Annotated in this window: 110 protein-coding genes, 3 pseudogenes and 1 riboswitch (1 of these 114 only partly in view); of the genes and pseudogenes, 83 read left to right on the top strand and 30 right to left on the bottom strand. The window is 70.5% G+C overall.

The window, feature by feature from the left end; all coding sequences use genetic code 11:
- From AB0B94_RS16210 to truA, 44 genes are all read left to right on the top strand, one after another.
- Positions 1-291, top strand: the 3' portion of a protein-coding gene (locus AB0B94_RS16210; RefSeq protein ID WP_357279210.1) for a hypothetical protein. 399 nt of this gene lie to the left of the window's left edge; 291 of the gene's 690 nt are visible here — the last part of the coding sequence; the start codon falls outside the window, past its left edge; it ends in the stop codon at positions 289-291.
- A 339-nt stretch (positions 292-630) separates the two neighbouring features.
- A complete protein-coding gene (rplJ, locus tag AB0B94_RS16205; protein ID WP_112584808.1) occupies positions 631-1,176 on the top strand; it encodes a 50S ribosomal protein L10 in 546 nt (181 codons plus the stop codon).
- Positions 1,177-1,230: 54 nt separating this feature from the next.
- On the top strand, positions 1,231-1,617 hold the full coding sequence (gene rplL, locus AB0B94_RS16200; RefSeq protein ID WP_091402415.1) for a 50S ribosomal protein L7/L12: 387 nt from the start codon (positions 1,231-1,233) through the stop codon (positions 1,615-1,617).
- A gap of 569 nt (positions 1,618-2,186) precedes the next feature.
- On the top strand, positions 2,187-5,618 hold the full coding sequence (locus AB0B94_RS16195; RefSeq protein WP_091402413.1) for a DNA-directed RNA polymerase subunit beta: 3,432 nt from the start codon (positions 2,187-2,189) through the stop codon (positions 5,616-5,618).
- 80 nt (positions 5,619-5,698) lie between these two features.
- Positions 5,699-9,586, top strand: coding sequence for a DNA-directed RNA polymerase subunit beta' (locus AB0B94_RS16190; RefSeq protein WP_124858781.1), 3,888 nt, complete (start codon positions 5,699-5,701; stop codon positions 9,584-9,586).
- A 94-nt stretch (positions 9,587-9,680) separates the two neighbouring features.
- A complete protein-coding gene (locus AB0B94_RS16185) occupies positions 9,681-10,049 on the top strand; it encodes a hypothetical protein (protein WP_238667531.1) in 369 nt (122 codons plus the stop codon).
- A 679-nt stretch (positions 10,050-10,728) separates the two neighbouring features.
- A complete protein-coding gene (locus AB0B94_RS16180) occupies positions 10,729-11,109 on the top strand; it encodes a hypothetical protein (protein WP_357279201.1) in 381 nt (126 codons plus the stop codon).
- Between the two features lie 508 nt (positions 11,110-11,617).
- Entirely contained in the window at positions 11,618-11,992 is a 375-nt protein-coding gene (gene rpsL / locus AB0B94_RS16175) for a 30S ribosomal protein S12 (RefSeq protein WP_007465318.1), read from the top strand.
- 1 nt (position 11,993) lies between these two features.
- Positions 11,994-12,464 (top strand): 30S ribosomal protein S7, encoded by a 471-nt coding sequence (gene rpsG, locus AB0B94_RS16170; protein WP_007465317.1) that lies wholly within the window; start codon positions 11,994-11,996, stop codon positions 12,462-12,464.
- A 74-nt stretch (positions 12,465-12,538) separates the two neighbouring features.
- The gene (fusA, locus tag AB0B94_RS16165; protein ID WP_308193421.1) at positions 12,539-14,635 is read left to right on the top strand and encodes an elongation factor G; all 2,097 of its coding nucleotides are present in this window, start codon (positions 12,539-12,541) and stop codon (positions 14,633-14,635) included.
- Positions 14,636-14,847: 212 nt separating this feature from the next.
- Positions 14,848-16,041 carry an elongation factor Tu gene (tuf, locus tag AB0B94_RS16160; protein ID WP_030489585.1) on the top strand — a complete coding sequence of 398 codons (1,194 nt, stop codon included), beginning with the start codon at positions 14,848-14,850 and terminating at the stop codon, positions 16,039-16,041.
- A 350-nt stretch (positions 16,042-16,391) separates the two neighbouring features.
- On the top strand, positions 16,392-16,700 hold the full coding sequence (gene rpsJ, locus AB0B94_RS16155; RefSeq protein WP_007073037.1) for a 30S ribosomal protein S10: 309 nt from the start codon (positions 16,392-16,394) through the stop codon (positions 16,698-16,700).
- 11 nt (positions 16,701-16,711) lie between these two features.
- A complete protein-coding gene (gene rplC, locus AB0B94_RS16150; RefSeq protein WP_091402403.1) occupies positions 16,712-17,377 on the top strand; it encodes a 50S ribosomal protein L3 in 666 nt (221 codons plus the stop codon).
- Positions 17,374-18,024: a 50S ribosomal protein L4 gene (gene rplD, locus AB0B94_RS16145; protein ID WP_030489587.1), complete on the top strand. Its 651-nt coding sequence runs from the start codon at positions 17,374-17,376 to the stop codon at positions 18,022-18,024. The genes rplC and rplD overlap by 4 nt, the downstream gene beginning before the upstream one ends.
- The gene (gene rplW / locus AB0B94_RS16140) at positions 18,021-18,323 is read left to right on the top strand and encodes a 50S ribosomal protein L23 (protein ID WP_007465304.1); all 303 of its coding nucleotides are present in this window, start codon (positions 18,021-18,023) and stop codon (positions 18,321-18,323) included. Before rplD ends, rplW begins: the two co-directional genes overlap by 4 nt.
- Positions 18,324-18,335: 12 nt before the next feature.
- On the top strand, positions 18,336-19,175 hold the full coding sequence (gene rplB, locus AB0B94_RS16135; RefSeq protein WP_053653944.1) for a 50S ribosomal protein L2: 840 nt from the start codon (positions 18,336-18,338) through the stop codon (positions 19,173-19,175).
- Between the two features lie 12 nt (positions 19,176-19,187).
- Complete coding sequence (rpsS, locus tag AB0B94_RS16130; protein ID WP_007465299.1) at positions 19,188-19,469, top strand: 30S ribosomal protein S19; 282 nt, start codon at positions 19,188-19,190, stop codon at positions 19,467-19,469.
- A gap of 41 nt (positions 19,470-19,510) precedes the next feature.
- Complete coding sequence (gene rplV / locus AB0B94_RS16125) at positions 19,511-19,969, top strand: 50S ribosomal protein L22 (RefSeq protein ID WP_007465297.1); 459 nt, start codon at positions 19,511-19,513, stop codon at positions 19,967-19,969.
- Positions 19,969-20,838 (top strand): 30S ribosomal protein S3, encoded by an 870-nt coding sequence (gene rpsC, locus AB0B94_RS16120; RefSeq protein WP_091402401.1) that lies wholly within the window; start codon positions 19,969-19,971, stop codon positions 20,836-20,838. Before rplV ends, rpsC begins: the two co-directional genes overlap by 1 nt.
- A gap of 3 nt (positions 20,839-20,841) precedes the next feature.
- Complete coding sequence (gene rplP / locus AB0B94_RS16115) at positions 20,842-21,267, top strand: 50S ribosomal protein L16 (RefSeq protein WP_053653940.1); 426 nt, start codon at positions 20,842-20,844, stop codon at positions 21,265-21,267.
- Positions 21,267-21,503 (top strand): 50S ribosomal protein L29, encoded by a 237-nt coding sequence (rpmC, locus tag AB0B94_RS16110; RefSeq protein ID WP_007465283.1) that lies wholly within the window; start codon positions 21,267-21,269, stop codon positions 21,501-21,503. Before rplP ends, rpmC begins: the two co-directional genes overlap by 1 nt.
- Positions 21,500-21,778: a 30S ribosomal protein S17 gene (gene rpsQ, locus AB0B94_RS16105; RefSeq protein WP_030489590.1), complete on the top strand. Its 279-nt coding sequence runs from the start codon at positions 21,500-21,502 to the stop codon at positions 21,776-21,778. Before rpmC ends, rpsQ begins: the two co-directional genes overlap by 4 nt.
- A 97-nt stretch (positions 21,779-21,875) precedes the next feature.
- On the top strand, positions 21,876-22,244 hold the full coding sequence (gene rplN, locus AB0B94_RS16100) for a 50S ribosomal protein L14 (protein ID WP_007465279.1): 369 nt from the start codon (positions 21,876-21,878) through the stop codon (positions 22,242-22,244).
- Positions 22,241-22,561 (top strand): 50S ribosomal protein L24, encoded by a 321-nt coding sequence (gene rplX / locus AB0B94_RS16095; protein ID WP_172899047.1) that lies wholly within the window; start codon positions 22,241-22,243, stop codon positions 22,559-22,561. Before rplN ends, rplX begins: the two co-directional genes overlap by 4 nt.
- Positions 22,561-23,127, top strand: a complete 567-nt coding sequence (gene rplE / locus AB0B94_RS16090) for a 50S ribosomal protein L5 (RefSeq protein WP_091402385.1) — start codon at positions 22,561-22,563, stop codon at positions 23,125-23,127. The genes rplX and rplE overlap by 1 nt, the downstream gene beginning before the upstream one ends.
- A 1-nt stretch (position 23,128) precedes the next feature.
- Complete coding sequence (locus AB0B94_RS16085) at positions 23,129-23,314, top strand: type Z 30S ribosomal protein S14 (protein ID WP_007465272.1); 186 nt, start codon at positions 23,129-23,131, stop codon at positions 23,312-23,314.
- Positions 23,315-23,430: 116 nt separating this feature from the next.
- A complete protein-coding gene (gene rpsH / locus AB0B94_RS16080; RefSeq protein ID WP_007465270.1) occupies positions 23,431-23,838 on the top strand; it encodes a 30S ribosomal protein S8 in 408 nt (135 codons plus the stop codon).
- 16 nt (positions 23,839-23,854) lie between these two features.
- On the top strand, positions 23,855-24,397 hold the full coding sequence (rplF, locus tag AB0B94_RS16075; RefSeq protein ID WP_357279176.1) for a 50S ribosomal protein L6: 543 nt from the start codon (positions 23,855-23,857) through the stop codon (positions 24,395-24,397).
- A gap of 8 nt (positions 24,398-24,405) precedes the next feature.
- Entirely contained in the window at positions 24,406-24,783 is a 378-nt protein-coding gene (gene rplR, locus AB0B94_RS16070) for a 50S ribosomal protein L18 (RefSeq protein WP_181518401.1), read from the top strand.
- A gap of 33 nt (positions 24,784-24,816) precedes the next feature.
- Positions 24,817-25,431, top strand: coding sequence for a 30S ribosomal protein S5 (gene rpsE, locus AB0B94_RS16065; RefSeq protein ID WP_074314587.1), 615 nt, complete (start codon positions 24,817-24,819; stop codon positions 25,429-25,431).
- Positions 25,431-25,613, top strand: coding sequence for a 50S ribosomal protein L30 (gene rpmD / locus AB0B94_RS16060; RefSeq protein WP_007465262.1), 183 nt, complete (start codon positions 25,431-25,433; stop codon positions 25,611-25,613). Before rpsE ends, rpmD begins: the two co-directional genes overlap by 1 nt.
- Positions 25,613-26,056 (top strand): 50S ribosomal protein L15, encoded by a 444-nt coding sequence (gene rplO / locus AB0B94_RS16055; RefSeq protein WP_030329906.1) that lies wholly within the window; start codon positions 25,613-25,615, stop codon positions 26,054-26,056. Before rpmD ends, rplO begins: the two co-directional genes overlap by 1 nt.
- Before the next feature lie 232 nt (positions 26,057-26,288).
- Complete coding sequence (gene secY, locus AB0B94_RS16050) at positions 26,289-27,617, top strand: preprotein translocase subunit SecY (protein ID WP_091402379.1); 1,329 nt, start codon at positions 26,289-26,291, stop codon at positions 27,615-27,617.
- On the top strand, positions 27,618-28,271 hold the full coding sequence (locus AB0B94_RS16045; RefSeq protein WP_088950228.1) for an adenylate kinase: 654 nt from the start codon (positions 27,618-27,620) through the stop codon (positions 28,269-28,271).
- An 87-nt stretch (positions 28,272-28,358) separates the two neighbouring features.
- The gene (map, locus tag AB0B94_RS16040) at positions 28,359-29,210 is read left to right on the top strand and encodes a type I methionyl aminopeptidase (RefSeq protein ID WP_357279159.1); all 852 of its coding nucleotides are present in this window, start codon (positions 28,359-28,361) and stop codon (positions 29,208-29,210) included.
- A 133-nt stretch (positions 29,211-29,343) separates the two neighbouring features.
- Positions 29,344-29,886, top strand: a complete 543-nt coding sequence (locus AB0B94_RS16035; RefSeq protein ID WP_357280032.1) for a DUF1707 domain-containing protein — start codon at positions 29,344-29,346, stop codon at positions 29,884-29,886.
- Positions 29,887-30,210: 324 nt separating this feature from the next.
- Positions 30,211-30,432, top strand: coding sequence for a translation initiation factor IF-1 (gene infA, locus AB0B94_RS16030; RefSeq protein WP_007073013.1), 222 nt, complete (start codon positions 30,211-30,213; stop codon positions 30,430-30,432).
- A 91-nt stretch (positions 30,433-30,523) separates the two neighbouring features.
- A complete protein-coding gene (gene rpmJ / locus AB0B94_RS16025; protein ID WP_043965539.1) occupies positions 30,524-30,637 on the top strand; it encodes a 50S ribosomal protein L36 in 114 nt (37 codons plus the stop codon).
- Positions 30,638-30,903: 266 nt separating this feature from the next.
- Positions 30,904-31,284 carry a 30S ribosomal protein S13 gene (rpsM, locus tag AB0B94_RS16020; protein ID WP_030329917.1) on the top strand — a complete coding sequence of 127 codons (381 nt, stop codon included), beginning with the start codon at positions 30,904-30,906 and terminating at the stop codon, positions 31,282-31,284.
- An 87-nt stretch (positions 31,285-31,371) separates the two neighbouring features.
- Positions 31,372-31,779, top strand: a complete 408-nt coding sequence (gene rpsK, locus AB0B94_RS16015; protein ID WP_030329919.1) for a 30S ribosomal protein S11 — start codon at positions 31,372-31,374, stop codon at positions 31,777-31,779.
- Positions 31,780-31,792: 13 nt separating this feature from the next.
- On the top strand, positions 31,793-32,419 hold the full coding sequence (gene rpsD / locus AB0B94_RS16010; protein WP_007465229.1) for a 30S ribosomal protein S4: 627 nt from the start codon (positions 31,793-31,795) through the stop codon (positions 32,417-32,419).
- A 98-nt stretch (positions 32,420-32,517) separates the two neighbouring features.
- Entirely contained in the window at positions 32,518-33,540 is a 1,023-nt protein-coding gene (locus tag AB0B94_RS16005) for a DNA-directed RNA polymerase subunit alpha (protein ID WP_053653923.1), read from the top strand.
- Positions 33,541-33,574: 34 nt separating this feature from the next.
- Positions 33,575-34,132: a 50S ribosomal protein L17 gene (gene rplQ / locus AB0B94_RS16000; RefSeq protein WP_357279150.1), complete on the top strand. Its 558-nt coding sequence runs from the start codon at positions 33,575-33,577 to the stop codon at positions 34,130-34,132.
- Between the two features lie 68 nt (positions 34,133-34,200).
- Positions 34,201-35,031, top strand: coding sequence for a tRNA pseudouridine(38-40) synthase TruA (truA, locus tag AB0B94_RS15995; protein ID WP_357279145.1), 831 nt, complete (start codon positions 34,201-34,203; stop codon positions 35,029-35,031).
- A gap of 11 nt (positions 35,032-35,042) precedes the next feature.
- Here truA and AB0B94_RS15990 read toward each other — a convergent pair whose 3' ends face one another.
- Positions 35,043-36,143 (bottom strand): hypothetical protein, encoded by a 1,101-nt coding sequence (locus AB0B94_RS15990; protein WP_357279140.1) that lies wholly within the window; start codon positions 36,141-36,143, stop codon positions 35,043-35,045.
- 102 nt (positions 36,144-36,245) lie between these two features.
- On the opposite strand from AB0B94_RS15990, the gene AB0B94_RS15985 reads away from it, so the two are divergent.
- The 4 genes from AB0B94_RS15985 to AB0B94_RS15970 are packed head-to-tail and all read left to right on the top strand — an operon-like array spanning position 36,246 to position 40,369.
- Positions 36,246-36,851 (top strand): methyltransferase, encoded by a 606-nt coding sequence (locus AB0B94_RS15985; RefSeq protein ID WP_357279137.1) that lies wholly within the window; start codon positions 36,246-36,248, stop codon positions 36,849-36,851.
- A 41-nt stretch (positions 36,852-36,892) separates the two neighbouring features.
- The gene (locus AB0B94_RS15980) at positions 36,893-38,572 is read left to right on the top strand and encodes an ATP-binding cassette domain-containing protein (protein WP_357279134.1); all 1,680 of its coding nucleotides are present in this window, start codon (positions 36,893-36,895) and stop codon (positions 38,570-38,572) included.
- Complete coding sequence (locus AB0B94_RS15975; protein WP_357279130.1) at positions 38,569-39,369, top strand: nucleotidyltransferase domain-containing protein; 801 nt, start codon at positions 38,569-38,571, stop codon at positions 39,367-39,369. Before AB0B94_RS15980 ends, AB0B94_RS15975 begins: the two co-directional genes overlap by 4 nt.
- Positions 39,370-39,406: 37 nt before the next feature.
- Entirely contained in the window at positions 39,407-40,369 is a 963-nt protein-coding gene (locus AB0B94_RS15970; RefSeq protein WP_357279124.1) for an aldo/keto reductase, read from the top strand.
- 397 nt (positions 40,370-40,766) lie between these two features.
- Here AB0B94_RS15970 and AB0B94_RS15965 read toward each other — a convergent pair whose 3' ends face one another.
- Together AB0B94_RS15965 and AB0B94_RS15960 are read right to left on the bottom strand one after the other, a co-directional pair.
- A complete protein-coding gene (locus AB0B94_RS15965) occupies positions 40,767-41,345 on the bottom strand; it encodes a hypothetical protein (protein WP_357279119.1) in 579 nt (192 codons plus the stop codon).
- Positions 41,346-41,417: 72 nt separating this feature from the next.
- Positions 41,418-47,249: a ThuA domain-containing protein gene (locus AB0B94_RS15960; protein WP_357279116.1), complete on the bottom strand. Its 5,832-nt coding sequence runs from the start codon at positions 47,247-47,249 to the stop codon at positions 41,418-41,420.
- A 313-nt stretch (positions 47,250-47,562) separates the two neighbouring features.
- A riboswitch (TPP riboswitch) is annotated at positions 47,563-47,672 on the top strand.
- On the opposite strand from AB0B94_RS15960, the gene thiE reads away from it, so the two are divergent.
- From thiE to thiC, 7 genes are all read left to right on the top strand, one after another.
- Positions 47,667-48,293, top strand: coding sequence for a thiamine phosphate synthase (gene thiE, locus AB0B94_RS15955; protein ID WP_357279112.1), 627 nt, complete (start codon positions 47,667-47,669; stop codon positions 48,291-48,293). It overlaps the preceding riboswitch by 6 nt.
- Positions 48,290-49,456, top strand: a complete 1,167-nt coding sequence (thiO, locus tag AB0B94_RS15950; protein WP_357280025.1) for a glycine oxidase ThiO — start codon at positions 48,290-48,292, stop codon at positions 49,454-49,456. Before thiE ends, thiO begins: the two co-directional genes overlap by 4 nt.
- Positions 49,447-49,647 (top strand): sulfur carrier protein ThiS, encoded by a 201-nt coding sequence (thiS, locus tag AB0B94_RS15945; RefSeq protein WP_238667543.1) that lies wholly within the window; start codon positions 49,447-49,449, stop codon positions 49,645-49,647. The genes thiO and thiS overlap by 10 nt, the downstream gene beginning before the upstream one ends.
- Positions 49,644-50,423 carry a thiazole synthase gene (locus AB0B94_RS15940; RefSeq protein WP_357279107.1) on the top strand — a complete coding sequence of 260 codons (780 nt, stop codon included), beginning with the start codon at positions 49,644-49,646 and terminating at the stop codon, positions 50,421-50,423. Before thiS ends, AB0B94_RS15940 begins: the two co-directional genes overlap by 4 nt.
- Positions 50,420-51,160, top strand: coding sequence for a thiamine phosphate synthase (locus AB0B94_RS15935; RefSeq protein WP_357279101.1), 741 nt, complete (start codon positions 50,420-50,422; stop codon positions 51,158-51,160). Before AB0B94_RS15940 ends, AB0B94_RS15935 begins: the two co-directional genes overlap by 4 nt.
- Positions 51,157-51,942 carry a bifunctional hydroxymethylpyrimidine kinase/phosphomethylpyrimidine kinase gene (thiD, locus tag AB0B94_RS15930; RefSeq protein ID WP_357279097.1) on the top strand — a complete coding sequence of 262 codons (786 nt, stop codon included), beginning with the start codon at positions 51,157-51,159 and terminating at the stop codon, positions 51,940-51,942. The genes AB0B94_RS15935 and thiD overlap by 4 nt, the downstream gene beginning before the upstream one ends.
- A 17-nt stretch (positions 51,943-51,959) precedes the next feature.
- Positions 51,960-53,552, top strand: a complete 1,593-nt coding sequence (gene thiC / locus AB0B94_RS15925; RefSeq protein WP_357279092.1) for a phosphomethylpyrimidine synthase ThiC — start codon at positions 51,960-51,962, stop codon at positions 53,550-53,552.
- A gap of 152 nt (positions 53,553-53,704) precedes the next feature.
- On the opposite strand, the gene AB0B94_RS15920 is transcribed toward thiC, so the two are convergent.
- From AB0B94_RS15920 to AB0B94_RS15905, 4 genes are all read right to left on the bottom strand, one after another.
- Positions 53,705-56,734, bottom strand: coding sequence for a hypothetical protein (locus tag AB0B94_RS15920; protein ID WP_357279088.1), 3,030 nt, complete (start codon positions 56,732-56,734; stop codon positions 53,705-53,707).
- 76 nt (positions 56,735-56,810) lie between these two features.
- On the bottom strand, positions 56,811-57,119 hold the full coding sequence (locus AB0B94_RS15915; RefSeq protein ID WP_088987605.1) for a cupin: 309 nt from the start codon (positions 57,117-57,119) through the stop codon (positions 56,811-56,813).
- Positions 57,116-58,066, bottom strand: coding sequence for an LLM class F420-dependent oxidoreductase (locus tag AB0B94_RS15910; protein ID WP_357279082.1), 951 nt, complete (start codon positions 58,064-58,066; stop codon positions 57,116-57,118). The genes AB0B94_RS15915 and AB0B94_RS15910 overlap by 4 nt, the downstream gene beginning before the upstream one ends.
- Before the next feature lie 2 nt (positions 58,067-58,068).
- On the bottom strand, positions 58,069-58,854 hold the full coding sequence (locus tag AB0B94_RS15905; protein WP_357279075.1) for an ABC transporter ATP-binding protein: 786 nt from the start codon (positions 58,852-58,854) through the stop codon (positions 58,069-58,071).
- A 271-nt stretch (positions 58,855-59,125) separates the two neighbouring features.
- On the opposite strand from AB0B94_RS15905, the gene AB0B94_RS15900 reads away from it, so the two are divergent.
- Complete coding sequence (locus AB0B94_RS15900; RefSeq protein WP_357279070.1) at positions 59,126-60,157, top strand: ABC transporter substrate-binding protein; 1,032 nt, start codon at positions 59,126-59,128, stop codon at positions 60,155-60,157.
- A gap of 103 nt (positions 60,158-60,260) precedes the next feature.
- Positions 60,261-61,118, top strand: a complete 858-nt coding sequence (locus AB0B94_RS15895) for an ABC transporter permease (protein WP_357279065.1) — start codon at positions 60,261-60,263, stop codon at positions 61,116-61,118.
- A gap of 203 nt (positions 61,119-61,321) precedes the next feature.
- Here the strand turns inward: AB0B94_RS15895 and AB0B94_RS15890 are convergent, their stop codons facing one another.
- Positions 61,322-62,500: an ABC transporter substrate-binding protein gene (locus AB0B94_RS15890; protein ID WP_357279060.1), complete on the bottom strand. Its 1,179-nt coding sequence runs from the start codon at positions 62,498-62,500 to the stop codon at positions 61,322-61,324.
- 444 nt (positions 62,501-62,944) lie between these two features.
- On the opposite strand from AB0B94_RS15890, the gene AB0B94_RS15885 reads away from it, so the two are divergent.
- The 4 genes from AB0B94_RS15885 (at position 62,945) to AB0B94_RS15870 (ending at position 67,554) form a co-directional block, all read left to right on the top strand.
- Positions 62,945-66,091 carry a nitrate- and nitrite sensing domain-containing protein gene (locus AB0B94_RS15885; protein ID WP_357279057.1) on the top strand — a complete coding sequence of 1,049 codons (3,147 nt, stop codon included), beginning with the start codon at positions 62,945-62,947 and terminating at the stop codon, positions 66,089-66,091.
- Complete coding sequence (locus AB0B94_RS15880) at positions 66,088-66,495, top strand: roadblock/LC7 domain-containing protein (protein ID WP_007465177.1); 408 nt, start codon at positions 66,088-66,090, stop codon at positions 66,493-66,495. The genes AB0B94_RS15885 and AB0B94_RS15880 overlap by 4 nt, the downstream gene beginning before the upstream one ends.
- Positions 66,496-66,584: 89 nt before the next feature.
- Positions 66,585-66,950, top strand: a complete 366-nt coding sequence (locus AB0B94_RS15875; RefSeq protein ID WP_007465174.1) for a DUF742 domain-containing protein — start codon at positions 66,585-66,587, stop codon at positions 66,948-66,950.
- A complete protein-coding gene (locus tag AB0B94_RS15870; RefSeq protein WP_030329978.1) occupies positions 66,931-67,554 on the top strand; it encodes an ATP/GTP-binding protein in 624 nt (207 codons plus the stop codon). The genes AB0B94_RS15875 and AB0B94_RS15870 overlap by 20 nt, the downstream gene beginning before the upstream one ends.
- A gap of 122 nt (positions 67,555-67,676) precedes the next feature.
- Here AB0B94_RS15870 and AB0B94_RS15865 read toward each other — a convergent pair whose 3' ends face one another.
- The 6 genes and pseudogenes from AB0B94_RS15865 to AB0B94_RS15840 all read right to left on the bottom strand — a co-directional run.
- Positions 67,677-68,765 carry a uroporphyrinogen-III synthase gene (locus AB0B94_RS15865; protein WP_238667554.1) on the bottom strand — a complete coding sequence of 363 codons (1,089 nt, stop codon included), beginning with the start codon at positions 68,763-68,765 and terminating at the stop codon, positions 67,677-67,679.
- On the bottom strand, positions 68,765-69,112 hold the full coding sequence (gene nirD, locus AB0B94_RS15860) for a nitrite reductase small subunit NirD (RefSeq protein WP_091402335.1): 348 nt from the start codon (positions 69,110-69,112) through the stop codon (positions 68,765-68,767). The genes AB0B94_RS15865 and nirD overlap by 1 nt, the downstream gene beginning before the upstream one ends.
- On the bottom strand, positions 69,109-71,646 hold the full coding sequence (gene nirB / locus AB0B94_RS15855; protein ID WP_357279044.1) for a nitrite reductase large subunit NirB: 2,538 nt from the start codon (positions 71,644-71,646) through the stop codon (positions 69,109-69,111). Before nirB ends, nirD begins: the two co-directional genes overlap by 4 nt.
- A complete protein-coding gene (locus AB0B94_RS15850; protein WP_357279040.1) occupies positions 71,643-73,082 on the bottom strand; it encodes an FAD-dependent oxidoreductase in 1,440 nt (479 codons plus the stop codon). Before AB0B94_RS15850 ends, nirB begins: the two co-directional genes overlap by 4 nt.
- Positions 73,079-73,411 (bottom strand): annotated as a pseudogene (locus AB0B94_RS15845) (molybdopterin dinucleotide binding domain-containing protein); the annotation flags it as partial. The gene AB0B94_RS15850 and the pseudogene AB0B94_RS15845, both read right to left, overlap by 4 nt.
- 453 nt (positions 73,412-73,864) lie before the next feature.
- Positions 73,865-75,358, bottom strand: a pseudogene (locus tag AB0B94_RS15840) (molybdopterin-dependent oxidoreductase); the annotation flags it as partial.
- 428 nt (positions 75,359-75,786) lie between these two features.
- Here AB0B94_RS15840 and AB0B94_RS15835 point away from each other — a divergent pair.
- The 7 genes from AB0B94_RS15835 to glmM all read left to right on the top strand — a co-directional run bounded on the left by AB0B94_RS15835 (position 75,787) and on the right by glmM (position 81,283).
- Positions 75,787-76,482, top strand: a complete 696-nt coding sequence (locus AB0B94_RS15835) for a methyltransferase domain-containing protein (RefSeq protein ID WP_357279037.1) — start codon at positions 75,787-75,789, stop codon at positions 76,480-76,482.
- Between the two features lie 89 nt (positions 76,483-76,571).
- Positions 76,572-76,829, top strand: coding sequence for a DUF6364 family protein (locus tag AB0B94_RS15830; protein WP_091403518.1), 258 nt, complete (start codon positions 76,572-76,574; stop codon positions 76,827-76,829).
- Entirely contained in the window at positions 76,819-77,112 is a 294-nt protein-coding gene (locus AB0B94_RS15825) for a hypothetical protein (protein ID WP_091402325.1), read from the top strand. Before AB0B94_RS15830 ends, AB0B94_RS15825 begins: the two co-directional genes overlap by 11 nt.
- 160 nt (positions 77,113-77,272) lie before the next feature.
- The gene (locus AB0B94_RS15820) at positions 77,273-78,655 is read left to right on the top strand and encodes a nitrate/nitrite transporter (RefSeq protein ID WP_357279029.1); all 1,383 of its coding nucleotides are present in this window, start codon (positions 77,273-77,275) and stop codon (positions 78,653-78,655) included.
- Between the two features lie 209 nt (positions 78,656-78,864).
- Positions 78,865-79,308 (top strand): 50S ribosomal protein L13, encoded by a 444-nt coding sequence (gene rplM / locus AB0B94_RS15815; protein WP_053653864.1) that lies wholly within the window; start codon positions 78,865-78,867, stop codon positions 79,306-79,308.
- Between the two features lie 20 nt (positions 79,309-79,328).
- The gene (gene rpsI, locus AB0B94_RS15810; RefSeq protein WP_357279017.1) at positions 79,329-79,811 is read left to right on the top strand and encodes a 30S ribosomal protein S9; all 483 of its coding nucleotides are present in this window, start codon (positions 79,329-79,331) and stop codon (positions 79,809-79,811) included.
- A 116-nt stretch (positions 79,812-79,927) separates the two neighbouring features.
- Positions 79,928-81,283 carry a phosphoglucosamine mutase gene (glmM, locus tag AB0B94_RS15805; protein ID WP_357279012.1) on the top strand — a complete coding sequence of 452 codons (1,356 nt, stop codon included), beginning with the start codon at positions 79,928-79,930 and terminating at the stop codon, positions 81,281-81,283.
- A 21-nt stretch (positions 81,284-81,304) separates the two neighbouring features.
- On the opposite strand, the gene AB0B94_RS15800 is transcribed toward glmM, so the two are convergent.
- Together AB0B94_RS15800 and AB0B94_RS15795 are read right to left on the bottom strand one after the other, a co-directional pair.
- On the bottom strand, positions 81,305-82,051 hold the full coding sequence (locus tag AB0B94_RS15800; RefSeq protein WP_357279003.1) for an ABC transporter ATP-binding protein: 747 nt from the start codon (positions 82,049-82,051) through the stop codon (positions 81,305-81,307).
- A 5-nt stretch (positions 82,052-82,056) separates the two neighbouring features.
- Positions 82,057-84,882, bottom strand: a complete 2,826-nt coding sequence (locus tag AB0B94_RS15795) for an FtsX-like permease family protein (protein WP_357278997.1) — start codon at positions 84,880-84,882, stop codon at positions 82,057-82,059.
- A gap of 73 nt (positions 84,883-84,955) precedes the next feature.
- Between AB0B94_RS15795 and AB0B94_RS15790 the strand changes: the two genes are divergently transcribed.
- Positions 84,956-85,588, top strand: coding sequence for a PadR family transcriptional regulator (locus AB0B94_RS15790; protein ID WP_357278992.1), 633 nt, complete (start codon positions 84,956-84,958; stop codon positions 85,586-85,588).
- On the opposite strand, the gene AB0B94_RS15785 is transcribed toward AB0B94_RS15790, so the two are convergent.
- Positions 85,554-86,711: a pyridoxal phosphate-dependent aminotransferase gene (locus tag AB0B94_RS15785; protein ID WP_357280019.1), complete on the bottom strand. Its 1,158-nt coding sequence runs from the start codon at positions 86,709-86,711 to the stop codon at positions 85,554-85,556. The genes AB0B94_RS15790 and AB0B94_RS15785 overlap by 35 nt on opposite strands.
- A gap of 79 nt (positions 86,712-86,790) precedes the next feature.
- The gene (locus tag AB0B94_RS15780; RefSeq protein WP_357278985.1) at positions 86,791-87,471 is read right to left on the bottom strand and encodes an MmpS family transport accessory protein; all 681 of its coding nucleotides are present in this window, start codon (positions 87,469-87,471) and stop codon (positions 86,791-86,793) included.
- 559 nt (positions 87,472-88,030) lie between these two features.
- Between AB0B94_RS15780 and glmS the strand changes: the two genes are divergently transcribed.
- Positions 88,031-89,944 (top strand): glutamine--fructose-6-phosphate transaminase (isomerizing), encoded by a 1,914-nt coding sequence (glmS, locus tag AB0B94_RS15775; protein WP_357278979.1) that lies wholly within the window; start codon positions 88,031-88,033, stop codon positions 89,942-89,944.
- Between the two features lie 58 nt (positions 89,945-90,002).
- On the opposite strand, the gene AB0B94_RS15770 is transcribed toward glmS, so the two are convergent.
- Together AB0B94_RS15770 and AB0B94_RS15765 are read right to left on the bottom strand one after the other, a co-directional pair.
- On the bottom strand, positions 90,003-91,595 hold the full coding sequence (locus tag AB0B94_RS15770; protein ID WP_357278972.1) for an alpha/beta hydrolase: 1,593 nt from the start codon (positions 91,593-91,595) through the stop codon (positions 90,003-90,005).
- Positions 91,592-91,888 (bottom strand): type VII secretion target, encoded by a 297-nt coding sequence (locus AB0B94_RS15765; protein ID WP_357278965.1) that lies wholly within the window; start codon positions 91,886-91,888, stop codon positions 91,592-91,594. Before AB0B94_RS15765 ends, AB0B94_RS15770 begins: the two co-directional genes overlap by 4 nt.
- A gap of 174 nt (positions 91,889-92,062) precedes the next feature.
- On the opposite strand from AB0B94_RS15765, the gene AB0B94_RS15760 reads away from it, so the two are divergent.
- The 6 genes from AB0B94_RS15760 to ung all read left to right on the top strand — a co-directional run bounded on the left by AB0B94_RS15760 (position 92,063) and on the right by ung (position 97,511).
- Positions 92,063-92,431, top strand: a complete 369-nt coding sequence (locus AB0B94_RS15760; protein WP_238667575.1) for a holo-ACP synthase — start codon at positions 92,063-92,065, stop codon at positions 92,429-92,431.
- Positions 92,432-92,486: 55 nt separating this feature from the next.
- A complete protein-coding gene (locus AB0B94_RS15755) occupies positions 92,487-93,956 on the top strand; it encodes an NAD(P)H-hydrate dehydratase (RefSeq protein ID WP_357278956.1) in 1,470 nt (489 codons plus the stop codon).
- Positions 93,957-94,046: 90 nt separating this feature from the next.
- Positions 94,047-95,165: an alanine racemase gene (alr, locus tag AB0B94_RS15750; RefSeq protein WP_357278952.1), complete on the top strand. Its 1,119-nt coding sequence runs from the start codon at positions 94,047-94,049 to the stop codon at positions 95,163-95,165.
- Positions 95,162-96,265, top strand: a complete 1,104-nt coding sequence (locus AB0B94_RS15745) for an alpha/beta hydrolase (protein ID WP_357278946.1) — start codon at positions 95,162-95,164, stop codon at positions 96,263-96,265. Before alr ends, AB0B94_RS15745 begins: the two co-directional genes overlap by 4 nt.
- Positions 96,262-96,744, top strand: coding sequence for a tRNA (adenosine(37)-N6)-threonylcarbamoyltransferase complex ATPase subunit type 1 TsaE (gene tsaE / locus AB0B94_RS15740; protein ID WP_357278934.1), 483 nt, complete (start codon positions 96,262-96,264; stop codon positions 96,742-96,744). The genes AB0B94_RS15745 and tsaE overlap by 4 nt, the downstream gene beginning before the upstream one ends.
- Positions 96,745-96,809: 65 nt before the next feature.
- A complete protein-coding gene (gene ung, locus AB0B94_RS15735; RefSeq protein WP_357278927.1) occupies positions 96,810-97,511 on the top strand; it encodes a uracil-DNA glycosylase in 702 nt (233 codons plus the stop codon).
- 93 nt (positions 97,512-97,604) lie between these two features.
- On the opposite strand, the gene AB0B94_RS15730 is transcribed toward ung, so the two are convergent.
- Positions 97,605-98,309, bottom strand: a complete 705-nt coding sequence (locus AB0B94_RS15730) for a helix-turn-helix transcriptional regulator (RefSeq protein WP_357278922.1) — start codon at positions 98,307-98,309, stop codon at positions 97,605-97,607.
- Positions 98,310-98,732: 423 nt separating this feature from the next.
- On the opposite strand from AB0B94_RS15730, the gene tsaB reads away from it, so the two are divergent.
- From tsaB to AB0B94_RS15710, 4 genes are read left to right on the top strand one after another with little or no spacing between them, the layout of a single operon-like run.
- The gene (gene tsaB, locus AB0B94_RS15725; protein WP_357278916.1) at positions 98,733-99,410 is read left to right on the top strand and encodes a tRNA (adenosine(37)-N6)-threonylcarbamoyltransferase complex dimerization subunit type 1 TsaB; all 678 of its coding nucleotides are present in this window, start codon (positions 98,733-98,735) and stop codon (positions 99,408-99,410) included.
- Positions 99,407-99,889 (top strand): ribosomal protein S18-alanine N-acetyltransferase, encoded by a 483-nt coding sequence (rimI, locus tag AB0B94_RS15720; protein ID WP_357278908.1) that lies wholly within the window; start codon positions 99,407-99,409, stop codon positions 99,887-99,889. The genes tsaB and rimI overlap by 4 nt, the downstream gene beginning before the upstream one ends.
- Positions 99,882-100,928: a tRNA (adenosine(37)-N6)-threonylcarbamoyltransferase complex transferase subunit TsaD gene (tsaD, locus tag AB0B94_RS15715; RefSeq protein ID WP_357278903.1), complete on the top strand. Its 1,047-nt coding sequence runs from the start codon at positions 99,882-99,884 to the stop codon at positions 100,926-100,928. The genes rimI and tsaD overlap by 8 nt, the downstream gene beginning before the upstream one ends.
- A 14-nt stretch (positions 100,929-100,942) precedes the next feature.
- Entirely contained in the window at positions 100,943-101,197 is a 255-nt protein-coding gene (locus AB0B94_RS15710) for a hypothetical protein (RefSeq protein ID WP_039906914.1), read from the top strand.
- 33 nt (positions 101,198-101,230) lie between these two features.
- On the opposite strand, the gene AB0B94_RS15705 is transcribed toward AB0B94_RS15710, so the two are convergent.
- The 8 genes from AB0B94_RS15705 to AB0B94_RS15670 form a co-directional block, all read right to left on the bottom strand.
- Complete coding sequence (locus AB0B94_RS15705; RefSeq protein ID WP_357278896.1) at positions 101,231-101,971, bottom strand: DUF4142 domain-containing protein; 741 nt, start codon at positions 101,969-101,971, stop codon at positions 101,231-101,233.
- A gap of 125 nt (positions 101,972-102,096) precedes the next feature.
- Positions 102,097-102,393 carry a DUF1707 domain-containing protein gene (locus AB0B94_RS15700; RefSeq protein WP_238667589.1) on the bottom strand — a complete coding sequence of 99 codons (297 nt, stop codon included), beginning with the start codon at positions 102,391-102,393 and terminating at the stop codon, positions 102,097-102,099.
- Positions 102,394-102,412: 19 nt separating this feature from the next.
- Positions 102,413-103,594, bottom strand: a complete 1,182-nt coding sequence (locus AB0B94_RS15695) for an ROK family protein (protein WP_357278891.1) — start codon at positions 103,592-103,594, stop codon at positions 102,413-102,415.
- 22 nt (positions 103,595-103,616) lie between these two features.
- On the bottom strand, positions 103,617-104,879 hold the full coding sequence (locus AB0B94_RS15690) for an ABC transporter permease (protein ID WP_357278886.1): 1,263 nt from the start codon (positions 104,877-104,879) through the stop codon (positions 103,617-103,619).
- The gene (locus AB0B94_RS15685; protein ID WP_088950175.1) at positions 104,876-105,694 is read right to left on the bottom strand and encodes an ATP-binding cassette domain-containing protein; all 819 of its coding nucleotides are present in this window, start codon (positions 105,692-105,694) and stop codon (positions 104,876-104,878) included. The genes AB0B94_RS15690 and AB0B94_RS15685 overlap by 4 nt, the downstream gene beginning before the upstream one ends.
- 115 nt (positions 105,695-105,809) lie before the next feature.
- A complete protein-coding gene (locus AB0B94_RS15680; protein ID WP_357278875.1) occupies positions 105,810-106,892 on the bottom strand; it encodes a substrate-binding domain-containing protein in 1,083 nt (360 codons plus the stop codon).
- Between the two features lie 179 nt (positions 106,893-107,071).
- Positions 107,072-107,551: a Cys-tRNA(Pro) deacylase gene (gene ybaK / locus AB0B94_RS15675; protein WP_357278871.1), complete on the bottom strand. Its 480-nt coding sequence runs from the start codon at positions 107,549-107,551 to the stop codon at positions 107,072-107,074.
- A gap of 10 nt (positions 107,552-107,561) precedes the next feature.
- Positions 107,562-108,773 (bottom strand): methyltransferase domain-containing protein, encoded by a 1,212-nt coding sequence (locus AB0B94_RS15670; protein ID WP_357278864.1) that lies wholly within the window; start codon positions 108,771-108,773, stop codon positions 107,562-107,564.
- Positions 108,774-109,032: 259 nt separating this feature from the next.
- Here AB0B94_RS15670 and groES point away from each other — a divergent pair, with 259 nt between their 5' ends.
- The 3 genes from groES (at position 109,033) to AB0B94_RS15655 (ending at position 112,896) form a co-directional block, all read left to right on the top strand.
- Positions 109,033-109,347 carry a co-chaperone GroES gene (groES, locus tag AB0B94_RS15665; RefSeq protein WP_030330046.1) on the top strand — a complete coding sequence of 105 codons (315 nt, stop codon included), beginning with the start codon at positions 109,033-109,035 and terminating at the stop codon, positions 109,345-109,347.
- Between the two features lie 70 nt (positions 109,348-109,417).
- Positions 109,418-111,058 carry a chaperonin GroEL gene (groL, locus tag AB0B94_RS15660; RefSeq protein ID WP_357278861.1) on the top strand — a complete coding sequence of 547 codons (1,641 nt, stop codon included), beginning with the start codon at positions 109,418-109,420 and terminating at the stop codon, positions 111,056-111,058.
- Between the two features lie 134 nt (positions 111,059-111,192).
- Positions 111,193-112,896: a molybdopterin-dependent oxidoreductase gene (locus AB0B94_RS15655; RefSeq protein ID WP_357278856.1), complete on the top strand. Its 1,704-nt coding sequence runs from the start codon at positions 111,193-111,195 to the stop codon at positions 112,894-112,896.
- Positions 112,897-113,169: 273 nt separating this feature from the next.
- On the opposite strand, the pseudogene AB0B94_RS15650 reads toward AB0B94_RS15655, so the two are convergent.
- Positions 113,170-113,370 (bottom strand): annotated as a pseudogene (locus AB0B94_RS15650) (hypothetical protein); the annotation flags it as partial.

Here is a 113,370-nt window from a genome sequence, read left to right as displayed (position 1 = left end):
CATGTGCTGGTCGTACCCGCTGCGGTTGCTCTTGGGGCGCTGGCCAGCCGCGCGTCGGTGGGCGGCGCCGGGTACGGCGTCGCGGTGTTGGCCCTCGGCGGGGTCGGCGCTGTGGTGTTCGGTCTGACCGGCTCGGTGGCCCCCTGGCTGGCACCGCCGATCATGGCGGCTGCTCGCACCACCGCCGGCGACGCCGCCGCGCTGACAATGCTGGGGCTGAGCGGGTGGGCGCTGGCCTGGAGCGCCGCTGTCGTCGGCGGTTACCTGTGGCGTCGGCGGGCCCAGGGCTGACCGGCCCCGGTGCGGGTGACGCGGCTCACCAGGCGCGATTTGGCGCTGCTGGTCGGGGCGCGTAGTCTTCAACAGTCATCCGTGTTCTCATGGATGAGGAACCACCCAGAGACCGCTGGTCACCGTGTTTCGGCACGGTCGAAGGTCCCGCGACAACGGGCGACCCGCGTAGGGCGGCAAGCGTAACTCGGCAGTGAGCGTGGTCCGCCGACCATGACGATCCGCCGGCCCTCGCCCCGTGCGCCCTGCGCCGGGGCTTTTCGTTGTCGCGCTGCCTCCGCCCCCGTTCCGGCTTCGGCCGAGACGGGGACCAGCCTCGAGTAACGAGAGAGGAGGGACATGGCGGACAAGCCGATCCGGGCCGACAAGGCCACGGCCGTCGCTGAGCTGACCGAGAGCTTCCGCAGCTCGGGCGCCACCGTGCTGACCGAGTACCGCGGTCTGACGGTTTCCCAGCTCACCCAGCTTCGGCGCTCGCTCGGCGCCGATACCAGCTACACGGTCGCGAAGAACACGCTGGCCAAGCGTGCTGCGACGGACGCGGGCATCACCGGCCTCGACGAGCTGTTCACCGGTCCTACCGCGCTGACTTTCGTTTCGGGCGACGTCGTCGAGGCGGCGAAGGGCCTTCGCGACTTCGCGAAGGCCAACCCGAAGCTCGTCATCAAGGGCGGTGTCTTCGAGGGCAAGGCCATCACCGCGGCCGAGGTCACGAAGCTCGCCGACCTTGAGTCCCGCGAGGTGCTGCTGGCCAAGCTGGCCGGCGCGATGAAGGGCAACCTGAGCAAGGCCGCGGCCCTGTTCCAGGCCCCGCTGTCGAAGACCGCCCGTCTGGCGGCTGCACTGCAGGACAAGCGCGAGAAGGAGGGCGCCGAGGCGGCCTGAGGCCCCCACGGCGCACCAGTTCTTACTTAACAGAATCAGGAAAGGACGCCAGATATGGCGAAGCTCAGCACCGACGAGCTGCTCGACGCGTTCAAGGAGATGACGCTGATCGAGCTCTCTGAGTTCGTGAAGCAGTTCGAGACGACCTTCGAGGTCACCGCTGCCGCTCCGGTCGCGATCGCCCAGGGTGGCGGCGGCGGCGGCGCTGCTGCCGAGGCCGAGCCGGAGCAGGATGAGTTCGACGTCATCCTCGAGGCTGACGGTGGCAAGAAGATCCAGGTCATCAAGGTCGTGCGTGAGCTGACCGGCCTGGGCCTCAAGGAGGCCAAGGACGCGGTTGAGTCCGCGCCGAAGGCCATCCTGGAGAAGGTCAACAAGGAGACCGCCGACAAGGCGAAGGCCAAGCTCGAGGGTGAGGGCGCCAAGGTCACCCTCAAGTGACCTGACGTTCCACCAACGCGTACCCGGCTCGTGAGCTGGGACACCATCGCGTCGCGGCGGGCGGTGATCCGACACGGATCACCGCCCGCCGTATTGGTGGATCTGGCTGCGACCGGTCCTGAGCTGGGCTCCGACCATGGGTACCCTTGACCCGAACGAGCGTGGCGGGTCGCCCTCCAGTGGGAAACAAGGGACAACCCGGATACCGGCCCTTGACGCGGCCCAGGGCTGCCAGGCACGCTGACACCAGCAAGACACCGCGCTTGCGACGGCCACGACGTGGGTATGACAGCGGCGGCACCATCAGCCGCTGTAACCCGAGCGGCCCAGTGGGGAGTTGCGTTCTGAGCGGCCCGGCAGACCCCGGTTGACGGGGGCCGAGGCGCGCTCCGCAAACAACCTGCGGGGTGGGCTGGACAGCGGTTAGCCTCTCGGCTACACTGCTAGTTTGCGCTGCCTTCCGACTTGACCCCTGCTCGGAAATGTCCGTTTACGGATATTTCTGGTGGGGTCATTGGAGTGCACGCGTACCAGCCGTTCTGCAGCACCGGTCCTCGGAAGGACGCATCTTGGCAGCTTCCCGCCCTGCGAAGACCAGTCGTACGTCGAGCGCATTCGCTCCCCGCCGAGTTTCATTCGGCAGGATCACCGAACACCTCGAGGTCCCCAACCTCCTTGCCATTCAGAACGAGTCCTTCGACTGGCTCGTCGGCAACGAGGCTTGGCAGGGCCGGTCGGCGGACGACCCGCACGCACGATCGGGTCTCGCGGAGATCCTTGAAGAGATCAGTCCCATTGAGGACTTCTCCGGCACCATGTCGCTCTCCTTCTCAGCGCCGCGCTTCGACGAGGTCAAGGCCTCGATCGAGGAGTGCAAGGAGAAGGACCTGACCTACTGCGCTCCGCTCTTCGTGACCGCGGAGTTCACCAACAACACCACTGGCGAGATCAAGAGCCAGACGGTGTTCATGGGTGACTTCCCGATGATGACGCCCAAGGGCACCTTCGTCATCAACGGCACCGAGCGCGTCGTGGTCAGCCAGCTCGTCCGGTCTCCGGGCGTGTACTTCGACAAGCAGCCGGACAAGACCTCCGACCGCGACCTCTCCAGCGTCAAGGTCATCCCGAGCCGGGGTGCCTGGCTGGAGTTCGACATCGATAAGCGCGACACGGTCGGTGTGCGCATCGACCGCAAGCGTCGGCAGGCCGTCACCGTCCTGCTCAAGGCCATCGGATGGTCGGCCGAGCGAATCCGTGAGAAGTTCGGCTGGTCCGAGCTGATGATGACCACGCTCGAAAAGGACCACATCGCCGGCGCCGACGAGGCTCTGCTCGACATCTACCGCAAGCTGCGCCCTGGCGAGCCGCCGACGCGCGAGAACGCCCAGACCCTGCTCGACAACCTCTTCTTCAACCCGAAGAGGTACGACGTCGCCAAGGTCGGGCGCTACAAGTTCAACAAGAAGCTCGAAGTTGGCGTGCCGATCACCACTGGCACGCTGACCGAGGACGACATCGTCGCCACCGTGGAGTACCTGTGCCGGCTGCACGCCGGTGAGGACGGCTACGAGGCCGACGACATCGACCACTTCGGCAACCGGCGCCTCCGTACCGTGGGCGAGCTGATCCAGAACCAGGTTCGGGTCGGCCTGTCCCGGATGGAGCGGGTCGTCCGCGAGCGGATGACCACGCAGGACGTCGAGGCGATCACCCCGCAGACCCTGATCAACATCCGCCCGGTGGTGGCGGCGATCAAGGAGTTCTTCGGGACGTCCCAGCTGTCCCAGTTCATGGACCAGACCAACCCGCTGGCGGGCCTGACCCACCGGCGTCGGCTGAGCGCGCTCGGCCCGGGTGGTCTGTCCCGGGAGCGGGCCGGCTTCGAGGTCCGCGACGTGCACCCGTCCCACTACGGCCGGATGTGCCCGATCGAGACGCCGGAAGGCCCGAACATCGGCCTGATCGGCGCGTTGTCCACCTTCGCCCGGGTCAACCCGTTCGGCTTCATCGAGACGCCGTACCGGAAGGTCGTCGAGGGTCGGGTCACCGACCAGATCGACTACCTGACCGCGGACGAGGAGGACCGGTTCGTCAAGGCCCAGGCCAACGCGCGCCTGAAGGCTGACGGCACGTTCGCCGAGGACCGGGTGCTCTGCCGTCGTAAGGGCGGCGAGACCGAGGACGTCGTCCCCGGTGCCGTCGACTACATGGACGTCTCGCCCCGGCAGATGACCTCGGTCGCGACCGCCATGATCCCGTTCCTCGAGCACGACGACGCCAACCGGGCACTGATGGGCGCGAACATGCAGCGCCAGGCGGTGCCGCTGGTCAAGGCCGAGGCGCCGCTCGTGGGTACGGGCATGGAGTACCGGGCCGCTGTCGACGCTGGCGACGTGGTGGTCGCCGAGGTCGGCGGTGTGATCGAGGATCTCTGCGCCGACTACGTCACCATCCACCAGGATGACGGCCACCGCCGGACGTACCTGCTGCACAAGTTCCGCCGCTCCAACGCCGGCTCCTGCGTCAACCAGAAGCCTGTCGTCTTCGAGGGCGACCGCGTCGAGGCCGGTCAGGTCATCGCCGACGGTCCGTGCACCGACGAGGGCGAGATGGCACTCGGACGCAACCTGCTGGTGGCGTTCATGTGCTGGGAGGGCCACAACTACGAGGACGCGATCATCCTGTCGCAGCGCCTCGTGCAGCAGGACGTGCTCACCTCGATCCACATCGAGGAGCACGAGGTCGACGCCCGGGACACCAAGCTCGGTCCGGAGGAGATCACCCGCGACATCCCGAACGTCAGCGAGGAAATGCTCGCTGACCTCGACGAGCGCGGCATCATCCGGATCGGCGCCGAGGTCGTCCCCGGTGACATCCTGGTCGGCAAGGTCACGCCCAAGGGTGAGACCGAGCTGACCCCGGAGGAGCGTCTGCTCCGCGCGATCTTCGGTGAGAAGGCGCGTGAGGTTCGGGACACCTCGCTGAAGGTGCCGCACGGCGAGACCGGCACGGTCATCGGTGTGCGCACGTTCTCCCGCGAGGACGGCGACGAGTTGCCGCCGGGTGTCAACGAGCTGGTCCGGGTCTACGTCGCCCAGAAGCGCAAGATCCAGGACGGCGACAAGCTCGCCGGCCGGCACGGTAACAAGGGTGTCATCTCGAAGATCCTGCCGATCGAGGACATGCCGTTCCTTGAGGACGGCACTCCTGTCGACATCGTGCTCAACCCGCTCGGTGTGCCGAGCCGGATGAACATCGGCCAGGTGCTGGAGACCCACCTCGGTTGGGTCGCCAAGACCGGTTGGAAGGTCGAGGGTGACGACGCCGACTGGAAGCGTCAGCTGCGCTCGATCGACGCGCACGAGTCCGAGGGCGACACCAACGTGGCCACCCCGGTCTTCGACGGTGCTCGCGAGGAGGAGATCTCCGGTCTGCTCGAGTCGACCCTGCCCAACCGGGACGGCAAGCAGCTGATCGGTCGTACCGGCAAGGCGCAGCTGTTCGACGGTCGTTCCGGCGAGCCGCTGCCGGACCCGATCGCGGTCGGCTACGTCTACATCCTGAAGCTCAACCACCTGGTCGACGACAAGATCCACGCTCGTTCGACGGGACCGTACTCGATGATCACGCAGCAGCCGCTGGGTGGTAAGGCGCAGTTCGGTGGTCAGCGTTTCGGTGAGATGGAGTGCTGGGCGATGCAGGCGTACGGCGCTGCCTACGCCCTGCAGGAGCTGCTCACGATCAAGTCCGACGACGTGCTCGGCCGAGTGAAGGTCTACGAGGCCATCGTCAAGGGCGAGAACATCCCGGAGCCGGGCATCCCGGAGTCGTTCAAGGTGCTGCTCAAGGAGCTGCAGTCGCTGTGCCTCAACGTTGAGGTGCTCTCCAGCGACGGTGTGGCACTGGAAATGCGCGAGACCGACGACGAGGTGTTCCGGGCCGCTGAGGAGCTGGGCATCGACCTGTCCCGGCGCGAGCCGAGCTCGGTCGAAGAGGTCTGAGGTGAGCGGTCGGGGGCCGGCTCGCCGGCCCCCGACCCCACCCGAGAATTAGCAGTACAGACGACGACATAGGGGACATAGTGCTCGACGTCAACTTCTTCGACGAGCTGCGCATTGGTCTCGCCACCGCCGACGACATCCGTCAGTGGTCGCACGGCGAGGTCAAGAAGCCTGAGACGATCAACTACCGCACCCTGAAGCCGGAAAAGGACGGGCTCTTCTGCGAGAAGATCTTCGGTCCGCAGCGGGACTGGGAGTGCTACTGCGGTAAGTACAAGCGCGTCCGGTTCAAGGGCATCATCTGTGAGCGCTGCGGCGTCGAGGTGACCCGCTCCAAGGTCCGCCGTGAGCGGATGGGGCACATCGAGCTCGCCGCTCCGGTGACCCACATCTGGTACTTCAAGGGCGTTCCGAGCCGGCTGGGTTACCTGCTGGACCTCGCTCCCAAGGACCTCGAGAAGATCATCTACTTCGCCTCGTACGTCGTGACGAGCGTGGACGCGGAGTCGCGTCACCGCGACCTCTCGACGATCGAGAACGAGATCCTGGCCGAGAAGCGGCAGTCCGAGAACAGCCGCGACTCGGAGATCGAGAAGCGGGCCGCCAAGCTCGAGGCCGACCTGGCCGAGCTGGAGGCCGAGGGTGCCAAGGCGGACGTCCGGCGCAAGGTCAAGGAGGGCGGAGAGCGCGAGATGCGCCAGATCCGCGACCGGGCCCAGCGCGAGATCGACCGCCTGGACGAGGTGCTGGACACCTTCCGCAAGCTGGAGCCGAAGCAGCTGGTCACCGACGAGCTGCTCTACCGCGAGCTGCGCGACCGGTTCGGTGAGTACTTCACCGGTTCCATGGGCGCCGAGGCGATCAAGGCGCTGGTCCAGAACATGGACCTCGACGCCGAGGCCGAGAGCCTGCGGGAGACCATCCGGTCCGGCAAGGGCCAGCGGAAGATCCGGGCGCTCAAGCGACTCAAGGTCGTCGCGGCGTTCCTGAACACCCGTAACTCGCCGCTCGGCATGGTGCTGGACTGCGTCCCGGTCATCCCGCCGGACCTGCGCCCGATGGTGCAGCTCGACGGTGGTCGCTTCGCGACCTCCGACCTGAACGACCTGTACCGCCGCGTGATCAACCGGAACAACCGCCTCAAGCGGCTGATCGACCTCGGCGCGCCCGAGATCATCGTCAACAACGAGAAGCGGATGCTCCAGGAGGCCGTCGACGCGCTGTTCGACAACGGTCGTCGCGGCCGGCCGGTCACCGGCCCGGGTAACCGCCCGCTGAAGTCGCTGTCCGACATGCTCAAGGGCAAGCAGGGCCGGTTCCGCCAGAACCTGCTGGGCAAGCGCGTCGACTACTCCGGCCGTTCGGTCATCGTGGTCGGCCCGAAGCTCAAGCTGCACCAGTGCGGTCTGCCCAAGCAGATGGCGCTGGAGCTGTTCAAGCCCTTCGTGATGAAGCGGCTGGTCGACCTCAACCACGCACAGAACATCAAGTCCGCCAAGCGGATGGTCGAGCGTCAGCGCCCGGTCGTGTGGGACGTGCTGGAAGAGGTCATCGGCGAGCACCCGGTGCTGCTCAACCGGGCGCCGACCCTGCACCGCCTGGGCATCCAGGCCTTCGAGCCGCAGCTGGTCGAGGGCAAGGCGATCCAGATCCACCCGCTGGTCTGCACCGCGTTCAACGCCGACTTCGATGGTGACCAGATGGCGGTGCACGTGCCGCTGTCCGCCGAGGCTCAGGCCGAGGCGCGGATCCTGATGCTGTCGTCGAACAACATCCTCAAGCCGGCCGACGGTAAGCCGGTCACCATGCCTACCCAGGACATGGTCATCGGTCTGTACCACCTCACCCACCTCACCGCCGGTGAGAAGGGCGAGGGCCGGGCGTTCAGCTCGGACGCCGAGGCGCGGATGGCCTTCGACAACGGCGAGCTGCACCTCCAGGCGCCGGTGAAGATCCGCCTGCGCGGCGTGGTCGGTGTCGACAACGGCAACGGCTCCGAGGCGTGGAGCGCCCCGGAGGGCTGGGTCGAGGGTGACCCGCTGACCGTGGAGACCACGCTGGGTCGGGTGCTGTTCAACGAGACGCTGCCGCAGGGCTACCGCTTCGTGAACTACGAGATCCGCAAGGGTCAGCTCTCCGCGATCGTCAACGACCTCGCCGAGCGCTTCCCCAAGGTGGCGCTTGCCGCCACCCTGGACGGGCTCAAGGAGGCCGGTTTCCACTGGGCCACCTGGTCCGGCGTGACGATCGGCATGGAGGACGTCATCGCTCCGCCGCGCAAGGCGGAGATCCTGGCGCGGTACGAGAAGGACGCCGACCAGATCGACAAGCAGTACCAGCGTGGTCTGATGACCGCCGAGGAGCGTCGCGGCGAGCTCATCGAAATCTGGACCAAGGCGACCAACGAGGTCGCCAAGGAGATGGACACCGCGCTGCCGCAGGAGAACCCGCTGTGGAAGATGATCAACTCGGGTGCTCGCGGTAACCTGCTCCAGCTCCGGCAGATCGCGGCGATCCGTGGTCTGGTGGCCAACCCGAAGGGCGAGATCATCCCGCGGCCGATCAAGGCCAGCTACCGGGAGGGTCTGTCCGTGCTGGAGTACTTCATCTCCACGCACGGTGCCCGTAAGGGTCTTGCCGACACCGCGCTGCGTACCGCCGACTCGGGTTACCTGACCCGTCGTCTGGTGGACGTCTCGCAGGACGTCATCATCCGCGAAGAGGACTGCGGCACCGACCGGGCGATCCCGATGCAGATCGGCGAGAAGCTGGACGGCAAGCTCGTCGTCCACACCCACGCCGAGACCAGCGTGCACGCCCGGACCCTCGCCGACGACATCAAGGGGCCGGACGGCACCGTGGTGGCCGAGCGCGGTCAGGACATCAACTCCATCGGGGTCGACAAGATCGTCGCCGCTGGTGTGGAGACGGTCCGGGTGCGCAGCGTGCTCACCTGCGAGTCGAAGCTGGGCGTCTGCGCGGCCTGCTACGGCCGGTCGCTGCCGACCGGTAAGTCGGTCGACATCGGCGAGGCGGTCGGCATCATCGCCGCCCAGTCCATCGGTGAGCCCGGTACGCAGCTGACGATGCGTACCTTCCACACCGGTGGTGTCGCGGGTGAGGACATCACCCAGGGTCTGCCGCGTGTTCAGGAAATCTTCGAGGCTCGGGTCCCGAAGGGTAAGGCGCCCATCGCCGACACCCCCGGTCGGATCCGGATCGAGGATGGCGAGCGCTCGCGCAAGATCATCGTGGTGCCGGACGACGGCAGCGAAGAGATCGTGTACGACAAGATCTCGAAGCGGGTCAAGCTCCGTACCCACGACGGCGGTCACGTCGCTGTCGGCGAGAAGCTGACCGAGGGCACCATCGACCCGCACGAGCTGCTGCGGATCATGGGTCCGCGGGCGGTCCAGGTCCACCTGACCAGTGAGGTCCAGGAGGTCTACCGCTCGCAGGGTGTGCTCATCCACGACAAGCACATCGAGATCATCATCCGCCAGATGCTCAAGCGGGTGACGGTCATCGACTCCGGCTCGACCGAGTTCCTGCCGGGTGTGCTCGTCGACCGGGCGCTGTTCGAGTCGGAGAACCGCCGACTCGTCTCGGAGGGCGGCGAGCCCGCCGCTGGTCGTCCGGTGCTGATGGGTATCACCAAGGCCTCGCTGGCCACCGACTCCTGGCTCTCGGCGGCCTCCTTCCAGGAGACCACCCGGGTGCTGACCGACGCTGCGATCAACTCGCGCAGCGACTCGCTGGTCGGCCTCAAGGAGAACGTGATCATCGGAAAGCTCATCCCGGCCGGTACGGGCATCAGCAAGTACCGCAACGTCCGGGTCGAGCCGACCGAGGAGGCCAAGGCCAAGGTCTACTCGATGACCGGTTACCCGGAGACCGACTACGGGTTCGGGCCGGCCAGCGGGCAGGCAGTGCCGCTGGACGACTTCGACTTCGGGTCGTACCGCTAAGCACCAGTCACACGACGAGGCCCCCGGTGAAAGCCGGGGGCCTCGTCGTGTCCGTGCCCACCCACCCCTGCGCCGGGTTCGGCATGATGGGGAGATGACGACAGCACCCGGGCAGGTGTCCGTCGCCCAGCAGGGCATGCGCCACCCGCTGGACCCGGACCCGGCCCGCGCCACGAAGGCACGGGCGGTCTTCGCGCTGGGCCTGCTCGGCATGTTGACCGGGCTGTTCATCGGTGGCGTGGTGCCGGCCACGGTGGCCCTGCAACTGGCCCGCCAGGCGCGCCGGGAGGCGTACGCCTCCGGGGGTTTCCTGACCGGCGGCGTCTGGCTGCGACGGGGGGAGTGGATGGCCTGGACCGGCCTGGTGCTGGTGGCGGTCAGCGTGGTGGCCGCGGTGGTCATCGGGGTGGTCCGGTTGGCCGGCGCCCCGTTCGGCCACGACTACCCGGCGAACATGGACTGAGCCACCGGTGGCCGCGCCCGGCGCGGGCGGCGGTGCTCGCGGCGGTAGCCTGGCCGGTGTCCGCCGAGTGGCGGTGGCGGCCTTTCGACAGGAGGACCTCGTGACGGAACCGGCGCGGCCCCCTGCGGACGAACCGGCCGGCCCGCCGGACCCCCCGGCTCCGCCAGCCGAGCCGAGCGACTGGGCGCGACCCGGTCCGAGCGGCGAGACGCACCAACCGGTCTCCCACCCGGGCCCGCCGCCCCCCGCGGCGCCGCCCCCGGGTTGGGGTCCGAACGGCTGGGGCACCACCGCGGTGCCCGGCTCCGACCAGCCGTACCCGGTCTCCAGCGCACCGACCTCGACGCCGCATGGCTGGGGTCCGTCGTCTTCTGCGCCGACTGCGCCGCCCGGCTGGGGTCCGCCGTCTTCTGCGCCGCCCGGGTGGGGTCCGCCGTCGTCTGCGCCTGGGGTGCCGTACGGCTGGGGTCCGCCGGCGTCTGCGCCTGGGGTGCCGCCCGGCTGGGGTCCGCCGGCGTCTGGGCCTGGGGTGCCGCCCGGCTGGGGTCCGCCGGCGTCTGGGTCGGCTGCGCCGCCCGGCTGGGGTCCGCCGCCGCCGGGGCACGGCCCGGGGTGGGGTGGCACACCGGGGCGTTCGGTACCGCCGCCCACCGACGACCAGCGTCGGCCGCCGAAGCGGGTGGAGGCGGTTTCGGGTACGCCGTTCGGCGTCGTGCACCTGGACGTGGCGCCGGTCACCTCCGGGCTGGCCATCGGGGCGCTGGTGGCGGGGATCGCCTCACTTCTGGTCTCACTGCTGGTGATCTGCTTCGGAGTGGCCTTCAAGAACGACGGCGGGGCCTGGGCCTCCGGGGCGTTCGCCGCGCTGGGTGTGCTGGCCGGCGCGGCGGCGGTCGTCATCGGGCTGCTCGGCCGGCGGCAGATCGGGCGGCCGACAGCACCATCCGCGGTCCAGTTCACCGGCCGCGGGCTGGCGATGGCCGGGATCAGCTGCGGCGCGGCGGGGGCACTGCTCAGCCTGCTGGGCCTGGGTCTTGCCCTGCTTCTCACACTGACGTGAGGGTCGTCACCGAGAGATCCGGCACCTGACGGGGGTTTTCCGCGGAAGGCTTCCGGTCACCCCGGGGGCGATGGGTGCTTCTGCGGGGAAGCCGGTACACTTGCATTCGTAGGTGCCCATCGCGGGCGACGGGGCAGGACGAGATCCGGCCGGCGGGTGTGAGACAGTCGCCGGGCCATTCCGTTTTGACCTGGGCGGTTGTGGTAGGTACTCTTTCCCCTTGTGCCCGGGCATGCCCGGGCAACTCGTGCGTGCGCTGTTTCCGGCTTACGGACGGCGGCACGACAAGCCAAAGATCCGGGGCGGGGCGACCCGCGTGCCGGTGACAAAACCCGGTACGAACGCGAGAGCGTCGCAACGGGGCCGTGACGAGGGCGACACGCCCGACCGCGGGTGCCGGGGTCTCCGCAAGGCGACCCTGGTCGGAATGTAGGAGAGCCGGTCATCAGGTCGGCTAACGAGCAGACGGCGCGGCCGCGGATGCGGCCGAAGGGAGCGGAGAAACCCGGTGCCCACGATCCAGCAGCTGGTCCGAAAGGGCCGCCAGGCGAAGACGACCAAGACCAAGACCCCGGCGCTGAAGGGTTCCCCTCAGCGGCGCGGCGTGTGCACCCGCGTGTACACCACCACCCCGAAGAAGCCGAACTCGGCGCTGCGCAAGGTCGCTCGCGTGAAGCTCAGCAGCCAGATCGAGGTGACCGCCTACATCCCCGGCGTCGGTCACAACCTGCAGGAGCACTCGATCGTGCTCGTTCGCGGCGGTCGGGTGAAGGACCTCCCCGGCGTGCGTTACAAGATCGTTCGCGGCTCGCTGGACACCCAGGGTGTCCGCAACCGCAAGCAGGCGCGCAGCCGGTACGGCGCGAAGAAGGAGAAGAGCTGACATGCCGCGTAAGGGACCCGCTCCGCGGCGGCCACTGGTCGCTGACCCGGTGTACAACTCGCCGCTGGTCACCCAGCTGGTGAACAAGATCCTGCTCCGCGGCAAGCGTCAGCTCGCCGAGTCCATCGTGTACGCGGCCCTCGAGGGCTGCCGCGAGAAGTCCGGCACCGACCCGGTCGTCACCCTCAAGCGGGCGATGGACAACGTCAAGCCGACCCTCGAGGTGCGCAGCCGTCGTGTAGGTGGCGCCACCTACCAGGTTCCGGTCGAGGTCCGCCCGACCCGGGCGACCACCCTGGGCCTGCGTTGGCTGGTCACGTACTCCCGCGCCCGGCGCGAGAAGACAATGGTCGAGCGGCTGATGAACGAGCTGCTGGACGCGAGCAACGGCCTCGGTGCCGCCGTCAAGCGGCGCGAGGACACGCACAAGATGGCCGAGTCGAACAAGGCCTTCGCGCACTACCGCTGGTAACACCCTGGTTCCGGCGCCTCCGGGCGCCGGAACCGCCACCAGTTGAGTCGAGACGACGATAAGTAGGGATTGAAGTGGCCGCCGCAGACGCGCTCGCCAAGGTACGCAACATCGGCATCATGGCGCACATCGATGCCGGTAAGACCACGACCACCGAGCGAATCCTGTTCTACACCGGCATCACGTACAAGATCGGTGAGGTCCACGAGGGCGCTGCCGTCATGGACTGGATGGAGCAGGAGCAGGAGCGTGGTATCACCATCACCTCCGCTGCTACCAAGTGTGAGTGGAAAGACCACACGATCCAGATCATCGACACGCCTGGCCACGTCGACTTCACGGTCGAGGTCGAGCGGTCGTTGCGGGTCCTGGATGGTGCGGTAGCGGTTTACGACGGTGTCGCCGGCGTGGAACCGCAGACGGAGAACGTCTGGCGGCAGGCCGACAAGTACAACGTCCCGCGTATGTGCTTCGTCAACAAGCTCGACCGGACCGGCGCCGACTTCTTCCGCTGCGTGCAGATGATGATCGACCGGCTGAACGCCACCCCGCTGGTGCTCCAGATCCCGATCGGGCTCGAGGGTGACCACATCGGTGTCGTCGACCTGATCGGCATGCGCGCGCTCACCTGGCGCGGGGAGACCCAGAAGGGTGAGGACTACGCGGTTGAGGAGATCCCGGCCGAGCTGGCCGACTCCGCGGCCGAGTGGCGCGAGAAGCTGATGGAGACCCTCGCCGACGTCGACGACGCGGTGATGGAGAAGTACCTGGAGGGCGACGAGATCTCCGTCGAGGAGATCAAGGCCGCCATCCGGCGTGCCACCATCGCCGGCAAGGCCAACCCGGTGCTCTGCGGCTCGGCGTTCAAGAACAAGGGCGTTCAGCCCATGCTCGACGCCGTTGTCGACTTCCTGCCGTCGCCGCTGGACGTTCCGGCGATCGAGGGTACGGCCACCGACGGCGAGACCCCGCTGCTGCGTAAGCCGTCCAACTCGGAGCCCTTCTCCGGCCTGGCCTTCAAGATCCAGACGGACAAGCACCTGGGCAAGCTCACCTACGTGCGGGTCTACTCCGGCACGCTCGATTCCGGTTCCCAGGTGGTCAACTCCACAAAGGACCGCAAGGAGCGGATCGGCAAGATCTACCAGATGCACGCCAACAAGCGGGAAGAGCGTCCGTCGGCGCAGGCCGGCGACATCATCGCCGTGCAGGGTCTCAAGCAGACCACCACCGGCGACACTCTCTCCGACCCGGCGAACCCGGTGATCCTGGAGTCGATGACCTTCCCGGAGCCGGTCATCTCGGTGGCGATCGAGCCGAAGACCAAGTCCGACCAGGAGAAGCTGGGCACTGCCATCCAGCGCCTGGCCGAGGAGGACCCGACCTTCCGCGTCCAGCTGGACGAGGAGACCGGTCAGACGGTCATCTCCGGCATGGGCGAGCTGCACCTGGACATCCTGGTCGACCGTATGCGCCGCGAGTTCAACGTCGAGGCGAACGTCGGCAAGCCGCAGGTGGCGTACCGCGAGACCATCCGCCGCAAGGTGGACAAGGTCGAGTACACCCACAAGAAGCAGACCGGTGGTTCCGGCCAGTACGCCCGCGTGATCGTGAGCGTCGAGCCGCTTCCGCTGGACAACGACTCGCCGACCTACGAGTTCGCCAACGCCGTCAGCGGCGGCCGCATCCCCCGGGAGTTCATCCCCTCGGTGGACGCCGGTGCGCAGGACGCGCTGCAGTACGGCATCCTGGCGGGCTTCCCGCTGGTCGGCGTGAAGCTGACCCTGCTGGACGGCCAGTACCACGAGGTCGACTCGTCGGAAATGGCATTCAAGATCGCCGGCTCGATGGTGATGAAGGACGCGGCCCGCAAGGCCGATCCGGCACTGCTCGAGCCGATGATGGCCGTTGAAGTCACCACTCCTGAGGAGAACATGGGTGACGTCATCGGTGACCTCAACTCCCGCCGCGGCATCATCCAGGCGATGGAGGAGCGCAGCGGCGCCCGCATCGTCCGGGCCCTGGTGCCGTTGTCGGAGATGTTCGGCTACGTCGGCGACCTGCGGTCGAAGACCCAGGGCCGGGCTAGCTACAGCATGCAGTTCGACTCCTACGCCGAGGTTCCGCAGAGCGTCGCGAAGGAGATCATCGCCAAGGCAACGGGCGAGTAACGCTCTGAGCAGGTGATTCGTGGTTGGTCGCGGGAGGGTTCACCCGCCCGCGGCCACCACGATCGGATCGCGTGAGACCGGGCCTGTAGGCTTCATCGCCGCAGAACCCACAAAGGCTCTCCGGCCGTCAGGCCGGAAAGGCTGTCGACAGAGTCCTAAGCGCCGACCGGCGCGCCGGGCGTACGAACCAAGAAGTCCACAGGAGGACACCAGTGGCGAAGGCTAAGTTCGAGCGGACTAAGCCGCACGTCAACATCGGCACCATTGGTCACATCGACCACGGTAAGACGACGCTGACGGCGGCCATCACCAAGGTCCTGCACGACCAGTACCCGGACCTGAACCCCTACACGCCGTTCGACGAGATCGACAAGGCGCCGGAGGAGAAGGCCCGCGGCATCACGATCTCGATCGCGCACGTCGAGTACCAGACCGAGTCGCGGCACTACGCGCACGTCGACTGCCCTGGGCACGCCGACTACATCAAGAACATGATCACCGGTGCCGCGCAGATGGACGGCGCGATCCTGGTGGTCGCGGCGACCGACGGCCCGATGCCGCAGACCCGCGAGCACGTGCTGCTGGCCCGTCAGGTCGGTGTGCCGTACATCGTCGTGGCGCTCAACAAGAGCGACATGGTCGATGACGAGGAGCTCCTGGAGCTCGTCGAGCTCGAGGTCCGTGAGCTGCTCTCCTCGCAGGAGTACCCGGGTGACGACCTGCCGGTCGTTCGGGTTTCGGCGCTGAAGGCCCTCGAGGGTGACCCCGAGTGGACCGGCAAGCTGCTGGACCTGATGACCGCTGTCGACACCTCGATCCCGCAGCCGGAGCGCGAGGTTGACAAGCCGTTCCTGATGCCGGTCGAGGACGTCTTCACGATCACTGGTCGTGGCACCGTCGTCACCGGTCGCGTGGAGCGCGGCGTTCTCCTGCCGAACGAGGATGTTGAGCTCGTCGGTATCAAGGAGAAGAGCTTCAAGACCAAGGTCACCGCGATCGAGATGTTCCGGAAGACCCTGGACGACGCCCGCGCAGGTGAGAACGTCGGCCTGCTGCTGCGTGGTACCAAGCGCGACGAGGTCGAGCGCGGCATGGTCGTCGTGAAGCCGGGCTCGAACACCCCGCACACGGAGTTCGAGGCGACGGTCTACATCCTCTCCAAGGAGGAGGGTGGCCGTCACACCCCGTTCTTCCAGAACTACCGTCCGCAGTTCTACTTCCGGACCACTGACGTCACCGGTGTCGTCACCCTCCCCGAGGGCACCGAGATGGTCATGCCGGGTGACAACACGTCCATGTCGGTGAAGCTGATCCAGCCCATCGCCATGGAGGAGAACCTCAAGTTCGCGATCCGCGAGGGTGGCCGCACCGTCGGCGCCGGGTTCGTCACCAAGATTAACAAGTGAACTAGGTAACCCCGATTAGACCCGCCGCCGGTCGTGCGGCATACTAGTCAGGTTGCGTAACGACAGTTCGTCGCCTGTGTTCGGCTTTCGCTGAACCTCCGGGTGGCGAGGCAGTCGAGCGTAGGGTGGTTGGCGACCCAGTCGCCAACCACCCTCGCACGGCGTTCAGGTCGCGGTAATGCGATCGGCGCCTTGACCCCCCGTGCGGTCAGCACCACTCCGGTACCTAGGGGCGGAGCTCGGCCCGAGGGCGCGACACGCCCGACCGCGGGGGTCGGCGAAGTGGGCCTGTGCCAGCCGGTACAGGCGCCCGCAACACAGCGGCATCGAGAGAAGGAACAGAAGCCACCATGGCGGGACAGAAGATCCGCATCCGGCTCAAGGCCTATGACCACGAGGTCGTCGACTCCTCGGCTCGGAAGATCGTCGAGACGGTGACGCGCACCGGGGCGCAGGTCGCGGGCCCGGTGCCGCTGCCCACGGAGATCAACCGTTTCTGCGTTATCCGCTCGCCGCACAAGTACAAGGACTCGCGCGAGCACTTCGAGATGCGCACACACAAGCGGCTGATCGACATCATCGACCCGACCCCGAAGACGGTCGACTCGCTCATGCGCCTCGACCTGCCGGCTGGCGTCGACATCGAGATCAAGCTGTAGGGACCGGACAAATGGACAGGCAAGTCAAGGGGATCCTGGGCGCCAAGCTCGGCATGACCCAGGTCTGGGAGAACAACCGCGTTGTTCCCGTGACCGTGGTCGAGGCCGGCCCGTGCGTCATCAGCCAGGTTCGTAGCGCCGAGAAGGACGGTTACTCCGCGGTCCAGCTCGCGTACGGCACCATCGACCCGCGCAAGGTCAAGAAGCCGATCAGCGGGCACTACGCCAAGGCGGACGTGGCGCCGCGCCGGCACATCGTCGAGCTGCGCACCACTGACGCTGGGGAATACTCGCTCGGCCAGGAAGTCACTGTCGAGGAGTTCCCGGCCGGCGTCACCATCGACGTCACCGGCAAGACTAAGGGCAAGGGCTACGCCGGCCCGATGAAGCGGCACGGCTTCCACGGTCTGGGCGCCGGGCACGGCGTCGAGCGCAAGCACCGCTCGCCCGGCTCCATCGGCGCCTGCGCCACTCCGGGTCGTGTCTTCAAGGGCACCCGGATGGCCGGCCGGATGGGTGGCGTGCGGTACACCGTGCAGAACCTCACCGTCCAGGCGGTCGACACCGAGAACAACCTGCTGCTCGTCCGGGGTGCCATTCCTGGTCCGAAGGGCGCGCTCGTTCTGGTCCGTACCGCGGCCAAGAGCAAGGTGAAGAAGGGCGGTGCGGCCAAGTGACCACCGTTGACGTGCGCACCGTCGAAGGCACCACCAGCGGCTCCGTGGAGCTGCCGGAGGACATCTTCGACGTGCAGGCCAACGTCGCGCTGATGCACCAGGTCGTGGTGGCCCAGCTCGCGGCGGCCCGACAGGGCACGCACAAGGCCAAGACCCGCGGCGAGGTCGCCGGTGGCGGCAAGAAGCCGTACAAGCAGAAGGGCACCGGTCGCGCCCGGCAGGGCTCGATCCGCGCGCCGCAGTTCGCCGGCGGTGGCGTCGTGCACGGTCCCGTGCCGCGCGACTACAGCCAGCGGACCCCGAAGAAGATGAAGGCCGCCGCTCTGCGGGGTGCCCTCTCCGACCGGGCCCGCGCCGGGCAGGTGCACGTCGTCGAGGCGTTCGTCTCGGGCGAGAAGCCGTCGACCAAGGCGGCCCTGGCCACGCTGACCAAGCTCACCGAGGCCCGTCGGGTCCTGGTCGTGCTGAGCAGCACCGACGAGCTGAACTGGGTGTCGCTGCGCAATGAGCCGCGGGTGCACCTGATCGAGTCCGGCCAGCTGAACACGTACGACGTGCTCGTGGCCGACGACGTGGTCTTCACCAAGGACGCCCTGGACGAGTTCCTGGGCGTGCCCGCCGAGACCACCGAGGAGGGTGGCAAGTGAGCACGATCGCCGACCCGCGCGACATCATCGTGGCGCCGGTCGTCTCGGAGAAGAGCTACAGCGAGCTGAACCGGAACTGGTACACCTTCCTGGTGCACCCGGACGCGAACAAGACCGAGATCAAGATCGCTATCCAGCAGATCTTCAACGTCCGCGTCCTGACGGTCAACACGCTCAACCGCCAGGGTAAGCGCAAGCGCACCAAGACCGGTTTCGGTCAGCGCAAGGCGACCAAGCGGGCGATCGTGAAGCTGGCTGACGGTGACCGCATCGAGGCCTTCGGCGGCCCGGTCAGCTGAGGGGTGTAGACAATGGCTATCCGTAAGTACAAGCCGACGACGCCGGGCCGACGTGGCTCCAGTGTCGCTGACTTCGCCGAGATCACCCGGTCCACGCCGGAAAAGTCGCTGCTGGCTCCGTTGCCGAAGAAGGGCGGGCGTAACGCCCACGGCCGGATCACCACGCGGCACCACGGTGGCGGTCACAAGCGTCAGTACCGTCTGATCGACTTCAAGCGGGTCGACAAGGACGGCGTGCCGGCGAAGGTCGCTCACATCGAGTACGACCCGAACCGCACGGCGCGCATCGCGCTGCTGCACTACGCCGACGGCGAGAAGCGGTACATCCTCGCGCCGAAGGACATGAAGCAGGGCGACCGCGTCGAGTCCGGCCCGGGCGCCGACATCAAGCCGGGTAACAACCTGCCGCTGCGCAACATCCCGGTCGGTACCACGATCCACAACGTGGAGCTGCGTCCGGGTGGCGGGGCCAAGCTGGCCCGTTCCGCCGGCGTCGGCATCCAGCTGCTCGGCCGCGAGGGCGCGTACGCGACCCTGCGAATGCCGTCCGGCGAGATCCGGCGGGTGGACGTGCGCTGCCGCGCCAGCGTCGGCGAGATCGGCAACGCCGACCAGTCGAACATCAACTGGGGTAAGGCCGGCCGGATGCGGTGGAAGGGCAAGCGCCCGACCGTCCGTGGTGTCGCCATGAACCCGGTCGACCACCCGCACGGTGGTGGTGAGGGTAAGACCTCCGGTGGTCGCCACCCGGTCAACCCGCAGGGTAAGCCCGAGGGCCGCACCCGCCGTAAGGGCCAGCCGAGTGACCGGCTGATCGTCCGCCGCCGCTACGCCACGCGTAAGCGCGGCTGAGGGAGATAAGACATGCCTCGCAGCCTGAAGAAGGGCCCGTTCGTAGACGACCACCTGCTCAAGAAGGTGGAAGTTCAGAACGACAAGGGTTCCAAGAACGTGATCAAGACCTGGTCGCGGCGCTCGACGATCATCCCCGAGATGCTGGGGCACACGATCGCCGTGCATGACGGACGCAAGCACGTCCCGGTGTTCGTGACCGAGGCGATGGTCGGGCACAAGCTCGGCGAGTTCGCGCTGACCCGCACGTTCAAGGGTCACGAGAAGGACGACCGGAAGAGCCGTCGGCGCTGACGCCGCGGGCATACGGATAGAGGGAACAAGGGGTTACAGCGATGCCAGGAAAGGGCGACGCTCCGGTGCTTCCGGGCGCGCGGGCGGTTGCGCGGCACGTGCGCATCTCGCCGATGAAGGCGCGCCGGGTGGTCAACCTCGTCCGCGGCCTGCCCGCGAAGGAGGCGCTCACGGTGCTGCAGTTCGCGCCGCAGGCTGCGAGCGAGCAGGTGTACAAGGTGCTCGCTAGCGCGATCGCCAACGCGGAGAACAACGAGCGGCTGGACCCCGACGCGCTGCTCGTCAGCGAGGCCTTCGTGGACGAGGGCCCGACGATGAAGCGGTTCCAGCCGCGGGCGCAGGGTCGGGCGTACCGAATCCGCAAGCGCACCTGCCACATCACTGTGGCGGTCGAAGCGGTCGCGCCGGCAGCGCCGAGGAAGGCCGCGGCGAAGAAGGCCGCCCCGGCCACGGAGGCCGCACCGGCCGAAGCGCAGAGCAAGACGGAGGACGCCGAGTAATGGGTCAGAAGGTTCACCCCACTGGGTTCCGGCTCGGCATCTCGACCGACTGGAAGTCCCGCTGGTTCGCGGACAAGCTCTACAAGGACTACATCGGCGAGGATGTCAAGATCCGCCGCATGATGTCCAAGGGCCTCGAGCGTGCCGGGATTTCCAAGGTCGACATCGAGCGCACCCGCGACCGGGTCCGGGTCGACATCCACACCGCCCGGCCGGGCATCGTCATCGGCCGTAAGGGTGCGGAGGCCGACCGGATCCGCGGCGAGCTTGAGAAGCTCACCGGCAAGCAGGTTCAGCTGAACATCATCGAGGTGAAGAACCCCGAGTCGGACGCTCAGCTGGTCGCGCAGGGCGTGGCCGAGCAGCTGTCCAGCCGGGTCAGCTTCCGTCGGGCGATGCGCAAGGCCATGCAGTCGGCGATGAAGAACCCGGTCTGCAAGGGCATCCGGGTTCAGGTCTCGGGTCGCCTCGGCGGCGCCGAGATGAGCCGGACCGAGTTCTACCGTGAGGGCCGGGTTCCGCTGCACACGCTGCGGGCCAACATCGAGTACGGCTTCTTCGAGGCCCGTACCACGTTCGGTCGGATCGGTGTGAAGGTCTGGATCTACAAGGGCGACGCCGTCCCGGGCCGGGAAGCTCCGGCCGAGGCCGGTCCGTCCCGCCCGCGTCGTGGTGAGCGCGGCGACCGTCCCGAGCGTCCGCGCCGTGGCCGGTCGGGTTCGTCCGGCACCACGGCTGGTGGCACCGAGGCCGGTCGGGCTGCTGCGACCACCATCGCGCAGCAGGCCGAGACGCCGAGCGGCGAGCCGGTGGACAGCGCAGCTGTCGCCGCCACTGCTGCTCCGGCAGAAACGCAGCAGGAGGGCTGACAGATGCTGATGCCGCGCAAGCCCCCGAAGGGCTTCCGCAAGCCGCACCACCCGGACCGCAGTGGCGCGTCCAAGGGTGGTAACCGGGTGGTGTTCGGCGAGTTCGGGATCCAGGCTCTCGAGCCGGCGTACGTGACGAACCGGCAGATCGAGTCGGCACGTATCGCGATGACTCGCCACATCAAGCGTGGTGGCAAGGTCTGGATCACGATCTTCCCGGACCAGGCCCTCACCAAGAAGCCTGCCGAGACCCGGATGGGTTCCGGTAAGGGTTCGCCCGAGTGGTGGGTTGCCAACGTCAAGCCGGGGCGGGTTCTCTTCGAGATGTCCTTCCCCAACGAGCAGACCGCGCGAGAGGCCATGCGTCGCGCGATCCACAAGCTCCCGATGAAGTGCCGCATTGTTACGCGCGAAGTGGGTGAATCCTGATGGCAGCGGGCGTTAAGGCGACCGAGCTGCGTGAGCTCTCCGAAGAGGAGCTGGTCACGAAGCTGCGGGAGGCCAAGGCGGAGCTGTTCAACCTCCGCGTGCAGGCCGCAACCGGGCAGCTGGACAACAACCGGCGGTTGCAGGTCATCCGTCGGGAGATCGCCCGGATCTACACGATCATGCGTGAGCGCGAGCTGGGGCTCTCGGCCGCGCCGACTGAGGTGACTGCATCATGACCGAAGAGACCGCCACCGCCGCCGCGCGGTCGCGCCGCAAGGTCCGCGAGGGCCTGGTGATCAGCGACAAGATGGACAAGACCGTCGTGGTCGAGGTCGAGGACCGGGTTCGGCACGCGCTGTACGGCAAGATCATGCGCCGCACGGCCAAGCTGAAGGTGCACGACGAGCAGAACGCCGCTGGCACCGGTGACCGGGTTCTCATCATGGAGACCCGGCCGCTGAGCGCCACCAAGCGTTGGCGGATCGTGGAGATCCTGGAAAAGGCCAAGTAGCGAAGGCTCGAGCTCGCCCGGCGTTGCGTCGGGCGTAGGTTCCGCCAGGCTCCGGCCGCTACGGCGGCCGGAGAACCGGCAGACATAGGAGATAGACGTGATTCAGCAGGAGTCGCGACTGCGCGTCGCCGACAACACGGGTGCTCGGGAGATCCTGTGCATCCGGGTTCTCGGTGGCTCGGGTCGGCGCTACGCGAGCATCGGCGACGTCATCGTGGCCACGGTCAAGGACGCGATCCCGGGTGCCGGTGTGAAGAAGGGCGACGTCGTCAAGGCTGTCGTCGTTCGCACGGCCAAGGAGAGGCGTCGTCCGGACGGCTCGTACATCCGCTTCGACGAGAACGCCGCCGTCATCATCAAGGACGGCGGGGACCCGCGTGGAACCCGTATCTTCGGCCCGGTGGGCCGGGAGCTGCGGGACAAGCGGTTCATGAAGATTATTTCCCTCGCGCCGGAGGTGTTGTGACCGTGAAGGTCAAGAAGGGCGACACGGTCGTCGTCATCGCCGGCAAGGACAAGGGTGCCAAGGGCAAGGTCATTCAGGCCTACCCGCGGCAGGACAAGGTCCTTGTAGAGGGCGTGAACCGGGTCAAGAAGCACACCCGCATCAGCACCACCCAGCGTGGCGCCAAGACCGGCGGCATCGTCACTCAGGAGGCCCCGATCCACGTCTCGAACGTGCAGGTCCTGGACTCCGACGGCAAGCCGACCCGCGTCGGTTACCGGATCGACGACAACGGCCAGAAGGTCCGCATCGCGCGTAGCACCGGTAAGGACCTGTGATGACCACGGCTACCGAAAAGACCCTGCCGCGCCTCAAGGAGCGGTACCGCAACGAGATCGTGGCCCAGCTGCGTGAGCAGCGCAGCTACGGCAACCCCATGCAGGTGCCGCGGCTGGTCAAGATCGTCGTCAACATGGGTGTCGGCGAGGCTGCTCGCGACGCCAAGCTGATCGACGGCGCGGTCCGCGACCTCGCCACGATCACCGGCCAGAAGCCGCAGGTGCGTCGGGCGACCAAGTCCATCGCGCAGTTCAAGCTCCGCGAGGGCATGCCGATCGGCGCGAAGGTCACCCTTCGCGGCGACCGGATGTGGGAGTTCATGGACCGGCTGCTCTCCATCGCGCTGCCGCGTATCCGCGACTTCCGCGGCTTGGACGGGCGCAAGCTGGACGGGCACGGCAACTACACGTTCGGTCTGACCGAGCAGTCGGTGTTCCACGAGATCGACCAGGACCGGATCGATCGCCAGCGGGGCATGGACATCACGGTGGTCACGACCGCCACGACCGACGACGAGGGCCGGGCGCTGCTCAAGCTCCTGGGCTTCCCGTTCAAGGAGAACTGAGATGGCCAAGAAGGCGCTGATCATCAAGGCGGCCGCGAAGCCGAAGTTCTCGGTTCGCGCGTACACCCGCTGCCAGCGGTGCGGGCGTCCGAAGGCGGTCTACCGCAAGTTCGGGCTCTGCCGGGTCTGCATCCGGGAGATGGCTCACCGCGGTGAGCTGCCGGGCGTGTCCAAGGCTTCCTGGTAAGGGCGACCGCGTCCCGGCCGTCGGCCGGGAACTCCTGCACCGATTAGGTATTGCTCTTCGCCGTAGGCCCGGGGCTGATGCCCCGGGAACCCCGGCGAGAAAGGCTGACGAAATCCATGACGATGACCGACCCGATCGCAGACATGCTCACGCGTCTGCGTAACGCCAACCAGGCGTACCACGATCAGGTGAAGATGCCCTACTCCAAGATCAAGGCGAACATCGCCGAGGTCCTGAAGGCCGAGGGTTACATCGCCACCTGGTCGGTCGAGGAGCCCGAGGAGGGCGCCGTCGGCAAGCGACTGGTCGTCGAGCTGAAGTACGGCCAGAACCGCGAGCGGAGCCTGGCCGGCATCAAGCGCGTGTCCAAGCCCGGTCTCCGGGTGTACGCCAAGTCGGACGGGCTCCCGCGGGTGCTCGGTGGGCTGGGCGTGGCGATCATTTCGACGTCCCAGGGGCTGCTGACCGACCGGCAGGCCCGCAAGCGGAGTGTTGGCGGGGAAGTCCTCGCCTTCGTCTGGTAACGGGAGACAGGTAGAAATGTCGCGAATTGGACGTAAGTCGATCCCGGTGCCAGCCGGCGTCGACATCACGATCGACGGGCAGACCGTCAAGGTCAAGGGCCCCAAGGGCCAGCTCCAGCACACCCTCGCCGAGCCGATCACGATCGAGCGGGCCGAGGATGGGCAGCTGAGCGTCAACCGGCCGAACGACGAGCGCAAGGCCAAGGAACTCCACGGCCTGAGCCGTACGCTGGTTGCCAACATGATCGTCGGGGTCACCGAGGGCTACCGCAAGAGCCTGGAGATCGCCGGCACCGGTTACCGGGTCACCGCCAAGGGTTCGGACCTCGAGTTCGCGCTCGGGTTCTCGCACCCGGTGGTCGTCTCCGCCCCGGCGGGCATCACCTTCACGGTGGAGCGGCCGACCCTGTTCCACGTGGCTGGCATCGACAAGCAGCAGGTCGGTGAGGTCGCCGCCAACATCCGGAAGATCCGCCCGCCGGAGCCCTACAAGGGCAAGGGCGTCAAGTACCAGGGCGAGGTCATCCGCCGCAAGGCTGGAAAGGCAGGTAAGAAGTGAGCGCCACGCTGCTCAAGCGCCGCCGCGGTGTCGCCGCCAAGCGCGCCGTTGGGCGTGCGCGTCGACACTTCCGCGTCCGCAAGAACGTCAGCGGTACGGCCGAGCGTCCGCGCCTGGTCGTCACCCGCTCGCTGCGGCACATGGTCGCCCAGGTCGTCGACGACACCAAGGGTCACACCCTGGCGTCGGCGTCGACCCTGGACGCCTCGCTGCGCGGTGCGGAGGGCGACAAGAGCGCCCTGGCTGGCAAGGTGGGCGCGCTGCTCGCCGAGCGGGCCAAGGCCGCCGGCGTCTCCAAGGTCGTCTTCGACCGCGGCGGCAACCGGTACGCGGGGCGAGTCGCCGCGCTTGCCGACGCCGCCCGCGAAGCCGGGCTCGAGTTCTAACAACCCCGTCACGAGAGAGAAGGAAGGCTGCTGATGCCAGGTCAACAGCGCCGTGGCGGCGGGTCCGGTGGCAACGAGGGTGGTCGCCGCGACAACCGCCGTGAGGGCGGCCGCGGAAACGCGCCCGTCGAGAAGACCCCGCACCTTGAGCGGGTCGTCGCGATCAACCGCGTCGCCAAGGTCGTGAAGGGTGGTCGTCGCTTCAGCTTCACCGCCCTGGTGATCGTGGGCGACGGCGACGGCACGGTCGGCGTGGGCTACGGAAAGGCCAAGGAGGTGCCCGCGGCCATCGCCAAGGGCGTCGAGGAGGCCAAGAAGCACTTCTTCAAGGTCCCGCGGATCGGTCAGTCGATCCCGCACCCGGTGACGGGTGAGGACGCCGCTGGTGTGGTGCTGCTCAAGCCGGCCTCGGCCGGTACGGGTGTCATCGCCGGCGGACCGGTGCGTGCCGTGCTGGAGTGCGCTGGGATCCACGACGTGCTCTCCAAGAGCCTCGGTTCGTCGAACCCGATCAACATCGTGCACGCCACTGTGGCGGCCCTGAAGGGGCTTGAGTCCCCCGAGCAGGTCGCGGCGCGTCGTGGTCTGCCGGTGGAGGACGTTGCGCCGGCCGCCATGCTGGCGTCGCGTGCGGGGGTGGCGCACTGATGGCACGCCTGAAGGTCACCCAGCTCCGGTCCGGTATCGGGACCAAGCACAACCAGCGTGAGTCGCTGCGTTCGCTCGGTCTCAAGCGGATCAACGACGTGGTGGTCAAGGAGGACCGGCCCGAGATCCGCGGCATGATCTTCACTGTGAGCCACCTCGTGAAGGTCGAGGAGGTCGAGTAATGACGATCAAGGTGCATCACCTGCGCCCGGCGCCCGGTTCCAAGACCGCGAAGACCCGTGTGGGTCGCGGTGAGGGGTCCAAGGGCAAGACCGCTGGTCGCGGTACCAAGGGTTCCAAGGCCCGCAAGAACATCTCGGCGGCGTTCGAGGGTGGGCAGATGCCCATCCACATGCGCCTGCCGAAGATGAAGGGCTTCAAGAACAAGTTCAAGGTGGTCTTCCAGGTGGTCAACCTGGACCGACTCGCTGAGCTGTTCCCGAATGGTGGTCAGGTCGGCCCGCTGGAGCTCGTTGAGTCCGGCGCGGTCCGCAAGGGTCACCCGGTCAAGGTTCTCGGCACCGGGGATCTCGGCGGTGTGGCGCTCCAGGTGTCCGCGCACGCGTTCAGTGCGTCGGCCAAGGAGAAGATCGCTGCTGCCGGTGGCTCCGTCACCGAGCTGTAAGGCCTACGACCATGGCGCCCGTCCAGTTGAGAGCAACTGGCGGGCGCCGTGGTCTGCCTGGGGCCTGAGCGCCCGGTAACATCGGAATCGATTTATGTAGTCGGGCGCATCTGCCCGGACCGGGGTGAGGCTGTTAGAGTCCCATCCCAGCCATGGATTGCGGGCACTCGCTCGTGATCCACCCCGACCCGCCAGGGATCACCGGCGGCCCGCCTCGCGCAGGAGGAAGAAGTTGCTGTCCGCCTTTCTCAGTGCGTTCCGTACGCCTGACCTGCGCAAGAAGCTGCTGTTCACAGTAGGCATCATCGCGGTCTACCGGCTGGGTGCAACGCTCCCCAGCCCGGGCGTCTCGTACGGCAACGTGCAGAAGTGCCTCGACACCATCCAGGGTGACACCACCGGGGTGGTGAACCTTCTCAACCTCTTCTCCGGCGGAGCGCTGCTACAGCTCTCGGTCTTCGCGCTGGGCATCATGCCCTACATCACCGCGTCGATCATCCTGCAGCTGCTGACCGTCGTGATCCCCCGCCTGGAGCAGCTCCGCAAGGAGGGCCAGGCCGGTCAGGCGAAGATCACCCAGTACACCCGCTACCTGACTCTTGGTCTCGGTGTGCTGCAGGCGTCCGCGTTCGTGGCTCTGGCCCGCTCGGGCCAGCTGTTCCAGAACAAGTGCGACCAGTTCCCGATCATCCCCACCGGCACCGGCATCCCGGACTGGCTGACCCTGACCATCCTGGTGATGACGATGACCGCCGGCACCGGCATGGTCATGTGGCTCGGTGAGCTGATCACCGACCGCGGCGTCGGCAACGGCATGTCCGTCCTGATCTTCACCTCGATCGCGGCGCGGCTGCCCAGCGAGGGCTGGCAGATCAAGACCAGCAAGGGCTGGGACATGTTCGCCCTGGTCATCGCGCTGGTCCTGGTGGTCATCACGGCGGTCACCTTCATCGAGCAGGCGCAGCGCCGGATCCCGGTGCAGTACGCCAAGCGGATGATCGGCCGGCGGATGTACGGCGGCACCTCGACCTACATCCCGCTCAAGGTCAACCAGGCGGGTGTGATCCCGGTCATCTTCGGCTCGTCGCTGCTCTACCTGCCGCAGTTGGCGCTGCAGTTCTTCGACCAGACCGACCCGGGCAAGACCCAGTCGTGGATCCAGAACAACCTGGTCAACCCGAGCAGCCCGATCTACATCTCGGTCTACTTCCTGCTGATCATCTTCTTCACGTACTTCTACGTCTCGATCACGTTCAACCCGACCGAGGTCGCTGACAACATGAAGAAGTACGGCGGGTTCGTGCCGGGCATCCGCCCGGGCAAGCCGACCGCCGACTACCTGGACTTCATCCTCAGCCGGATCACCCTGCCGGGCGCGCTCTACCTCGGCGTCATCTCGATCCTGCCGAACTTCTTCTTCATCTGGCTGGACAACCAGCAGTACCAGAACTTCCCGTTCGGCGGCACCGCTGTGCTCATCATGGTCGGCGTCGGTCTGGAGACCGTGAAGCAGATCGAGAGCCAACTCATGCAGCGGAACTACGAAGGGTTCCTGCGGTAGATGAGACTCGTTCTGGTTGGCCCGCCGGGCGCGGGCAAGGGCACGCAGGCCGAGTTCATCGCCGCGCACCTCTCGGTGCCGAAGATTTCGACCGGAGACATCTTCCGGTCGAACGTCACCCAGGGCACGCCGCTCGGTGTCGAGGCGAAGCGGTACATGGATGCGGGCGAGCTGGTTCCGGACGAGGTCACCATCAACATGGTCCGGGACCGGCTGGCCGAGCCCGACGCCAGCGAGGGTTTCCTGCTCGACGGCTTCCCGCGGACGACTCCGCAGGCGGCCGCTCTGGACAAGCTCCTGGCCGATCTGGGCACCGCCCTGGATCTGGTCCTGGAGTTGGTCGTCGACGACGACGAGGTGATCCGGCGGCTCTCCGGCAGGCGTACCTGCCGGGGCTGCGGCAAGATCTGGCACGTCGAGTTCGATGCCACCACCCGGCCCGGCATCTGTGACCGGTGCGGCGCCGAGCTGTTCCAGCGCGACGACGACAAGCCGGAGACGATCGCCACGCGGCTCCGCGAATACAGCGAGAAGACCGCACCCCTGGTCGACTACTACGGCGCTCAGGGCAAGCTGGTCGGGATCGACGCCACCGGGCCGGTGGAGGACGTCACCACCCGGGCCATCGACGCGTTGCGGTCGTACGGCGGCTGAGGTCCGGCCGGGCCACGGCGGATAGAGTGCGAACAGCGGGGTACGCGTTATGTGCCCCGCTGTTCGGCAACGAAAGGTAACCGCTCCATGCGTCGTCCCCAGCTGGACATCCAGCTGAAGACCCCTGACCAGATCGAGAAGATGCGGGCCGCCGGGCTGGTGGTGGCCGAGGCGTTGCGCCGGATGCGGGAGGCTGTCGCCCCCGGTGTGAGCACCGCCGATCTGGACGCCATCGCCGAGGCGACCATCCGCGAGGCGGGCGGCGTTCCGTCGTTCAAGGGCTACCACGGTTTTCCGGCGTCGATCTGTTCCTCGGTCAACGAGCAGATCGTGCACGCCATCCCGTCGCCGAAGCAGGTGCTCCAGGCCGGTGACCTGATCTCCATCGACTGCGGTGCGGTGCTGGACGGGTGGCACGGCGACTCCGCGATCACGGTCGGGGTCGGTGACGTCGACCCGGCGCTGCTGAGGATGGCCGAGGTCGCCGAGGACGCGATGTGGGCCGGCATCGCCGCCGCCGCGCGTGGTGCGGCCAGCGGCAAGGGCCGCCTCACCGACATCTCGCACGCCGTGGAGACCGCTGTCCGCAAGGGCGGCCGGTACGGCATCGTCGACGGCTACGGCGGGCATGGCATCGGCACCGAGATGCACCAGGACCCTCACGTGCTCAACCACGGTCGGCCGGGCAAGGGTCCGCGACTGGTCCCGGGTATGGCCCTGGCCATCGAGCCGATGATCACCATGGCCTCCCCGCGTACCGCCGAGTTGGCCGACGGGTGGACGGTCGTCACCCGGGACGGCTCGGTGGCCGCGCACGTCGAGCATTCGATGGCGCTGTTGCCGGACGGCGTCTGGGTGCTCACCGCGTTCGACGGCGGTCGCGCCCGCCTGGGCGACCTGGTGACCGCCCGCCAACCCGCAGCCACCAAAACCCCCTGACCCACCCCCTCTCCGTTGATCATGAAGTTATTGCCCTGACACGCCGGTGAGGCTGGCGACAACTTCATGATCGACCGAAGTGCGGGGTCGGTTGGGCTGGCGTGACGGTGGCATGCTTGCCGGCATGGACGGGATGGGCGGGCGCGACGGGATGCGAGCCGCGGACTCGGACCGTGCGGCGGTGGCCGACCGATTGCGGGTCGCCCTCGACGAGGGCCGACTGGATCTGCACGAGTATGACGAGCGGTTGCAGCTGGCCTATGCGGCACGCACGTATGCCGATCTTGAAGCCCTGCTCACCGACCTGCCGCCGGTGACGCCGACTCAGTGGTCCGGCCTGGCCCCGACCGCCGGGCCGACGGTGAGCCCGCTGGGTGACCCGCTCGGTCAGGCCCTCACCCGGGGCGCCACCGCCCGTTGGCTGGCTGAGGTGTGGTTCCCGTACCTGCGGGTGATCGGCTTCGTGGTGACCATCTGGGCGGTGACGTCGGTGCTCAGCCGGGATCTGCTCTACTTCTGGCCGGCCTGGGTGGCGGGACCGTGGGGTGCGGTGCTGGTGGTCCGCACGGTTACCGGGCTGGCCGGGCGCGAGCCCCAGCGCCAGGCCATCAAGCGCCAGCGCCGCCGGGAACGCAAACAGGCAAAGCGCGCCATCAGCCCAGACAACCCCCAATAACCCCCGAGCCCTGCCACCCCCTCTCCGTTGATCATGAAGTTATTGCCCTCACACGCCGGGGCTGGTGGCAACAACTTCATGATCAACAGGGCTGGAGGTGGGGTCGGTCGGGGTGACGCGCGGGTGGGTGGGTGGTCGGTTTGGCGGGGGACTGCAGGCCGGCGTACACTTTCAGATCGGCGCACAGCGTCCACTCCGGCATGCCCACCCTGCGCTTCGGTGGGAGCTGGAGCCGCGGCTGGCGCGGGGTTCTGATTCTGATCAGATTTCCGTGTAAGACGTTGTGGGCCGCCCGGAGCAATCGACGTCAGGACAGCGGAGGACATGCCGAAAAAAGACGGAGCCATTGAGATCGAGGGTCGGGTCATCGAGCCCCTGCCGAACGCCATGTTCCGGGTGGAGCTCGCGAACGGCCACAAGGTGTTGGCTCACATCAGCGGCAAGATGCGGCAGCACTACATCCGCATTCTTCCGGAGGACCGGGTCGTCGTCGAACTTTCGCCGTACGACCTGACCCGCGGGCGCATCGTCTACCGCTACAAGTAGTCCTGACGACGGCCGGGAAGTCCCGTGTCCGTCTTCGACGTCCGGCGTCGCGCTGAGCGCGTAGCCGGGCCAGATGGGAAGTAAGGCAACCGTGAAGGTCAAGCCGAGCGTCAAGAGGATCTGCAACAAGTGCCGGGTTATCCGCCGGCACGGCCGGGTCATGGTCATCTGCAGCGACCCGCGCCACAAGCAGCGCCAGGGCTGACTCAGCCCGTCCGGCCGGAGCACGGCCGGGTGGCGTTGGTCCAGGCAGGTCCCCAGCGACACACACATCACACATGCTCGTCCCAGCCGCGAGCGGTACGCCAGACGTACCTCTGCGTGGTTGACCCCCGGTCGGAGGCCGGGGCCCGCTCGGGCAGCGACCGATCCCGGTCGCCGGCGCTCACCGCGTCGGAAAGACGGGACGGCCGGTAGCGGGGTGGGACGGGTCCACACCTCCGCCACACATCACGAGGAGTACGCCCGCACATGGCACGTCTAGTCGGCGTGGATCTCCCCCGCGAAAAGCGGTTGGAGATCGCGCTCACCTACATCTTCGGGGTCGGTCGCACCCGCGCCCTGGAGACACTCGCCGCCACCGGCATCTCGCCGGACAAGCGCGCTCGGGACCTCACGGACGAGGAGCTCGTGCAGCTCCGCGACCACATCGAGGGCAACTACAAGGTTGAAGGCGACCTGCGCCGCGAGGTCGCCGCTGACATCCGCCGCAAGGTTGAGATCGGCTGCTACGCCGGCATCCGGCACCGCCGGGGCCTGCCCGTGCGTGGCCAGCGGACCAAGACCAACGCACGGACCCGCAAGGGCCCGAAGCGGACCGTCGCCGGCAAGAAGAAGCCCGGCAAGAAGTAGTTCTTGACCGGATGACGGGGTCGGCCGCCGCCGAGGTGGGTCAGGCCGCAACCCGATCCGGAAAGTCAACTAGGAGCGCACAGACTTATGCCACCGAAGGCTCGTGCCGGAGCCGCTGTAAAGAAGGTCCGGCGCAAGGAACGCAAGAACGTCGCCCACGGGCAGGCGCACATCAAGAGCACGTTCAACAACACCATCGTGTCCATCACGGACCCGACCGGTGCGGTCATCTCCTGGGCCTCCGCTGGCCAGGTCGGCTTCAAGGGCTCCCGCAAGTCGACTCCGTTCGCTGCGCAGCTGGCCGCCGAGGCTGCCGCGCGTCGCGCCATGGAGCACGGCATGCGCAAGGTCGACGTGTTCGTCAAGGGCCCCGGCTCCGGCCGGGAAACCGCCATCCGTTCGCTGCAGGCAGTGGGCCTTGAGGTCGGGCAGATCGCCGACGTCACCCCGCAGCCGCACAACGGGTGCCGTCCGCCGAAGCGTCGCCGGGTCTGAGAGGTAGAGAGAGATGGCTCGTTACACCGGTGCAGACTGCCGCCGTTGCCGGCGGGAGAAGATGAAGCTGTTCCTCAAGGGCAGCAAGTGCGATGGTCCGAAGTGCCCGTTCGAGTCCCGGCCGTTCCCGCCCGGGCAGCACGGCCGCGGCCGCACCAAGGAGACGGAGTACCTGCTCCAGCTCCGTGAGAAGCAGAAGGCCCGTCGGGTTTACGGCGTGCTGGAGAAGCAGTTCCGCGGTTACTACGAGGAAGCCGTTGGCAAGCAGGCCAAGACCGGTGAGGTCCTCCTGCAGATCCTCGAGTCGCGGCTGGACAACGTCGTTTACCGGGCCGGCTACGCCCACTCGCGGGACATGGCCCGCCAGCTGGTCAAGCACGGTCACTTCACCGTGAACGGCAAGAAGGTCGACATCCCGTCGTACCGCGTCAAGGAGCACGACATCATCGAGGTTCGGGGCAAGAGCAAGGAGCTCACCCCGTTCGTCGTCGCGCAGGCTCAGGCCGGCTCGAAGACGGTTCCGGCGTGGCTTGAGGCCATCCCGAGCCAGATGAAGGTGCTCGTGCACTCCCTCCCGGCCCGGCAGGTCATCGACACGCAGGTCCAGGAGCAGTTGATCGTCGAGCTCTACTCCAAGTAGTCCGAGCTCGTTCGGTGGCCCGCCCTTCGGGGCGGGCCACCGGAACAGTTTGTGTCGTGGGCGTCAAATAGCGGGCGCCCCGGAAGAGAAGAGAAAAGATGCTCATCAGCCAGCGACCCTCCCTCTCCGAGGAGTCGATCAACGAGACCCGGTCCCGGTTCGCCATCGAGCCGCTGGAGCCGGGCTTCGGCTACACCCTGGGCAACTCGCTGCGGCGTACGTTGCTGTCGTCGATCCCGGGCGCGGCCGTCACCTCGATCAAGATCGACGGTGTGCTGCACGAGTTCACCACGATCCCCGGTGTCAAGGAGGACGTGGTCGAGCTCGTCATGAACATCAAGGAGCTGTGCGTCAGCTCCGAGCACGACGAGCCGGTCAGCATGTACCTGCGTAAGCAGGGTCCGGGCGACGTGACCGCGGGCGACATCCAGCCCCCGGCCGGCGTCTCGGTGCACAACCCGGATCTCAAGCTCGCCACACTGAACGGCAAGGGCCGGCTCGACATGGAGCTGACCGTCGAGCGGGGCCGGGGCTACGTGACGGCGGCGCAGAACAAGCAGTCCGGCGCCGAGATCGGCCGGATCCCGGTCGACTCGATCTACTCGCCGGTGCTGAAGGTCACCTACCGCGTCGAGGCAACCCGTGTCGAGCAGCGCACCGACTTCGACCGGCTGATCATCGACGTCGAGACCAAGCCGTCGATGGGTCCGCGTACCGCGCTGGCCTCCGCCGGTTCGACGCTGGTGGAGCTGTTCGGGCTCGCCCGGGAGCTGGATGAGACCGCCGAGGGCATCGACATCGGGCCGTCCCCGCAGGACGCCCAGCTGGCGGCGGACCTCGCTCTGCCGATCGAGGAGCTGGACCTCACCGTCCGCTCCTACAACTGCCTCAAGCGCGAGGGCATCAACTCCGTTGGTGAGCTCATCGGGCGTACCGAGGCCGACCTCCTCGACATTCGCAACTTCGGTCAGAAGTCGATCGACGAGGTCAAGATGAAGCTCGCCGGGATGGGTCTCGGGCTGAAGGACTCGGCTCCGAACTTCGACCCGGCGAACGTCGTGGACACCTTCGGCGAGGCCGACTACGACACCGACGACTACCGCGAGACCGAGCAGCTCTAGTCCGCGCTGCCGCCACAACTGAGGAGCACCAAAAATGCCCACGCCCACCAAGGGCCCCCGCCTCGGCGGCAGCCCCTCGCACGAGCGGCTGATGCTGGCCAACCTGGCGACCGCGCTGTTCCAGCACGGGAAGATCCAGACCACCGAGACGAAGGCCCGGCGGCTGCGCCCGCTGGCCGAGCAGCTCATCACGAAGGCCAAGCGCGGTGACCTCGCCTCGCGGCGTCGGGTGCTGGGTGTCGTCAAGGACAAGGACGTGGTCTACGCCCTGTTCGACCAGATCGCGCCCCGGTACTCCAACCGCCCCGGCGGTTACACCCGGATCGTGAAGACCGGTCCGCGCAAGGGTGACAACGCGCCGATGGCCATCATCGAGCTGGTGGAGGAGCTTCAGGTCGCCGAGCCGAAGGCGAACAAGAAGACCGCCGCCCGCAAGGCCGCGCAGCAGGACAAGGTCGAGGCGCTCGCCCCGGCCGACGAGGCCCCGACGTCGGCTCCGGCCGACCAGGACTCCGAGGCGCCGGTGTCGGCGTCCGGTGACACCGACGCCGCCCGCGAGGACAGCGACGAGGCCACCGAGAACAAGGCCTGATCAAAGGGCATTGTCGGGCCCGGCACCCCATCGGGGTGTCGGGCCCGACCCGTAACAGGAGGTACGAGGTGGACGAGCGGATCCGGCTGCGGCTGGACGTCTCGTACGACGGCACCGACTTCTCCGGCTGGGCAGCCCAGCCGACCAGGCGCACCGTCGCGGGGGTGCTCGTCGAGACCCTGGACCTGGTCCTCGGCGTCGGTACGGCCAGCGGGCTGACGGTGGCCGGGCGGACCGACGCGGGAGTGCACGCCACTGGGCAGGTGTGCCATGTGGACCTGCCGGTGGACGTGTGGCGGCAGCACGAGGGACTGCTGCTGCGTCGCCTGGCCCGGCTGCTCCCCACCGACGTGCGGGTACGGGCGATGACCGAGGTGCCGGCCGACTTCGACGCCCGGTTCTCGGCCACCTTCCGGCGCTACGAGTACCGGGTCACCGATGCGCCGTTCGGCGTCGAGCCGTTGCGCCGCCACGAGGTGCTGGCCTGGCCGAAGCCGTTGGAGCTGGCCGCGCTGAACGCCGCCGCGGCCGGGCTGGTGGGGGAGCACGACTTCGCCGCGTACTGCCGGCGCAAGGAGCACGCCACCACGCTGCGCGAGGTGACCCGGCTGGACTGGCGTCGCGACCCGGACGGCATCCTGGTCGCGACCGTGCAGGCCGACGCGTTCTGTCAGGCGATGGTGCGCAGCCTGGTGGGTGCGATGCTGGTGGCCGGGGACGGCCGCCGCCCGGTCGAGTGGCCGGGGACTCTGCTCACCCAGCGGGAGCGGTCCAGCGAGGTGACGGTGGCCCCCGCACGCGGGCTGACACTGGTCGCCGTCGGCTACCCGGCAGATCCGGCCGAGTACGCCCACCGCGCCACCCTCACCCGCCGGTTGCGGGTCCCGATCGAGGGTTGACCGTCGGCGGGTCAGTCGCCCGGCAGATCGCCCTGGTCGGCGTTGCTGCCGGTAGGTGCCGTCGTCGGTTGTGCGGCGGTGCCACCGTCGGCCCGGCTCTGTAGCACGCCCCGGCTGAGGTGCAGCTCGATCATGTCGAACAGGATCTCGCGGACCTTGGCGTCACCCGCCTTGACCGCCGCTCCGTCCTTGCGGACCACCAGCGCGTACGCCAGGTAGTGGCCACGGACCTGCCAGCCGACGCGTGCTGGAGCGCTGGCCAGGACGTCGGTGCCGTCGACGTCGTCGGCGGTGAGGCCACGGAAGCGGCCCTGCCGCTCGTCGAGCAGTTGCCGGAGCCGGTCGCGGACTCTTTCCGCAGTGACCTTGTCGGTGAGGTTGAACAGGCCGGCGGTGACCAGGTGACTGTCGTCGGGTGTGCTCAGCGTGGCCCGGACGATCTGGTTGCAGCCGAGCCGGACCAGCAGGTCGGCGACCTCGTCGGTGGCGGCGACGGCGCAACTGCCGCTGGACTGTGTCTTAAGCACCTGGTAGCTCGGCTGGCCGTCGGTGAGCTTCAGTTCCTTGCCGGGAAAGAGTTCCTTGGCGGTGAGCGGGGCCTGGTCGGTGTCCCGGGAGTCGAGGGCCAGCCGTTCCGCCGCTGCCGACGTCGGGGCGGCGTTCGGCTGGTACGTCGGGTTGCTCTGCGGCTGCTCGTTGCGGTTGATGAGCAGCGCGGCGGCGCCGAGGCCGCAGAGGGCGAGCAGCACCAGGACGGCTGCGCCGCCGATCAGTACCTGCCACAGCCGGCCGCCGCCGCGCCGGGTGGGCGGCTCCGCCGACGTGGCCGAGGTGTAGATCTGGCTGCGCGGCGGGGCGGGCGGGATGTCGGCACGCGTCGGCAGTGGCTGCGGCGCGTCGGCGCGGGCGGCCGGCCCGAGCTGCGGACGAGCCGGCGCCGGCTGCGACGAGGGCAGCGAGAGCTGGTTCGGTCGAGGCAGCGACGGCGTGGGGAAGCGCGACGGAGAGGGCCCGGCCGCTGGGGGCGGACCGGCGCCGAGCACCGACAGGTCGGACCCGGGCTCCGGGTACTCCTCGAAAGCGTCCTCATCGGACTGGTACCGATACACCATGTCGCCCAGAGTAGGAGTTATTGTCCCTTTAGGGGGTAATATCGGGGAAATGTGCGTGTGGGCCGCGTCAGGTCCGCCCCGGCGCGGTGCGAGAATTGCCGGGTGACCGGCGACCACTACTTCACCGCTCAGCCCACCAGCGACGCCCCGGCGCGCGAGGTCGAGTTCTCCGTCGCCGACCGCGACTACCGGCTCACCTCGGCCGGCGGGGTCTTCTCCGCCAGCCGCCTCGACCCCGGCACAGCGGTGCTGCTGCGCAAGGCCGAGCTGCCCGCCGTCGACACCACCGGCGACCTGCTCGACCTCGGCTGCGGGTTCGGACCGATCAGCTGCGTGCTCGCCGACCTCGCGCCCACCAGCACCGTCTGGGCCGTCGACGTCAACGCCCGGGCCCGCGAGCTGACCGCAGCCAACGCGGCTCGGGTCGGCGCCGCCGACCGGGTCCGGGTCAGCGCGCCGGACGACGTTCCGGACAGCGTCCGCTTCGCCGAGATCTGGTCGAACCCGCCCATCCGGATCGGCAAGGACGGGCTGCACGAGCTGTTGCTGCGCTGGCTGCCCCGACTCGCCCCGGACGGCGTCGGCTGGTTGGTCGTCGCCCGGCACCTCGGCGGCGACTCGCTGCAACGCTGGCTCACCGAACAGAGCTGGCAGGTCGAGCGGTACGCCAGCCAAAAGGGCTTCCGGGTGCTGCGCGTCACCCGGTAATTGGATATACCCCCCGACCCTCACTGGGGCAGGATCCCGGCGTGGGATACGTGGACGTGGCAGCGGTCGGGCACATCCTGCCCGACGGTCGGGAACTCTTCGCCGACGTGTCGTTCCGGGTCGGGGAGGGCAGCAAGGTCGCCCTGGTCGGGCCGAACGGCGCGGGAAAGACGACGCTGCTGAGGATGGTCGCCGGCGACCTGCCGGTGCGCAGCGGCGTCGTCGCGCGGGCCGGCGGGCTTGGTGTGATGCGCCAGTTCATCGGCATGATCGGTGACGAGTCCACCCTCGCCGATCTGGCGTTGTCGCTGGCCCCGCCGGCGCTTCGCGATGCCGGCCGGCGGCTCGGCGAGACCGAGTCGGCCATGCGGGCGGCCGAGGCCCACGGCAAGTTCAGCAACGCCGCCGGCAAGGCCCAGTTGGCGTACGCCGACGCGCTCGGCGCCTGGGGTGAGGCCGGCGGGTACGACGCCGAGGTGCTCTTCGACACCGTCGCGACCATCGTGCTCGGCCAGCCGTGGGACGCCGTACGGGACCGTCCGGTGCGTACCCTCTCCGGCGGCCAGCAGAAGCGCTTCGCCCTGGAGTTGCTGCTGCGCGGCCCGGACGAGGTGCTGCTGCTCGACGAACCGGACAACTTCCTCGACGTCCCCGGCAAACGCTGGCTGGAGGCGCGACTGCGCGAGTCGACGAAGTCGGTGCTCTACGTCTCGCACGACCGCGAGCTGTTGGCCCAGAGCGCCGACCGGGTGGTCGCCGTCGAGGGTGGTAGTGCCTGGGTGCACCCGGGCGGCTTCGCCAGCTGGCACGAGGCCCGGGTCGCTCGGCACGCCCGCCTCGACGAGCTGCGCCGGCGCTGGGACGAGGAGCACCAGAAGCTGCGCGAGCTGATGCTGATGTACAAGCAGAAGGCCGCGTACAACGACGGGCTGGCCTCGCGTTACCAGGCCGCGCAGACCCGGTTGCGCAAGTTCGAGGAGGCCGGGCCGCCGCCCGTACCGCCGAAGGACCAGGACATCCGGATGCGGCTGGCCGGCGGGCGAACCGGCAAGCGCGCTGTCGTCTGCGAGCAGCTGGAGCTCGACGGCCTGACGTTCCCCTTCGACCTGGAGATCTGGTACGGCGACCGGGTGGCGGTGCTCGGCGCCAACGGCACCGGCAAGTCGCACTTCCTGCGGCTGTTGGCCCGCGGCGGCACCGACCCGGACCCGGCGAACGGGCCGGTCGACGGCGCGGGCGCGCTCGCCCCGGTGGCGCACGAGGGCACGGCCCGCCTCGGTGCCCGGGTCCGCCCGGGGCACTTCTCCCAGACCCACGACCGGCCGGAGCTGATGTCGAAGACGCTCGTCGAGATCCTCTGGCGGGGCGACGAGCACCGCACCGGGATGGACCGGCACGCGGCGATGGGTGTGCTCAGTCGTTACGAGCTGGCCGCGCAGGGCGACCAGCGCTTCGGCACGCTCTCCGGCGGGCAGCAGGCCCGGTTCCTGGTGCTGCTGTTGGAGCTGTCCGGGGCGACTCTGCTGCTGCTCGACGAGCCCACCGACAACCTCGACCTGGCCAGCGCGGAAGCGCTCGAAGCGGGCCTGAACGCCTTCGAGGGGACGGTGATCGCTGTCACCCACGACCGGTGGTTCACCCGCTCGTTCGACCGGTTCGTGCTGTTCCGAGGCGACAGCGAGGTGGTGGAGACCCCGGAACCGGTCTGGGACGTCGGGTGATCCCCACCGACCTGCCCGACCGGCTGTGCGCCGTGCCCGGCGTGGTCGCCGTGGCGCTCGGCGGCAGCCGGGCACGCGGCGAGCACCGCCCCGACTCCGACTGGGACCTCGGCCTGTACTACCAGGATGAGCCGGACGTACCGGCGCTGCGGGCGATAGCCGCTACGGTCGCCGACGACCCGGCGGTGGTGCTCACCGCACCCGGTGGTTGGGGGCAGTGGGTCGACGGCGGCGGTTGGCTGCGGATCGGCGGGATCGCCGTGGACTGGATCTACCGGGACCTCGACCGGGTGCGCCGCGTCTGGACGGACTGCCGCGCCGGCAGGTACGAGGTCGGGGTGCAGGCCGGGCACCCGCTCGGGTTCTACTCGTCCGCCTACGTCGGGGAGGTGGCGCTGTGCCAGGTGCTGGCCGACCCGACCGGCCAGCTGACCCGGCTCAAGGAGCAGAGCCAGGACTATCCGCCCGCGCTGGCCGACGCGCTGGTGGCCGGCGGCTGGGAGGCCGGGTTCCTGTTGACCGCAGCGGCCAAGGCCACCGTCGGCGGGGACAGCGGGTACGTCGCGGGCTGCCTGTTCCGGACGGTCGGGGTGCTCGCCCAGGTGCTGCACGCCCGGGCCGGCCGGTGGCTGATCAACGAGAAGGGGATGATCGCCGCCGCGGGACGGCTGCCGGGTGCGCCGCCAGACTTCGCGCGCCGGGCGCACGCGCTGTTGGGAGCCGTCGGTCGCGGCCCCGCCGAACTGGCCGCGACCATCGACGCTGCCCGTGAGCTGGTCAGTGAGGTCGTCGGTTGAGCCGCCGCCGAGGTGGCCCGCACCGAGCCGGCATAGGGTGGATCTCGTGACTGACATGACCTATCGCCGGCTGGGCGACTCCGGGCTCGTGGTGTCCGTGGTCGGCATCGGCTGCAACAACTTCGGCCGCAAGCTCGACCTCGACGGCACCCGGGCGGTGGTGGACGCCGCGCTGGACGCCGGGATCACCCTCTTCGACACCGCCGACATATACGGCGAGCCGCAGGGCAGCTCCGAGGAGCTGCTCGGGCAGGCGCTCAAGGGCCGCCGGGACGATGTGGTGCTGGCCACCAAGTTCGGCATGGACATGAACGGCCTCAACGGACCGGACTACGGGGCGCGGGGTGCGCGGCGCTACATCGCCCGCGCTGTGGAGGCGTCGCTGCGCCGGCTCGGCACCGACCACATCGACCTCTACCAGATGCACGAGCCCGACCCCGGCACCCCGATCGACGAGACCCTTGCCGCCCTGGACGACCTGGTCCGCGACGGTAAGGTGCGCTACCTGGGCAACTCCAACTTCACCGGCTGGCAGATCGCCGACGCGGACTGGGTCGCCTCGTCCAACGGCCGGTCCCGCTTCATCAGCGCGCAGAACCACTACAGCCTGGTGGAGCGCTCGGTGGAGGCCGAGGTGATCCCGGCGTGTGAGCGGTTCGGCCTCGGCATGCTGCCGTTCTTCCCGCTCGCCAACGGTCTGCTCACCGGCAAGTACAAGCGCAGCGAGCAGCCCCCGGCCGGCAGCCGGCTCTCCGGCGGCGGCCGGTACGCGGAGCGGCTCGCCGCCGCCGACTGGGACACCATCGAGGCGGTCGAGGCGTACGCGGCCGAGCGGGGGCTGACGATGCTCCAGGTGGCGATCGGTGGGCTGGCCGCCCAGCCGGCGGTGACCTCGGTGATCGCCGGTGCCACCACGCCCGAGCAGGTACGCGCCAACGCCGTCGCCGGCACCTGGGAGCCCAGCGACGACGACCTGGCGGCGCTGCGCGCCATCCTCTGAGCGGTTCGGCCGGGCTCGGTTCGGCCTGGTTTGGTTCGGCCTGGCTTGGTCCGGCCGGGCTCGGTTCGGCCTGGCTCGGTTCGGCGCGGTGCGGCCGGCGCGGGCCTTGATCCACTCGCGTTCCTGAAAGTCGGGGTGACCTTGGGCCGGGGAAGGCGCGGTTTCGTGAATGTCGAGTCGATCATGACCGCGGCCAGGTGACGCCAGCGCGGGCTGGCGGTGACCGACCGACCCCGGTTCGGTGGCTGAGATGACGATGGGCCGGGCCGCTGGTTGCGGCCCGGCCCGTTTCGTCGTCAGTGTCGGTCAGTCGGCCGCCCCGGCGAGATTGTCGCGGTCTGTCGGTGCGGCGGCCAGATCGTGGTGATCTGTCGGTGCGGCGGCGAGATCGTCTTCGTCAGTTGGTGCGGCGGCGGCCGAACAGCATGGCCACCCCCATCGCCGCGGCCACCAGGACGAGGCCAGCCGCCGCGAACGGCCACCAACCGGCGCCCGCCCCGCCTGCCCCGTCCGTTGGCCTGGTCACCGCGACCGGCTCGGGCGCCGGCGGTGACTGCGCCGCGCGGGCCTGCACCGTGGCGGTGGCCTTGCCCGGCAACGGGGCGGGGGAGTTCACAGTCACCTTCCAGGTGCCGGTGGAGAGCACCGGCCCGCTGCTGTAGAAACCGTGCCCCTCGGGCTGCGGTTCCAACTGCACCGGCCCGACCTTCTGCCCGTCGGGGCCGGTGGCGGTGAGGACCAGCCGCACCACCTGTTCCAGCCGGCGGCCATCGGTGTAGCTGGCCTGGATGGTGACACCCTGAGCGCCGTCGCCGGCCACCGTGAGCTTGAGCTTGTCGGCCTGCGCCACCCGGGCGGCCTGCGCCGCCGGGGCGGCCTGCGCCGCCGGGGCGGCCTGCGCCGCCGGAGCGGCGACGAACAGGGTCAGGGCCAGTCCGACGGACCCGGCGGCCAACACCTTGCGGATACCCGTCACGGACATCCCCTCCCTACCGAATGAGGGAGGCCCCTCCCCGACGCCGCAGCGTCGAGGAGGGGCCTCGTCGGATCAGAGCTGACGACCGGGTGCCAGCCGGGTGGCGTCGCCACCGAGCCGCCCGGTGCCCTTGACCGAGTCACCGTCGTTCGCCTTGACCCCGGCCTTGCTGGCCGCGCCGCCGAGCCGAACGATCATGGCGTCGGCGTCCCGGATCAGGACGTCCCGAACCTCCGCCTCGGGCACCAGCGTGGCGTCGCTGGCCAGCGTCCGGAACGCGGTCAGCTGCCGGACGGCAGCCTTGTCGTCGCCGGCCGCCTCGGACGCGCGAACAGCGTCGAGCTTGTTCGACAGCTGCTTGTGCGCCTTGGTCGAGAGCCGCCCCGTCGCCTTGAACCGGTCCAGCAGACTCTGCATGTCCCGGAACGAGGTGGTGACGAAGAACCGGACCGTCGAGGTGGTCTTGTTGCCCGCCTTGTCGGTAGCGGTCACCGTCAGCTCGTGCAGGCCGAGTGACAGGTCGTACATGGCCTGTAGGGTGCCACTGGTGTACGCCTGACCGTCGAGCTGACCGACCACGCTCGCGATGCCCGAGGACGGGTCGACGGCCTGCCAGGCCACCCGGACGTCCTGGCTGTCGCCGTAGAGCTGGCCGTCGGCCAGCCCGGACACCAGCAGCGTCGGCTTGGTGCCGTCGATGCGCAGCACCGCCGACTTCAGCGTCTCGACGTTGCCCGCCTTGTCCGCCGAGCGGAACAGCAGCTCGTGCTGCCCGTCACCGGTCACCTCGATCGGCGTCGAGTACGGCGCCCACGCACCACCGTCCAGCGACCACTCCACCGTCTTGACGCCGGAACCGGCGTCGGTGGCGGCCAGCACGACCGGGATGGTCCCGTTGTGCCAACCGGCGTCGTTCGCCGGAGCGAACGTCGCCGAGGTCACCGGCGCCGTGGCGTCGATCTTGACCGAGACGGTCTTGGTCGCCTCCACGTTGCCGGCCTTGTCCGTCGAGCGGAACCGGAGCTCGTGCTCGCCGTCCCCGCTGACCGCCACCGGAGCGGTGTACGCCGTCCAGGTGGTGGCCCCGTCCAGCTGGTACTCCGTACCGGCGAGCCCGCTACCGCCGGCCTCGTCGGCACCGGTGAGCGTGATCGTCACCGGCCCGGTGTGCCACCCGTCGGTCGGGGTGCCGGATACCGCCGCGGTGGTCACCGGCGCCGTCTCGTCGGCCACCTTCGTGCTGAGCCGGAAGTAGTCGAACGAGGCGGTCTTCGACGCCGTCTGGTTGGCGCCGAGGGTGAACAGCCCGACCTTCGGGGTTGCCCCGACCGCGCTGTTTGTCAGCGCCGTCAACGCGGTCCAGGTCGTCCCGTCGGCCGAGTACGACGCGGTGAACGTGTCGCCCGTGCGGGCCAGCCGCAGGTGCCACACCGCCGAGGTCAGGTTGCCCGCCTCGGGCTGCGGGTTCTGGACCACCCCGGCGATCTCGCTGCGGAACTCGATCCGCCGCGTCACCGCCTGGCCGGCCTGGTTGTCAGCGATGAAGTCGAGCTTCAGGTAGTTGTCGTCGTCCGCCTGCACGAGCAGACCGGCCTGCTGGTACTGCTCGTTCAGCAGGCTGCCGTCGACCTTCGTCTCCAGGGTCCAGTCGCCGGACGGCGCGGTCTGGAGGATGAAGTTCTTCGGCCCGGTGTTGTCGGTGCCGTAGATGTCACCGTTGGGCACGTCGATCCGCAGCGCGCCATCGGTGACCCGGTAACCGCTCGGGTCCTCCCGCGTTACGGCGTCCCACCGGCACTTGTCCAGCGTGCTGCCGGTGAACTCGTCCGACGGGTCGACCGGGCCGGCCGGAGCGTCCGGCGTGACCTGGAAGGAGTCGAACGCGGCGTCGACAACCGGCGCCTCGGTGCCTCCGTTGAGCGCGAAGACCCCGATCCGCGGGTTGGTGATGCCCTCGAGCGCTGCCGAACGGCCGACCGGGGTGAAGGTCTGCCCGTCGCCCGAGGCGGACGCGGTCAGGTTCGTCCCGTCGCTGGTGATCCGCAGGTACACGGTGTCACCGGCAGGTGCGGCGGTGGCGTCGGCGGACTCGTTGCGAGGCGTTGCCGCCGTCTCCCGGATGAACTCCACCCGACGGCTGCCGTTGTACAGCAGGTCCACCTTGGCGTAGTTGTCGTCGTCGCCGTACACCAGCAGGCCGGCCTGCTGGTAGTTGGCAGTCACCGGCAGGGTGACCTTGGTGGTCATCTCCCACGCGCCGGTCGGGGCCGCCTGGAGCACCAGGTTGGTGGCGTCGTTGCGAGCACCGTAGAGATCACCCACGCCGGTGGGCAGCCGCAGCGCACCGCCACTGAGCGAGTAGAGCTGGTTCTCCCGGACGATGCTGGTCCAGCGCTCCTTGTCGAGGCTGTTGCCGTTGAAGTCGTCCGAACGCGCCCCGAAGCAGGACGTGTCAGGTGCGTCGACCCTTACCGGCACCGTGGCGTACGACTTGGCGCCCTTGCTGTCGGTCACCGTGAGGGTGGCCGTGAAGGTGCCCGGACTGGTGTAGGTGTGGCTGGCGTCCAGTGTGGTCGCCGAGCCTCCGTCACCGAAGTCCCAGGCGTACGTCAACGGGGTGTCGCCCTCGGCGTCGGTGGCAGCGCCGTCGAAGGCGACGGTGACCGGTGCGGTGCCGGTGGCCGGGGTGGCCGTGGCGCTGACCACCGGCGGCCCGTTCTCGGTGACACCGCGGCCGACGAAGTCCATCCAGTTGACGTTGAACAGCGAACCCGTTCCGCCGTTCGGATCGCGGGCCACGAAGTACAGCGAGCCGCTCGCGGCGCCGGTGACCGGTGCGCTCACGTCCGTGTACGTCTGCCACGCGCCGGTCGACGGTACGACGGCAGTGGCGACCACCGGTCCGTCGACGGCACCCGCGCGAACCTCGATCCGACCGCCAGCGGCGGCGGAGGCGGCCCGGAAGCGGATCTCGGTGATGTTGGTCAGGTCCGCCGGAGCGACTGACCACCAGTCACCGTCCTCGATGAACGCGATGCTCTGGCCGCCACCGGCGGTGTCGGCGCCGGCCTCCCGCTGCACGCCGGGGTCGCCGCCGCCGGTGCTCACCGGGGCGCGCCCGGTGGCGGTGAAGTACTCGGCCTGCTTCTGCTTCGGCTGGAGGACCTCGATCTGCCGGCCGGTCAGGGCACCGGCGCCGCCGGCACCACCCTCGTCGGTGTAGGTGGCCTCGAAGACCGCGAAGACGTTCGCCTCGGCGCCGTGCCCGGAGGCGAGCGACGTCTGGACGGTGCCGGTGCAGCCGGTGTGCTGCTCCAGCGGGTGGGCGTGCTCGTCGTGACCGAGCAGCACCTGAAGCTGCACCCGGTCACAGTCGATCTGCCCGTCCTCGGGGTCGGTCACCTTGATCGAGTAGCGGACCTGGTCACCCCAGTTGAAGAAACCGCCGTCCGGTGGGAACTCGATGGAGACCGTCGGCGCGGTGTTGCCCACTGTGACCGGCACGTTGGCCACAGCGGTCCGACCCTTGGGGTTGGTGACGGTTAGCTGGGCGGTGTAGTTGCCCGCCGTGGCGTACGTGTGGGTCGGGTTGGCCTCGGTCGAGGTCTGCCCGTCGCCGAACGTCCAGGCGTAGGTGAGCGTGCCACCGTCCGGGTCCCGGGAGCCGGCGCTGGAGAAGGTCACCGTCAACGGCGCCGGACCCGAGGTCGGGTTGGCGGACGCCGCGGCGATCGGGGCGCGGTCACCGGCGGTGTAGTCGATCCGGTAGACGCCCGAGTTGTCGTTGTTGCCGCCGAAGCCGCTGCCCCACTCGATCAGGTACAGCGCCCCGTCCGGGCCGAACTCGAAGTCCATCGGTCGGATCATGCTCATGCCGGTGAGCAGCTGGTTGATGTCCACCAACGACTTGCCGTCGGGGGTCACCTGCATGGTGTACATCTTGTTCTGGTTCCACTCGCCGAGCAGAGCCTTGCCGTCGTAGTACGCCGGCCACTTGCGGTTCGAGTTCACGTCGGCGTCGTAGCGGTAGACCGGGCCGCCCATCGGAGCGCCACCGCCACCGATCTCCGGGTAACGCGCGTCACCGGCGTACCCGTAGTCGACAGTCGCCGGGACCACCGGCGGGAGGTTGGTCAGGCCGGTGTTGTTCGGCGAGTTGTTCACCGGCGCCGCGCAGTCGAACTTCGCGCCGCTCGGGCCGGACGGGAACGTGTAGTCGTTGTACGCCTCGTTCGTCCCGGTGCAGTACGGCCAGCCGTAGTTGCCCGGGGTGACGATGTTCCACTCGACCAGACCGCGGGGGCCCCGGTTCGGGTTGTCCGTGTTGGCGTCCGGCCCGTAGTCGCCCACGTACAGCGTGTTGGTCTTCGGGTCGGTGCCGATCCGGAACGGGTTGCGGAAGCCCATCGCGTAGATCTCGGGACGGGTCTTCTCGGTGCCCGGCGCGAAGAGGTTGCCGGTCGGAACGGTGTACGTCCCGTCGTCCTCCGGGTGGATCCGGATCACCTTGCCGCGCAGGTCGTTGGTGTTGGCGGAGGTGCGCTGCGCGTCGTAGTCCTGGCGGCCCGACCGCTCGTCCAGCGGCGAGTACGAGTTCGACTCGAACGGGTTGGTGTTGTCACCGGTGGCCAGGTAGAGGTTGCCGTCGCCGTCGAAGGTCATGCTGCCGCCGGCGTGGCAGCAGGTGTTGCGTTGGGTGTCGACCCGCAGCACCTGCTTCTCGCTGGCCAGGCTGATGGTGTCGCCGGTCACCGTGAACCGGGACAGCAGGTTGCGGGTGACCCCGTCGTTCGGGGCGTAGTACAGGTACACCCAGTTGTTCGTGGCGAAGTCCGGGTCGAGCCGGATGCCGATGAGGCCGTCCTCGTTACCGGTGAAGACGTCCAGGTCGACGGCGGTGACGGTGTTGCCGGTGTCCGGCTTCACGATCTGCACCCGACCGTCGCGCTCGATGTAGAAGACCCGCCCGTCGGGGGCGATGTCCAGCTCCATCGGGTTGCTGGTGTTGCTGTCCAGCGTGACCTTTTCGAAGTTCGAGGTCTTCGAGGCGCCGCAATCGGCGTTCTCGACGCCGGCCGCGGTACGGATGCCGCCGAGCAGGTGGGAGAGGAACTGGGGCTCGGCGTACGACTCCCGGGTGTGCCCCAGGCCCGTGTACCAGGAGCGGCCACCGTCGTAGTCCTGACACCAGGCGACCGGGTGGTCCGCACCCATCGCACCGGCGCCGGGGGTGTAGCTCTTCTCGTCCAGGCTGGCCAGCACGTGCACGTCCGGCCGGGGGTTGCTCTGGTAGTTGTACCACTCGTCGAACCGGGACCACCGGTCCGGCAATCCGGCAGTGGACGGGTGGGCGTGATCCTCCACCTTGACCGTCGCCGTCTGGTTCTGCGGGTGGTTGGCGAAGTACGCGCCGACCAGGTCGCCGTACCAGGCCCAGCTGTACTCGGTGTCCGACGCGGCGTGGATGCCGACGTAACCGCCGCCGGCCTTCACGTAGCGCTCGAACGCCGCCTGCTGGTCGGCGTTGAGCACGTCACCGGTGGTGGAGAGCCAGATCACCGCCTTGTACTTCGCCAGGTTGGCGTCGTTGAATGCGGCGCCGTCCTCGGAGTTGTCCACCGTGAATCCGTTGTCGACGCCGAGCTGCTGGATGGCGGCGATGCCGGTGGGGATGGAGTCGTGCCGGAAGCCGGCGGTCTTGGAGAAGACGAGGACGGAGAAGGGATCGGCCGCGGCCTTTGGCGCCTTCGGCGCCACCTGGCTGACCGGGGCTGCGGCTTTCGCATCCCGTGGGGGAACCTGGGCGGCCGCCTGCGCGGGCGCGCCGAACAGGGTGGTCGAGGCCATGGCCAGGGAGATCAGGGTTGCGGTGATGGGTACGCGGGCACGACGAGAACGGGACACGCCGCCTCCTGTGTCGTAGTGACAGAGCTCGAGGGAGTCGGCTCGCCGAAGGCCCTCCCTGATGGAGCCGGTGGTCACACCGTGCCAGGGTGCCCCCACCGACATTTTGTCGAATCGCTGAACAAATTAATTCGGCTGGCTCGATGTCGGGCAAGATGCGGACGGGTAACGGTTCTGCAACGGGGGGCGACATTCCGAACAGGACTGTATGAAGTGCCCCATTGGATCTCGCTTGTTTTGACGCGGCCCGGTCGGCCGGCCACCGCCGACCCCACGCCTTGGCAGGCCGGCGGATCTGTCGTACGGTGACACGCAAGTAACCCACGGGAGCCCGGTGTACCGGGCTGAGAGGGGGGCTGACAGCCCCCGACCGTCGAACCTGATCCGGGTAATGCCGGCGCAGGGAGGAGCGTTGCCGTGCCGTCCCTGGGGCGATTGCATCTCATCACCGACACCCGACCGGGTCGCGACCCACTCGCAGTGGTTCGCGCCGCCCTCACAGTGGCCCACGCCGACCTGGTGGTGCAGGTGCGGGTCGAGGATTCCGCCACCGACCGCGAGGCGTACGACCTGACCCGGCGGGTGCTGGCGCTCTGCGCGTCGTACCAGGCGACCTGCCTGGTCAACGACCGGTTGCACGTGGCGCTGGCGGTCGGCGCCGCCGGTGGGCACGTCGGCGCCGACGACCTGCCGGTCGCCGCCGCCCGCCGGGTGCTCGGCCCCGCCGGTGTGCTGGGCGCCACCGCTCGCGCTCCGGGCCCGGCGCGCGAGGCCGTCGCGGCGGGCGCCAGTTACCTGGGCGTCGGGCCGTGTCACACCACAAGCACCAAGACCGGCCTGCCGGACCCCATCGGGCCCGCCGGTGTACGCGCCATCGTCGACGCCGTCGACGTCCCGGTCATCGCGATCGGCGGAGTGACGGCCGCCCGGGTGCCGGCGCTGCGGGCCGCCGGGGCGTACGGGGTGGCGGTGGTCGGCGCCGTCTGCGCCGCCGCCGACCCGGCACTGGCAACCGCCGAACTGATCGAGGCCCTGACGTGCTGACCGGCCGGTCCCCGTCACCGCCGTCGCGCGACCGGGTCCGGCCGGACGTGGCAGTGGTGGGGGCGGGGCCGATCGGGCTGGCGATCGCCTGGCGTTGCGCCGCGCGCGGGCTGCGGGTGGTGGTGCACGATCCGGCACCCGGCTCGGGTGCGTCGGCGGTGGCCGCCGGCATGCTCTCCCCGGTCGCCGAGGCGTACTTCGGTGAGCGGCAGCTGACCGGGTTGCTGCTGGCGTCGGCCGCCCGCTGGCCGGCGTTCGCCGCGGAGCTGACCGAGACGACCGGAGCTGAGATCGGCTACCGGACCGAGGGCACACTGATGGTCGGGCTCACCGGCGACGACCTGGCCGAGGCGCGCCGGCTGTGGGCGTACCAGCAGGGGTTGGGACTGCCCGTGACGCCGCTGCGCCCCAGCGAGCTGCGCGACCGCGAACCGGCGCTCGCCCCACGGGTGCGCGGCGGCGCGATCGCGCCCACCGACCACCAGGTCGACCCCCGGCTGCTGGTTCCGGCGCTGCGCACTGCCGCGCAGCGGGCCGGCGCGGTGCTCGTGCCACGGCCGGTCCGACAACTGTCCGACGTGGACGCGCAGGTCACAGTGGTCGCCGCCGGCTGCGGGGCCGCCGCGCTCACCGGCCTGCCCGTGCGGCCGGTGAAGGGCCAGATCCTCCGGCTCCGCGCGCCCGACGGCGTCGCGCCGGGCTTCCGGCACGTGATCCGGGGGTACGCCGACGGCGAGCACGTCTACCTGGTGCCCCGCGCCGACGGTGAGGTGGTGCTCGGCGCGACGGTCGAGGAGCGCTCGGACACCACCGTCACCGCCGGTGCCGTGCAACGGCTGCTGCGTGCCGGGGTCGACCTGCTTCCCGAACTGGCCGAGTACGACCTGGTCGAGGCGGTCGCCGGGCTGCGCCCGGGCACCCCGGACAACGCGCCGATCCTCGGGCCGCTGCCCGGCCGACCGGACGTCCTGGCCGCCACCGGGCACCACCGGCACGGCATCGTGCTCACCCCGATCACCGCCGACCTGATCGTCGACCTGGTGCTCGGCGGCGTACCCGACCCGCTGCTCGCGCCCTTGCGGGCCGACCGCTTCGGCGCTGCCGCCGCGGTGACCGCGTCGGGCGGCCCTGAACCGACGTTGGAGGGGGACCTGTGGAGTTGACTGTGAACGGGGCCGGGCGCAGCGTCGCCGCCGGCGCGTCAGTGGCGGACCTGGTCCGCGACATCGTGGCGCACCCACGTGGGGTGGCGGTCGCTGTCAACGGCGAGGTGGTGCCCCGGACCGGCTGGCCGGCCCGAGCACTGCGCGACGGTGACCGGGTCGAGGTGCTCACCGCGGCGCAGGGCGGGTGAGCGGCGTGCCCCTCGAACTGGGTGGGAAGACCTTCACCTCGCGGCTGATCCTCGGCACCGGCGGCGCCGCGAACCTGCACGTCCTGGAGCAGGCGATCCGGGCGTCCGGCACCGAGCTGGTCACGCTGGCGCTGCGCCGGGTGGGCACGGCACCGGGCTCCACCGGTGGGCTGCTGGAGTTGCTGGACCGGTGCGGCGTACGCCTGCTGCCGAACACCGCCGGCTGCCACACCGCCACGGAGGCGGTGAAGGTGGCCCGGCTGGCCCGGGACGCGTTCGACACCGACTGGGTCAAGCTGGAGGTGATCGGCGACGAGCGCACCCTCCTGCCCGACGGGGTGGAACTGCTCCGCGCCGCCGAGGAGCTGGTCGCCGATGGCTTCACGGTGCTGCCGTACACCAGCGACGACCCGGTGCTCGCCCGTCGCCTCGCCGACGTCGGCTGCGCCGCGGTGATGCCGGCCGGCTCCCCGATCGGCTCCGGGCTCGGCATCGGCAACCCGCACCACATTCGACTGATAAGGCAGGGTGTGGACGTGCCGGTGATCCTCGACGCCGGCATCGGCACCGCGTCCGACGCGGCGCTGGCAATGGAGCTGGGCTGTGACGGGGTGCTGCTGGCGAGTGCTGTCACCAGGGCGGCCGACCCGGTGGCGATGGCCACCGCGATGCGGTACGCGGTCGAGGCGGGCCGACTGGCGGCCCGGGCCGGTCGGATCGAGCGCCGCTTCCACGCGCTCGCCTCCACCCCTGACGAGGGAAGACCCGAGCTGTGACCCCGCCGTCCGGGGTTGTCGTGTTGACCGACCGGCTCGTCGCGCGGGGCGGGCTCGACCGGGTGGTGGCGGGGGCCGTGGCCGGGGGAGTGCGCTGGGTGGTGCTGCGGGAGAAGGACCTGCCGCGCGCCGAACGCGCCGCCCTCGCCGCGGACCTGCGCGCGATCCTCGCCGACGTCGGCGGAACCCTCATCGTGGCCGGCCCCGACCCGCTCGGTGGCGACGCCGTGCACCTGCCCGCCGCCGGCCCGTACCCACCGCCAACCGTCGGCCTGGTCGGCCGCTCCTGCCACCACCAACCCGAGCTGGACCGCCTGACCACCGAGCACTACGCCACCATCTCCCCGGTCTGGCCCACAAAGACAAAGCCCGGCTACGGCCCACCCCTGGATGTTGCAGGCCTGGGCAGCCTGGTCCGCTCCAGCCCGGTGCCCCTGCTCGCCCTCGGCGGCATCGAAACCCCAGAACAGGTAACCGCCTGCGTGAAGGCGGGAGCCGTCGGGGTGGCAGTGCTGGGCGCAATCATGCGAGCAGAAGACCCCGCCGAGGCAGCGGCGAGCCTGACCAGCGCTTATGTCGAGGCGGTCACCCCTGTGCTGACCCAAACCCGGCGCGGGGTCACCCAGGTCTCCACGTCAGGGCTGCGGCCGACAGTGCCCACGCAGGGATCAAGCCTGACCGCCCGGAGTGGGCACTGTCGGCCGCAGCCCCCAACCGCAACCAAAGAGGAAAGATGACCCCGCGAACACTGCTGACCATCGCTGGCTCGGACTCCGGCGGCGGCGCAGGCATCCAGGCCGACCTCAAGGTCTTCGCCGCGCTCGGCGGGTACGGCACCAGCGTCCTCACCGCGGTCACCGCGCAGAACACCCGGGGTGTCGACGCGGTGCTGCCGCTGCCCCCGCGCACCGTCACCGAACAGTTGGACAGCGTGCTCACCGATTTCACCGTCTGCGCCGTGAAGACGGGGATGCTCGGCACCCCGGCGATCGCGGACGTGGTGGCCGAGGCCGCCCGGGACGGTCGGCTACCTCACCTCGTCGTCGACCCGGTGCTGGTCGCCACGAGTGGTCACCGGCTCGGCGTGGTGGGCGCTGTGGAGCGGCTGCTGCCGTACGCCACTGTGGCGACCCCGAACTGCGCGGAGGCCGCGGCGATCACCGGACGCCCGGTGGACGACGTGGCCGCGATGGTAGTGGCCGCCGAGGCCCTGGTGTCCGGCGGCCCGGAGTACGTGGTGGTCACAGGTGGTGACCTGGACGGGGGCGAAGCGGTCGACGTGCTGCACGGCGGCGGCGTCACCACAGTGTTGCGCGCACCCCGGGTGGCCACCCGGCACACCCACGGCACCGGGTGCTCGTTCTCGGCGGCGATCGCGGTGCGGCTCGGTCTGGGCGATGCGGTGCCGGCCGCCGTGGGGGCCGCCAAGGAGTACGTGCTCCGTGCGCTGACCGGCGCGCGGGGCTGGGAGCTGGGCGCGGGGCGCGGACCGCTGAACCACTTCGGCTGGTCCGCTTGATCACCAGGGAGGCTGTCATGCACGCACGAGGCAAGGTGTACGTCGAGGGTTCGCGGCCGGATGTCCGGGTGCCGTTCGCGGAGGTGGGGCTGACCGGGGACCTGCCGCCGGTGCGGCTCTACGACACGTCCGGACCTGGTTCGGACCCGGAGGTGGGGCTGCCGCCGCTGCGCGGGCCGTGGATCGCCGAGCGGGGTGACGTGGCCCCGGTACGGGGTGCGGGCACGCCACTCGCCGGGGTGGACGGCCGTCGGCCCACCCAGCTCGCGTACGCGCGGGCCGGTCTGGTGACGCCGGAGATGGAGTTCGTGGCGATCCGGGAGAACGTCGACCCGGAACTGGTGCGGGCCGAGATCGCCGCCGGTCGGGCGGTGCTCCCGCTCAACGTCAACCACCCGGAGTGCGAGCCGGCGATCATCGGCAAGGCGTTCCTGGTCAAGGTGAACGCCAACATCGGCACCTCGGCGGTCAGCTCGTCGGTCGCGGAGGAGGTGGAGAAGCTGACCTGGGCCACCCGCTGGGGCGCGGACACGGTGATGGACCTGTCCACTGGTAAGCGGATCCACGAGACCCGTGAGGCGATCGTGCGGAACTCGCCGGTGCCGATCGGGACGGTGCCGATCTACCAGGCGTTGGAGAAGGTCGGCGGCGACCCGGTGAAGTTGAGCTGGGAGGTGTTCCGGGAGACCGTGATCGAGCAGGCCGAGCAGGGCGTGGACTACATGACTGTGCACGCCGGGGTGCTCCTGCCGTACGTGCCGCTGGCCGTGGACCGGGTGACCGGGATCGTGTCCCGCGGCGGTTCGATCATGGCGGCGTGGTGCCTGGCGCACCACGAGGAGAACTTCCTCTACACCAACTTCGAGGAGCTGTGCGCGCTGCTCGCGCGCTACGACGTGACGTTCTCTCTCGGCGACGGGCTGCGCCCCGGGTCGATCGCCGACGCCAACGACGAGGCGCAGTTTGCCGAGCTGCGGACCCTCGGTGAGCTGACGAAGATCGCCTGGGCGTACGACGTCCAGGTGATGATCGAGGGCCCCGGTCACGTACCGATGCACAAGATCAAGGAGAACGTGGACCTTCAGCAGGAGTGGTGCCACGAGGCGCCCTTCTACACGCTCGGTCCGCTGACCACCGACATCGCGCCCGCGTACGACCACATCACCTCGGCGATCGGCGCCGCGATGATCGGCATGTTCGGCACCGCGATGCTCTGCTACGTCACGCCGAAGGAGCACCTCGGTCTGCCGGACCGGGACGACGTGAAGGCGGGCGTGATCGCGTACAAGATCGCGGCACACGCGGCGGACCTGGCCAAGGGGCACCCCGGCGCGCAGGCCTGGGACGACGCCCTGTCGAAGGCGCGGTTCGAGTTCCGCTGGGAGGATCAGTTCAACCTCTCGCTGGACCCGGAGACGGCGCGCTCGTACCACGACGCGACACTGCCGGCGGAGCCGGCGAAGACAGCGCACTTCTGCTCGATGTGTGGCCCGAAGTTCTGCTCCATGAAGATCACCCAGGAGCTCAAGGAGTACGCGGCGCGCGGCATGAAGGACAAGTCGGAGGAGTTCGTCTCCGGCGGAAGTCGGGTCTACCTGCCGCTCGCCTGACCCCTGCCCAGGTGGGGCTGTCCCGGTGGCGTCCCGGTGTTGCGGGGCGACGCCGGGACGGCCGGCGTCGCCCGGCGCGCATGGCCTCGCGGGGGACGTCCGGCGTGGCCGGTGCTCCTGTGCGTTGGGTGGTGCGGGTCAGCCGCTGTGGGTCAGTCGCGGTGGTGGCGGCCGGTGGAGCGCAACGACCGGCGGCCGTTCTCCTGCTCGGGCTCGTTGTCCGACACCGGCTTACTCAGACCGGCGACCCAGTCGACGAATTCCTCGTCCTGGGACGCCAGCGGCTCGGTTGCGTCCGACGTCTTCGGGCTCTCCTCGTCGGCGCGGGCCCGGTTGCGGCGGAACAACCCACCGAGACGCCCTCGCCGGGAGGGCTGCTCTGCCACCTTCGGATGCGTCGGAGTTCCCGACGTGGCGTCGGTAGCCGCCACATCGCCGGTGCCGGCGCCGGTGGTGTCGGTGGTGGCACTGGCGGCGGCACCGGAGGGCGCGCCCGCCATGCCGGGGAACTCCGGCCGGCCCTGGGATTCGGGCGGAGCGGTCGTCTCGCCGGCTTCGGTCGGAGCTGTCCGTGCCGTCGAGCTGTCCTGCGATCCGGTCGACCCGCGGCGCCGAGAGGTGTCGAACGCATTCCAGGTGCCGGCCCGGCTCAGGTCCGGCAACGGTGCCCGATGCCGGGGCCTGGGCGTCGGCCCGGTCGGCGCGTCGGGCCTGCTCGACCCCTGCGATTCCGTTGCCTCCGGCTCGGCGGCCTGCGGTGGCACCGTCCACGTCGCGGTGACGGGCCAGGCCGACGGCGCGGGCGTCCACCGGTCCCCGTCCGGGTCATTGGCGGCGGTGGCTCCGAACAACCCGGCGACGGGAACATCCTCGGCGGCGGGCCGCTCGCCGTCGGTGCCACGAGCGTCGGCGATTGCAGAATCACCGGTCGCAGAGGTCGCGTCGGCCGGTGCCGCAGTGCTGCCCGTGCCGGCAGTGGGGACGCGTGAACTGGCGTCCGCGCCAACCTGGCTGGCCGCGGTGGTCGGTGCTGGTGTCGCCCCACTCCCGCTGGTCGGTGTCTGTGCGGCGTCGGTCGCCGTGGTCGGGGGCTCCCTGTCGACCGGCGCCTGCGTTGTGCCGGTTTCGGCGGTCGTCGAGGCGACCGGTGCTTGCTTCGCGCCGGTGGCGGGGGTGGCAGGTGTTCGCTTCGTACCGGTAGTGGTGGTCCGGGATGCTGCCGCGCCGGAACTGGCAGCCGAGGTGACCCCGGAGGTCGAACCCGACCGTTCACCCACGCTTTCCCGGCTGGGCGCCGGAGTGTCGGTGCCCGCGTCCGAGGCGGTGGTGTCGGCTGACCTGCCCGGCCGGGTGCCCTTCGCGACGCGGCCGGTGGTCGTTGCGTCGGTGGTCGTCTCGGCTGCGGTTGCCGGACCGGCAGGGGAGATGTCGTCAGCCACGTCGGAGGCGGTGGCGTCCGGCTTGGCTTTGGACTTCCGGCCGCGTCGCGGTTTGATCGTCAGCGGCGCCTCAGCCGTGCCGTGGTCGGCAGTGCCCGCACCGCTCGCCTCCGTGTTCGTGGCTGACCCCGTGCCCGTCGAGGCCGTGGGAGTGTCAGTGCCAGCCGGTGCTGTGCTGGTCGCCCCGGTGCCGCTGCCCGTACTGGTCGCGGCCGCGCTGGTCGTGCCGGAACCGGGTGTGCCGGAACCGGGTGTGCCAGTGCCGCGTGGAGTGTCGACGGACTTGCCTGTGGCGCGCCCACCGGTCGGCCTGCCACCGGTCGCCGTGCCGCTCGCGCCGGTCGCTGTGCTGCTGGTCGGCTCGTCGACCGCTGGGCCGCCCGTCGGGGGCGCGGCGTCGACGCGTCCGGCCGTTGTGCCGCTCGCCGTGGCGTCGGTGTCGATGCTGACGCCGGTGCCGGCCGAGGGCTCGGTAGTGGCCAGGACATCATCCTGGCGCGGGGGCGTCTGCCCGGCGGCGGTGAACTCACCGGTCGGCGCGGTCAGCCAGGCCGCGGGCTGAGTCGGGGCGGCGGGCTTCGGTGCGGCGGGAGTCGCGGTGGCGGGCCCCGGACCGTGCTGTCCGCTCGCTGTGGTCTCCGGCCAGTCCCAGTGGGCCGGGACGGTGCGTACGGCATCGGGGTCGCCCGTCGCCCACGGACCCGCGATGACGCCGGCGGGCTTCGTGCTGGTGGCCAGCTCGGCGTTGGTCGTCTCCGTGTCGGTGCGCTCGGCGCCGTCCCTGACGTTCGCCGCGCTGTCCCGGTCGTTCGCCGCGCTGGGCAGCGCCGGGCCGGCCGGCAGCGGGCGCAGGATGGCGGTGGGCTCGATCGCCTGCGGATCGGCGGTACGGGTGCCCGTCGGCCAGCGCAGCAGCGCGGCGGCGGCCGCGCCGAGCGCTCCGGCGAGGATCGCGATCAACGAGCCGTAGTAGGGGGCGGCCTGGTAGCGGTCCACAGCGTCACCCGGACCGGCGGTCAGGTAGGCGAACGCCAGCAGCACCGGACCGGCCACCCCGGTGGCCCCGCTGACCAGTGGAGCCTGGCCCCGCCAGCGAGCCAGCCCGGCCGTCGCCGCGCCGGCCAGCAGCGCCACGATGGGCAGCAGGAGCAGCGCCAGCCGCTGCGCGGCGGCGTCGTCGAGCCAGCTCGGCTCCAGTACGCCGAGCCGGACGGTCGGCAGTGGGCCGGCCGTGCCGAGCGACGGTAGGACGGAGATCAGCGCCAGTAGCCAGACCGCGCCGGCCACTGCCGTCATGTTCCATCCCAGCTCGGGCCGGAAAAGGACGGCGATCGCCGCGCCCGCCCCGATCACCGCACCGACAATGGCGCAGATGCCCACCGCCCAGACCGGGTCAACGGAGATCAGCTCCGCGGCGCGGGCGGGCTGCATGCAGAGCGGGGCGATGACTGTGGCACCGAGCGCTGCCGCGCCGCCGACAGCCAACTGCCGTCCGGTGCTGGCCGCCGGGGCGTCGCGGCGAGCGAGGCGTCCGGTCAGGACGGCACCGGCGACTGCCGCGTTGGCGGCGAACCAGCCCACCCAGACCAGCTGGGCCGGCCACTGGTTGACTGTCGTACCGGTGAATGCGCCGGTCAGGCGGACGATGCCGAAACCGTACGCGACGCCGAGCTGGCCGGCTCCGGCCAGCACGCTCACCCCGAGCGCCGTGAGCAGCAGTCTGCCCCAGGTCCGAAAGGCCATGTCCGGCACGTTACGCACCTGGTACACCCGATCGCCACCGGCGCGCCGCGAGGCACGCCGGTGGCGATCGGCGGGTCTACTTGAGTTCGACCAGCCGTGCCAGGTAAGTCGTATCCCCGACATTGGTCAGCATGTGCACAGCGCCCGGGTCCCGGTAGACCACTCCGCCGGTGGGCTCGTCGGCGTCGATCCGGGTGCCGTCGATGGTCTGCACGACGTTCTTGGCGCCCTCGATCGCCACCACCAGGTAGGGGTGGTCGTGCCGGTGCAGCGGCTGCCGCTCGCCCGGCTCGAGGCGGATGTGCCAGACCCGGACCCTGTCGTTCTCGAAGACGATCTCCTGGCCGACCGGCCCGAGTTCGGTTCCGTCGATCACGTCGGTCATAGTGCTCCGTCCAGTTGGGGCAGCACCTCGGCGGCGATCAGCTCGAGGTGGTCGAGATCGTCGAAGTCGATCAGGCGCAGGTGGACCCGGGTGGTGCCGATCGCGGCGAACTCACCGAGCCGCTGCGCGAGCTGCGCGGGGGAGCCGACCACCGGGTCCTCCGGTGGCAGCGCGCTCTTCTCGTGCAGAGGCGCGGCCCGACGCTGGGCCTCCGCGTCGGTCCGGCCGATGGCGACGACGATCCCGGCGGAGAGCACCAACGGCGCGCGCCCGGACTCCGTCCGTCCGGTGCGCTCACACGTCTCGCGCACCCGGTCGTACGCCTCGGCGGTGGCGGCCACGGACTTGAACGGCATGTTGAACTCGTCGGCGTACCGGGCGGCCAGTTCGGGAGTGCGTTTGGGGCCACGCCCGCCCACGATGATCGGCGGGCCGGGCACCTGCACCGGCTTGGGCAGGGCGGGCGCGTCCACCAGCCGGTAGTGGTCGCCGGTGAAGCTGTAGGTCTCGCCGGGCGGGGTTCCCCACAACCCGGTGATCACCTCAAGCTGCTCGGCCAGCCGGTCGAAGCGCTCGCCGACAGCCGGGAACGGGATGCCGTACGAGGTGTGCTCGCGCTCGTACCAGCCGGCGCCGATGCCGAGGTCGACCCGGCCACCGCTCATCTGATCGACCTGCGCGACCATCACCGCGAGCGGGCCGGGCAGGCGGAACGTGGCCGACGTCACCAGGGTGCCGAGTCGGATCCGCTCGGTCTCCCGGGCCAGCGCGGCGAGAGTCAGCCAGGCGTCAGTGGGGCCGGGCAGGCCCGGATCGGCGCCCATCGACTGGTAGTGGTCGGCGCGGAGGAAGCCCTCGTAGCCACAGGCCTCGACCAGCCGGGCGAACCGGAGCTGGGTGTCGTAGCTGGCGCCACGGTTCGGCTCGGTGAAGACCGACACCCGCATGGTCAGTGTCCTTCCGCGCCGGCGGTGGCCGGCTGTTCGCGTTCCATCAGCAGTTCGTGCAGGTCGGCGCTGACCTGGGCGACGTCGGCCAGGTGGGCGTTGCGGCCCAGGGTGCGGGGCCGGGGGATGGTCACGTCGACGACCTTGCGGATCCGACCGGGGCGGGGGCTCAGCACGACCACCCGGTCGGCGAGCAGCACCGCCTCGTCGATCGAGTGGGTGACGAAGACGATGGTCGGCTTGTTCTCCATGTGCACCCGCTGGAGTTCGCCGGACAGTTCCTCGCGGGTGAGCGCGTCAAGTGCGGAGAACGGCTCGTCCATCAGCATCACCCGGGGCTCACCGATCAACGACCGGCACAGCGACACCCGCTGCTGCATGCCGCCGGAGAGTTCGTGCGGCAGCCGCTTCTCGAAGCCGGCCAACCCGGCCACGTCGAGCAGTTCCCGGGCCCGCTCCCGGTGCTTGGCGCGGCTCCAGCCGAAGATCTCCACCGGCAGCAGGACGTTGTCCAGCACCGTGCGCCAGGGCAGCAGCGCCGGCTTCTGGAACAGCATCGCGATGTCCTGGCGGGGGCGGACGATCGGCGTACCGGCGACGGTGATCTCCCCGGCGCTCAGCGGGAGCAGCCCGGCGATCAGCCGCAGCAGTGTGGACTTGCCGCAGCCGGAGCGGCCGAGCACCGCGACGAACTCGCCCTCGGCGACGTCGAGGTCGATGCCGCGCAGCGCCTCCACCCGGCCGGATCGGCCCTCGAAGGTACGGGACACCCCGGACAGTCGGATCATCTCCGGCGCACCTCCGCTGAGTGGACGGTCAGGAATCCGACAAAGGCTAACCGCCCTGTCGAGGTATGGGACCGGCTGGGGTGGTCGTCAGGTTGTTTCCGTTCCGCAACCCGATGCGCCTGGCGTCGGGAGTGTGGGTTTCTCGTACGCTGTGCCCGCGAAGAGTCCCCCCACGACGGCGGGAGCCGGCTTCCACCCCTCCCGCCGGCCCGTCATAACAACCCCCTCCGGTGGCCTGCCGGCCCCGGTCGGAAAGGACATGGTGCAACTGATGAGAAGGCTGACCCGTACGGTCGCTACGGCCGCGCTGGCCACCGCCCTCGCCCTTGTCTCCGCCTGCAGCAGCGGGTCGGATTCGGCCGACGATGCCAAGGGCGGCGACGGGACGACGCTGACGAAGGTGACCTACCTCACCTCGTTCGGCAACTTCGGCCGTGACTCCTACGCCTGGGTGGCGAAGGACAAGGGCTTCTTCAAGGAAGCCGGTTTCGACGTCGAGATCAAGGCGGGCCAGGGCACCGGCGGTGTGATCCAGACCGTCGTCGGCGGTCAGGCCGACTTCGGCCCGATCGACCTCACCGGCGGCCTGCTCCAGCTCGGCAACGGCCAGGCGAAGGACTTCACCGCGGTGGCCGCGATCCAGCAACGCACCATGGCGGGCATCGCCACCGTCGAGGGCAAGAACATCAGCTCGCCGAAGGACCTGGAGGGCAAGAAGCTCGCCGACACCCCCGGGTCCGTGGTCCGCAACCTCTTCCCGACGTACGCCCGGCTCGCCGGTGTGGACGCGAGCAAGGTGACCTGGGTCAACGGTGAGGCGCAGAACCTGATCGGCACGCTGGCCGCGGGTTCGGTCGACGGCATCGGCCAGTTCGTCGTCGGTCAGCCGACCATCGAGGCGGTGGCCAAGAAGAAGGCAGTCATGCTGCCGTACAGCAACGTGATGCAGGACCTCTACGGCAACGTGCTGATCACCTCCTCGAAGATCGCCAAGGAGAAGCCCGAGATGGTGAAGAAGTTCACCGCCGCGCTGCTCAAAGGCCTGGAGTACAGCCTGGCGAACTCCAAGGAGGCCGCCGACATCCTGAAGAAGAACGTCGACGCCACCAACCCGGTCTCCGCCGCCGCCGAGCTGGAGCTGATGGCCGCGTACGTCCGTTCCGGCAACACCGGCACCGCGATCGGCACCCTGGACAGCGGTCGGGTCGCCAAGAGCATCGCCATCCTGCAGGGCGCTGGCGCGCTGAAGCAGAACATCACCCCCGAGCAGATCATCGACTTCAGCCTCGCGCCGAAGGCCTGATCGTCCGGTCGTCATCAGGGGGTACGTCCCGCCGATCCCGGTGGGGCGTACCCCCGTCGCTCGTCGGCCCCCGGCGGGCCGTGGGATTTCGAGGAGGACAGAGATGACCGACGTCCGGTCAGCGGACCCGGCGGTGGCGCAACCCCCGCCAGCGAGTGCCGGCCCCGCGGTGGGGCGCACGGGTCGAGGTGCCGGTCTGCGGGCCGGGGCCGAGGCGGTGCTGCCCGCTGTCGGCATCCTGGTCGCGCTGGCGGCGTGGTGGCTGATCGCCCGGCTGGAGCTGGTCCACCCCGCCGCCCTGCCGCCGCCCGGCGACGTGCTCACCGCGTTCGTCGACAAGCCGGCGCAGCTGCTGGAGCACACCTGGGACACCACATTGGAGATCCTGACCGGGTTCGCCCTGTCGGTGGCCGCCGGTGTGTTGATCGGGCTCTCCCTGGCCAGTTCCCGCACCGTGGAGCGGATGTTCACGCCGCTGCTGGTGGCGGTGAACGCGGTGCCGAAGATCACGCTGGGCCCGCTGCTGGTGGTGGCGCTCGGCTGGGGCCAGAAGCCGATCCTGACCATGGTGTTCCTGCTCTGCTTCTTCCCGATCGTGCTCTCCACGGCGACCGGGTTGACCACCACGCCGTCCGACCTGGCCGAGCTGGTGCGTTCCTGGAACGCCTCCCGCTGGCAGGCGTTCCGCAAGGTACGTTTCCCGGCCGCGCTGCCGCAGATCTTCGTCGGGCTCAAGGTGGCCATGCCACTGGCCGCGATCGGTGCGGTGATCGGTGAGTTCCAGGCGGGCGAGAGCGGCCTCGGCTACGTCATCACGCAGTACGCCGGCGTCGGCGACACCGCCACCGCCTGGGCGGCGATCATGCTGGTAGCGCTGGTGAGCATCCTGCTCTACTCGGCGCTCCTGCTGATCGAGCGGTTCGCCCTGCCCTGGGTACGCGAAACCACAAGCAGCCGCTGAGCCAACAGAAGAGACCAAGCAGAAGAAGCGCGAAGGGCCGGCCCCCAGATGGAGGCCGGCCCGTTCCGTGAAAGCCGCTGGCGCAGAAGGGTGTGGCCTGCCGTGCCCGGCGGAGGGATCAAGCCTGACCGCCCGGAGCCGGGCACGGTAGGCCACACCCCCACCCGCACCCCGACGAACCCGCCAGCTGCAAGGGCCGAGCGTTACCCAGCCAACCGCCAGCGGCCGTTGCGGGCGACCAGCGTGGTGAGCGCCTGCGGCATCAGGCCGCTGTGGTTGTCAGGCGTCATGCGGATCGGGCCGGAGAGGCCGTCCATCTGGGACGTCTCCAGCACGTCCCGGATGCCGTTACGGTCCACCTTCCCAATCTCACCACCGGCGCGCAGTTCGGCGTCGGCGATCAGCTGGACGGCGTCCGCGGCGAACGACGACGACCCGTTGTAGCCACCGAAGCGGGCCGTGTAGTCCTGGAACCACTGCCGCCGCGCCGCCTTGGCCGGCGTGGTCGCGATGACGTCATCGATCACCATGGTCTGCGTGAAGATCAGCGTGGCCTTCTCGGTCGCCTTGGCCGCCGCGCCGAGGAAGAGGTCCCCGGCCGCCGCCGCGTCGAAGTAGATCGACCCACGGAAGATGGTCTGCTGGACGCTGGTGGCGGCAAGTGTCGCCTGCTCCGGCGGGGTCCAGAAGACCATCGCGTCGGGCTTGCCCGACGCGAGCTGCTGGACCTGCCGGCTGACGTCGGTGTCGGTGGTCTTGACCCGCTGCTGTCGGAGCGTGATGTTGGCCTTGTCCAGCTCGTTCTTGAGCGCGGTGGCGCCCTCCTGGCCGTAGTCGTCGTCGCTGACCAGCATCCCCACCTTGCGGATGTTGTTGCGGCGCAGTTCGGTGGTCAGTGCGGCGGCGCTGTCCGGGGCGTTGGGGCCCAGCTTGAACACGTAGCGCCGTTCGGCGGCCGGCGCGGCGATCGCGCCGGAAGCGGCTAGCGCAATGGTGGGAATCCGCTTCTCGTTGATGGTGCCGACCGCTCCGACAGCGCATTCGTTGCAGCCGCCCATGATGATGGCGCTGACCTTCGAATCGCTGCTGAAGTCGACGATGTTGCGAAGTGACTCGGCCGAGTCGGAACGGTTGTCCTTCACCTTCAGGTCGATCTTCCGGCCGTTCAGTGCTCCGGAGGCGTTCAACTGATCGACCTTGAGTTTGAGGGCTCGCTGGTATGTCCGGCCAACAGTGGCCGCGGCGCCGGAGAGTTCGAGATCGGCAGCGATCACGATCGGACTCGTGTCCTTCTCCGCCTCGCCAAACTGGCAGCCGGTGAGCGTGGTGGCCACTACGGCCGATGCGAGCGCCGCGATGGTCGCGGAGCGGATGGGGCTCAACTCAGTCCTCCAGGTGCGGGCGCGGGCGCTGCCCGGTCACCGCCGCTAATCCGTCCTCAGTGGAGGACGGGATCTCCTCTGCCGTACGGTGTGCGCGAAGCCTGCAAAACCTTGCCAATGGCCGGCGCTGTGGTCAAGCGCGGACCCCGGCAGCATTTTCGGGACGGCCATCCCACATGCTGGGGTAACGCAATGTTTGCAAAAGCTCACTTTGCATACACGCGTGACCACTCTGGAGTTACATGCCCTGTTCAGGGGCTTGCGGAAATGAAGGTATCAGTTGCCCGGATCACGGGATGCGCTCCGTCCGACCGTTTCCTACCTCACTGCGGCTTCCCAAACACGATCATCTCTGATGAAATCGCGGCCGTGCCGCGCGTGGTCCCCTCCGCTTACGGCATGGCTCGGCGGCTCAGGCGGGGAAGAAACGACGGAGGCGATGTCGTGAGCACCGGACCGACGACCCTGCCCGCGCTCGGCGACAGCGGTCGGCCTGCGCGCCGACGGATGCCGAGACTGCGCGACGCCCGGATCCGGTCCAAGTTGGCGTTGATTCTGGTCGTCCCGGTGGCGGCGGTGATCGCGCTGGCCACGGTCCGCCTGATCTCCGTCGGCGAGGGCGCGTTCGACGCCACCCGGGCCCGGTCACTGACGGCCCTTTCGGTCGACGTCAGCGCCCTGACCCAGGACCTCCAGGCCGAACGGATGGCCGCGGCCGCCTACCTCGCCGCTCCGCAGCAGCCGGCCGACGCGTACAACCTGCGGGTCCGCCAGACGCAGCAACGGGTGGACGAGTACCGCGCCGAGCGGGGCCGGATCGGCGACGTGCCGGCCGCCCTGCGGGACCGGCTGGCCGCCATCGACGATCACCTGGCCACCCTGGACGGCACCCGTCAGGAGGTGCTGGACCGCCGGCAGATGGCGGTCGCCGAGGCGGTGCTCCGCTACGGAGTCATCCTCACCGACCTGGTCTCGTACGGTGACGGCCTGGCCCAACTGCCCGGCGACGAGAGCCTTTCGGACAGTCGCCGCGCGGTCGCCGCGTTCGCCCGCGCCAAGGCTTCGGTCGCCGAGGAAGAAGCCGTCGCCTTCACCGCGCTGACGGCCGGGCAGCTCGACTCGGAGCAGTTCTCCTCCTTCGTGGCAACGTTGACCGGTCAGCAGGAGGCCCTGGTCGCCTTCTCGCTGGCCGCCGACCCGGTGCAGCGCGCCCTGGTCGACAGCACCGTCTCCGGCGACGCGGTCGGCCTGGCCGACCGGGTGGCCACCGACATCACCCGCTCGGTCGGGCAGCGTCCGCTGGTCACCGCGCAGGACGCCACCGCCGCGATCGGCGCGGTGAACGACCTGATGCGCTGGGCCGAGATCCAACTGCAGGACCGACTGTTCCAGCAGGCCGACCAGGCCCGCTCGGACGTCATCCGGCAGGCGGTCGTCGAGTCGGTCCTGGTGCTGTTGACCCTGATCATCGCCGTGTCGCTGGCAGTGGTGCTGGCCCGCTCGCTCAACCACTCGCTGCGCCGACTGCGCGAGGGCGCTCTCTCGGTGGCCAACCACGACCTGCCCGACGCCGTGCAGCGGCTGCAGAACATGGGCAGCGTGGGCGACGGCGGGGTGGACGAGATCGTCCGCCAGGTCCGGGACCCCATCCAGCTCAACACCCGCGACGAGGTCGGTCAGGTGGCGCTGGCCTTCAACGTCGTACACCGGGAGGCGGTGCGGGTCGCCGCCGAGCAGGCGGCACTGCGTACCAGCGTCTCAGCGATGTTCCTCAACCTGGCCCGCCGTAGTCAGACCCTGGTCGACCGGATGATCGGCGAGCTGGACGCGATCGAGCGCGGCGAGGAGGACCCGAAGCGGCTCGCGCAGCTCTTCGAACTGGACCACCTGGCCACCCGAATGCGCCGCAACGACGAGAACCTGCTGGTCCTGGCCGGCGCCGACTCCGCCGCACCGCGTCACGACAACGCGCTCGTGGTGGACGTGCTGCGCGCCGCCCAATCCGAGGTTGAGCTCTACAACCGCATCGAGTTCGGCACCGTGGACACGGACATCTCGGTGGCCGCGCACGCGGTCAACGACGTGGTACGCCTCGTCGCCGAGCTGCTCGACAACGCCACCCGGTTCTCGCCGCCGAACACCACGGTGGTCGCCGACGGTCGCCGGATCCGCGACTACGTGCTGATCCAGATCGAGGACCGCGGGCTCGGCCTCACCGACGACCAGCTCGACTCGCTCAACCGGCGGCTGGCAGCCCCGCCGAGCGTCGACGTCGCCGCGTTCCGACTGATGGGTCTGGCCGTCGTGAGCCGGCTCGCCTCCCGCTACGGCATCCGGGTGGAGTTGCGCCGCAACGTCGAGGGCGGCACTGTCGCCCAGGTGACGTTGCCCGCCGCCACCGTATTGCTACCCACCAACCGGGGCCGCGATCAGGTGCTCAGCCGGCCGCGTCAGCCGATGGCCGTGGAGCAGGCGCCGCTCTCCCCGGCCGGCCACGCCGAGCAGTTCGCCGGTGCCGCCACGACGGCGGCGACGCTGCCCGACCAGTGGCGGACCAGCACGCCGGCACCCGCCCAGTGGCAGTCGCCGCTGAACTCGCGGGACACCACCCCGGCCGTGCAGGCGGGTGGCTACACCGGTCCGCGCTCGACGATGCCACCGGCCGCCGCCGCCCCCGCCCCCGCCGCCCCGCTCCCACCGGCCCAGCCGGCCTACGGCAACGGCGCGGGCGCCTCGCTGGGCAGCCCGACAGTGGCCTACCCGACAGTCGACCCGCTGCCCCGACGCGGCTCCACCCCGGACACCGCCGACACCGCGGATGGGCGCGGTGCCCAGGGCCTCCCGGTCGGGCCGGTCGCCGGGCCGAGCACCGTGGCGCCGCCGGCCGTTCCGTCGGTGCCCGCCGCTCCGGTCAGCACCCGGCCCGACTTCCCAGCCGAGGCGCCGATCTTCCGGGAGATGGAGGCGGTCTGGTTCCGGTCGCACGGCGACGACGCCACAGCGATCTTCACCCGGCCCAACTTCGACGAGCCGCCCGCGCCCGCCACCACCACAGCGGCCGACGCCGGCCTGCGCACCGGCAACGGGGGCCCGCCCAGCGCCGGATCGGTGCCGGCCGCGTCGCCGGCCCGACCGAAACTGCCGACCCGTACCCCGGGCAGCTCCGGCACCGACGGGACGGCCACCCCGGGCGCAGACGGCCTCGGGGCCACAATGGACGGATTCGGGGCACGGCCGTCGGCACCGCCGACGTACGCCCCGGCCCCGGCCGGCCGGACGGCTCCGCCCGCGCCCGCCCCCGCTCCCGCCCCGGACCCGGAGGCCTGGCGTACGGCGGCGGACGAGGGCTGGTCCCGGGCCAGCCGGGCTGCCGAGCCGGCTCCCGCCGGGACCACCCGCTCCGGGTTGCCCAAGCGGGTGCCGCAGGCACAGCTCGTGCCGGGTGGCATCGAACCGAAGAGCGGCCGGGACCGCAGCCGGCGGACCCCGGATGAAGTACGTGGTCTGCTGTCGGCCTACCACCGCGGTGTGCAACGCGGCCGCACGGCCGGAACGGACCTGAACAGCACCTCGACCAAGGAGAGCCGATGAACAGGCCAGCTGCCATGCAGGACATGGGTTGGCTGCTCACCAACTTCGCCGACAGCGTGGCGGGCATCGCCCACGTGGTGGCGGTGTCCGCCGACGGGCTGCTGCTCGCGTCCTCCCGGGATCTGCCGGGGGACCGGGCGGACCAGCTCGCCGCGATCACCTCCGGAGTGGTGAGCCTGACCGAGGGCGCGGCCCGGATGTTCAGCGCGGGCGGGGTGTTGCAGACAGTCATCGAGATGGACAGCGGGTATCTCTTCCTGATGTCGATCAGCGACGGCTCCTCGATGGCAGTGCTGGCCGCCCGCAGCTGCGACGTGGGCCAGGTCGGCTACGAGATGGCGCTGCTGGTCGAGCGGGTGGGTGCCGCGCTGGTGCCGCTGCCGCGCGACGCGGTGCGCTCTTAGCACCGGAAGGCGGCGCTCTTTCCGAGCGCCGGACCAGGGACGAGAGGCGGCGCAGTCCGGCTCAGCAGGGGGCGAGGAGGTGATCGGGAATGGACCAACGACGCGCTGACCCGCGTGGCGCGCTGGTGCGTCCGTACGCGGTCACCCGTGGTCGTACCGAGCCCCGGCAGGACATCGCTCTTGAGGCCGTCCTGACCGCCTCTCCCACCCAGGTCGCCGAGTCCCGTTTCGCCGGGCACGACAAGCACCGCATCGCCACGGTCTGTGAGGGCCGAGCACAGTCGCTGGCGGAGATCGCCGCGTATACCCGGATGCCGCTGGGCGTCGCCCGGGTGTTGGTCGCCGACATGGTGGCCGAGAGCCTGCTGACGTTACACACTGCTGCTCCCGCCGAGGGGTTCGAGGAGCGGATGGAACTGCTTGGAAGGGTGCTAAGTGGACTTCGCAGGCTATGACCCCGCAGGGGGGCGGCCGGGCCGGGGAATCGTCTCCGCGAAGATCGTCGTCGCGGGCGGCTTCGGCGTCGGTAAGACAACACTGGTCGGGGCGATCTCCGAGATCACACCGCTGACCACCGAGGCGTTGATGACCGCGGCGGGTGTCGGCATCGACGATCCGTCCAAGGTGCCGGGCAAGGAGACCACCACGGTCGCCATGGACTTCGGCCGCATCACGATGGCCCAGGACCTGATCCTGTACCTCTTCGGTACACCGGGTCAGACTCGGTTCTGGTTCATGTGGGACGAGATCATCCGGGGGGCGGTGGGTGCCGCCGTGCTGGTGGACACTCGCCGGATCACCGACGCCTTCGCCCCGCTGGACTACTTCGAGAACCGCAACCTGCCGTACGTGGTGGCGCTGAACAAGTTCGACGGCGCACCGCAGTACGAGGCCGAGGAGGTCCGCGAAGCGCTGGCCATCTCGCCGCAGGTGCCGCTGGTGATGACCGACGCCCGGCAGCGGGACTCGGTCAAGCAGGTGCTGGTGACGGTGGTCGAGCACGCCATGCTCCGGCTCCAGTCGGAGCACGGGCGGGGCTTCCCGACGCCGGTCGGCTGAAACGTCGCGTCACGGCCGGCTCGCGACGGCCGGCCGTGACGCCTTCACGGCGTGGTCGAAGCCCCCTGCCGGACCGCCGCCTGGCCTCCGCCTGGCCTGGACCGAGGACTTCGGCACACGCCCTAGTCGACCCGGAGTCGGTAGCCGCGCTTCACCACCGTCTGCACCACGCGGGGTGCGCGCAGGCCGGCCCGTAGCCGGGCAACGGCCATCTCCACGGCGTGCTCGTCCGCGCCCCGGGGCAGCGTCCTCAGCAACGCCGTGCGGGACAACACCCGACCCGGGGTCTGGGCCAGCGCCCGCAGCACCGCCATCGGCGCGGGCGCGAGTGGCCGCAGCTCACCATCGATCACTGCGGCGTGCCCGCGCAACGTGAGCAGGTGCCCGCCGGCCTTGAACGTCACTGTCCGGCGGGGCAGCTCGTCGACGATGGTCCGCACCAGCGCGCCCAACCGGGCCCGACCGGGCGCGCTCACCGGCACCCCGTGCCGCAGCAGCGGCTCGGCGGTCACCGCCCCGACGCAGCTGGCGAGCACGTCGCTGCGCAACGCGGACAGCACCGCGTCGGTGCGGTCCCCGGCGGCCCGCAGCAACGCCTCGGCCGCCGGCGCCGAGGTGAACGTCACCGCGTCCACCAGCCGACCGGCGATCAGGTCGATCAGCCGGTGCAGCGGCGCCGGATCGGTCGGCGGCGCCCAGCGGTAGACCGGCACCTCGATGACAGTGGCGCCCGCCGCCTCCAGCGCGAGCGTGCACTCGGGCTGCCGCTCGCCGTGCAACTGCATGGCGATGACCTGCCCGGCCACGCCGCGCCGACGCAGGTGGTCGACCACCTCGTCGCAGCTTTCCGAGGCGGGCGACCACTGGTCGTGCAGCCCGGCCGCCCGGATCGCGCCGCGTGCCTTCGGGCCGCGCGCCACCACGTACGAGCTGGCCAACACGGAGCGCAGCGGCTCGGCCAGCCCCCAGCCCTCGGCCGCCTCCAACCAGCCGCGCATGCCGATGCCGGTGTTCGCCATCAGGATGTCCGGCGGCTGGTCGAGGCAGGCGCGGGTCGCCTCGCGCAGCTCGGTGTCGTCGGACAGCGGCACGATCCGCAGCGCCGGGGCGAGCACCACCCGGGCGCCCCGTCGTTCGAGCAGCGCGGCCAACTCGTCGCGCCGCCGGTCGGCGGTCACCCCGATGGTGAAGCCCGCCAGTTCTTCCCGCATCAACCCTCCTGTCGCAGCCGCACCTCGACCAGCCCGTTGCGGCAACGTGCGTCGTGTCGGGCCACTGCCACCCCGGGCAGGTCGAGGCAGTGTCCGCTGCGCAGGTCGTACACCTGCTTGTGCAGCGGTGACGCCACAGTCGGCACTCCGCCACGGCTGCCGACGATGCCCCGGGACAGCACGTACGCCCCGGAGACCGGATCGCGGTTGTCGATGGCGAACAGCTCGTCGGCGGTCCGGAAGAGGGCGATCTGTACTCCGTCGACCAGGGCGGCGACGCCCCGATCCGGTTCCAACCTGTCGAGCAGGCAGACGGTGGTCCAGGTCAGCGTGAGGGTCTGGGTCATCGCCGTACCTCCGGTAGGCCGAGGGTGACCGGTTGCCGGCGGTGACCGTTTGTCGGCTCGGATCCGGTCGGGGACTGGTCGCGTAGGGGAACCGGCTGGCCGCGTTCCCGGGTGAAGGTGATCGACGGGTCCGGTACGTCGGGGGCGTTGACGAAGGAGGTGTAGCGGCGCAGCCGATCCGGGTCGTCCAGGACGTCGCGCCACTCGTCGGAGTACGACGACACGTGGTGGGCCATCGCCGCGTCGAGGTCCTCGCAGAGTCCGAGCGAGTCGTCCACGATCACCGAGCGCAGGTGGTCCAGGCCACCGTCCATCGCCTCGATCCAGCCGGCGGTGCGTTGCAGCCGGTCGGCGGTGCGGATGTAATACATCAAGAATCTATCGATTAGTCGAATCAGGGTTTCTGTCGACAGATCAGTGGCGAACAGGTCGGCGTGCCGGGGGCGGAAACCGCCGTTGCCGCCGACGTAGAGATTCCAACCGGTCTCGGTGGCGATGATGCCGAAGTCCTTGCTGCGCGCCTCCGCGCACTCCCGGGCGCAACCGGAGACCGCCGACTTCAGCTTGTGCGGAGCGCGCAGCCCGCGATAGCGCAGCTCCAGCGCGACGGCCAGCCCCACCGAGTCCTGCACCCCGTACCGGCACCAGGTCTCGCCCACGCACGACTTCACGGTGCGCAGGGCCTTGCCGTACGCGTGCCCGGACTCGAAGCCGGCGTCGACCAGCCGCCGCCAGATCTGCGGTAGCTGCTCCACCCGCGCCCCGAACAGGTCGATCCGCTGCCCACCGGTGATCTTGGTGTAGAGCTGGAAGTCCCGGGCGACCTCGCCGATCACGATCAGTTTCTCCGGGGTGATCTCGCCGCCCGGGATCCGGGGCACCACCGAGTAGCTGCCGTCGCGTTGCAGGTTGGCCAGGAAGTGGTCGTTGGTGTCCTGCAACGACGCCTGTTCACCGTCGAGCACGTGCCCGCTGCCCAGCGAGGCGAGGATCGACGCCACCACCGGCTTGCAGATGTCGCAGCCGCGGCCCCGACCGTGCTCGGCGACCAGCCGGGAGAACGTGCGGATGCCACGAACACGGACGATTTCGAACAGCTCCCGCCGGCTGACGTCGAAGTGCTCGCAGAGCGCGCTGGACTGTGCCACCCCGGCCGCGTCCAGGAGTTGCTTCAGCATCGGCACGCAGGAGCCGCAACTGGTGCCGGCCCTGGTGCACGCCTTCAACGCCGGCACGTCAGCGCAACCGTCGGCGATGGCGGCGTCCACGTCGCCCCGGGTCACCGCGTTGCAGGAGCAGACCTGCGCGGCGGCGGGCAGCGCCCCGGCGTCCGCGCCGCCGCCGTCGGGGGCGAGCAGCGCCAGCGGCGCGGCCGGCAGCGGGCCGCCCACACTGGCCCGCAGCGTCGGGTACGCGCTGGCGTCACCCACCAGGACCCCGCCGAGCAGGGTGTGCGCGTCGTCGGAGAGAACCAGCTTCGCGTAGACCCGGGTGGCCGGGTCGGTGAACGTGACGTCCAGGCAGCCCTCCGTCGTACCGTGGGCGTCGCCGAACGAGGCCACGTCGACGCCGAGCAGCTTGAGTTTGGTAGCCGTGTCCGCGCCCGGGAAGGTCGCCGCGCCGCCGACCAGCCGATCGGCCACCACCTCGGCCGTCGCGTAACCCGGAGCGACCAGACCGTGGCAGGTGCCCTCGACAGCCGCGCACTCGCCGACAGCCCAGATCCGCTCGTCGGCGGTACGACAGGTCGCGTCGACAAGCACGCCACCGCGCGGGCCCAGCGGCAGACCGGCGTCCCGGGCCAACTGGTCCCGGGGCCGGATGCCGGCGGCCACCACCACCAGCTCGGCGTCGAGGGCGGTGCCGTCGGAGAGTTCCAGGGCCGCGACGCCGCCGTCCGGGCCGGAACGGATCGCCGTGGTCGCCACCCCGAGATGCGTCCGTACGCCCAACTCGTCGACGTAGCGGCGGAGCATCGCACCGCCGGCCTGGTCCACCTGCACCGGCATCAGCCGGGGCGCGAACTCGATCACGTCGGTGCTCAGGCCGAGCAGCCGCAGGGCGTTCGCGGCCTCCAGACCGAGCAACCCGCCACCGATCACCGCGCCGACCCGCCGCCCCCGCGCGTACGCCCGGATCGCCGCCAGGTCGTCAAGGGTCCGGTAGACGAAGACCCCGGGCAGTTCCGTGCCGGCCACCGGCGGCACGAACGCGTACGACCCGGTGGCGAACACCAACGCGTCGTAGCGGTATTCGCCGACGGCTGTGGTCACCACCCGCCGGTCCCGGTCGATGGCGACGGCCGGCTCGCCGAGTCGCAGCCGCACCCCGTCGTGCGGGGTGTGCAGGTTGAGTTCGCTCTCACTGACCCCGTCGAAGTACGCCGAGAGCCGCACCCGGTCGTACGCCGGGCGCCCCTCCTCGGCCAGCACTGTCACCCGCCAGTTGCCCTGTGGGTCACGGGCGCGCAGCGCGTCCACGAAACGCTGCCCGACCATGCCGTTGCCGATGACGACCAGTTCGCCGCCGCTCATCGCGTCACCTCCACCGATTCCGCCTGGCTCAGCCAGTCGACAATGCCGCTCACCGCGTCCCGGCATCCGCCGCAACCGGTGCCGGCCCGGGTCGCGGCCACCACCGCATCGACGGTCCGGGCGCCGGAGCGCCAGCTTCTGACCAGTGCGCCCTTGCTCACCGTGTTGCACTGACAGACCGTTGCCGCGTCCGGCATGAGTGCCGGTGAGGCGGCCGGGGTCGCGCCGACCGCGCCGAGTGCCCGGCCGAGCAGCAGTGCCCGTCGGTCACTCGGCACCGGCTGACCACGGTCGAAGAGTTGGATCACAGTGCCGACCGCCGGGTTGTCGCCGAGCAGGATCGCGCCGATCAGCCGCTCGTCCCGGATCCGCAACCGGGCGTAGGTGCCCCGGGTCGGGTCGACGAAGGTCAACTCCTCGCCCGGCCCGCCACTGGCCGCCTCACCCATCGAGGCAAGGTCGATCCCGGCGGCCTTCAGCCGGGTCACCACCGGCCGGGGCCGGTATCGGGCCAGTGGGTCCGTACCGGTCAGCACGTCCGCGAGCACCTGGGCCTGGGCCCAGGCGGGCGCGACCAGCCCGGTGAGCGCGCCGTCGTGCTCGGCGCAGTCGCCGATCGCCGAGATGGACCTGTCGCTGGTGCGCAGCCGGTCGTCCACCACCACACCACGCCGCACCGTCAGGCCGGCGGCCTGCGCGAGGGCGGTGTCCGGTCGTACACCGCAGGAGAGCACCAGCAGGTCGGCGCGAAAGGAGCGGCCGTCGGCCAGGTCGAGGCGGACACCGCTGGCATCCGCCGCCACGCCGGTCGCCGACACCCCCAGTTGGACGGTGACGCCGAAACCGGCGAGCGTGCCCGCGAGCACCGCGCCGGCAGCCGGGTCGAGTTGCCGTTCCATCAGGTGCTCTCTCGGGTGCACCACTGTGGTGGCCAGCCCTCGGGTGGCCAGCCCTCGGGCGGCCTCCAGGCCGAGCAACCCGCCGCCGAGCACCAGCGCGCTGCGGGCGCCCTCCGCCGCGGCGAGGATCCGCCGGCAGTCGTCGAGGGTCCGGAAGGGGACCACCCGCTCCGGCAGGTTCGCCGGGTCGAGGCCGGGCAGCGGCGGCACCACCGCACGGGCGCCGGTGGCGAGCACCAGGTGGTCATACCCGATTCGTTCGCCGTCGTCGGTGCGGACCTCCCGGGCGGACCTGTCGACGGCGATCACCGGTACGCCGCTGCGCAGGTCGACGCCGTGCCCGGCGGCTTCGGTCAGCTCCACGTCCGGCTCGTCGATCCGGCCGGCAAGCAGGGTGGACAACAGGATCCGGTTGTACGCGCGGTGCGGCTCGGCCCCGAGCACTGTGACCTTCCGGTCTCCCTCCCGGGCGTGCAGCTCACCGGCGAGACGCGCGCCCGCCATCCCGTTGCCGACGATGACCACCCGCGCGGTCATGCCTTCTCCACCCGGACCGCACAGATCTTGAACTCGGGCATCCCGGAGATCGGGTCCACAGCGTCGTTGGTCACCGAGTTGGCGCGTCCCGCTCCCGCGTAGTGGAACGGGGCGAACACGGTGTCGGGTCGGATCCCGGCGCTGAGCCGGGCCGGCGCGCTGAACTCACCTCGGCGCGAGGTGACCCGTACCGGGTCGCCGTCGTCGATGCCCAGCCGGGTGGCCAGGTCGGGGTGCAGTTCGACGAACGCCTCCGGGGCGGCGCGCCGCAGCGCGGCCACCCGTCGGGTCTGGGTGCCCGACTGGTACTGCGCCAGCACCCGACCGGTGGTGAAGTGCAGCGGGTATGTGGCGCAGACCTCCTCGGCGGCCGGCCGATGGTCGACGGGGTGGAAGCGGGCCCGGCCGTCCGGGGTGGCGAACCGGTCGGCGAAGAGTCGGGGTGTGTCCGGCCCGTCCTCGGTAGGGCAGGGCCAGTAGACCCCGTCGTCGGCGTCGATCCGGTCCCAGCTGATGCCGGCGTAGTCGGCGGCTCCACCGGCGGAGGCGCGGCGCAGCTCGGCGAAGACGGCGGCCGGGTCGGCCGGGAACCGAGCCGCCGCGACGGCGGCCGGTCGCACGCCGGTCGGGCTGGCGTCGGTCGGGTCGGCGTCGGTCGGGCTGGCGTCGGTCGGGCTGGCGTCGGTCGGGTCGGCGTCGGCTGGGGTGGCGTCGGTCGGGCTGGCGTCGGTCGGGTCGGCGTCGGCTGGGGTGGCGTTCGGCGACTCGGCGTCGGCCAGCCGCGCCGCCAGGTCGGAGATGATGGCGAGGTCGGTCCGGACGCCCGGCGGGGGCGGCCGCAGCGCGCGCCGACGCAGCACCCGACCTTCCAGGTTGGTCATGGTGCCGTCCTCCTCGGCCCACTGCGCGGTGGGCAACACCACGTCCGCCAGCGCTGCCGTCTCGGAGAGCAGGAGGTCCGCGACGACCAGCAGGTCGAGGTCGCGCAGTCGGCCTTCGATCCGGGCCGCCCGGGGTGCCGAGACCACCGGGTTCGACCCGAACACCAGCAACGCGCGCGGGCCACCCGGGGTGCCGAGCGAGTCGAGCAGTTTGTAGGCGGGCACTCCCGGGCCGGGCAGTTCGTCGGCTCGCACGCCCCAGACCCCGGCCACGTGCTCGCGGGCCGCCGGGTCGTCGATCCGCCGGTAGCCGGGCAGTTGGTCGGCCTTCTGCCCGTGCTCCCGCCCGCCCTGGCCGTTGCCCTGGCCGGTGAGGCAGCCGTACCCCGAACCGTCGCGGCCGGGCAGGCCGAGGGCGAGGGCGAGATTGACGTACGCGGTGACGGTGTCCACCCCCTTGGCGTGCTGCTCGGCGCCGCGCGCGGTCAGGATGATCACGCGACCCCCGGTGCCCAACGCTCGGGCGGTCGCCTCCAGGTCGGCCACCGGCACGCCGGAGAGCTGTTCCGCGCGGGCCGGCCACCAGGCGGCGACGCCTCGGCGGACCGCGTCGAATCCGGTGGTGCGGTCGGCCACGTAGGCCCGGTCGACCCAACCTTCGGTGAGGGCGATGTGCAGCAACGCGTTGGCCACCGCGAGGTCGGTGCCGGGCAGCGGTTGCAGGTGCAGGTCGGCCTGGCGGGCGGTGGCGGTGACCCGGGGGTCGATGACGATCAGCTTCCCGCCGTCGCGGCGCTGCTCGGTGAGCCAGCGCACCAGCGGCGGCATGGTCTCCGCCGGGTTCGCTCCGACAAGCAGCAGGGTGTCGGCCCGACCCAGGTCGGCGAGGGGAAACGGCAACCCACGGTCGATGCCGAAGGCGCGCATCCCGGCGGCTGCCGCCGAGGACATGCAGAACCGTCCGTTGTAGTCGATGTGCCGGGTGCGCAGCCCGATCCGGGCGAACTTTCCCAAGGCGTACGCCTTCTCGTTGGTCAGGCCCCCACCACCGAAGACGGCGACCGCGTCCCGGCCGGCGTCGTCCTGGACGGCGCGGATGCCGGCGACCACCCGGTCGAGCGCGGTGTCCCAGCTCGCCGGGCGCAGTTCGCCGGTGGCCGCGTCACGCACCAGCGGGGTGGTCAGTCGCTCCGGGTGGTCGAGCAGTTCGGCGGCGGTCCAACCCTTCTGGCAGAGCCCGCCCCGGTTCGCGGGGAACTGGCGCGGGTGGACCGTCACCCCGGCGTCGTCCGCGCGCAGCGTCATCCCGCACTGCAGCGCGCAGTAGGGGCAGTGCGTCGCCACTTCCCGGGGCGTCAGCCCCGGCGGAGTCGCCGACCGTGCACCGTCTGTCATGTCGGGAAAGCGTGCCGCCGGGCGGTTTCCGGTCCGGGTCCCTTCTGTTTCGGTCCTGTCAAGTGGGGCTCACACCGCACAGGGGCAGCGCGCGCGTTGGAGGGCGACTCGGAGCCTTTGGAGCTGAATCGCCGACGACATCGGCGGTTGATTCGTTTGCGACATCAGCTCGGAAGCGGCGGCGCGCTCCACCTCGTGGGGGCGCTCAGAGCCAATCGGCGGGGCGAGGACGGCCCCGGCACGAACGCGTCCGCCGAGTCTCAAGTCCCTGCCGGCCGCGCCATCCGCCGCAGCCCCGTCGGCACCAAGGACCGCGACAGCGGGACGCTGACCTTCGAGCCGGGGGCATTTCGGATGTGCGGGTCGGCGACGCTGACTCAGCAGCGCTTACAATGTGGGAAAGTTGTCTCAAACTATGGGAGGCTGCGATGGGCGTGACGGACGTCTTCGACGCGGTGGCCGGCACGTACGACGAGTCGCGTAGGCGGCTGATCCCGTGCTTCGACGCTTTCTACGGCAGCGCCGTCCAGGTGGCCGCGCCGCCGTTGCGGGCCGCGCTCGCCGCCGGACGTACCCCGGAGGTGTTGGATCTGGGTGCCGGAACCGGCCTGCTCTCCCTGCTGCTGTCCGCAGCGGTGCCCGGAGTCCGGCTGACCCTGGTGGACGGAGCGCCGGCGATGCTCGCCCGCGCCACCGACCAGTTGGACGCGCGGTCCGTGCCACACCGAACGGTCCACGCCGACCTGGCCGACGACCTGCCGCCGGGCCGGTACGACGCGGTGGTCAGCGCGCTGGCGATCCACCACCTGGACGACGCTGGCAAGCGTGCGCTCTACCGGCGGGCCGCCGCCGCGCTGGCACCGGGCGGGGTCTTCGTCAACGCCGAGCAGGTCGCCGGCCCGACCCCGGAGCTGGACCGCCGATACGACGAGGTGTGGCAGGAGCGGATCACCGAGCTGGGTGCGTCCCCCGACGAGATCGCGGCTTCCCGGGAGCGGATGCGCCACGACCTCCCGGCCACCGTGGTGGACCAGTGCCGGTGGCTCGCCGAGGCGGGCCTGGCCGACGTCGACTGCTACTTCAAGGAGTGGCGCTTCGCGGTGTTCGGCGGCCGGGCCGGGTAAGCCCCCCGGAATGTGCGTTTCGTCGCCCGGGGGCGAGTCGGTGAGCGCGCTGATGACTGTTGGTCATACCCGTGGGTAGTCTGCTCGGCATGACTGCCAAGGTGACTCTCTCGTTCACGGACGAGACGATCGAGGAGGCGCGGCGGTTCGCCAAGCGCGAGGGGCTGTCGCTCTCCGCGTGGATGGACCAGGCCGCCCGGGAGAAGGCGCTGCGCGAGGTCTTCACCGCGCATGCCGCTGCCGTGGGCCGCGCCAGCCTGGATCTTGAGTCCGCCGCGCTCGCCGACGCCCGCGAGGTGGGCATGGTCAACGACCTGTTCTCCGGCGGACGGCCGCGTGCTGCGTAGGGGTGAGATCTGGCGCATCGAGGGCGCCCGGGAACGCCTCGGCCTCGTGATCAGCTCGGACGTGTACAACTCCACAGACGTGCCCATCGTGATCGTGGTCGAGGTGGTCGAGGAGTCGCTCCTGCGGGACTCGCCGCTCGCCGTGTCGATGGGCCGGTACGTGGTGATGCCCGACCGGATCTCCTCGCCAATGAAGAAGTGGTTCACCGCGTGCGTGGACGTCGCCGACACCGACACCATGCTGAGGGTCGGCCGAGCGCTGCGCATCCTCCAGCAGCTCTGACCGCAACGGCAGCTCTGAGCACGCCGCCCCGGTGGCGTGCTCACCATCGCCACCGGCCCGTGGTGCGATCCCCGTTTCCGGCCCGACCCGCGACGGGCACTGCCAGGTAACCGGGTGTTCCTAGCGTTTCCCCTCGTCACATCGACGAGGAGGAGCCGCCGTGAGCACGCTCACCAGCACCGTAGTCACCGCCGAGCCGCCTGCCGTCACCGGTCGCCGGCAACCGCTGCACGACTGGCGCCCCGAGGACCCGGACTTCTGGCAGGCCACCGGCGCGCCGATCGCCCGACGCAACCTCTGGGTCTCGATCTTCGCGGAGCACGTCGGCTTCTCGGTGTGGAGTCTCTGGTCGGTCACCGTGCTCTTCCTCGGCCCCGCGTACGGCATCGACCCGGCCGGGAAGTTCCTGCTCACCGCAGTGCCGGCCGCCCTGGGCGCGGTGCTGCGGCTGCCGTACACGCTTGCGGTGGCCCGCTTCGGCGGACGACGTTGGACGATGATCAGCGCACTGCTGTTGCTGGTGCCCGCGGTCCCGATGACGGTGCTGCTGGAACCCGGGGTCTCCTACACCACCCTGATGGTGCTCGCCTGCCTCACCGGCGTCGGCGGCGGCAACTTCGCCTCCTCGATGGCGAACATCAACCTGTTCTATCCCCAGCGGCTCAAGGGACGGGCGCTCGGGCTCAACGCCGGAGGCGGCAATCTGGGCGTACCCGCCGTGCAGCTGGTCGGCCTGGCGGTCCTCGCCACGGCGGGCGCCGCGTACCCCCGGTTGGTGCCGGCGGTCTACCTGCCGCTGATCGTGCTGGCCGCGCTGGCGGCGGCCCGCTGGTTGGACACGGTGCCCGGGGCGCGCAACGAGCCGGGCGCGTTGCGGGAGGCGGCCCGAGATCCGCACACCTGGGTGATGTCGCTGCTCTACATCGGCACCTTCGGCTCGTTCATCGGCTTCGGTTTCGCCTTCGGTCAGGTGCTCCAGCTCCAGTTCGCCGAGCGGTTCCCGACCCCTGTCGACGCCGCCTGGCTGACGTTCCTGGGTCCGCTGGTCGGCTCGCTGATCCGGCCGCTGGGCGGGCACCTCGCCGACCGGTTGGGCGGGGCACGGGTGACCTTCTGGAACTTCGTGGCGATGGCGGCCGGCGCGAGCACCGTGCTGTACGCGGCGCGGGAGCGTTCGTTCGGGCTCTACCTCGCCGGGTTCCTCGCCCTCTTCGTCTTCTCCGGCATCGGCAACGGCTCCACGTACAAGATGATCCCGGCGATCTTCCGGGCCCGGTCGGCGGACGCGGTGGCCACGGGTCAGCGTGATCCGGAGGCCGCGGCGCGGTGGGCGCGGCGGATGACCGGCGCGTTGATCGGCATAGCGGGGGCGATCGGCGCCTTCGGCGGGGTGCTGGTCAACATCGCGTTCCGCCAGTCGTTCCTCAGCTCGGGCAACGCCGACGCCGCCTACCTGGCCTTCATCGGCTGGTACGCGTTGTGCTTCGCGGTCACCTGGGTGGTCTTCCGCCGTCCGAGGGCCGGTCGACTCGCCAACGTGTGAGCTGAGACACCCTCGGCGCGTCGCCGCGCGGGACCGCACCCCCGTTTTGACCTGCGGACGGGGCGCCGGGTATCGTTGCCTGCTGTTGTACGACATCCAGAGGCGTGCCCCATCAGGTACGCTTGGTCGTTCGTGCGCGCTGGTCCGGCCTGCTAGATCTGGTCACCTCGGCGCGCGACCCCAGACCGACGACGAGACAAGGTAGACCTGTGCGTACGTACAGCCCGAAGCCGGGTGAGATCGAGCGTCAGTGGCACGTCATCGACGCCTCTGATGTCGTGCTGGGCCGCCTGGCCACCCACGCCGCCACGTTGCTGCGTGGTAAGCACAAGCCGACTTTCGCGCCGCACGTCGACACGGGCGACTTTGTCGTCATCGTGAACGCGGGCAAGGTTGCGTTGACCGGCAACAAGCGCCAGACCAAGGTCGCTTACCGCCACTCCGGTTACCCGGGTGGTCTGAAGCAGATCGGCTACGACGAGCTGCTGACCAAGCGTCCCGAGCGGGCCATCGAGCTGGCCGTGAAGGGGATGCTCCCGCACAACAAGCTCGGCCGTCAGCTGATCAAGAAGCTGAAGGTCTATGCCGGTGCCGAGCACCCGCACCTCGCGCAGCAGCCGGTGCCGTTCGAGATCAAGCAGATCGCGCAGTGAGCGCGGGCGAAGGAAGCAGCATGACCGACATCATCGAGACCGAGGTCACCCCGGAAGCCACCGAGGCCCCCGAGGTCACCGAGGCACCGGCGCCCGTTGCCCGCGCGCCTCGTGGTGACCGGCCGATCCAGACCGTGGGCCGCCGCAAGGAGGCCATCGTCCGGGTCCGCATCGTCCCGGGCACCGGCAAGATCACCTGCAACGGCCAGGACCTCGAGGCGTACTTCCCGAGCAAGGTGCACCAGCAGCTCATCAAGGACCCGCTGGTCACCGCCGAGAAGCTCGAGCAGTTCGACGTCATCGCCAACCTGCGTGGCGGCGGCACCACCGGCCAGGCCGGTGCGCTCCGGCTGGGCATCGCCCGCGCGTTGATCATCAACGAGCCGGACGACCGCCCGGCCCTGAAGAAGGCCGGCTTCCTCACCCGTGACGCCCGCGTCAAGGAGAGCAAGAAGTACGGTCTCAAGAAGGCCCGTAAGGCTCCCCAGTACTCGAAGCGCTGATCTTTTCCAGCGCGTTGTACTTCTGACGGACGGCCGGTCCGCCTCCCCCTCGGGGGAGGCGGGTCGGCCGTTCCGCTTTCTCCTCACTGGCAGTGCTCTTTCGGAGGTTGGCGGGTATGGGTCGGTTGTTCGGCACGGACGGCGTACGCGGGCGGGCAAACGCGGATCTCACCCCGGAATTGGCGCTGGCGCTCGCGGTGGCCGCCGCGCACACCCTCGCCGAGACGGACCGCAGTCATCCGCCGCTCGCCGTGGTTGGTCGCGACACCCGCGCCAGCGGCGAGATGCTGGAGGCCGCGGTCGTCGCCGGGCTGACCAGTGCCGGCGCCAACGTGGTGCGGGTCGGCGTGCTGCCCACCCCGGCGGTGGCGTTCCTCACCGCGGAGGCCAAGGCCGACCTGGGTGTGATGCTCTCCGCGTCGCACAACCCGATGCCGGACAACGGCATCAAGCTCTTCGCCGCCGGTGGGCACAAGTTGCCCGACGAGATCGAGATGCAGATCGAGGCGGCCGTCGAGACGAACGCCACCACCGCCTGGGACCGGCCGATCGGTGCCGGCGTCGGCCGGGTGCACGACCTGCTCGACGGTGCCGACCACTACGTCCAGCACCTGGTGGGCACCGTTGGGCACCGGCTCGACGGGATCAAGGTAGTGGTCGACTGCGCCAACGGCGCCGCCGCCGAGGTCGCCCCCGTCGCCTACCGGGAGGCCGGCGCGGAGGTCATCGCCATCCACGCGGAGCCCGACGGGCTGAACATCAACGACGACTGTGGCTCCAACCACATCGAGGCGCTGCGCGCCGCGGTGGTCGAGCACGGCGCCCACCTGGGCATCGCCCACGACGGCGACGCCGACCGCTGCCTGGCGGTCACCGCCGACGGCGACGAGGTGGACGGCGACCAGGTCATGGCGATCCTCGCGCTGGCCATGCGGGACGCCGGCACGCTCACCCAGGACACCCTGGTGGCCACCGTGATGAGCAACCTCGGGCTGCGGCTCGCGATGTCCGCGCAGGGCATCCGCCTGATCGAGACCAAGGTCGGCGACCGGTACGTGCTGGAGGAGCTGCGCGCCTCCGGGCTGGCGCTCGGCGGTGAGCAGAGCGGCCACATCGTGATGCCGGCGCACGCCACCACCGGCGACGGGGTGCTCACCGGCCTGCACCTGATGGCTCGGATGGCGGCCACCGGCCAGTCCCTCGCCGAGTTGGCCTCGGTGGTCACCAAGCTGCCCCAGGTGCTGATCAACGTGCCGGTCGGCGACCGGACCATCGGTGCCGCCGCACCCGCCGTCCGCGCCGAGGTCGAGCGGGCCGAGGCGGAGCTGGGGGAGACCGGCCGGGTGCTGCTGCGCCCGTCGGGCACCGAACCGTTGGTCCGGGTGATGGTCGAGGCGGCCACCGAGGCGACCGCCCGGGCGGTGGCCGAGCGGATCGCCGAGCTGGTCCGGACCGCGAGCCCGGTCGCCTGAGGTCACCTCCGGGGGCTGGCGTCACAACCGCAGTCGGGCCGCCCGCTCGTACGTGTCGGCGGGGTCCTCGCCGTCGGTGAGGTCGAGGTCCTCGGTGACGCGTCCGTCGGTCAGTCGGACCAGTCGGTCGCAGCGGGCAGCGATGGCCTGTTCGTGGGTGGCGAGCAGGATGGTCATGCCGTGCCGTTCACGGAGGTCGAGCAGCAGGTCGAGGATCTGCCCGCCGGTGCTGGAGTCGAGGTTGCCGGTGGGCTCGTCGGCCAGCAGCAGGCCCGGCGCCCCCATCAGGGCGCGGGCGATGGCGACCCGTTGCTGCTGGCCACCGGAGAGCTGCGCGGGCAGGGCACGCTCCCGTCCGGCCAGTCCGACCGCGTCGAGCAACTCGCGGGCCCGGGTGGCGTGATCGGCCCGGCCCCGGCGGGGGAGGACCGGCGCGATCACGTTGTCCAGCACTGTGAGTGCGGGCAGCAGGTGGTAGCGCTGGAACACGAACCCGACCCGTTGCCGGTAGCGGGCCAGTGCCGCCCGGCGCAGATCGCTGACCACCACATCGTCGACTGTCACAGTGCCCTCGTCGGCCTGCTCGATCGCGCCGATGAGATGCAGCAGCGTCGACTTGCCCGACCCACTCGGCCCGGTCAACGCCACCACCGAGCCAGCCGCGACGGTCAGGGACACGTCGTCGACAGCAGTCAGCCGGTCCGCCCCGGTGCCGAATCGCCGTGTCAGGTGGTCGACCGAGATCGCGCTGCCGATCTGCTCGCTCATGACTGCTACTCCTCTGCCAGAAGTCGGGCGGGTCGTAGGCGCGGCAACAGGGCGGCGGGCACCAGCGCGGCGACGGCGCTGAGCAACGCGCCCGCCAGCGCGACCAGCACAGCCACCAGGAGCAGCGCGCCGGGAAGGGCGCCGATCAGCCAACCCGCGCTGGCCAGGCCGACCGCCGCGCCGGCGGTCGACCCCACGAGCCCCAGCGTCAGCCCCTCGTAGCCGACCAGCCGGCCGAGTTCGGCGTCGGTCCAGCCGATCGCCCGCAGGGTGGCCAGCTCGGCGGCCCGGTCGCGGATGTTCAGGTAGAGCACGTCCGCCACCGCAGCGGCACCGAGCAGCACTGTGGCCGCGGCAGCCACGGTGTCCGCGCCGCGCACGCTCAGCGAGACCACGTCGCCGAGCACACTGCCGACGATCGCGCCCCGGAACGCCCAGGCGGCGGCGGTGACCAGCGTCAGCGCGGCCACCCCGATGGCCAGCGCGCCGGCGCCGAGGAAGGTACGCCCGGGAGTGCGGGCCAGATTCACCAGCGCCAGCCCGAGGAGGGTGCGGGGCCGGCGTGCCCAGCCGGCGGGAGCGACGATCGGGCGGAGGGCGGCGGCCGGGTGGGTGCGCGCGGCCCGCAGCGCCGGCACCAGGCCCGCGGCCACCGCGAGCAGCAGGGCGATGGGTACGGCCAGGACGGACCGCCGCCAGTCGACGTCGATGCCGAGCGCGGTCCCGAGCGGAATCGCGAGGGTCAGCGAGAGCAGACCGGCGATGAGCCCGAGCAGTGCTACCTCGCCCAGCACCAACGCAGCGATGCGGCGGACCGGCCAACCGAGACAGGAGAGCACAGCCAGTTCGGAGCGCCGGTCCCGGACGGCGGCGCTGACCGCGTTGCCGAGGAAGAGCGCGCAGACCACCAGCACCAGCACAAAGAGCGCCAGGCTCTTACGGTCCACCGCCCTCGTGATGGTCGACGCCACGCCGAGTGCCGACCAGTGCTCGGTCAGCCGCAGCATCGGCCGGCCGAACGAGCCGGCGGGCAGCTCCACTGTCTGCGGCGCAGCCGACGAGCCGAGGGTGATGTCGACGTCCAGCCCGGTACGCGCCGCGATCCGCTCGGCGACCAGTCGGACCCGCTCGGCCGATCGCTGGGTGTAGCCGCCCACGTCGGCCACCCGTACCCGGATCGCGCTGATCGGGGCCCTGGCCTGCGGCCCGCCACCACCCTCCAGGAGTTTCGGCACGCTGCCGAGGTTGGTGAGGAGCAGCGGTGGCGCGGAGAGGTAGCCGGCGGGATTGCCGCTGGGCGCCAGCGGTTGACCGCCCAGCGCTGCCCGGCTGCGGTCGTCGGCACCCTCTGCCGTCGGCGCCTGGTAGGTCTCCAGCGGCAGTTGGCCGAGGTCACTGAACCCGGCCAGCCGGCCCGGGTCGAAGACACCGATGGCCCGCCAGAAACGAGTGGGGGTGCTCGCGTCGGTCGGTAGCGGCAGCGCCCGTATCGATCGGGAGCCGGTGTCGTCGGCGAGCCAGGGCCGGGGCAGCGGGTTGAACGTCTCCATCCTGCCGTACACCTCGGGATCGCCGGGCGGTTGCTGGCGTGCCCGCAGGCTGCCGTCGGGTAGCCGGTCGTGCTGCACCTCGGTCGACTGCACGACCGTCTGAAGTTGGCCGTGGCAGCACCCAGCGAGGGAAAGCTCCTCGGTGAGCATCGCCTGGTGCCCGGCCGTGAGGTCGTACCCACCGGACCCGGCGGGAGTTCCCCCGGGGCGGCTCAACGTCTTCTCCAGGTCGATCGCCTCCACCCCGGCGGGGCTGATCGCGAGCCGGGTGAACCTGGCCGTCAGCGACTCGTCGATGAAGGGCCGGTTGGTGACGAGGACCGGGACCTCGTGGTTGTCCACCGCGCCCCGGCGGCTCACGGCGACGGTGTCGTCAGTGCGGACGGCTCGACCGTTGACCACTGCGTCGTCGAGTCCGACGAGTTTTTCCTCGGCCACCGGGTCCACGGCGGCGAGGAGGAACGGCACGGTCAGGTCGTACGCCATCACCAGCCGGTCGGCGGGTGCAGCGGAGCCGTCCCGGTCGGTAGCGAGGATGGAGGAGTCGGCTTGGAACCGGCCGTCGGGCAACAGTTGAACGGCGTGCAGGGACCAGTCCTCGCGCTCGGAGTAGGTGCCCGGGTTGCCCAGCAGCGCGTATCCAGGATCGCAGATGGGCAGGCTGCGCCCGTCGGGCTGTACCTCGCGGGGGGTCGGCCCGCAGGTGTCCGACGCGGGGTAGGACCGCCCATCGGAGTACGGCACGGCGTGACTGTCGAATCCCCGTTCGATCCGGGGGTAGATCAACGGCTTCGTGGTCACGTACACGTACCGGGGTTTGCCCGGTGCGCTGGAGAGACCGCGCTCGGCGTGGAAGGTCGGGTCGACCCGGATGACCTGCTGGTCCAGCGAGCGGTCGACGGCGTCGGTGAGGTCGATCGGCGTCGGTAGCAGCGTGGTGGAATAGCCGAGCATCGCGATCGGGGCGGCCACCTCGATGCCGGGGACTGCTGTCACCTGCTCGTACTGCTGCGTGGTGATGCCGCCGAAGAGCCCGGAGAGATAGTTGGGGCGGACCAGCCCGCGCTCGGCCTCCAGTGGCGTGCGGGTCCCCTGAGGACGGACGAGGATGTCGTAGGCGACCTGGGTGTTGCGCTCGACAGTGCCGGTGACGTCCAGACGAGAGGTGGTGGTGGCGCCGGTCAGGACCACGAAGCCGGTGGTTGCCACCAGCACGCCGACCAGCAGCGCCACCGACCGTCCCGCACGGCCGCGTAGCTGTCTCCAGATGAAGCCGAGCATCGCGCCTCCCCGTGTGCTGGCTCTCACTCTGCGCGATACATTGTGACAATGCAAGACCCGCACCGGAGGTGACATGGCGATCCAACACGCCGTCCTCGCCCTGCTCGCTGGTGGCCCGAGCCATGGCTACCAGCTCAAGGGCGCGTTCGAGGCCGCCGTCGGCCCGCAGTGGGGGCCGCTGAACATCGGCCACCTCTACCAGATCCTCGACCGGCTCTCCCGGGACGAGCTGGTCGTCGCCGAACGGCAGCCGCAGCCGATCAAGCCGGATCGGGTGGTCTACGAGATCACCCCGGCCGGCCGCGCGGAGTTGACGCGGTGGCTGGCCGAGCCGAGCCCGCGCAGTGGCGGCTTCCGTGACGACTTCTTCCTCAAGGTCACCGCCGCCGCCCGGTCAGGCTCTGCGGCCACGGTTCGCGCGGTGCTCAGCAACCAGCGCGGGCACCTGTTGCGCGAGCTGCGCAATCTGGACGGCCTACGGCGGGCCGCCGAGGACCCGGTGGTCGGGTTGCTGCTTACCGCGGCCAGCCGGCACGTGACAGCCGACCTGTCGTTCGTGGACGACGCTGAGGCCGTGCTGCTCGGTGACGAGGGTCAACTGCTTACCCGACTCGCGACGTCGACAGCGGATCAGTCGGCCACCGACCCGGGATCGACCAGCTCCGGGCGGGTCAGCGGCTTGGGCCCAGAGCGCGCAGCCGGGTGACCGCCTCGGTCAGCACCTCCGGGCGTTTGCAGAAGGCGAACCTGACCAGCCGCCGGCCCGCGTCGACGTCGTCGTAGAAGACCTGGGTGGGCACCGCCACCACACCGCAGCGCTCCGGCAACGAGCGGCAGAACTCCACCCCGTCCCGGCCGCCGAGGGCGGTGATGTCGGCGGTGACGAAGTACGTCCCCTCCGAGTCGAGCACCTCGAACCCGGCATCGGTCAGACCACCGACGAGCTGGTCACGCCGCTGTTGGAGACCGTCGCGGAAGCCGGTGAAGTAGTCGTCCGGCAGGGCCAGCGCCACGGCCACCGCCGGTTGCAGCGGCGCGGCGTTGACATAGGTGAGGAACTGCTTCACCCGAAGCACCGCCGAGACCAGCGCCGCCGGGCCGCTCGCCCAGCCGACCTTCCACCCGGTGCAGGAGAACGTCTTGCCGGCCGACGAGATGCGCAACGTCCGCTCCCGCATCCCCGGCAGGCTGGCCAACGGCACGTGCGGGCCCGTCGCGTCGGTGAAGACCAGGTGCTCGTACACCTCGTCGGTGACCGCGTACGCGCCGAACTCCTGGCACAACTCGGCGACCTGCGCCAACTCGGCCGGGGTGAAGACCTTGCCGGTGGGATTGTGCGGCGAGTTCAGCAGCACCAGCCGGGTGCGCGGACCGAACGCCGCACGCAGCGCCGCCGGGTCGAAGGCGTACCGACCGTCGGCCGCGGGGCGCAGTGTCACCGGTCGGCGGACCGCGCCGGCCAGCGCGATCGAGGCGGCGTACGAGTCGTAGTACGGCTCGAAGCAGACCACCTCGTCGCCCGGTTCGCAGAGCGCGAGGATGCTCGCCGCGACCGCCTCGGTGGCGCCCGCCGTGATGACGATCTCGCTGTCCGGGTCGTACCCCAGGTCGTAGAACCGCCGCTGGTGCGCCGCGACGGCCGCGCGCAGGGCGGGGATCCCCGGGCCGGGCGGGTACTGGTTCTGCCCGTTGCGCAGCGCCTCCGCGGCGGCGGCCAGCATCTCCGGCGGGCCGTCGGTGTCGGGAAAGCCCTGGCCGAGGTTGACCGCGCCGGTGCGTACGGCGAGGGCGGACATCTCGGCGAAGATCGTCGTGCCGAACGGCCGCATCCGGGCCACCAGCGGGTCGACATCGGTGCTCGTCGTCACCTGCGCAAGCCTACGGCCACCCGCCGCCCGAACCCCAGCCTCACTCGGGTGCGCAACTGGTCGCCCAGTACCCCCGGGTCTTGTTGACGACCGGTTTGCCGGTACCGGTGACAGTGACTGTGCAGTCGAGCGGTCTCTCACCCTCGTCGTCGGCCCATCGGGCCTCCACCAGCACCCTGGTTTTGCCGTTGGTGCGGATGGTGGTGCGCCAGGGCAGCCTCTGGCCGTCGACGTGGATGAGGTCGCTCTCGGCGTCGAAGTACGCCAGGTCGACGACACCCGACCCGCTGAGCTCGTAGACGACGGTCACGGGTGCCGGACCTGAGGTCGGTCGGGTGATCGGCTTCTTGCTGGTGGTGGGAGACGCGGTGGGCGGCTGCGGCGCGGTGGGTCGCTCGGGGATGACCGGCCCAGCGGTGGGCTCCGTCCAGCCGTCGTCGTCGGGGACCACCCACGGATCCCCGGCGATCGGGTCCGGATTGGTGGTGTCCAGCCACAGGGCACCCGCGCAGAGGCAGCCACAGACGAGCAGGACGAGTGCCACGACGGCCGCGACGACGATCCCGACGATCCGGCCGCTGCTCGTGGCCGGCTTGCCGGCGACCTGCGGATACCCGGGGTAGGTGTACGGCGGCGGATAGCCGGGCGGCGGCCAGCCGGGCGGCGGATAGCCGGTGCCGGGCGGCGGCCAGCCGGCGGCCGGCGGCTGCCGGTCGGGCATGGGCCACCCCGCTGACGGTGGCGATCCGGCCGACGGCGCGCCTGAAGCGTCGGGCCATCCTGGCGGCGCCTGCGGGTCGGGTGCCCACGGCGTCGCCGACGGTTGTGGCGTCCACTGGGTGGTGGGCGGAGGCGGCGTCCAGGGCGCGGCCTGCGGAGGCGGCGACCAGGGGGCCTGCGGTGCCCACGGTTGACCCGCAGCCAGCGGGTCGGGGGCCGGAAACGGAGTCGAGGACGGCGGCGCCGTCGGATCCGGCGGGGGTGCGGGGGAGGCCGGTTCCGGAGCGGATGAGGGGGTCGGGTCGGGCGACGGGGTATCGGACATGGCTGCTCCGGGCGGGAGTGGGTATGGAACGAACGGGCCGTGGACGGGAGCGCCAAACCCGCCGAGAGACTTTCGCACCGGAAGGCGTGTTGCAACCCCGCCCGTCAGAGCGGGGCGCGAGCGGTTGTGACGCTCGTCCCGTTCCGACCCCCGACCACCGATCGCTCAGATTCCGTGATTGATAACCCGACTTTCGAGCAACCATGATGAGTGAAACTGGGTTAGGCTGCGGGCCATGTGTGGAATCGTGGGATACGCGGGCGCGCGCCCCGCACTCGGCATCGTCCTCGACGGGCTGCGGCGACTGGAATATCGTGGCTACGACTCGGCAGGCGTCGCGATCGTCTGTGCCGACCAACTGCTGACCGAGAAGAAGGCCGGCAAGCTGGCCAACCTGGAGAAGGTGCTGTCCGAGCGGGCCGCCGACGACCCGACCTCCTGCGCGGCCAGCCCGATCGGCATCGGTGACGGCACCACAGGCATCGGGCACACCAGGTGGGCCACCCACGGCGGTCCGACCGACCGCAACGCCCACCCACACGTCGCCCCCGACGGGCGGGTCGCGGTGATCCACAACGGCATCATCGAGAACTTCGCCAAGCTCCGCGCCGAGCTGGAGGCCGACGGCGTCCAGTTCACCAGCGACACCGACACCGAGTGCGCCGCACACCTGCTCGCCGCCGCGCTGGCCGACCTGCGCGCCGCCGGCCAACCGGACAGCCCGCACCTGCTCGCCGCCGGCATGCGCGTGGTCTGCCAGCGACTGGAGGGCGCGTTCACGCTGCTCGCGGTGGACGCCGCAGTGCCCGGTGCGGTCGTCGGCGCCCGGCGCAACTCGCCGCTGGTGGTCGGCCGCGGCGACGGGGAAAACTACCTGGCCAGTGACGTGGCCGCGTTCATCGAGCACACCCGGGAAGCGGTCGAACTGGGCCAGGACCAGATCGTGCTGATCACCGGCGACAGCATCGAGATCACCGACTTCGAGGGCCAGCCCGCCACCGGCAAGGACTTCCACATCGACTGGGACTCCTCGGCCGCGGAGAAGGGCGGCTACGACTGGTTCATGCTCAAGGAGATCGAGGAGCAGCCGCAGGCCATCGCCGACACGCTGCTGGGCCGGCTCACCGAGAGCGGCGAGATCGCCCTCGACGAGGTCCGCCTCAGCGACCAGGACCTGCGCGACGTCGACAAGATCTTCATCGTGGCCTGCGGCACGGCGTACCACGCCGGCATGGTCGCCAAGTACGCCATCGAACACTGGACCCGGATCCCGTGTGAGGTGGAGCTGGCCAGCGAGTTCCGCTACCGCGACCCGGTGCTCGACCGGTCCACGCTGATCGTGGTCATCTCGCAGTCCGGCGAAACGATGGACACCCTGATGGCACTGCGCCACGCCAAGGAGCAGAAGGCCCGGGTGCTGGCGATCTGCAACACCAACGGCTCGACGATCCCCCGCGAGTCCGACGCCGTGCTCTACACCCACGGTGGGCCGGAGATCGCCGTCGCCTCCACCAAGGCGTTCCTCACCCAGGTCGTCGCCTGCTACCTCATCGGCCTGCACCTGGCCCAGGTGCGCGGGATCAAGTTCGCCGACGAGGTGGGCGCCGTGGTCGCGCAGTTGCAGGAGATTCCCGGCAAGCTGCGTGAGCTGCTCGACCGGATCGAGCCCGTCCGCGAACTGGCCCGGGAGCTGAAGTCCGAGCCGACAGTGCTGTTCATCGGCCGGCACGTCGGCTACCCGGTGGCCCTGGAGGGTGCGCTGAAGCTCAAGGAGCTGGCCTACATGCACGCCGAGGGCTTTGCCGCCGGTGAGCTGAAGCACGGCCCGATCGCCCTGATCGACAAGGGCACCCCGGTGATCTGCGTGGTGCCCTCGCCGGTGGGCCGGGGCATGCTGCACGACAAGGTCGTCTCCAACATCCAGGAGGTCCGGGCGCGGGGCGCACGGACCATCGTGATCGCGGAGGAGGGTGACGAGGCGGTCGTCCGGTACGCCGACCACCTGATCTACGTGCCGCGTACGCCCACCCTGCTGGCCCCGCTCGTCACCACTGTGCCGTTGCAGGTGCTCGCCGCCGAGATCGCCGCCGCCCGGGGGCACGACGTGGACCAGCCCCGCAACCTGGCCAAGTCGGTCACCGTCGAGTAGCCGCCACCCACGTCCGGAACCCCGCTCGCCGCACCTCGCGGCGGTCGGGGTTCCGTCGTCACCGGCCCAGCACGACCCGGGCCATCCCGTCCAGCGCCGGGTTTCCCGCTTCCCAGTAGCCGGTGTGCCCGCCTCGACCGCTCGGGAACACCCGCCCGCCGAAGCCGGGGTCGGCCGGGTCGTGGCCGAACCACAGCTCGTGCCCCGTTCGCCCGGGCCAACCCAGCACGGCGGCGAGTGGTGCCGCGCCGAGCAGGGCCCGTCGGCCCAGCTCCTCCGGAGACCGGGCCGCCCGGATCACGTCGTCTCCGGCGCTGCTCGCCCAGACCTCCCCGGGCGGTACGCCCAGCTCAGCGGCGTGCGACGCGCCGACACCGGGGGAGCCGACGAAGACCAGCGCGTCGGCGGCCAGACCGTGCTCCCGGGCGGCCACCCCCACCACCAGCGACCCGTAGCTGTGCCCGAGCACCGTCTGCCGGGCCGGCGGCCCGTCGTGGCTGACACGCAGCCCCTCCTGGAAGCGGTGCAACGCCGGGCCTGCATCCCGGGCCTGACCCGCCGAAGCGGCCTCGGTCAGCAGGTCCGGAGCGTCATAGTCCAACCAGAGCACCGCCGCGCTGCGCTCATCCGGGGCGAGTGCGGCGCACCGCTCCAGCACCCGGGCCGCTCTGCCCAGCTCGCCGGAGGCGTCGTCCAGGCCGGCGGTCATCCCCGGCACGTAGGTCAGCACCCGGTCGGCGTGGTCCGGGTCGCCGAGCGCCACCACCGCCCGGCCCTCACCCGCCGGATCCAACCCGAGCAGGTACGCCCGGGGTGCCCCGCCGGCCGTCAGCCGCCCGCCCAGCGCCTCCAGACCGGCCAGCCGTCCGGCCACCCCCCGCAACCGGATCAACGCGAGCGGCTCCGGCGGCACCCGGGACAACAGCCGTCGCCGCTCGGCCAGCAGCTCGGCACGCCAAGCGTCGAGCCGTAACCGGTTGGCCTGGTCGCGGGCGGCCACCGGTAGCCCGTCCAACCGCCCGACCAGGGCCGGCTCGCGCCCGATCAGCCACCGTCGCTGTGCCGGGGTCAACCCGGACCACCAGGCGCCGACCAGCGAGGGTGCCGCGCCGAGGGCCGGTCGGCCCGGCGGGGGCGGGGACGCCCAACCGGTGCTGGCGGCCCTCGCCAGGTCATCCAACCGTTCGGCGGCGACCCGGTCCGCGGCGGCTGCCCCGTCGAGCGCGGCCCGCAGGGCCGCGGCCACCCCCGCCGCGGCGACCCCGGCCCGCTCGGTGGGCCGAAGCCGGGCGGGATCGACCCGCACCCCACCCGAGCGGTCCACCAGCAGGCCGGCCGCATCGGCCTGGGCGACCGCCTGGGCGAGCCGCGCCTTCGCCACCGCCAGCCCACCGGCCAACTCGGCCAGCACCTGGTCGACCTCGATCAACGCGGGTGCGATCGAGGCCAGCTCGTCACGCAGACCGCCGAGTCGAGTGTCCGCAGCCGTGGCTGCCGCACCCGACCAACCGCCCCGCAACCGCCCGGTGGCCGCGCGCAGCTCGCCGAGGCGCCGATCGAGTGGCCCGGCCAACCCCGCCCACGCCGCCCCGGCGGCGCGCCACCCGCCGGGATCGACAGCCCACAGCTGGCGGTAACCGACGCTGCTCACCGGGGTAGGGAGGCGAACCGGCCGGCGGCCCGGTCGTCCACCGTCTCGTACGCCTCGGCCGCCACCCGGACCCCGCCGGCGGTCGCCGCGACCCGGGTGCCCAGCCGGCAGAACCAGGCGTGCCCGGCCGCCTCCAACCCGGCCAACGCCGCGGCAGCTCGCCACTCGGGCGCCGCCACCACCAGCCCGGGCAACCCCGCGAGGCCCGACGCCAACCGGCGCGCCTCGTCGTCGAGCAGGACGGCGACCGCCCGCAACTCCTCCGGCTGCACGGCGAACGGCTCGTCGGTCATGACCACACCCCCACTGACGACAGGCATCGACGCGCTGACGCTAGGCAGGTACCGAAGGTCGTGCGGTGCCCTGTGGACAGCCGACGCCGAGGCGTACCTCGCGGTGTCCACAGGCGTTGCCCAGCGCGAGCCCGACGGCTAATCTGCGGCCTCGACCGCCGGTAGGGTGATGTGGTGATCGTCGCTGTCGGCATCGACGTGGTCCTGGTCGACCGGTTCGCCCGGGCCCTGGCACGGACGCCGCTGCTCGCCGACCGGCTCTTCACCGAGGCCGAGCGGCACACCCGCGCCGGCAGCCCGCGCTCGCCCGAGTCGCTCGCCGCCCGGTTCGCCGCCAAGGAGGCGGTGGCCAAGGCCCTCGGCGCCCCGGCCGGGCTGAGCTGGCACGACTGCGAGATCGTGCCCGACCCGGATGGCCGCCCCTGGCTGGCCGTCTCCGGCACCGTCGCGGCGGTGGCCGACGCACGCGGGGTCAACCACTGGCATCTCTCGTTGTCACACGACGGCGGGATCGCCTCGGCAATGGTGGTCGCGGAACGATGACGTCGGCCGGGAGGGCCGGTCAGGTCCGCCCGCTAATGGAATGGGACACGGTGGCATGAGAGCGGTGTGGCGGGTGGCCGACGTACGGGCGGCCGAGGCGGGGTTGATGGGCACACTGCCGGAGGGGACGCTGATGCAGCGGGCCGCCGCCGGCCTGGCCCGCCGGGCCGCGCTCCTGCTCGCCGAGCGGGGCGGAGTCTACGGAGGCCGGGTTCTGCTGCTGGTCGGCTCCGGTGACAACGGCGGCGACGCGCTGTACGCGGGGGAGCGGTTGGCACGCCGAGGTGTCCAGGTGTCCGCACTGCTGCTCACCCCCGGGCGGGCGCACGCCGCCGGCCTGGCCGCGCTGCGAGCCGCCGGTGGCCGGCTGGTGCCAGAACCGGCCGGCCCTGTCGACCTGGTCCTCGACGGCATCGTCGGCATCGGTGGCACCGGCGGGCTACGGGCGAACGCGGACGAGGTGGTCCAGCGCCTCGGTGAGCTGCGCGGACGCGACGGGGGACGGGCCACAGTGCTGGCTGTCGACGTGCCCAGCGGAGTCGCTGTCGACACCGGCCACGTGCCGCTGTCCGCGTCCGGCCGGCCCACCGCGGTCCGCGCAGACGTGACCGTGGCCTTCGGCGCGCTGAAGCCCGCCCTTGTGGTCGGGCCGGCCGCCGCCCTGGCCGGGCAGGTCGAGCTGGTCGACATCGGGCTGCGGCAGTGGCTTCGCGGCACGCCGGCGCTGCGGGTCACCGAGTGGTCCGACCTGGTCGACTGGTGGCCCCGGCTGGGCCCGGAGTCGGAGAAGTACACCAGGGGCGTGGTGGGGGTGGCGACCGGCTCGGCGACCTACCCCGGTGCGGCGGTGCTCTCCGTGGGCGGCGCCCTGGCCGGGCCGACCGGCCTGGTCCGCTACGCCGGCAGCGCCCGCGCCGAGGTGCTGCACCAGCATCCGTCGGTGATCGCCAGTGGGCGGGTCGCCGACGCGGGCCGGGTGCAGGCCTGGGTCTGCGGCTCCGGGCTGGGCACCGGTGCTGACGCGGCGGCCGAGTTGCGCGCCGTACTGGCCGCGCCGGTGCCTGTGGTGCTCGACGCCGACGCCCTGACCCTGCTGGTGGACGGCTCGCTCGCCGACCGGCTGCGCGGTCGGGACGCGCCGATCGTGGTCACCCCGCACGACCGGGAGTTCACCCGTCTCTGCGGGGAGGAGCCGGGCGCCGACCGGGTCGGCGCCGCGCTGCGGCTGGCCGCCTGGATGAACGCGGTGGTGCTGCTCAAGGGCGATCGCACCGTGATCGGCACGCCGGACGGTCGGGCGTACGTCAACCCGACCGGCACCCCGGCACTGGCCACCGGCGGCACCGGCGACGTGTTGGCCGGGCTGCTCGGCTCACTGCTGGCGGCCGGGGTACCCGCCGATCGGGCCGCCGCCTCGGCCGCGTACCTGCACGGGCTCGCCGGGCGGGAGGCGGCGCGGGGTGGGCCGGTGACCGCGCCCGACGTGGCGACCGCCCTGCGTCCGGTGCTGGCCCGGCTGGGCTGAACCGGGCGGTTCCGGATGCGGTGCCCGGATCGCCGTGTCGGGACGTGCGTCGCCGCCCGCGGTGATCACGGCGGAAAGTAGGCTGGGTGCATGTGGCAGGCCGAGGTACGCGTCGATCTTGACGCCATCCGCGAGAACGTGAGCAGGCTCCGCTCCGGCACCACCGCCGAGTTGATGGCGGTGGTGAAGGCCGACGGGTACGGCCACGGCATGCTTCCGGCCGCCCGCGCGGCGCTCGACGCCGGCGCTGACTGGCTCGGTGTCTGCACCCTCGACGAGGCGCTCACCCTGCGGCGGGCCGGGGTGACAGTGCCGGTGCTGGCCTGGCTGCTCGCCCCCAGGTTGCCGCTGCACGAGGGGGTCAGCGCCGGGGTGGACCTGGGCGCGGCCAGCCTGGCGCAACTGGACGAGATGATCGAGGCGAGTCGCCTCGCCGGGCGTCCCGCCCGGCTGCACCTCAAGATCGATACGGGGCTGTCCCGGGGCGGTGCGACGGTCGCCGACTGGCCCGCGCTGCTGGACGCCGCAGCCAAGGCGCAGGCCGACGGCCTGGTCGAGGTGGTCGGTGTGTGGAGCCACTTCGTGTACGCGGACTCGCCCGGCCACCCCACCACCGACCGCCAACTGGCCGTCTTCCACGAAGGACTGGCCATGGTCGAGCGGGCCGGGCTGCGGCCGCGCTGGCGGCACCTCGCCAACTCGGCCGCCACCCTCACCCGCCCGGACACCCATTTCGACCTGGTCCGCCCCGGCCTGGCCATCTACGGGTTGTCCCCGGTGGCTGGCGAGACGTACGGGCTGCGGCCGGCGATGACCGCCCGCGCCCGGGTGATGCTCACCAAGCGGGTGCCCGCCGGCACCGGTATCTCCTACGGGCACGCCTACACCACTGAGGCCGACGCGAACCTGGCAGTGGTGCCGCTCGGGTACGCCGACGGGGTTCCCCGGCACGCGTCGAACACCGGCCCGGTGCAGCTCGGCGGTGTACGCCGGACGATCTCGGGGCGGGTCTGCATGGACCAGTTCGTGCTCGACTGCGGCGACGACCCGGTGGCCGACGGCGACGTGGCGACGCTCTTCGGCAGCGGCGTCGACGGCGAACCGACAGCTGACGACTGGGCCGAGGCGGTCGGCACGATCAACTACGAGATCGTCACCCGGTTCGGCGGCACGCGGGTGCCCCGGGTCTACGACGGCGAGAAACCATGAGTTATCGCGTTCCGCGTCCGCGGACGGCCGCGGGCCGGGTCGCGGGGATCGTCGGCGCGGCGGTGGGGGTGGCCGCGGCAGGTCTGGCGGCTGGCGTCGCGACCGAGCGGACCCTGGTCCGCCGGCTCAAGGCCGACCCGGCCGACCGCTACGCGCACGAGACGTTCGACCAGCAGCGGTACGACGAGGCGTTCCGCCTGGAGTTGCCGGACGGTACCGACATCCACGTCGAGGTGGTCGAGCCGACCCGGCCGGTGCCGGGGCGACCGACCGTGGTGCTGGTGCACGGTTTCTGCCTGGACATGGGGACGTTCCACTTCCAGCGCCAGATGCTCGCCGCCCGCGGTGACTACCGGATCGTGGCGTACGACCAGCCCGGTCACGGCCGGTCCGGCCGGCTGGAGACCGGCGAGTACGACCTCGCCGTGCTCGGTCGCACGCTGCGCCAGGTGATCGACCGAACCGCCCCGGACGGGCCGTTGGTGCTTGTCGGCCACTCGATGGGCGGCATGACGATCATGGCGTTCGCCGAGCTGTTTCCGGAGCTGTTCGGTGACCGGGTGGTGGGCACCGTTCTGATGGCCACGTCGGGCGGGCTCATCGCGGAGACCAAGCTGGTCGCGCCCGCGCTGCTCGGCCGGGTCGGTGGCCCGGTGCTCTACATGGTCAGCAACGCCACCCGGTACGGCGGCCCGGTGATCGACAAGGCCCGCAAGTCGACGTCGAACGTGGCCTGGCTGCTGACCCGCAAGTACGGCTTCGGCACCCGCAAGCCCAGCCCGTCGCTGGTGTCCTACGTGGAGACGATGAACTCCCGGACGTCGGCCGACACGGTGACCCGCTACCTGCGGACCCTGGCCACCCACTCGCGCTTCCCGGCGCTGGCGGCGCTGGCGGCGACTCCGGTGCTGGTGGTGGTCGGCGACAAGGACATGATCACGCCGGTGACCCACTCCGAGGAGATCGTCCGCCGGTTGCCGCACGCCGAGTTCGTGAAGATCAAGGACAGCGGCCACGTGGTGATGTTGGAGCATGCGGACGAGGTCAACGCCGCCCTGGCGCGGTTCCTGGAATCACTGCAGAGCGTGGAGGAACGGTGAGTCACGTCGTCAAGCTGCCGACCGTCGAGGACACTCGGGACTTCGGCCGGCGGCTGGCCGGGCTGCTGCGCGCCGGCGACCTGGTGCTGTTGACCGGCCCGTTGGGCGCCGGCAAGACCGCACTCACCCAGGGCATCGGTGCCGGGCTCGGTGTGCTCGGGGACATCACCTCGCCGACCTTCGTGATCGCCCGGGTGCACCGCCCCGACCCGGTCCGGGGCGGCCGGGTGGCGCTCGTGCACGCCGACGCGTACCGGTTGGGTGACGCCACCGACCCGCGCGCCGAGATCGACGACCTGGACCTCGACGCGTCGGTGGACGACTCGGTGACAGTGGTGGAGTGGGGCGAGGGCCTGGTGGAGCAGTTGGTGGACGCGCACCTGCGGGTTCGCATCGACCGCCGCGACGACGACACCCGCATCGTCGAGCTGGACCCGATCGGCGGTGACTGGGCCCGGCGGCTCGCCGACCTGGGCTAGGTCGGCGGCTGTCGTACCCGATGCCTAGAGTGCGGGAGACCGACCCGTGCTGTGAGAGGTTCCCGATGCCCGACGACGCTCCCGCCCTGGATCTGCTTGCCCTGCTGCCGGAGCAGTGGCGCACGGTGCTCACCCCGCACCTCGACCCGGCACGCACCGCCGCGCTGGGCGACTTCGTCGCCCGGGAATACGCGACGCAGACGGTCTTCCCGCCGCTGGAGGATCTGTTCTCGGCATACCGGCTCTGCCCGCCGCAGGGCACCCGGGTGCTCATCCTCGGGCAGGATCCCTACCACCGGGCGGGGCAGGCACACGGGTTGAGCTTCAGCGTCCGCGACGGTGTGACGGTGCCGCCGTCGTTGCGCAACGTCTTCAAGGAGCTGGGCGAGGACGTGGGCGTCCCCAAGCCGCGCAGCGGCAACCTCGACGGGTGGGCGGCACAGGGGGTGCTGCTGCTCAACGCGGTGCTGACCGTCCGGCAGGCCACCCCGGGCTCGCACGCCAACGCCGGCTGGGAAGAGTTCACCGACGCGACCATCCGGGCGCTGGACGCGACACCGGACCGGGTGGTCTTCCTGCTCTGGGGTGGCTACGCCCGCAAGAAGGCGGCGCTGGTCACCAATCCGCAGCACGTGGTGCTGGAGGCGGGTCACCCCAGCCCGATGAACCCGCGCGGCTTCCTCGGTAGCCGCCCGTTCAGCGCCGCCAACAAGGCACTCGCCGACGCCGGCCTGCCCACCATCGACTGGGAGCGCACCGCCGGCTGAGCCCGCTCGTCGACGTCCTGCTGCTCGCCTGAGGGCCCGAAGGGGCCGTCGGGGGGCCGTCGACGTCCGTCAGTTGGCGCTACCGGCGCTGGCTCAGCTTCCGCTGGCTGACCGCCGGTCCCGGTAGCGGCGCAACAGCTCGGCGGCGCGTGGCTCGCTCAGTTCCAACGCGACGAGCGGCACCACCTGGTAACTCCGCTCACCGTGACGCACCTCGATCGTCTCGGGCAGCTCGTCGCACATCGTGGCCCTGATCTCTCCGTACCGGGTCGACCAAAAGTGTTCGCCCGGCTCTTCAGGCTCCAACCACACGCCGCCGAACTCACCCCAGCGAGCGTTCCACCGCTGGCCGTAGTTCGTCTCCAGCCAGCTGGTGAAAAGTTTGGCGTCCTGCCAGCGCAGGGCGATCTCCAGTGCGTCGACCGGCACCGGCGCTCCCTGCAACAGCGCTGCGGCACACCCGGTGATCACCTGCGGAAAGTCGGTGAGCCGATCCAGCAGCCGATTCACATTCAGCCCGTCGATCCGCTCCGCGATCGGCCGGGCGGCCAGGTCGTCGATCCGGGCGTCGAGGTGCGCGTCCAGCGGCTCAACCCCGATGACCAACTGCACATCCATGGCGGCGAGCAACCGTTCCAGCACCGGGACGGTCGTCGCTCGCTCACCGCGCTCGAACCGGGCCACCGCTGCCTGGTCGACCCCGGCGAGCGCGGCCAACTGGCGCTGGCTCAGGTCGCGCAGGTGTCGTTGATGCCGCACGGCAGCGCCGAGCACTGTGACAAGGCGGGTGGATGACATCCCGGCATGGTGGACCACCGGCGGGATGTCCGCGATCCCGCTACGGCAGATCGGCGACTTGCCGCCGATCCGGACCCGAGAATCGCCAGGCCCGTGACCCGGCGTTTGGCGGGCCTTACTTCAATGAGCGTGATGTCTGTGAGTCATCACGATGACTCACAGACATCACGCTGATTGGGGAATGTGGCTCCAGCGCTTGTCCGAGGGCCAGGCGGTTGGCCCGGCCGCACCCAGAGGCTACGGCGACGGACCAGCCCGCGGCGGGGCGAAGGCCGCGGGTGGGGTGAAGGCCCCGGGTGGGGTGAAGGCCGTGGTGGGGTGAAGGCCGTGGTGGGGTGAAGGCCGTGGCGGGGCGAGGGCCGCGGGCGGTGGCGGGGCGGGGCATGACCGGGGCGGAGGGCGGGGCGGCTAGGCTGGCTTACCGTGCTCGTACTCGTGGTGGACAGCTCGACCCCCGCGGTCACCGCGGCGCTGGTGGAGGTCTCGGCAGACGGTGTGGCGTCGCGGGCGCACCGGTGCACCGTCGACGCCCGCGCGCACGGTGAGCTGCTCGCGCCCCAGGTGGATGCGGTCCTCGCCGACGCTGACGCGCGCCCGCGTGACCTGGCCGCCATCGTCGCCGGTCTCGGTCCGGGTCCGTTCACCGGGCTACGGGTCGGCCTGGTGACCGCCGCGACGATGGGTCAGGTGCTCGGCATCCCCACGTACGGCGTCTGTTCGCTGGACGCCATCGGTTACCCGGCGGCGTCCGGCGCGCCCGTCCTGGCCGCCAGCGACGCCCGGCGCAAGGAGCTCTACTGGGCCGTCTACGACGGCGCCGGCCAGCGGATCGTCGGGCCCGAGGTGTCCGCGCCGGCGGTCGCCGCCGCGCGCGCCCGCGAACTGGGCGCGACGATCGCGGTCGGTGACGGGGCGCACCGGTACGCCGAGGTCCTGGACCTGCCCGTTCGGGTCGAGCCGCGCTACCCGGACGCGACAGTGCTGGCGTTGCTCGCCGCCGAGCGGATCCGGGCGGGGGCCACCAGTGAGCGGCTCACCCCGCTCTACCTGCGCCGCCCCGACGCGGTGGCGGCGACCGGCCGCAAACCGGTCCTGCCATGACGGCGGTACGGCTCGAACCGTTCCGCTGGTGGCACATCGACGACGTGCTGCCGATCGAGGCGGACCTGTTCGGCGCTGAGAAGTGGTCACCCGCCATGTTCTGGAGCGAACTCGCCAACGGGCACCACTACCGGCTCGCCGTCGACGCGGACGGGTCGGTGCTCGGTTACGCAGGGCTAGCCGGCGTTCCGCCGGACGAGGTGTGGGTGCAGAACATCGCCGTCCGCCGGGACGCCCAGCGGCGCGGCGTAGGCCGCGCCCTACTGGAGGAGTTGCTCGCCGAGGCGGCCCGGCGCGACGCCCGCAGCACCCTGCTGGAGGTTGCCGTGGACAACGCCGCAGCTCAGCGGCTCTACGCGACGTACGGTTTCGAGCCGATCGGGGTGCGGCGCGGCTACTACCAACCGAGCAACACCGACGCGCTGGTCATGCGGCGCGACGCCGAGCCGACCGGGGACGGACCACACGACCATGGCTGACGAACCACTGATCCTGGGTATCGAGACCTCCTGCGACGAGACCGGTGTCGGCATCGTGCGGGGGCACACACTGCTGGCCGACGCGCTCGCCTCCAGCGTCGAGGAACACGCCCGGTTCGGGGGCGTGGTGCCGGAGGTGGCCAGCCGGGCACACCTGGAGGCCATCGTGCCGACGATGGACCGGGCACTGACCGAGGCCGGTGTCACGCTGGCCGACATCGACGCGATCGCTGTCACCTCGGGGCCGGGGCTGGCCGGTGCGTTGCTGGTCGGCGTCGCTGCCGCCAAGGGGTACGCGGTCGCCGCCGAGAAACCCGTCTACGGCGTCAACCACCTCGCCGCCCACGTCGCTGTGGACACCCTTGAGCATGGCCCACTGCCCGAACCCGCCATCGCGCTCCTGGTGTCCGGCGGCCACTCGTCCCTCCTGCTCGTGGACGACCTGGCCCGGGGTGTCACCCCGCTGGGCGCCACCATCGACGACGCGGCCGGGGAAGCGTTCGACAAGGTCGCCCGGCTGCTCGGGTTGCCGTTCCCGGGCGGCCCGCCCATCGACCGGGAGGCCCGGGCCGGCGACGCCGCAGCGATCGCCTTCCCCCGCGGTCTGACCGCCGCGAAGGATCTTGCCGCCCACCGGTACGACTTCTCGTTCTCGGGCCTGAAGACGGCGGTGGCTCGGTGGGTCGAGGCCCGCCAGCGCGCCGGTGAGCCGGTTCCGGTGGCCGACGTGGCCGCGTCCTTCCAGGAGGCGGTCTGTGACGTCCTGACCAGCAAGGCGCTCGCCGCCTGCCGGGCGCAGGGCATCGAGACCCTGGTCATCGGCGGGGGAGTGGCGGCGAACTCGCGACTGCGGGCGATGGCTGAGCAGCGAGCCGAAAAGTACGGCATCCGGGTCCGGGTGCCCCGGCCGAAGCTGTGCACCGACAACGGCGCGATGGTGGCCGCACTCGGTTCGCACCTGGTCGCCGCCGGTGTCGCCCCGAGCCGACTGGACCTGCCAGCCGATTCGGCACTGCCGCTGACCACTGTCAGCGTGTGACGGGAGCGGCGGACATGATCGTGCGGATGTGGGAGGCGCGCGCCGAGGCGTACGGAGTCGCCGACCTGATCACCTGGGTGTGCGACACCGCACTGCCCGAGTTGGAGCACGACCCGCTCCACGTCTCCAGCGAGGTCTTCTCCTCCACCGACCACCGTGTGGTGGTGATCTCCAAGTGGCGCAGCAGTCCTCGCCCGCTGCCGGACCCGCCAGCCCTGCTGGTGGCCCGCGCCCCGCACTCCTGGGACTTCACCCAGGTAGACCGCTGACGCGAGCCACCATCCAGGCCGCCGGCTGACTGGTCAGCTACGGCGCAACATCCGGTAGGTGGCGATTCCGCCGGTGCCCAGCGCGGCCAGGAAGACCAGCCAGACGACGGTGCTGCTGACCCCGACCTGCGGGCCGGAGTTGGCCGAGGCGGCGGCCAGGAGCCCGTCCTCGCCCGGGGCGGGCAGCGCTGCCGGCGGCAGCTCCGGCCAGCGGACCAGGCCGGTGCTCTCCAGCATCTGCATGTGGTGCTGGACGAATCCGTTGGCGTCCTCGCAGAGCTTGCGGACGGTGGCGTCCCGGGTGCTGGCGCGGACCGCGCCGATCACCGGGAAGATCTTGCCGTGGGCGACCCGGAGCCGGGTGACGAAGATCTGGTCGAACCGAGCGCCGGACGCCTTCTGCATCTCGGCCAGCCAGCCCTTCTGCTCGGCGGTCGGCTCGCTGGGGATCGTCGCGCCCAACTTGTTGGCCGCGTCGACCACGAGCTGGTCGAGCTTCTGGTGCTCGCCGGCGATGCCGGCGCCGATCTCCCGGACCTTCGCCGACTGTCCCTTCTCGGCGGCCATCTGACCGGCTGGCATCTCCCAGAGCCCGGCCAGCCGCACCCCGTTGAGCAGTGTCATGTCGGCAGCGTTGAGCTGCTGGCCACCGGCGGGTGCGGCGACGGCCACGCCGGGCAGGACACCGACCCCCGCGATGACCGCGATGAGCAGCATCGCCGCTCGGTGGGTCCGGGTGCCCAGTCGGCGATGGGCGAATCTGAGCGGTGCCATGTCTGTGGTGCCTCCTCGGTCCGGACCGGAACGCGTCTGGACCGGGCAGCCGTACCCTGCCGGTTGCCCGTCCGCCCACTGGTACGGACTGATCGCGCGATCAGTTCATCGTGGCGCGCCCCGGATCAGCGGGTGACGGCGAGCAGGCCGCCGAGCAGCAGCAGGGTGATCGCCGCGGCGGCGAAGACCATCAGCAACTCCTGACGCCCCCGCGCGACCGGGCCGGCATCGACGACCGCTGTGGGCAGAGCCGGTAGATCGCGGGTCAGCGCGGCCAGGTCACCGAGGGTGCGGGCCGTCCACACCGCACCGGCGCGATCGGAGAACTCGTCAAGCGTCAGCCGGCCCGCCGCGGTGTGCTGGTGCAGCGCGGCGACCACGCGGTTGCGGTCGTCGTCGGAAGCGCGCAGCTCGACATCCACGCCGGACAGCGTACGCGGATCAGCCCACGTCGAGGGGGTCGGCGAGGAGCCGTTCGAAGGCCAGTTCGGCGGCACCGATCAGGGGCGCGTCAGTACCCAGCTTCGGCGTGCGTAGCCGGACGTGCTCCAGGCAGGCCCCGAGCGCGTTGGAGTTGAGCCGGCTGCGGATCTGGGCCGCCGCCGCGAGGTAGAGGTCACGCATGGTCCCGCCGAAGATGACCATCTCGGGGTTGAAGACGTTCACCAGGTTGGCCACCCCGAAGCCGAGCCAGTCGCCGGCCTGGCGGACCGCCGTCTGGGCCCGGGCGTCCCCGCGGTCGGCCGCGTCGAAGACCTCCAGCAGCGCGTCGCGGCCCCGGGCGTCGGAGCGTCCGGCAGCGCGCAGGAGGCCGTGCTCGCCGATCTCGGTCTCCCAACAGCCTCGGGAGCCGCACTCACAGGGCTTGCCGTCGCGGACCACCTTCATGTGGCCGACCTCGCCGCCGTAGCCACCGTGCCCGGTCAGTCGGCGTCCACCGGCGATGATGCCGGCACCCACGCCCACGTCGCCGTACAGGTAGACGACGTTGTCGCAGCCTGCCGCCACACCTCGTGCGTGCTCGGCGAACGCGGCGACGTCGGCCACGTTGCCCACCGTGATCGGTACGTCGATGCCCAACTCGTCGGCGAGGGCCGCGCCGATCGGCTCGTCCACCCAACCGGTGGTGGGGCCGAGTCGGACCAGGCCGTCGTCCCGGCGGACCATCCCGCAGACCGCGACGCCGGCACCGACGCAGATCGCGTCCGCCGGCACCAGCTGCTGCATCTCCTTGACCGCGCCGGCCAGCAGCGGCGCGGCCTCCGCGGCCAGCAGACCGCGCGGCCGGTCCAGATCCCGGCGGTCCAGGACCGCGCCACCCAGCCCGATCCGGGCGGCGCGCAGCCGGTCCACCTCCACTGAGTACGCGTACGCGTAGACCCGGGCCGACTCGGGCCGGACGACCAGTGACGGTCGTCCGGCTCGGCCGGTCTCCTTCGGTGCACCTTCGCTGACCAGCCCCACCGCGGACAGGTCGGCGGTGAGCGCGCCGATGGTGCTGCGGTTGAGGCCCAGCGTGGTGGTCAGCTCGGCCCGCGTGGTCGCCCCGTGGACGTGCACGTGCCGCAGCAGGGCCCCGAGGTTCTGCCGTCGGACGTCATCCTGGCTCGGTCCTGGGCGCATGCTGGTGCTACCTCCCGCGCGGTCAGCGGGTGCCGGTGGCTGCCGCGCGGCGGCGGGAGAGCGCGTCGACGCTGGCGGCGAGTAGCAGCACGACGCCGGTGACCACGTACTTGACTCCCGCGTCGTACCCCATCAGGCCCATTCCGTTTTCGATGACAGCGACCACCGCGCCGCCGAGTACGGCGTCGAGGACGCGGCCCTTGCCACCGAAGAGGCTGGTGCCGCCGATCACCGCGGCGCCGACCGCGTAGAGCAGTACGTTACTGCCCCCGGTGTTCGGGTCGACCGAGTTGGCCCGGCTGGCCGCCACGATGCCACCGATGGCGGCCATGGACGAGCAGATCACGAAGACCGAGATCCGGATCCGGTCGACGCCGATGCCGGCCCGGCGGGCGGCTTCCCGGTTGCCGCCCACGGCGTAGATGTGCCGGCCGTAGCTGGTGCGTTGGAGGACGAAGGTCCAGATGATCAGCAGCACCGCGATGATCGGCACCACGATCGGCACACCCTTGAGTGAGCTGATCAGGACGTTGCGGCTGCGCTCCAGGTTGAGCACGTACACCGCGGTGACGAGGATGACGGCGAGCCCGCCGATCCGCAGTGCCACCACCGCGATCGGGTCGGTGATCAGACCGCGGGCCACCCGGGTGCGGTGGCGCAGCAGTTGCACGGCCCCGTAGCCGACGACCGCGAGGGCGGTCAGCGCCCAGCCCAGCGTGGGGGCGAGGTTGCGGTTGGCGATGGCGACCAGCACGTCGTCGCGCACGCTGATGTTGGTGCCCTCCTTGACCAGCAGCAGAACGACGCCCTGGAAGGCGAGGAAGCCGGCGAGGGTGACCACGAAGGACGGAATGCCGATCTTCGCGACGAGCATGCCGAGCGTGGTGCCGATGACCACACCGGTGGCGACCGCGGCGAGCACGGCGACCCACCAGGGGTAGCCGAGCACTGTGACCACATTGGCCAGCACCGCCGCGCAGACACCGCTGGCGAAGCCGGCGGAGAGGTCGATCTCACCGAGCAGCAGCACGAAGACCAGGCCCATCGCGATCAGCGTGACCGCCGCGCCCTGGGTGAAGAGGTTGGCGAAGTTGCCGGCCGACAGGAACGACGACGGCCGCATGATCCCGAAGACGGTGCAGAGCACGATCAGGCCGAGCACGGCTGGCAGCGCGCCGACGTCGCCACCGCGTACGCGACTCAGGTAGTTGCGGACGTGGCCTCCGACGGTCGGCGGGGGTGTGACGGCCGCGGGGCCGTCCTTCCGCACGGCGGTGGTGGTCATCGGACGCCTCCTGAGATCGAGTCGGCCGCCTGCGGGCCGTCGCCGTTGCTGCCCGGGTCGGTGGCGAGGCCGAGCCCGCCCGAGCGCCCGGCGGTGATCAGCTCGACCACCTGGGCGTGGGTGATGTCGGTGGTCTTCACCTGGGCGACCATCTGGCCGAGGTACAGCGCGGCGATCCGGTCGGAGACGGCGAAGACGTCGTTCATGTTGTGCGAGATGAGCACCACGGCCAGGCCGTTGTCGGCGAGGCGGCGGACCAGTTCGAGCACCTGGGCGGTCTGTGCCACGCCGAGCGCCGCGGTCGGCTCGTCCAGGATGACGAGCTTGCTGTTCCACAGCACGGCCTTGGCGATGGCCACGGTCTGGCGTTGACCGCCGGAGAGGCTGGACACGTGCTGGCGGAGCGAGGTGACGGTGCGGATGGAGAGTCCCGCCAGGGTTTCGGCGGCGAGCTGTTCCATTGTCGGCTCGTCGAGGACGATGCCGCTGCGCCTCTCCCGGCCGAGGAACATGTTCTGCACGATGTCCAGGTTGTCGCAGAGCGCGAGGTCCTGGTAGACGACCTCGATGCCCAGCGTGGCGGCGTCGCGGGGGCTGCCGATGTGCACCGGTTCACCGTTGAACAGGAACTCTCCGGCGTCGGTGGGGTGGATGCCGCTGATGCACTTCACCAGGGTCGACTTGCCGGCGCCGTTGTCGCCGACCAGTGCGGTCACTTCGCCCGGGTGGACGGTCAGGGCGACGTCGCGGAGCACCTGGACGGGACCGAAGCTCTTGTCGATCCCGCGGAGTTCCAGCAGGGGGGTCGCGGACACGGGGGTCTCCTTCTTAAGGGAGGGTCGGGGCCCGTCCGGCGGGCGCCGCCCGGCACGGGAAGGGTGCTCCCGTGCCGGGCGGCGCTTGTCGTTCCGGCGGGTACTGCGGCGTCGGTCAGCTGATGCCGGCTTCGGCGCAGAACTTGACGTACGCCGCGGTGCAGACCTCTTCCTTGGTCACGTAGCCGTCGGCGATGACGTCCTTGACGCTCTCCTTGTAGATGGCCTTCGGGGTGAGCAGCACCGAGGGGACGTCCCGGTCACCGTCCTTGACCGTCTGGCCGGTGTCCTTCTTCTCGCCCTTGGCGAGGGCGATGGCCAGGTCGGAGGCGGCCTTGGCCTCTTCCCGGACCGCCTTGTAGACGGTCATGCACTGGTCGCCGGCGAGGATGTTCTGTAGGCCCTCGGTGCTGGCGTCCTGCCCGGTCACCGGCACCTTGCCGTTGATCTTGTTCTTCTTCAGGATCGAGATGGCCGCGTTGCCGAGACCGTCGTTGGCGGCCAGCACGCCGTCGATCTTGCCGTTGGCCTTGGTGAACTGCTGCTCGAAGATCGTCGCGGCCTGCGCGTTGTCCCACGCCGGCACCGCGTCCTCAGGGCCCTTGACGTATTCCTTGGAGTCGAACTTCGGCTTGAGCACCGAGTCGTAGCCGGCCTTGAAGAGGGTGGCGTTGTTGTCGGTGGGGGAGCCGTTGAGGTACGCCACGACGGGGTTCTTGGCGCCCTTCTCGGTCAGGCACTTCGACAGGCCCTCGCCCTGCAGCTTGCCGACGGTCTCGTTGTCGAAGCTGACGTAGTACTGGGCGGAGCCGCCGAGGGTGAGCCGGTCGTAGTCGATGGTGGCCACACCCTGCGACTTGGCCTTGTCGAGCACTGCCTTGCCGGTGCCGGAGTCCAGGTTGACGATCATCAGGGCGGTGACGCCACCGGTGATCATCTGGTCGGCGATGGTCTGGAAGGCGGTCTTGTCGTTCTGCGCGTTCTGGATGTCGTACTGGACGCCGGCGGCCTTGAACGCCTCCTCCAGGAACCGACGGTCCGCTGTTTCCCAGCGGGCCGAGGACTTGCTATCTGGGAGGATCACGCCGATCTTGGGGGTCTTGGCGGCGGCCTTGTCGCCGGAGTCGTCGCCACAGGCGGTCAAGCCGCCGGTCGTGAGCAGGCCCACGGCGGCGATGGTGAGGATCCCCTTACGCATGTGCAGGGTCCTTTCGGAGGTGGGGGAGGTGTTGTTTTGTTGTGTCCGGCAACGTATTTCGCGTCACACCGGATCCACAAGACCGCGCAGGTGCATAGTTTGTTGGGGGCGATAACAATTCAGCAACGCGACTGTTACTCCCTGGGTATCCCACGGGGAAGTCGACGTAACGACTGTCGTCAGCGGGTCTGCAACGCAGCGGTGCGGGCGTCGGCCAGCGCCACCAGATCCGCCGCCGCCAGTTCGAGTTGCAGACCGCGCCGACCAGCCGAGACGTAGATCGTCGGGAAATCCAGCGCGGATTCGTCCAGCACCGTGGGCAACCGTCGACGCTGCCCGAGCGGGCTGATCCCACCTCGTACGTAACCGGTGGCCCGCTCGGCGACCGCCCGATCGGCCAACGCCGCCCGCTTGCCGCCGACCGCCGCCGCGAGCGCCTTCAGATCCAACTCGCCGGTGACCGGAACGACAGCCACTGTGAGCGCGCCGTCGACAGTGGTCACCAGCGACTTGAACACGCGCTCCGGTGCCACGCCGAGCGCAGCCGCCACCAACGCGCCGTAGTTCGGGGCGTCCGCCGCCACCCGGTACGGATGGGTGCGATGCGCGATACCGCGCTTGACCAACAGTGCCGTTGCCGGCGTGCCCTGTCCCGCCACAGCGACGAGGCTAGTCGAGACGGCGCTGGTCGACCGGCTGGCCGATCAGCACCGTCGGTGCGCCGTCGACCCGGGTGAGCACCAGGCTCGCCGCCGCCTCCCCGGCCAGCCGCAGGTCCCGCCGGAGCTGCTCCGGGGTGAGCGCCGAACCCCGCTTGAGGATCTCCACCCGGCCCACCCGGCGCTCGCGCAGCAGCGCCCGCAGGCGCTTGAGCGAGAACGGCAGCACGTCGGTGATCTCCAGGCAGCGCGCGTACGGGGTGCGGACCGGCTGGTCGGCGTAGAGATACGCGATGCTCGGATCGCCGAGGGTGGCGTCCAGTTCGGTGGCCAGTTCGGCGACGAGGTGCGCGCGCACCACCGCCGGGTCCGGGTCGTACAGGTAACGACGCGGCGGCCCGACCGGTGCCTCGGCGGCACCCGAGCCGGTGAGCTGGTGACGGTGGGCCTCAGCGCCGCGCTGGCGGTAGAGGGTGGCGCGACGCGGCACCTCCGCCAGCTCACCGCACCAGAGCGCGGCCTCGACCAGGTCGCCGTCCACGCCGACCCACTCGGCCTCCGCGCCGGCCGGAATGAGCGCGTGGTCCACGCCCGGCGCGACCTTCACCACTGTGCGCGGCACCCGATCGGCCAGCCCGGTGACGAAGTCCCACGGCGGCGAGTAGGCGCGCGGGTCGAAGATCCGACGTCCGGTGCCGGTCGTGCGGCGGGCCGGATCGCAGAAGACGCCGTCGACCCCTGACACGTCGAACCTGGTCGCGTCGCCGCACTCGACGCTGAACAGCTCGGCCAGGCCGGCCGCCTCGGCGTTGGCGGCGGCCATCGCCGCGGTCACCGGGTCGGCCTCCACCCCGTACACCCTGATGCCGGCGCGGGCGGCGGCCAGCGCGTCGGCCCCGAGCCCGCACCCGAGGTCGGCCAGGGTGCGCACGCCGGCCGCGTACAGCCGGGCCGCCCGACTGTCGGCGACCACCCGGCGGGTGGCCTGCTCCAGGCCGGGACGGGTGAGGAACATCCCAGCGGCGGCCGGGCCGAACTTGCCCACCGCCCGGTGCCGCAGCTCGGCCTGGGTCAGTGCCGCCGCGGCCAACGTCGGCGGCACCCCGGCCGCGCGCAGCGCCGACGCCGCGACCAGTGGATCACCGCCGGCCAGGTCGGCCGCCGCCGTGAGCGCGGCCGACCCCTCAGGGGTACGCAGCGCCGCCAGCTGATCGAGATCCACCCGGCCATTGTCCCGGCCGACAGGGAAATCCTGGTTGTCGGGGCGCGACGCGCTGGCACTCTCCTTGACGGAGTGCTAGCCACGGAATAACCTGCGATTAGCACTCTCACCCTGAGGGTGCCAGCTTCCGGGTCTCGCGACCCGGGCGCGCACGCCAGGCGGACCGGCACCCGCGACGACGGCACCGCCCGGTGGCATGAGGCAGATTGACGCTGGTCAGCCCCGCTGGCCAGCAACGAAACCAGTACCCCAGGAGGGTATGCCCGTGACTACCGCGACCAAGGTTGCGATCAAGCCGCTCGAGGACCGCATCGTGGTCCAGGCGAATGAGGCTGAGACCACCACGGCGTCGGGCATCGTGATCCCCGACACCGCCAAGGAGAAGCCGCAGGAGGGCACTGTCCTCGCTGTGGGCCCGGGGCGCGTCGACGACAACGGCAACCGGGTTCCGGTTGACGTGCAGGTCGGCGACACCGTCCTCTACTCGAAGTACGGCGGCACCGAGGTCAAGTACGCCGGCGAGGAGTACCTGGTGCTCTCCGCCCGCGACGTCCTCGCGGTCATCGAGAAGTAAGCAACCGATCAGTGCCACTGCCCCGGTCCGGCTCGCCGGGCCGGGGCAATGGCGCTTCGAAGGGACATTAATGGCGAAGATCCTGAGCTTCTCGGACGACGCCCGGCACCTGCTGGAGCACGGTGTCAACGCCCTCGCGGACGCGGTCAAGGTCACCCTCGGCCCGCGCGGGCGCAACGTCGTCCTGGACAAGAAATTCGGTGCGCCGACGATCACCAACGATGGTGTGACCATCGCCAAGGAGATCGAGCTCACCAACCCGTACGAGAACCTTGGCGCGCAGCTGGTCAAGGAGGTGGCGACCAAGACCAACGACGTCGCCGGCGACGGGACCACCACCGCGACCGTGCTGGCCCAGGCGATGGTTCGCGAGGGTCTGCGCAACGTGACCGCCGGGACCAACCCGGCCGGCCTCAAGCGGGGCATCGACGCGGCGGCCACCAAGGTCTCCGAGGCGCTGCTCGGCCGTGCCGCCGAGGTCACCAGCAAGGAGTCGATCGCGAACGTGGCGACGATCTCCGCGCAGGACTCCACCATCGGCGACCTCATCGCCGAGGCGATGGAGCGGGTCGGCCGCGACGGTGTCATCACCGTCGAGGAAGGCTCGATGCTCACCACCGAACTGGACGTGACCGAGGGTCTCCAGTTCGACAAGGGCTTCATCTCGCCGAACTTCGTCACCGACCTGGAGAGCCAGGAGTCCGTCCTTGAGGACGCGTACATCCTGGTCACCACCCAGAAGATCTCGGCGATCGAGGAGCTGCTGCCGCTGCTGGAGAAGGTCCTGCAGAACAGCAAGCCCCTGCTGATCATCGCCGAGGACGTGGACGGCCAGGCGCTCTCCACCCTGGTGGTCAACTCGCTGCGCAAGACCCTCAAGGTCTGCGCGGTCAAGGCCCCGGGCTTCGGCGACCGGCGCAAGGCAATGCTCCAGGACATCGCGATCTCCACGGGCGCCGAGCTGGTCGCCCCGGAGCTGGGCTACAAGCTCGACCAGGTCGGCCTGGAGGTGCTCGGCACCGCCCGGCGCGTCGTGGTCGACAAGGAGAACACCACGATCGTCGACGGCGGTGGCCAGAAGGCCGACGTCACCGACCGGGTGTCCCAGATCCGCAAGGAGATCGAGGCCTCCGACTCCGACTGGGATCGGGAGAAGCTGGCCGAGCGGCTGGCGAAGCTCTCCGGTGGCATCGCCGTCATCAAGGCTGGCGCGGCGACCGAGGTCGAGATGAAGGAGCGCAAGCACCGCATCGAGGACGCCATCGCGGCGACCAAGGCTGCGGTCGAGGAGGGCACCGTGCCCGGCGGCGGCGCCGCCCTGGTGCAGATCCTCTCGGTGCTCGACGACGACCTGGGCTTCACCGGCGACGAGAAGGTTGGCGTCTCGGTAGTGCGCAAGGCGCTCGTCGAGCCGCTGCGCTGGATCGCCCAGAACGCCGGTCACGACGGCTACGTCGTGACGCAGAAGGTCGCCGACCTCAAGTGGGGCAACGGCCTCGACGCCGCCAAGGGCGAGTACGTCGACCTGGTCAAGGCCGGCATCATCGACCCGGTGAAGGTGACCCGCAACGCGGTCACCAACGCCGCCTCGATCGCCGGTCTGCTGCTCACCACTGAGAGCCTCGTGGTGGAGAAGCCGGAGCAGGCCGAGCCGGCCGCCGCCGGTGGGCACGGCCACGGTCACGGCCACCAGCACGGCCCGGGCTTCTGATCCGGTAGCGACACCCGTTCCGGGGCGCACCGCCGTCAGGCGGTGCGCCCCGGCTCGTTCCCGCGGGCTGGTAGGTCATTACCGAACGCTGACGTTGTTGGCGACCGGGCGAGATGATCGCGCACACTGGGCCGATGAGCACCACGTCACGGCGGTACGCCGCGTTGGCCGGGATCACCGCCGCCGCCGTCGCGATCGGGATCGCCGAACCGGTCGCGGTGTTGACCGGTCCCCGGTCGGCGCCCTTGGTCGCGGTCGGCGGGGTCATCGTCGACGCCGTCCCCGAATCGCTGAAGCAACTCGCCATCGACCTCTTCGGCACCGCCGACAAGATCGCGCTGCTGGTCGGCACTGCCGTGTTGCTGGGAGGCTTCGCCGCGCTCTTCGGCGTCCTGGCGGTCCGCCGACTGGCACTCGGCCTGGCCGGCATTGCCGCGTTCGGCGCCATCGGCGTGGCGGCCGCGTTGACCCGCTCCGGCGCCGATCTCGCTGACGCGCTGCCGTCACTGGTCGGCGCCGGTCTTGGCGCACTGGTGCTCTGGCTGTTCATCGGCGGACCTTTCGAGCTGGACCCCTGGACCTGGTCACCACCCACGCCGCCTGCCCGCCCGGTGGCGTCCGCCGGTCCGGTGTCGCCGGCTGGTCCCGGGTCGTCGGCTGGTCCCGGGTCGCCAGCAGAGTCGGTGCCGGTGTCACCGGCACTGCCGGTGCCGGTGACTCCCGCCGGGCCGACGGCCGCTGCCGAACCGGTCGGGCCCGCCGAAGCGGACCCGGAGTCGCGGCGGCGGTTCCTCACCGGCAGCGGGGTGCTGCTCGGCACCGCCGTGGTGGCCGGCCTCGGTGGGCGCTGGCTGGCAGGGCGGCGCGGCGTGTCCGCAGCCCGCGACGCGATCCGCCTGCCCGCGCCGATCGCCCCCGCACCGGCCGTACCGGCGGGCGCGGACCTCTCGTTGACGCAGCTCGCGCCGTACGTCACCCCGAACTTCGGGTTCTACCGGATCGACACCGCGCTGGTGGTGCCCCAGGTCGACCCGGACACCTGGCGGCTGCGGATCCACGGACGGGTCGGCAGGGAACGCACCTACAGCTACGCGGATCTGCTGGCCCGACCGCTGGTCGAGCGGTACGTCACGCTCGCCTGCGTCTCCAACGAGGTGGGCGGGGACCTGATCGGCAATGCCCTATGGCTCGGCGTACCCCTGCGAGAACTGCTGGACGAGGTCGAGCCGGACGACGACGCCGACCAGGTCGTCGGCCGGTCGGTCGACGGCTGGACCTGCGGCACCCCCACCGCCGCGCTGCGCGACGGACGGGACGCGCTGCTGGCCGTAGGGATGAACGGCGAGCCACTGCCGGTCGAGCACGGCTTCCCGGCCCGAGTAGTGGTGCCGGGCCTCTACGGCTACGTGTCAGCCTGCAAATGGGTGACCGAACTGGAGTTGACCCGATTCGCCGACTTCGACGCGTACTGGGTGCCGCGCGGCTGGTCCGCCCAGGGGCCGATCAAGACCCAGTCGCGGATCGACACGCCCCGGAAACGTAACCGGCTGACCGCCGGCCCGGTGACCGTCGCCGGGGTGGCCTGGGCGCAGCACCGGGGCATCCGCCGAGTCGAGGTACGCGTCGACGACGGCCCGTGGCAGGACGCCGTGCTGGCCCCGGCCGTGTCGGTGGACACCTGGGTGCAATGGTCCTGGCGCTGGGACGCCACACCGGGCGAGCACCGGCTCCAGGTCCGCGCGACGGACGCGACCGGCGAAACCCAAACCGAGCGTACGCAGGACGTCGTCCCGGATGGCGCCACCGGCTGGCACACGATCGCCGTCACCGTCCGCTGATCCACGCCATGGCGTCGTCGCCCGGGTTCCGTCGGCGACGCGTGTCCGCGACCTGCTTCGCGGATGGGCGGGGCTGGTTGGCGACGTGCGTTGCCGGGTTTCCGCGACCTGCTCTGGCTCGGCGGGCCGCCTGACTGACCGGTGATCTCCCAAGATCTGCGGGTTCAGAGCAAGAAAGGCCGCTGGCCGGCACCCCGGGGGTTGCGGGTGCCGGCCAGCGGTCGGTGTCGTGCGGTTCTACCGTTGGTGCTTGTCCTGCGGTGGTGCTGGTGGTCAGCTGTTCCAGTGCTGGCCGACGAGGTCGGTGGCCTGCTGTTCCCACTGGGCGTAGGCGTCCGGGTAGGCCGACACCTGCACGGTCTGCGCGGCGTCGGTCAGGGGCATGTCCTGCCACCCGTCGACCTGCTTCAAACCCTTGAGGAACGCCGTCGTCGCGTACTGCGGGTCGGTGATCTGCTCCGGGGTGCCCCAACC

The organism is Micromonospora sp. NPDC048986, assembly GCF_040649335.1.
Taxonomy (GTDB): domain Bacteria; phylum Actinomycetota; class Actinomycetes; order Mycobacteriales; family Micromonosporaceae; genus Micromonospora; species Micromonospora alfalfae.
The sequence above is the reverse complement of the archived record's forward strand: the minus strand, read 5'-3'. Positions and strand labels throughout refer to the sequence as shown.

What these genes read in the sequence shown, in the direction of transcription:
- AB0B94_RS15920 (WP_357279088.1), bottom strand. Translation starts at nt 56,734, where the DNA reads ATGGCCTTTCGGACCTGGGGCAGACTGCTGCTCACGGCGCTCGGGGTG.
- rplJ (WP_112584808.1), top strand. Translation starts at nt 631, where the DNA reads ATGGCGGACAAGCCGATCCGGGCCGACAAGGCCACGGCCGTCGCTGAG.
- AB0B94_RS15830 (WP_091403518.1), top strand. Translation starts at nt 76,572, where the DNA reads ATGACTGCCAAGGTGACTCTCTCGTTCACGGACGAGACGATCGAGGAG.
- AB0B94_RS15695 (WP_357278891.1), bottom strand. Translation starts at nt 103,594, where the DNA reads ATGCGCCCAGGACCGAGCCAGGATGACGTCCGACGGCAGAACCTCGGG.
- rpsG (WP_007465317.1), top strand. Translation starts at nt 11,994, where the DNA reads ATGCCGCGTAAGGGACCCGCTCCGCGGCGGCCACTGGTCGCTGACCCG.
- AB0B94_RS15915 (WP_088987605.1), bottom strand. Translation starts at nt 57,119, where the DNA reads ATGACCGACGTGATCGACGGAACCGAACTCGGGCCGGTCGGCCAGGAG.
- rplV (WP_007465297.1), top strand. Translation starts at nt 19,511, where the DNA reads ATGCCAGGAAAGGGCGACGCTCCGGTGCTTCCGGGCGCGCGGGCGGTT.
- rpmC (WP_007465283.1), top strand. Translation starts at nt 21,267, where the DNA reads ATGGCAGCGGGCGTTAAGGCGACCGAGCTGCGTGAGCTCTCCGAAGAG.
- AB0B94_RS15850 (WP_357279040.1), bottom strand. Translation starts at nt 73,082, where the DNA reads ATGACCGCGCGGGTGGTCATCGTCGGCAACGGGATGGCGGGCGCGCGT.
- ung (WP_357278927.1), top strand. Translation starts at nt 96,810, where the DNA reads ATGCCCGACGACGCTCCCGCCCTGGATCTGCTTGCCCTGCTGCCGGAG.
- AB0B94_RS15785 (WP_357280019.1), bottom strand. Translation starts at nt 86,711, where the DNA reads ATGCGGCCGTTCGGCACGACGATCTTCGCCGAGATGTCCGCCCTCGCC.
- rpsS (WP_007465299.1), top strand. Translation starts at nt 19,188, where the DNA reads ATGCCTCGCAGCCTGAAGAAGGGCCCGTTCGTAGACGACCACCTGCTC.
- nirB (WP_357279044.1), bottom strand. Translation starts at nt 71,646, where the DNA reads ATGAGCGGCGGCGAACTGGTCGTCATCGGCAACGGCATGGTCGGGCAG.
- rpsJ (WP_007073037.1), top strand. Translation starts at nt 16,392, where the DNA reads ATGGCGGGACAGAAGATCCGCATCCGGCTCAAGGCCTATGACCACGAG.
- AB0B94_RS15745 (WP_357278946.1), top strand. Translation starts at nt 95,162, where the DNA reads ATGAGTTATCGCGTTCCGCGTCCGCGGACGGCCGCGGGCCGGGTCGCG.
- AB0B94_RS15900 (WP_357279070.1), top strand. Translation starts at nt 59,126, where the DNA reads ATGAGAAGGCTGACCCGTACGGTCGCTACGGCCGCGCTGGCCACCGCC.
- rplQ (WP_357279150.1), top strand. Translation starts at nt 33,575, where the DNA reads ATGCCCACGCCCACCAAGGGCCCCCGCCTCGGCGGCAGCCCCTCGCAC.
- nirD (WP_091402335.1), bottom strand. Translation starts at nt 69,112, where the DNA reads ATGACCCAGACCCTCACGCTGACCTGGACCACCGTCTGCCTGCTCGAC.
- AB0B94_RS15755 (WP_357278956.1), top strand. Translation starts at nt 92,487, where the DNA reads ATGAGAGCGGTGTGGCGGGTGGCCGACGTACGGGCGGCCGAGGCGGGG.
- rplC (WP_091402403.1), top strand. Translation starts at nt 16,712, where the DNA reads ATGGACAGGCAAGTCAAGGGGATCCTGGGCGCCAAGCTCGGCATGACC.
- AB0B94_RS15800 (WP_357279003.1), bottom strand. Translation starts at nt 82,051, where the DNA reads ATGAGCGAGCAGATCGGCAGCGCGATCTCGGTCGACCACCTGACACGG.
- rpmD (WP_007465262.1), top strand. Translation starts at nt 25,431, where the DNA reads ATGGCACGCCTGAAGGTCACCCAGCTCCGGTCCGGTATCGGGACCAAG.
- AB0B94_RS16185 (WP_238667531.1), top strand. Translation starts at nt 9,681, where the DNA reads ATGACGACAGCACCCGGGCAGGTGTCCGTCGCCCAGCAGGGCATGCGC.
- AB0B94_RS16085 (WP_007465272.1), top strand. Translation starts at nt 23,129, where the DNA reads ATGGCCAAGAAGGCGCTGATCATCAAGGCGGCCGCGAAGCCGAAGTTC.
- AB0B94_RS15835 (WP_357279037.1), top strand. Translation starts at nt 75,787, where the DNA reads ATGGGCGTGACGGACGTCTTCGACGCGGTGGCCGGCACGTACGACGAG.
- AB0B94_RS15730 (WP_357278922.1), bottom strand. Translation starts at nt 98,309, where the DNA reads ATGTCATCCACCCGCCTTGTCACAGTGCTCGGCGCTGCCGTGCGGCAT.
- glmM (WP_357279012.1), top strand. Translation starts at nt 79,928, where the DNA reads ATGGGTCGGTTGTTCGGCACGGACGGCGTACGCGGGCGGGCAAACGCG.
- rpsE (WP_074314587.1), top strand. Translation starts at nt 24,817, where the DNA reads ATGCCAGGTCAACAGCGCCGTGGCGGCGGGTCCGGTGGCAACGAGGGT.
- glmS (WP_357278979.1), top strand. Translation starts at nt 88,031, where the DNA reads ATGTGTGGAATCGTGGGATACGCGGGCGCGCGCCCCGCACTCGGCATC.
- rplB (WP_053653944.1), top strand. Translation starts at nt 18,336, where the DNA reads ATGGCTATCCGTAAGTACAAGCCGACGACGCCGGGCCGACGTGGCTCC.
- AB0B94_RS16005 (WP_053653923.1), top strand. Translation starts at nt 32,518, where the DNA reads ATGCTCATCAGCCAGCGACCCTCCCTCTCCGAGGAGTCGATCAACGAG.
- map (WP_357279159.1), top strand. Translation starts at nt 28,359, where the DNA reads ATGCGTCGTCCCCAGCTGGACATCCAGCTGAAGACCCCTGACCAGATC.
- infA (WP_007073013.1), top strand. Translation starts at nt 30,211, where the DNA reads ATGCCGAAAAAAGACGGAGCCATTGAGATCGAGGGTCGGGTCATCGAG.
- AB0B94_RS15905 (WP_357279075.1), bottom strand. Translation starts at nt 58,854, where the DNA reads ATGATCCGACTGTCCGGGGTGTCCCGTACCTTCGAGGGCCGATCCGGC.
- rplO (WP_030329906.1), top strand. Translation starts at nt 25,613, where the DNA reads ATGACGATCAAGGTGCATCACCTGCGCCCGGCGCCCGGTTCCAAGACC.
- rimI (WP_357278908.1), top strand. Translation starts at nt 99,407, where the DNA reads ATGACGGCGGTACGGCTCGAACCGTTCCGCTGGTGGCACATCGACGAC.
- rpsD (WP_007465229.1), top strand. Translation starts at nt 31,793, where the DNA reads ATGGCTCGTTACACCGGTGCAGACTGCCGCCGTTGCCGGCGGGAGAAG.
- rplF (WP_357279176.1), top strand. Translation starts at nt 23,855, where the DNA reads ATGTCGCGAATTGGACGTAAGTCGATCCCGGTGCCAGCCGGCGTCGAC.
- AB0B94_RS15910 (WP_357279082.1), bottom strand. Translation starts at nt 58,066, where the DNA reads ATGCGGGTGTCGGTCTTCACCGAGCCGAACCGTGGCGCCAGCTACGAC.
- AB0B94_RS16045 (WP_088950228.1), top strand. Translation starts at nt 27,618, where the DNA reads ATGAGACTCGTTCTGGTTGGCCCGCCGGGCGCGGGCAAGGGCACGCAG.
- AB0B94_RS15690 (WP_357278886.1), bottom strand. Translation starts at nt 104,879, where the DNA reads ATGACCACCACCGCCGTGCGGAAGGACGGCCCCGCGGCCGTCACACCC.
- AB0B94_RS15990 (WP_357279140.1), bottom strand. Translation starts at nt 36,143, where the DNA reads ATGGTGTATCGGTACCAGTCCGATGAGGACGCTTTCGAGGAGTACCCG.
- AB0B94_RS15790 (WP_357278992.1), top strand. Translation starts at nt 84,956, where the DNA reads ATGGCGATCCAACACGCCGTCCTCGCCCTGCTCGCTGGTGGCCCGAGC.
- rplE (WP_091402385.1), top strand. Translation starts at nt 22,561, where the DNA reads ATGACCACGGCTACCGAAAAGACCCTGCCGCGCCTCAAGGAGCGGTAC.
- thiC (WP_357279092.1), top strand. Translation starts at nt 51,960, where the DNA reads ATGCACGCACGAGGCAAGGTGTACGTCGAGGGTTCGCGGCCGGATGTC.
- rpsH (WP_007465270.1), top strand. Translation starts at nt 23,431, where the DNA reads ATGACGATGACCGACCCGATCGCAGACATGCTCACGCGTCTGCGTAAC.
- AB0B94_RS15780 (WP_357278985.1), bottom strand. Translation starts at nt 87,471, where the DNA reads ATGCCCGACCGGCAGCCGCCGGCCGCCGGCTGGCCGCCGCCCGGCACC.
- AB0B94_RS15795 (WP_357278997.1), bottom strand. Translation starts at nt 84,882, where the DNA reads ATGCTCGGCTTCATCTGGAGACAGCTACGCGGCCGTGCGGGACGGTCG.
- alr (WP_357278952.1), top strand. Translation starts at nt 94,047, where the DNA reads ATGTGGCAGGCCGAGGTACGCGTCGATCTTGACGCCATCCGCGAGAAC.
- rpsM (WP_030329917.1), top strand. Translation starts at nt 30,904, where the DNA reads ATGGCACGTCTAGTCGGCGTGGATCTCCCCCGCGAAAAGCGGTTGGAG.
- rpsQ (WP_030489590.1), top strand. Translation starts at nt 21,500, where the DNA reads ATGACCGAAGAGACCGCCACCGCCGCCGCGCGGTCGCGCCGCAAGGTC.
- groES (WP_030330046.1), top strand. Translation starts at nt 109,033, where the DNA reads ATGCCCGTGACTACCGCGACCAAGGTTGCGATCAAGCCGCTCGAGGAC.
- AB0B94_RS16035 (WP_357280032.1), top strand. Translation starts at nt 29,344, where the DNA reads ATGGGCGGGCGCGACGGGATGCGAGCCGCGGACTCGGACCGTGCGGCG.
- tsaD (WP_357278903.1), top strand. Translation starts at nt 99,882, where the DNA reads ATGGCTGACGAACCACTGATCCTGGGTATCGAGACCTCCTGCGACGAG.
- rplL (WP_091402415.1), top strand. Translation starts at nt 1,231, where the DNA reads ATGGCGAAGCTCAGCACCGACGAGCTGCTCGACGCGTTCAAGGAGATG.
- AB0B94_RS15880 (WP_007465177.1), top strand. Translation starts at nt 66,088, where the DNA reads ATGAACAGGCCAGCTGCCATGCAGGACATGGGTTGGCTGCTCACCAAC.
- groL (WP_357278861.1), top strand. Translation starts at nt 109,418, where the DNA reads ATGGCGAAGATCCTGAGCTTCTCGGACGACGCCCGGCACCTGCTGGAG.
- AB0B94_RS15875 (WP_007465174.1), top strand. Translation starts at nt 66,585, where the DNA reads ATGGACCAACGACGCGCTGACCCGCGTGGCGCGCTGGTGCGTCCGTAC.
- AB0B94_RS15865 (WP_238667554.1), bottom strand. Translation starts at nt 68,765, where the DNA reads ATGCGGGAAGAACTGGCGGGCTTCACCATCGGGGTGACCGCCGACCGG.
- AB0B94_RS15705 (WP_357278896.1), bottom strand. Translation starts at nt 101,971, where the DNA reads ATGGCACCGCTCAGATTCGCCCATCGCCGACTGGGCACCCGGACCCAC.
- thiD (WP_357279097.1), top strand. Translation starts at nt 51,157, where the DNA reads ATGACCCCGCGAACACTGCTGACCATCGCTGGCTCGGACTCCGGCGGC.
- AB0B94_RS15655 (WP_357278856.1), top strand. Translation starts at nt 111,193, where the DNA reads ATGAGCACCACGTCACGGCGGTACGCCGCGTTGGCCGGGATCACCGCC.
- rpsI (WP_357279017.1), top strand. Translation starts at nt 79,329, where the DNA reads ATGACCGACATCATCGAGACCGAGGTCACCCCGGAAGCCACCGAGGCC.
- AB0B94_RS15680 (WP_357278875.1), bottom strand. Translation starts at nt 106,892, where the DNA reads ATGCGTAAGGGGATCCTCACCATCGCCGCCGTGGGCCTGCTCACGACC.
- rpsC (WP_091402401.1), top strand. Translation starts at nt 19,969, where the DNA reads ATGGGTCAGAAGGTTCACCCCACTGGGTTCCGGCTCGGCATCTCGACC.
- AB0B94_RS15765 (WP_357278965.1), bottom strand. Translation starts at nt 91,888, where the DNA reads ATGACCGACGAGCCGTTCGCCGTGCAGCCGGAGGAGTTGCGGGCGGTC.
- AB0B94_RS15895 (WP_357279065.1), top strand. Translation starts at nt 60,261, where the DNA reads ATGACCGACGTCCGGTCAGCGGACCCGGCGGTGGCGCAACCCCCGCCA.
- rplP (WP_053653940.1), top strand. Translation starts at nt 20,842, where the DNA reads ATGCTGATGCCGCGCAAGCCCCCGAAGGGCTTCCGCAAGCCGCACCAC.
- rpsK (WP_030329919.1), top strand. Translation starts at nt 31,372, where the DNA reads ATGCCACCGAAGGCTCGTGCCGGAGCCGCTGTAAAGAAGGTCCGGCGC.
- AB0B94_RS15710 (WP_039906914.1), top strand. Translation starts at nt 100,943, where the DNA reads ATGATCGTGCGGATGTGGGAGGCGCGCGCCGAGGCGTACGGAGTCGCC.